This window comes from Nostoc sp. CCY0012, from assembly GCF_963920855.1.
In the GTDB taxonomy this organism is placed as follows: domain Bacteria; phylum Cyanobacteriota; class Cyanobacteriia; order Cyanobacteriales; family Nostocaceae; genus Cyanocohniella.
On the sequence record NZ_CAWUDM010000018.1, the window covers coordinates 1 to 81,852 of the forward strand.

Annotated in this window: 88 protein-coding genes, 3 tRNA genes and 2 pseudogenes; 52 read left to right on the forward strand and 41 right to left on the reverse strand. The window is 42.0% G+C overall.

The genetic code is table 11. The features are described 5' to 3' along the window. Positions 1-213 precede the first annotated feature (213 nt). From ACM0OS_RS07050 to ntrB, 4 genes are all read right to left on the reverse strand, one after another. Positions 214-284: transfer RNA gene (locus ACM0OS_RS07050), tRNA-Gly, on the reverse strand. Positions 285-590: 306 nt separating this feature from the next. Continuing rightward, a complete protein-coding gene (locus ACM0OS_RS07055; RefSeq protein ID WP_414542457.1) occupies positions 591-1,889 on the reverse strand; it encodes a CmpA/NrtA family ABC transporter substrate-binding protein in 1,299 nt (432 codons plus the stop codon). 1 nt (position 1,890) lies between these two features. Then, complete coding sequence (locus ACM0OS_RS07060; RefSeq protein WP_414542458.1) at positions 1,891-2,685, reverse strand: ABC transporter ATP-binding protein; 795 nt, start codon at positions 2,683-2,685, stop codon at positions 1,891-1,893. An 84-nt stretch (positions 2,686-2,769) separates the two neighbouring features. Then, a complete protein-coding gene (ntrB, locus tag ACM0OS_RS07065; RefSeq protein WP_414542537.1) occupies positions 2,770-3,591 on the reverse strand; it encodes a nitrate ABC transporter permease in 822 nt (273 codons plus the stop codon). Positions 3,592-3,975: 384 nt separating this feature from the next. On the opposite strand from ntrB, the gene ACM0OS_RS07070 reads away from it, so the two are divergent. Beyond that, positions 3,976-4,761, forward strand: a complete 786-nt coding sequence (locus tag ACM0OS_RS07070; protein WP_414542459.1) for an AMIN domain-containing protein — start codon at positions 3,976-3,978, stop codon at positions 4,759-4,761. A gap of 156 nt (positions 4,762-4,917) precedes the next feature. Here ACM0OS_RS07070 and ACM0OS_RS07075 read toward each other — a convergent pair whose 3' ends face one another. After that, positions 4,918-5,457, reverse strand: coding sequence for a DUF3172 domain-containing protein (locus ACM0OS_RS07075; protein ID WP_414542460.1), 540 nt, complete (start codon positions 5,455-5,457; stop codon positions 4,918-4,920). A gap of 155 nt (positions 5,458-5,612) precedes the next feature. Next, a complete protein-coding gene (locus ACM0OS_RS07080) occupies positions 5,613-6,101 on the reverse strand; it encodes an NAD(P)H-quinone oxidoreductase subunit N (RefSeq protein WP_414542461.1) in 489 nt (162 codons plus the stop codon). Positions 6,102-6,962: 861 nt separating this feature from the next. Between ACM0OS_RS07080 and rplC the strand changes: the two genes are divergently transcribed. The 31 genes from rplC to prfA all read left to right on the forward strand — a co-directional run bounded on the left by rplC (position 6,963) and on the right by prfA (position 24,713). Beyond that, on the forward strand, positions 6,963-7,598 hold the full coding sequence (gene rplC / locus ACM0OS_RS07085; protein ID WP_414542462.1) for a 50S ribosomal protein L3: 636 nt from the start codon (positions 6,963-6,965) through the stop codon (positions 7,596-7,598). A gap of 109 nt (positions 7,599-7,707) precedes the next feature. Further along, the gene (gene rplD / locus ACM0OS_RS07090; RefSeq protein WP_414542463.1) at positions 7,708-8,346 is read left to right on the forward strand and encodes a 50S ribosomal protein L4; all 639 of its coding nucleotides are present in this window, start codon (positions 7,708-7,710) and stop codon (positions 8,344-8,346) included. After that, positions 8,339-8,653 (forward strand): 50S ribosomal protein L23, encoded by a 315-nt coding sequence (locus ACM0OS_RS07095; protein WP_414542464.1) that lies wholly within the window; start codon positions 8,339-8,341, stop codon positions 8,651-8,653. Before rplD ends, ACM0OS_RS07095 begins: the two co-directional genes overlap by 8 nt. 4 nt (positions 8,654-8,657) lie before the next feature. Next, positions 8,658-9,521 (forward strand): 50S ribosomal protein L2, encoded by an 864-nt coding sequence (gene rplB / locus ACM0OS_RS07100; RefSeq protein WP_414542465.1) that lies wholly within the window; start codon positions 8,658-8,660, stop codon positions 9,519-9,521. Between the two features lie 113 nt (positions 9,522-9,634). Further along, positions 9,635-9,913, forward strand: a complete 279-nt coding sequence (gene rpsS, locus ACM0OS_RS07105; RefSeq protein WP_200989454.1) for a 30S ribosomal protein S19 — start codon at positions 9,635-9,637, stop codon at positions 9,911-9,913. A gap of 50 nt (positions 9,914-9,963) precedes the next feature. Further along, complete coding sequence (rplV, locus tag ACM0OS_RS07110) at positions 9,964-10,323, forward strand: 50S ribosomal protein L22 (protein ID WP_414542466.1); 360 nt, start codon at positions 9,964-9,966, stop codon at positions 10,321-10,323. A gap of 51 nt (positions 10,324-10,374) precedes the next feature. Beyond that, positions 10,375-11,130 carry a 30S ribosomal protein S3 gene (rpsC, locus tag ACM0OS_RS07115; protein ID WP_414542467.1) on the forward strand — a complete coding sequence of 252 codons (756 nt, stop codon included), beginning with the start codon at positions 10,375-10,377 and terminating at the stop codon, positions 11,128-11,130. 96 nt (positions 11,131-11,226) lie between these two features. After that, positions 11,227-11,652, forward strand: a complete 426-nt coding sequence (rplP, locus tag ACM0OS_RS07120) for a 50S ribosomal protein L16 (RefSeq protein ID WP_414542468.1) — start codon at positions 11,227-11,229, stop codon at positions 11,650-11,652. 3 nt (positions 11,653-11,655) lie between these two features. Continuing rightward, on the forward strand, positions 11,656-11,883 hold the full coding sequence (gene rpmC, locus ACM0OS_RS07125) for a 50S ribosomal protein L29 (RefSeq protein ID WP_414542469.1): 228 nt from the start codon (positions 11,656-11,658) through the stop codon (positions 11,881-11,883). 6 nt (positions 11,884-11,889) lie between these two features. Further along, on the forward strand, positions 11,890-12,141 hold the full coding sequence (gene rpsQ / locus ACM0OS_RS07130; protein ID WP_414542470.1) for a 30S ribosomal protein S17: 252 nt from the start codon (positions 11,890-11,892) through the stop codon (positions 12,139-12,141). A gap of 41 nt (positions 12,142-12,182) precedes the next feature. Beyond that, positions 12,183-12,551 (forward strand): 50S ribosomal protein L14, encoded by a 369-nt coding sequence (gene rplN, locus ACM0OS_RS07135; protein WP_414542471.1) that lies wholly within the window; start codon positions 12,183-12,185, stop codon positions 12,549-12,551. Next, the gene (gene rplX, locus ACM0OS_RS07140; RefSeq protein ID WP_414542472.1) at positions 12,551-12,904 is read left to right on the forward strand and encodes a 50S ribosomal protein L24; all 354 of its coding nucleotides are present in this window, start codon (positions 12,551-12,553) and stop codon (positions 12,902-12,904) included. Before rplN ends, rplX begins: the two co-directional genes overlap by 1 nt. Positions 12,905-13,001: 97 nt before the next feature. After that, a complete protein-coding gene (gene rplE / locus ACM0OS_RS07145; RefSeq protein WP_414542473.1) occupies positions 13,002-13,550 on the forward strand; it encodes a 50S ribosomal protein L5 in 549 nt (182 codons plus the stop codon). Positions 13,551-13,570: 20 nt separating this feature from the next. Further along, a complete protein-coding gene (rpsH, locus tag ACM0OS_RS07150; RefSeq protein ID WP_414542474.1) occupies positions 13,571-13,972 on the forward strand; it encodes a 30S ribosomal protein S8 in 402 nt (133 codons plus the stop codon). Between the two features lie 66 nt (positions 13,973-14,038). After that, positions 14,039-14,587, forward strand: a complete 549-nt coding sequence (gene rplF, locus ACM0OS_RS07155; RefSeq protein WP_414542475.1) for a 50S ribosomal protein L6 — start codon at positions 14,039-14,041, stop codon at positions 14,585-14,587. A gap of 2 nt (positions 14,588-14,589) precedes the next feature. Continuing rightward, positions 14,590-14,952 carry a 50S ribosomal protein L18 gene (rplR, locus tag ACM0OS_RS07160; protein WP_414542476.1) on the forward strand — a complete coding sequence of 121 codons (363 nt, stop codon included), beginning with the start codon at positions 14,590-14,592 and terminating at the stop codon, positions 14,950-14,952. Positions 14,953-15,051: 99 nt separating this feature from the next. Beyond that, positions 15,052-15,576 (forward strand): 30S ribosomal protein S5, encoded by a 525-nt coding sequence (gene rpsE / locus ACM0OS_RS07165; RefSeq protein ID WP_414542538.1) that lies wholly within the window; start codon positions 15,052-15,054, stop codon positions 15,574-15,576. Between the two features lie 48 nt (positions 15,577-15,624). After that, positions 15,625-16,068 (forward strand): 50S ribosomal protein L15, encoded by a 444-nt coding sequence (gene rplO / locus ACM0OS_RS07170; RefSeq protein ID WP_414542477.1) that lies wholly within the window; start codon positions 15,625-15,627, stop codon positions 16,066-16,068. A gap of 65 nt (positions 16,069-16,133) precedes the next feature. Then, positions 16,134-17,447: a preprotein translocase subunit SecY gene (secY, locus tag ACM0OS_RS07175; protein WP_414542478.1), complete on the forward strand. Its 1,314-nt coding sequence runs from the start codon at positions 16,134-16,136 to the stop codon at positions 17,445-17,447. A 5-nt stretch (positions 17,448-17,452) separates the two neighbouring features. Further along, positions 17,453-18,007, forward strand: coding sequence for an adenylate kinase (locus ACM0OS_RS07180; protein WP_414542539.1), 555 nt, complete (start codon positions 17,453-17,455; stop codon positions 18,005-18,007). 231 nt (positions 18,008-18,238) lie between these two features. Then, positions 18,239-18,463, forward strand: coding sequence for a translation initiation factor IF-1 (gene infA / locus ACM0OS_RS07185; RefSeq protein ID WP_006276978.1), 225 nt, complete (start codon positions 18,239-18,241; stop codon positions 18,461-18,463). 116 nt (positions 18,464-18,579) lie between these two features. Continuing rightward, complete coding sequence (gene rpmJ / locus ACM0OS_RS07190; protein WP_010998333.1) at positions 18,580-18,693, forward strand: 50S ribosomal protein L36; 114 nt, start codon at positions 18,580-18,582, stop codon at positions 18,691-18,693. 117 nt (positions 18,694-18,810) lie between these two features. Beyond that, a complete protein-coding gene (rpsM, locus tag ACM0OS_RS07195; protein WP_414542479.1) occupies positions 18,811-19,191 on the forward strand; it encodes a 30S ribosomal protein S13 in 381 nt (126 codons plus the stop codon). 57 nt (positions 19,192-19,248) lie between these two features. Beyond that, positions 19,249-19,644, forward strand: a complete 396-nt coding sequence (rpsK, locus tag ACM0OS_RS07200; protein WP_414542480.1) for a 30S ribosomal protein S11 — start codon at positions 19,249-19,251, stop codon at positions 19,642-19,644. A gap of 268 nt (positions 19,645-19,912) precedes the next feature. Then, positions 19,913-20,860: a DNA-directed RNA polymerase subunit alpha gene (locus tag ACM0OS_RS07205; RefSeq protein ID WP_414542481.1), complete on the forward strand. Its 948-nt coding sequence runs from the start codon at positions 19,913-19,915 to the stop codon at positions 20,858-20,860. Between the two features lie 32 nt (positions 20,861-20,892). Continuing rightward, complete coding sequence (gene rplQ, locus ACM0OS_RS07210; protein WP_414542482.1) at positions 20,893-21,243, forward strand: 50S ribosomal protein L17; 351 nt, start codon at positions 20,893-20,895, stop codon at positions 21,241-21,243. Between the two features lie 69 nt (positions 21,244-21,312). After that, positions 21,313-22,215, forward strand: coding sequence for a tRNA pseudouridine(38-40) synthase TruA (gene truA, locus ACM0OS_RS07215; RefSeq protein ID WP_414542483.1), 903 nt, complete (start codon positions 21,313-21,315; stop codon positions 22,213-22,215). Beyond that, positions 22,212-22,667: a 50S ribosomal protein L13 gene (gene rplM / locus ACM0OS_RS07220; RefSeq protein ID WP_414542484.1), complete on the forward strand. Its 456-nt coding sequence runs from the start codon at positions 22,212-22,214 to the stop codon at positions 22,665-22,667. The genes truA and rplM overlap by 4 nt, the downstream gene beginning before the upstream one ends. Then, entirely contained in the window at positions 22,667-23,083 is a 417-nt protein-coding gene (gene rpsI, locus ACM0OS_RS07225; protein WP_414542485.1) for a 30S ribosomal protein S9, read from the forward strand. Before rplM ends, rpsI begins: the two co-directional genes overlap by 1 nt. A 190-nt stretch (positions 23,084-23,273) precedes the next feature. Beyond that, positions 23,274-23,516, forward strand: coding sequence for a 50S ribosomal protein L31 (rpmE, locus tag ACM0OS_RS07230; RefSeq protein WP_414542486.1), 243 nt, complete (start codon positions 23,274-23,276; stop codon positions 23,514-23,516). Between the two features lie 99 nt (positions 23,517-23,615). Continuing rightward, a complete protein-coding gene (gene prfA, locus ACM0OS_RS07235) occupies positions 23,616-24,713 on the forward strand; it encodes a peptide chain release factor 1 (RefSeq protein WP_414542487.1) in 1,098 nt (365 codons plus the stop codon). Between the two features lie 10 nt (positions 24,714-24,723). On the opposite strand, the pseudogene ACM0OS_RS07240 reads toward prfA, so the two are convergent. Beyond that, a pseudogene (locus ACM0OS_RS07240) lies at positions 24,724-25,171 on the reverse strand (hypothetical protein). A gap of 193 nt (positions 25,172-25,364) precedes the next feature. Here ACM0OS_RS07240 and ACM0OS_RS07245 point away from each other — a divergent pair. The 8 genes from ACM0OS_RS07245 (at position 25,365) to ACM0OS_RS07280 (ending at position 34,649) form a co-directional block, all read left to right on the forward strand. Further along, positions 25,365-25,727 (forward strand): helix-turn-helix domain-containing protein, encoded by a 363-nt coding sequence (locus ACM0OS_RS07245; RefSeq protein ID WP_414542488.1) that lies wholly within the window; start codon positions 25,365-25,367, stop codon positions 25,725-25,727. 17 nt (positions 25,728-25,744) lie between these two features. Next, a complete protein-coding gene (locus ACM0OS_RS07250; protein WP_414542489.1) occupies positions 25,745-26,203 on the forward strand; it encodes a DUF29 domain-containing protein in 459 nt (152 codons plus the stop codon). Between the two features lie 158 nt (positions 26,204-26,361). Then, a complete protein-coding gene (locus ACM0OS_RS07255; RefSeq protein ID WP_414542490.1) occupies positions 26,362-29,049 on the forward strand; it encodes a DNA methyltransferase in 2,688 nt (895 codons plus the stop codon). 108 nt (positions 29,050-29,157) lie between these two features. Then, the gene (locus tag ACM0OS_RS07260) at positions 29,158-29,976 is read left to right on the forward strand and encodes an Rpn family recombination-promoting nuclease/putative transposase (RefSeq protein ID WP_414542491.1); all 819 of its coding nucleotides are present in this window, start codon (positions 29,158-29,160) and stop codon (positions 29,974-29,976) included. Positions 29,977-30,076: 100 nt separating this feature from the next. Continuing rightward, positions 30,077-31,771: an ABC-F family ATP-binding cassette domain-containing protein gene (locus tag ACM0OS_RS07265; protein WP_414542492.1), complete on the forward strand. Its 1,695-nt coding sequence runs from the start codon at positions 30,077-30,079 to the stop codon at positions 31,769-31,771. Positions 31,772-31,953: 182 nt separating this feature from the next. Next, positions 31,954-33,552, forward strand: a complete 1,599-nt coding sequence (gpmI, locus tag ACM0OS_RS07270) for a 2,3-bisphosphoglycerate-independent phosphoglycerate mutase (protein WP_414542493.1) — start codon at positions 31,954-31,956, stop codon at positions 33,550-33,552. A gap of 89 nt (positions 33,553-33,641) precedes the next feature. Beyond that, positions 33,642-33,872 (forward strand): preprotein translocase subunit SecG, encoded by a 231-nt coding sequence (gene secG, locus ACM0OS_RS07275; protein ID WP_414542494.1) that lies wholly within the window; start codon positions 33,642-33,644, stop codon positions 33,870-33,872. Between the two features lie 21 nt (positions 33,873-33,893). Then, entirely contained in the window at positions 33,894-34,649 is a 756-nt protein-coding gene (locus ACM0OS_RS07280; protein ID WP_414542495.1) for a peptidase, read from the forward strand. A 299-nt stretch (positions 34,650-34,948) separates the two neighbouring features. Here the strand turns inward: ACM0OS_RS07280 and ACM0OS_RS07285 are convergent, their stop codons facing one another. The 7 genes from ACM0OS_RS07285 to ACM0OS_RS07315 all read right to left on the reverse strand — a co-directional run bounded on the left by ACM0OS_RS07285 (position 34,949) and on the right by ACM0OS_RS07315 (position 43,402). Beyond that, positions 34,949-35,557 (reverse strand): fasciclin domain-containing protein, encoded by a 609-nt coding sequence (locus tag ACM0OS_RS07285; RefSeq protein WP_414542496.1) that lies wholly within the window; start codon positions 35,555-35,557, stop codon positions 34,949-34,951. 299 nt (positions 35,558-35,856) lie between these two features. Beyond that, entirely contained in the window at positions 35,857-36,825 is a 969-nt protein-coding gene (locus ACM0OS_RS07290; protein ID WP_414542497.1) for an orange carotenoid protein N-terminal domain-containing protein, read from the reverse strand. A 400-nt stretch (positions 36,826-37,225) separates the two neighbouring features. Continuing rightward, positions 37,226-38,374, reverse strand: a complete 1,149-nt coding sequence (locus tag ACM0OS_RS07295; protein ID WP_414542498.1) for a glycosyltransferase family 4 protein — start codon at positions 38,372-38,374, stop codon at positions 37,226-37,228. A 471-nt stretch (positions 38,375-38,845) separates the two neighbouring features. Then, positions 38,846-40,450 carry an MFS transporter gene (locus ACM0OS_RS07300; RefSeq protein ID WP_414542499.1) on the reverse strand — a complete coding sequence of 535 codons (1,605 nt, stop codon included), beginning with the start codon at positions 40,448-40,450 and terminating at the stop codon, positions 38,846-38,848. Then, positions 40,434-41,321: a DNA repair protein RecO gene (recO, locus tag ACM0OS_RS07305; RefSeq protein ID WP_414542500.1), complete on the reverse strand. Its 888-nt coding sequence runs from the start codon at positions 41,319-41,321 to the stop codon at positions 40,434-40,436. The genes ACM0OS_RS07300 and recO overlap by 17 nt, the downstream gene beginning before the upstream one ends. Before the next feature lie 81 nt (positions 41,322-41,402). Next, a complete protein-coding gene (gene deoC, locus ACM0OS_RS07310; protein ID WP_414542501.1) occupies positions 41,403-42,083 on the reverse strand; it encodes a deoxyribose-phosphate aldolase in 681 nt (226 codons plus the stop codon). Positions 42,084-42,286: 203 nt separating this feature from the next. Further along, positions 42,287-43,402, reverse strand: a complete 1,116-nt coding sequence (locus tag ACM0OS_RS07315; protein ID WP_414542502.1) for a DNA cytosine methyltransferase — start codon at positions 43,400-43,402, stop codon at positions 42,287-42,289. Positions 43,403-43,594: 192 nt separating this feature from the next. Between ACM0OS_RS07315 and ACM0OS_RS07320 the strand changes: the two genes are divergently transcribed. From ACM0OS_RS07320 to ACM0OS_RS07340, 5 genes are read left to right on the forward strand one after another with little or no spacing between them, the layout of a single operon-like run. Further along, positions 43,595-45,790: an Hsp70 family protein gene (locus tag ACM0OS_RS07320; RefSeq protein WP_414542503.1), complete on the forward strand. Its 2,196-nt coding sequence runs from the start codon at positions 43,595-43,597 to the stop codon at positions 45,788-45,790. Continuing rightward, positions 45,787-46,002: a hypothetical protein gene (locus tag ACM0OS_RS07325; RefSeq protein WP_414542504.1), complete on the forward strand. Its 216-nt coding sequence runs from the start codon at positions 45,787-45,789 to the stop codon at positions 46,000-46,002. Before ACM0OS_RS07320 ends, ACM0OS_RS07325 begins: the two co-directional genes overlap by 4 nt. 36 nt (positions 46,003-46,038) lie before the next feature. After that, complete coding sequence (locus ACM0OS_RS07330; RefSeq protein WP_414542505.1) at positions 46,039-47,820, forward strand: tetratricopeptide repeat protein; 1,782 nt, start codon at positions 46,039-46,041, stop codon at positions 47,818-47,820. Between the two features lie 12 nt (positions 47,821-47,832). Next, positions 47,833-48,222, forward strand: coding sequence for a hypothetical protein (locus tag ACM0OS_RS07335; RefSeq protein WP_414542506.1), 390 nt, complete (start codon positions 47,833-47,835; stop codon positions 48,220-48,222). Then, complete coding sequence (locus ACM0OS_RS07340; RefSeq protein WP_414542507.1) at positions 48,223-48,705, forward strand: nucleotide exchange factor GrpE; 483 nt, start codon at positions 48,223-48,225, stop codon at positions 48,703-48,705. It abuts the gene before it with no gap. A gap of 133 nt (positions 48,706-48,838) precedes the next feature. Here the strand turns inward: ACM0OS_RS07340 and ACM0OS_RS07345 are convergent, their stop codons facing one another. The 10 genes from ACM0OS_RS07345 to ACM0OS_RS07390 form a co-directional block, all read right to left on the reverse strand. Further along, the gene (locus ACM0OS_RS07345) at positions 48,839-50,281 is read right to left on the reverse strand and encodes a YcjF family protein (RefSeq protein WP_414542508.1); all 1,443 of its coding nucleotides are present in this window, start codon (positions 50,279-50,281) and stop codon (positions 48,839-48,841) included. Between the two features lie 96 nt (positions 50,282-50,377). Then, a tRNA-Met gene (locus tag ACM0OS_RS07350) sits at positions 50,378-50,454 on the reverse strand. 48 nt (positions 50,455-50,502) lie between these two features. Next, complete coding sequence (locus ACM0OS_RS07355; RefSeq protein WP_414542509.1) at positions 50,503-51,456, reverse strand: asparaginase; 954 nt, start codon at positions 51,454-51,456, stop codon at positions 50,503-50,505. Between the two features lie 89 nt (positions 51,457-51,545). Next, positions 51,546-52,046: a CGLD27 family protein gene (locus ACM0OS_RS07360; protein ID WP_414542510.1), complete on the reverse strand. Its 501-nt coding sequence runs from the start codon at positions 52,044-52,046 to the stop codon at positions 51,546-51,548. Beyond that, the gene (gene rsfS, locus ACM0OS_RS07365) at positions 52,043-52,504 is read right to left on the reverse strand and encodes a ribosome silencing factor (protein WP_414542511.1); all 462 of its coding nucleotides are present in this window, start codon (positions 52,502-52,504) and stop codon (positions 52,043-52,045) included. The genes ACM0OS_RS07360 and rsfS overlap by 4 nt, the downstream gene beginning before the upstream one ends. Positions 52,505-53,142: 638 nt before the next feature. Continuing rightward, the gene (locus tag ACM0OS_RS07370; protein WP_414542512.1) at positions 53,143-54,414 is read right to left on the reverse strand and encodes a WcaI family glycosyltransferase; all 1,272 of its coding nucleotides are present in this window, start codon (positions 54,412-54,414) and stop codon (positions 53,143-53,145) included. Positions 54,415-55,118: 704 nt separating this feature from the next. Beyond that, entirely contained in the window at positions 55,119-55,859 is a 741-nt protein-coding gene (locus ACM0OS_RS07375) for an amino acid ABC transporter ATP-binding protein (protein ID WP_414542513.1), read from the reverse strand. Positions 55,860-55,882: 23 nt separating this feature from the next. Next, complete coding sequence (locus ACM0OS_RS07380; RefSeq protein ID WP_414542514.1) at positions 55,883-57,019, reverse strand: amino acid ABC transporter permease; 1,137 nt, start codon at positions 57,017-57,019, stop codon at positions 55,883-55,885. A gap of 134 nt (positions 57,020-57,153) precedes the next feature. Further along, on the reverse strand, positions 57,154-58,080 hold the full coding sequence (locus ACM0OS_RS07385; RefSeq protein WP_414542515.1) for an amino acid ABC transporter permease: 927 nt from the start codon (positions 58,078-58,080) through the stop codon (positions 57,154-57,156). 21 nt (positions 58,081-58,101) lie between these two features. Further along, complete coding sequence (locus ACM0OS_RS07390) at positions 58,102-59,169, reverse strand: amino acid ABC transporter substrate-binding protein (RefSeq protein WP_414542516.1); 1,068 nt, start codon at positions 59,167-59,169, stop codon at positions 58,102-58,104. A 568-nt stretch (positions 59,170-59,737) separates the two neighbouring features. Between ACM0OS_RS07390 and ACM0OS_RS07395 the strand changes: the two genes are divergently transcribed. Then, on the forward strand, positions 59,738-60,295 hold the full coding sequence (locus ACM0OS_RS07395) for a hypothetical protein (RefSeq protein ID WP_414542517.1): 558 nt from the start codon (positions 59,738-59,740) through the stop codon (positions 60,293-60,295). A 77-nt stretch (positions 60,296-60,372) separates the two neighbouring features. After that, positions 60,373-61,017, forward strand: a complete 645-nt coding sequence (locus ACM0OS_RS07400) for a DUF3318 domain-containing protein (protein ID WP_414542518.1) — start codon at positions 60,373-60,375, stop codon at positions 61,015-61,017. Between the two features lie 50 nt (positions 61,018-61,067). Here ACM0OS_RS07400 and ACM0OS_RS07405 read toward each other — a convergent pair whose 3' ends face one another. Both ACM0OS_RS07405 and ACM0OS_RS07410 read right to left on the reverse strand, forming a co-directional pair. Next, a complete protein-coding gene (locus ACM0OS_RS07405; RefSeq protein ID WP_414542519.1) occupies positions 61,068-62,546 on the reverse strand; it encodes an esterase-like activity of phytase family protein in 1,479 nt (492 codons plus the stop codon). Between the two features lie 124 nt (positions 62,547-62,670). After that, entirely contained in the window at positions 62,671-63,468 is a 798-nt protein-coding gene (locus tag ACM0OS_RS07410) for a 7-carboxy-7-deazaguanine synthase QueE (protein WP_414542540.1), read from the reverse strand. 196 nt (positions 63,469-63,664) lie between these two features. Here ACM0OS_RS07410 and ACM0OS_RS07415 point away from each other — a divergent pair, with 196 nt between their 5' ends. Then, the gene (locus tag ACM0OS_RS07415; RefSeq protein WP_414542520.1) at positions 63,665-64,714 is read left to right on the forward strand and encodes an anti-sigma factor antagonist; all 1,050 of its coding nucleotides are present in this window, start codon (positions 63,665-63,667) and stop codon (positions 64,712-64,714) included. Between the two features lie 268 nt (positions 64,715-64,982). Here the strand turns inward: ACM0OS_RS07415 and ACM0OS_RS07420 are convergent. Next, positions 64,983-65,243 (reverse strand): annotated as a pseudogene (locus ACM0OS_RS07420) (Txe/YoeB family addiction module toxin). Beyond that, positions 65,224-65,475: a hypothetical protein gene (locus ACM0OS_RS07425; protein WP_414542521.1), complete on the reverse strand. Its 252-nt coding sequence runs from the start codon at positions 65,473-65,475 to the stop codon at positions 65,224-65,226. Before ACM0OS_RS07425 ends, ACM0OS_RS07420 begins: the two are co-directional and overlap by 20 nt. Positions 65,476-65,743: 268 nt before the next feature. Between ACM0OS_RS07425 and ACM0OS_RS07430 the strand changes: the two genes are divergently transcribed. Further along, positions 65,744-67,150: a hypothetical protein gene (locus ACM0OS_RS07430; protein WP_414542522.1), complete on the forward strand. Its 1,407-nt coding sequence runs from the start codon at positions 65,744-65,746 to the stop codon at positions 67,148-67,150. A 53-nt stretch (positions 67,151-67,203) separates the two neighbouring features. Here the strand turns inward: ACM0OS_RS07430 and ACM0OS_RS07435 are convergent, their stop codons facing one another. The 7 genes from ACM0OS_RS07435 to ACM0OS_RS07465 all read right to left on the reverse strand — a co-directional run bounded on the left by ACM0OS_RS07435 (position 67,204) and on the right by ACM0OS_RS07465 (position 73,811). Continuing rightward, a complete protein-coding gene (locus ACM0OS_RS07435; RefSeq protein WP_414542523.1) occupies positions 67,204-68,613 on the reverse strand; it encodes a ferredoxin:protochlorophyllide reductase (ATP-dependent) subunit N in 1,410 nt (469 codons plus the stop codon). A 141-nt stretch (positions 68,614-68,754) separates the two neighbouring features. Beyond that, positions 68,755-69,513, reverse strand: coding sequence for a DUF5331 domain-containing protein (locus ACM0OS_RS07440; protein ID WP_414542524.1), 759 nt, complete (start codon positions 69,511-69,513; stop codon positions 68,755-68,757). A 30-nt stretch (positions 69,514-69,543) separates the two neighbouring features. Continuing rightward, a complete protein-coding gene (bchL, locus tag ACM0OS_RS07445; protein WP_414542525.1) occupies positions 69,544-70,410 on the reverse strand; it encodes a ferredoxin:protochlorophyllide reductase (ATP-dependent) iron-sulfur ATP-binding protein in 867 nt (288 codons plus the stop codon). A 608-nt stretch (positions 70,411-71,018) separates the two neighbouring features. Further along, on the reverse strand, positions 71,019-71,270 hold the full coding sequence (locus ACM0OS_RS07450) for a TIGR02450 family Trp-rich protein (RefSeq protein WP_414542526.1): 252 nt from the start codon (positions 71,268-71,270) through the stop codon (positions 71,019-71,021). A gap of 162 nt (positions 71,271-71,432) precedes the next feature. Continuing rightward, a complete protein-coding gene (locus ACM0OS_RS07455) occupies positions 71,433-71,816 on the reverse strand; it encodes a hypothetical protein (RefSeq protein ID WP_414542527.1) in 384 nt (127 codons plus the stop codon). A 31-nt stretch (positions 71,817-71,847) separates the two neighbouring features. After that, entirely contained in the window at positions 71,848-72,984 is a 1,137-nt protein-coding gene (locus ACM0OS_RS07460) for a saccharopine dehydrogenase family protein (RefSeq protein WP_414542528.1), read from the reverse strand. 197 nt (positions 72,985-73,181) lie between these two features. Then, positions 73,182-73,811 (reverse strand): J domain-containing protein, encoded by a 630-nt coding sequence (locus ACM0OS_RS07465; protein ID WP_414542541.1) that lies wholly within the window; start codon positions 73,809-73,811, stop codon positions 73,182-73,184. 30 nt (positions 73,812-73,841) lie between these two features. Between ACM0OS_RS07465 and ACM0OS_RS07470 the strand changes: the two genes are divergently transcribed. From ACM0OS_RS07470 to ACM0OS_RS07480, 3 genes are all read left to right on the forward strand, one after another. Continuing rightward, on the forward strand, positions 73,842-74,939 hold the full coding sequence (locus tag ACM0OS_RS07470; RefSeq protein ID WP_414542529.1) for a tocopherol cyclase family protein: 1,098 nt from the start codon (positions 73,842-73,844) through the stop codon (positions 74,937-74,939). Positions 74,940-74,972: 33 nt separating this feature from the next. Further along, positions 74,973-75,046: transfer RNA gene (locus tag ACM0OS_RS07475), tRNA-Arg, on the forward strand. Positions 75,047-75,232: 186 nt separating this feature from the next. Then, complete coding sequence (locus ACM0OS_RS07480) at positions 75,233-75,760, forward strand: YdcF family protein (RefSeq protein WP_414542530.1); 528 nt, start codon at positions 75,233-75,235, stop codon at positions 75,758-75,760. A gap of 160 nt (positions 75,761-75,920) precedes the next feature. Here the strand turns inward: ACM0OS_RS07480 and ACM0OS_RS07485 are convergent, their stop codons facing one another. The 6 genes from ACM0OS_RS07485 to plsX all read right to left on the reverse strand — a co-directional run bounded on the left by ACM0OS_RS07485 (position 75,921) and on the right by plsX (position 81,676). Beyond that, the gene (locus tag ACM0OS_RS07485) at positions 75,921-76,214 is read right to left on the reverse strand and encodes a DUF2288 domain-containing protein (RefSeq protein ID WP_414542531.1); all 294 of its coding nucleotides are present in this window, start codon (positions 76,212-76,214) and stop codon (positions 75,921-75,923) included. 128 nt (positions 76,215-76,342) lie between these two features. Beyond that, a complete protein-coding gene (locus ACM0OS_RS07490; protein WP_414542532.1) occupies positions 76,343-77,380 on the reverse strand; it encodes an AI-2E family transporter in 1,038 nt (345 codons plus the stop codon). A 360-nt stretch (positions 77,381-77,740) separates the two neighbouring features. After that, entirely contained in the window at positions 77,741-78,379 is a 639-nt protein-coding gene (locus tag ACM0OS_RS07495; RefSeq protein WP_414542533.1) for a lysophospholipid acyltransferase family protein, read from the reverse strand. Between the two features lie 139 nt (positions 78,380-78,518). Beyond that, positions 78,519-79,400 carry an ACP S-malonyltransferase gene (gene fabD, locus ACM0OS_RS07500; protein ID WP_414542534.1) on the reverse strand — a complete coding sequence of 294 codons (882 nt, stop codon included), beginning with the start codon at positions 79,398-79,400 and terminating at the stop codon, positions 78,519-78,521. A 139-nt stretch (positions 79,401-79,539) separates the two neighbouring features. Beyond that, a complete protein-coding gene (locus ACM0OS_RS07505; RefSeq protein ID WP_414542535.1) occupies positions 79,540-80,532 on the reverse strand; it encodes a beta-ketoacyl-ACP synthase 3 in 993 nt (330 codons plus the stop codon). Positions 80,533-80,650: 118 nt separating this feature from the next. Further along, complete coding sequence (gene plsX, locus ACM0OS_RS07510; protein ID WP_414542536.1) at positions 80,651-81,676, reverse strand: phosphate acyltransferase PlsX; 1,026 nt, start codon at positions 81,674-81,676, stop codon at positions 80,651-80,653. Between the last annotated feature and the right edge of the window lie 176 nt (positions 81,677-81,852).

The following is an 81,852-nucleotide window of genomic DNA, read 5'->3' on the forward strand; positions in this document are numbered from 1 at the left end:
CAGGCTCTATCCCTTATTAAACAAGCTGTTTAGCCTTCTTGTCACCCGTTAAGATAATTTTTAGTGTTATTTAGTACATATGTTCGCTACAACCAAATTGTCTTAAACTACTCCAAATGTTTATTTCAGTTGGAACATGAGTACTAGTACATATGGTGATGTAAAAAACTAAAAACCCCTATAAAAGTTACTTTACAGGGGTTTTAACGATTAAGCGGGCGGCGGGAATCGAACCCGCATTAATAGCTTGGAAGGCTATAGTTTTACCACTAAACTACGCCCGCAGAAGAGTAACTATATTTAATTACTAAATCAATCCATACACACATATTACACAACTTGGTATACTTGCTTTTTTTTGTATGGACTTTAACAAGTATAGCAAATAAAGTATCGGGACTACAACCCCTACTGAAAAATCTTTTAGGAGAGACATGACAATTGAGTCCGGCAAGGGTAGACTGGGGTGAAAACTTAGAGTTATGTACAAATTTGTGGTGATAGCTCTTGTTTGAAAGAGCTTTGCTTATGGTTTGGCGTCTCAAAGAGAGGAGGACTAAAGTCCTCACTACGAACCTTTAAAAACTCATTCATCTCATCTTGGGTGCATTCAAATAAGCTTGGGGATTTTCTGGGTCAAATTCTAAGCCATTAAAAAATTTCTCTACACCACGGGATGTACTGGCTGGGATAGCGGCTTCTTGACCAATGAATTTAGCCGCTTCTCGCCATAAATCTTCACGGTTAACGGCATCAATTAAGGGTTTTGTTTCAAAATTAGGGGAACGATTACCCCAACGCATATCTTCAATTAAAAACCATAAGTCGTGACTTTTGAAAGGGTAGGAAGCATTTTCCCGCCAGTACTTGATAGCATGAGGGCTATTTTTCACTACACGCCCATTACCGTAATCTATTGTGCCTAACAGGCGATCGCAAATCAAATCACTTTTTACACCTATCCATTGCCGTTGTGACATGATCTCAAACAGTTCTGCTTTATTTTCTGGCTGATCACACCAAATTTGCGCCTCCATCACAGCCGCCAGAAGTGCCTTCGCTGCCTTAGGGTACTTATCCACCCATTCAGCCCGCACTGTCAAGGCTTTTTCTGGATGATTATTCCACAATTCCCCACTTGTGACAGTTGAATAACCAAACCCTTGTTTAATTAACCGATGATGCCAAGGATCAACCACACAAAAGGCTTCCATACTTCCACTCCGCATACTTGCAACCATCTGGGGTGGAGGAACCACAATTACTGATGTATCTCTGTCAGGATCGATACCACCATAAGCTAACCACCAGCGCATAAAAAAATCGCCTGTCACCCGACGATAGGGAACTGCACAACGTACAGTTTCTCCGACTAGGGTTTTTTGAGCATAAATTGATTTTAAAGGCGAACTATCAAGACCTAAATTTAAATCTTTATAGGTATTAGCAACAGATATCCCCTGTCCATTTACATTCAGTCTTGCCAAGATGTACATGGGGATTTTTCGCCCATAGCTAATTTCGCCTGTAGCCATGAGATAAGTCATGGGAAACAGCAAATGACCACCATCTAAACCATCATTAGCAGCGCCTAACATCAATTTGTCACGCATAACAGCCCAGGAAGGCTGCTTGACAACGCGAACATCAGGCATCCCATATTTAGCAAAAAATCCCTTAACTTTGGCAATAATCACAGGACAACAACTCGTTACGGGAATAAAGCCTAGGGTGGCGGTGGTGACTTCAGGTGTATCGACGTGACTCGCATAAATACTGTAATGCAACTGACTAGTCATGACATGAGAAGCTAAACGACTGGTGCAGCTATGAGTTAAAGCAGCTGCACCAGCAGTAGCAATGAATTTTCGTCTATGAAATTTTGCCATGTCAGATTTTCATATGTTTAGCTTGTTCTTGGTTCTGCAAGAACTGCATCAGTTCATGGCGGAGCAAATGATATTCTGAACAATTTTTAATTTCTAGAGAACGCGGGTGTTTAAAAGGTACATCTAAAATTTGACCAATGGTTGCAGCAGGGCCATTTTTCAACATGACAATCTGATCAGAAAGTAACAACGCTTCATCTACATCATGAGTCACCATAATTGTTGTGATATGATATGCCTCACAAATTCGCATCAACTCTACTTGTAAAGAACTGCGAGTTAAAGCATCTAATGCCCCGAATGGCTCATCTAATAGCAGTAATTTGGGCTGAATTGCTAAAGCCCTCGCCAATGCAACGCGCTGTTTCATCCCTCCAGAAAGTTGCCCTGGTTTCTTGGATGCAGCATCTTTTAATCCCACCATTTCTAGGTGAGAGGCAATAATTTGTCGGCGTTCATGTTTCGATTTATCAGGCATTGCTTTATTAACAAATAACGCCACATTGTCCCAAGCAGTCAGCCAAGGCAAGAGAGAATAGTTCTGAAACACTACCATGCGATCGCGGGCAGGTTTTTTAACCAATTGACCATCAACTAGTACCCGTCCTCTCGTTGCTTTTTCTAACCCTGCGACTATATTTAGTAAGGTAGATTTGCCACAACCAGAATGTCCAATAAGAGAGACAAAATTGGCCTGTTTAATATCTAAATTAATTTCTTGAAGAACAATATTATATGTTCCATTTTGGAGAGTAAACTCTTTTTCTATACCCCTGATTTCCACAAAACTAGACACAGTATGTCCTTTATGTTTGACGTGTATGTTTGACGTGTATGTTTGACGTGTATGTTTCCCGCGGATTGTTTATTTCAACCAAAATTATTCTTGAGGAGTTACTTTGGTAGAAACATAAGCCATAATTTTATCTAAAACTAAACCAACTCCACCGAGATAAGCAATTGCCAAGATAATTTCATGGATATTAGCATTGTTGTAAGCATCAACAATAAAAAAGCCAATTCCATCATCAGAAAGTAGCATTTCGGCTGCTACAACAGCTAACCAAGATAAACCAATAGCAATTCTTAACCCTGTAAATATATAAGGCAGAGTTGCAGGTAATAAAATTTGCCAGAAACTTTCAAATATTGATAAACCTAATATTTTGGAGACATTGATATAATCTTTTGGTATAAGCTGTACGCCCAAAGCAGTATTGAGAATTATTGGCCAAATAGCAGTAATAAAAATCACAAAAATAGCTGAAGGATTTGGTTTGAGGAATACTGCTTGTGCCATAGGCAGCCAAGCTAATGGAGCTACAGGACGCAGTAATTGAATAATAGGGTTAATTGCTTTTCTACAAAAATTGTTTAGACTAATAATGAAACCAATGGGGATTCCTAATATTGCTGCAAAAGAATAGCCTACAGCAACTCTTTTTAAACTAGCTAAAATTAACCAGAAAAACCCTTTATTATGTCCTCCATGATCAAAAAATGGATTTTTAATTAAATCCCATGTGTTGCTCACAACTTCTAGCGGAGAAGGTAGTAAGGTATTAGGACTTAAACTTAATAAATGCCAGATACTTAATAAAAATAAAACTCCAGTAATAGATGGGATAAAGTCTCTTATTTTCTGGGATATTTTTTCAATAATTTGTCTAGATAAATCGTGGTTATTTATGTTTATTTTCATTAACAATTAACCTTAGATCAAACATATATTTATAAATAATGAATAAAGGTATATTTAACATCAAAAATGACATCTGCAAAATTAATTTCAAATAAAACTATGCAGATGATAAATTTAGTATATTTTGAGAAACACTATCATAACTATAGCCAGGGATTTTTAGATGTCAAGATAAATTTTTACATAACTGGCTATACCATTCTTGTGAAAATGCAATGTCTGTAAATTTCTGTGCTATATCATAAATATTTCATAATATTTCCTATCCTATAACCTCAGATTTTTTTTGTTAATATATCCCTGGAATATCGTAGAGATTACTGAAAATTTAGTAATTATTTATTTTTCCTAGAAAAACTATTACCTCATTACCTATTAGTAATAATGTACAAAAAACTAGCAATTAAGCAATCTTTGCAATGGAGTCAACGTCTGCTTGGCTTGTATGCATTCATTGCCCTGCAAACAGGCAGTAGTACTGCTGCACCAGTAGCAAGACTAAATAATTGGCGCTTTAACCCAGAGGCTGTGCGATTAGAAATTACCCTCTCAGCAGGTACAACTCCCCAATACTTCTATCTCCCCGAACCGCCTCGTTTAGTTGTGGATTTGCCAGATACCAAGTTAGGCTATGTGCCTACAACACAAAATTACGTGGGAGCAATTCAAAGGATTCGTGTAGCCCAATTAAATGAGACTGTAACTCGGATTGTTTTGGATTTGGCCGCCGGTAACTTTATAGATACCAACAAAGTACAACTGCAACCAGTTTCCCAACAAAACCCCACGCGCTGGGTGTTACGTCCTACGATTACTAAATATACTCCCCCTACACAACCGGAAAATTTCCAGTCCTTACCCAATAATTTAACCCCAAGTCTGGGCTACCCTACTAGTAACTATCTCCAGTTACCCAGTACCTTATCTCCAATAAACAATAATTCCCAGCAACCTTTTGTCACTGTACCGCCCCTGATTCCCAACAACTCTTCTCAAGTACCCGGTTCTATTCTACCTCCAGCCACTTTCCCTAATCAACCCGGTAATTTCAATAACATTCCTCCTGGAACAACTCTTGATTTTCCCATTCCCACAACCCCCAACTCTCTACTCGATGAACCTCGTGTAGATGTAATTGAGTTTGGTCAACCCCTTCCCAAACCCAACTGATATAAATGCATTCATCTTCGGCCTAACCCTTACTTTTTTAGGGAATGGGGAAAATTTTTTCTCACTTACATTTGGAAATGCAAATTAGTATTAATTGTCAACCTAGATTACTAAGTAAAAACACTAACCTAAACGCCTCTCACCCCTAGTTTCTCACTAAAATCTGTCTGTTTCTTGGGGTTGTGAGACTGCACCTGGTTGAGACGTGAAGAAGTTTTGAGCTGCTTCATTTTGATAAATACATCTAATATCAGGATTCTCGCTGTCCAAGCTACCTGTAAAGCCAAAAGTATTTAAACGATTTCGACATTCTCTAACTTGGCTAGATGACACAAGCTTGCGTTGCTCTAAAATTGCCCAGTTATTTTGGCGCAGGACACACCCAGGACGCATATTTGGTTGAGCAACGTAGACATTAAATGGATTGAGAGTGACAAACAATCTAGCATCCATCACCATTGCACTAGCGCCAAACTGCACACAAATTTCAGGGTTTGGGGCTTTAGTATCAATGAATTCACGAGAAGCCACATTTGATGGAGTTAAAGTAGTTGTGGAGCTAAAAGCAATGCCAATGCCAATTCCTAAAACCAGCACCCCAGCCAAAATAGCGATGGTAGAGATGTTAAATAAAGAAGATTGGATAGCAGGAGGCTTAGAATTAGTAGCCGATCTACCAGTAGATTTACGTCTCATTTTCGCTTGATCACCTTCACGCTTGGGAAAGTTGGGAGTAGTCTACATTAGTCTCCCTTTTACAGTATGCCGATTCTTAACTGTAATTGTCTGTAAAATGGGCGATCGCACCTTGAGTAAGTTTTAGCAGTGGCGATCGCCCAAATTTTCACTGATTAAACAGCTTGATAACTAGCAGAGTAGGTATCTTTGAGAGGTTGCCAACGGAAAGCGCGATCGCCTCCCCTCTCAACGACTATCTTCACTCGCGGTTCTAAGCTGGGCAAAGTTGTTAAGTACTCAACTTCTTGATCCGAAAGAATATGCCCTTCAATGATCCACAACACCAAACCCTTAGACTTTGGTGGCAGTTGCTCTAAGTTGTAGTTGACAATCGGTGGTAGATAATACACATACCCTACCGCTGCACCACTACCAGTACTTTTTTTACCCAAATGAGGTGGTCTGACTCCATGAACTCCTGTGAGATAGGCAGCTACGTCGCCCAGTCCCCTAGCAGTAATATGAAGATTGACATAGCCAGCTGCACGCAGTCGGCGCCGATATCGACCTTCAAAACCCCCTTCTAGGGGTACATAAACTCCAAGAGAGCCAAATTTTTCGAGATCGCGAATTAAACCGTTGCCAGTGGTAATTAGTGCCATAAAGTTTTCGTCCTAGCCCACTTAGATATCTCTATTATTCACCTGAACCCACATTAGGTTAAAGTATCGCCGACAGAAAGCCCATTTTTCTTAAAAGTACCGTGCCAACAATACTAGCCCTTGTGAAAAATTTCTCGACAAAACCAGGTAGATGATTTATGATGTTAGATTGTGACCTATTGAGCAATTAGTCCACCATCTCTGTGCTATTTTTAATAGCATATTAACCACAGCCAGTAACTCACTTTTGCAAGAGATTAATTTGGCTCAAAGTGATCAGAGACTGGTAAACTAGAAAAGCCTTAAGGTTAAATAAAGAGTTGATGGCTCAATAACCACAGCCAACAAACAACTCCGGACTAAATTCACTCCGGTAGCCTTGAAAAATCAGGGAAAATCTTAGACTATAGTTTAAGGTAATTGTGTTGAGTGTCAAAAACTGAGCAGCCATGTTGGTTTTAGTCTTAGTTAAAGGATACTGAGTGGCTAGAAGTCACTTAAGTCCCACACAAGCACGGCAGTAGCATCAGGTGGGAAAACCCAGCCATAGCACTGCCTCCGGAAAGTGCCTAAGCAATTGCTTGGACGAAAGCATTGCTGCACAAAGCGCAAAGCTCTAAAGCATTGCCCTAATTCCAGAAGTTATTTCTTCCCAATGGGAAGATTCTTTTGGCTGTTTTGGTGACCAAGTGAGTGAAAGTAAACGGATTCACCAAACAGTAAGGACACAGCTTTTTGTGTATCGGCAAAAGTGGAACAGCGTCAGCTATTCCCAACCCAAAGGTTCGTCTAATTTTAATCAACACCTATCAAGGTGTTTTCAAGACAAAGCCAGCAAGTATATAAGGAGAACCAGTAACTGTGTCTGTAGGTATTCTCGGCACCAAGCTGGGCATGACCCAAGTCTTTGACGAAGAAGGAGTATCGATTCCTGTCACCATCGTTCAAGCAGGTCCATGCACTGTTACCCAAATTAAAACGAAGCAGACCGACGGTTACGCCGCCATCCAAGTTGGTTATGGTGACGTTAAACCTAAGGCGCTCAATAGACCTCTGCTGGGACACTTAGCCAAATCATCTGCTCCAGCATTACGACATCTGAATGAGTATCATACAGAGAATCCTAGTGATTATGCTCTAGGACAAGAAATTAAGGCAGATATTTTTAGTGCAGGTCAAATTGTAGATGTAGTAGGTACCAGTATCGGTAGAGGTTTTGCGGGCAACCAAAAGCGCAACAACTTTGGTCGTGGGCCTATGTCACATGGTTCTAAAAACCACAGAGCGCCCGGTTCTATCGGTGCTGGTACAACACCAGGACGCGTCTATCCAGGCAAACGGATGGCAGGACGTTTAGGTGGGAAGCGCGTGACAATTCGCAAGTTGACTGTAGTGCGAGTAGACCCGGAACGCAACTTATTGCTAATTAAAGGAGCCATTCCTGGGAAACCAGGGTCCTTAGTCAATATTCTGCCTGCAAAGCGAGTTGGGAAGTAGTCATTAGTCATCTAAGTCATTAACTAAAGATAAATGACAACGAACAACAGAAATTAAGACGAATGACAACCAACAACTAAGTAAAGGATAAAAGACAAAGGACAAAAAAATGGTTGAAAGTGTAGTTAAAAATTGGCAAGGAGAGCAAGTTGGTGAGACAACTTTTGAGTTGAAAGTTGCCAAAGAATCAACAGCATCTCACATCGTGCATCGGGCCTTGGTAAGACAAATGACCAATGCTCGTCAAGGAACCGCTAGCACAAAAACTCGTGCTGAAGTCAGAGGCGGTGGACGTAAACCTTGGCGGCAAAAAGGTACTGGTCGCGCTCGTGCAGGGTCTATTCGTTCACCCCTATGGCGTGGTGGTGGTGTGATATTTGGGCCAAAACCCAGAGACTTCAACTTGAAATTAAACCGTAAAGAACGGCGTTTAGCATTGCGAACTGCCTTCGTTAGTCGCGCCGACGATTTGATTATCGTAGAAGAATTTAACAACGAACTATCCCGCCCCAAAACCAAAGAATTAGTGGCAGCACTAACTCGCTGGGGAGCAACACCAGAAATTAAATCCCTGTTAATTTTGCCGGCAATTGTAGATACAGATAACGTTTATTTGTCAGCCCGCAATATTGAAAATTTAAAAGTCATTGCAGCCGACCAGCTAAATGTTTATGATTTGCTGCACGCTGACAAGATTGTCATCACGGCATCAGCCCTAGAAAAGATCAAGGAGGTCTACAGTGCCTAGGTTTGACCCCCGCAACCTTGCCGACTTAGTGCGTCGCCCAATAGTCACCGAGAAGGCGACCATCCTCATGGAGCAAAACAAATATACTTTTGAAGTAGCTCCCAAGGCCAGCAAGCCACAAATTAAGGCGGCACTTGAAGACTTGTTTCAAGTCAGAATTGTCAAAATTAATACCATGATGCCACCACGCAAACAGCGTCGTGTCGGCAAATTTATTGGTTACAAGCCCCAATACAAGCGAGCTATCATCACTGTAGCCCCTGGGGATGTAGACAAAATTAGACAAGTTCTATTCCCAGAGGTATAAAAATATGGGTACTCGTTCTTATCGCCCTTATACCCCAAGTACGCGTCAAGTTACCATCTCTGACTTTGCCGAAATTACCAAGTCAAAGCCAGAAAAGTCGCTAACAGTATACGTACACCGTCCCAAAGGTCGTAACAACCAAGGTCGGATTACTAGCCGTCGTCGGGGTGGCGGACACAAACAACTTTACCGGATCATTGATTTTAAACGTGATAAGCGCAACATTCCAGCCCAAGTCACAGCAGTTGAATATGATCCTAATCGCAACGCTCGCATAGCTCTGTTGTTATATGAAGATGGCGAAAAGCGTTACATTCTTCATCCCAATGGATTGAAAGTTGGGACAACCGTAATTGCAGGGGCTGACGCTCCTTTTGAAGATGGTAATGCTTTACCGCTCTCCAACATTCCTTTGGGTACTGCCGTTCACAACGTAGAACTCACACCTGATAAGGGCGGACAAATAGTTCGTGCTGCTGGTGCTAGCGCCCAGGTTGTAGCCAAAGAAGGTAAGTATGTAACACTCAAGTTACCTTCGGGAGAAGTCCGGATGATTCGCCGGGAATGCTACGCCACCATTGGACAAGTCGGAAACACTGACGCCAGAAACTTGAGCGCAGGTAAAGCTGGGAGAAATCGTTGGAAAGGTCGCCGTCCCAAGGTTAGGGGTAGTGTGATGAACCCTGTGGATCACCCACACGGCGGTGGTGAAGGTAGAGCGCCTATCGGTAGACCAGGGCCTGTAACACCTTGGGGTAAACCTACCTTGGGTGCCAAGACACGCAAACCCAAAAAAGCTAGTAGCAAATTGATTGTGCGTCGTCGCCGTAAATCTTCTAAACGTGGACGTGGTGGTCGTCAGTCATAGAATTTTAGATTTTCAATTTGGGATTTTAAATTAGGTTTACTGATGAAATCCCAAATTTGTCAGCCTAATTGCTCAAAATCCGAAATTATTCATCCACAATCCAAAATCGAACTATGGGTCGTTCTCTAAAAAAAGGTCCTTTCGTGGCCGATCACTTGCTCAGTAAAATCGAAAAGCTGAACGCGAAAAACGAAAAACAAGTTATTAAAACTTGGTCAAGAGCATCAACAATCCTGCCCTTGATGATAGGTCATACCATCGCTGTGCATAACGGGCGCCAACATGTTCCCGTATTTGTCAACGAGCAAATGGTAGGGCATAAGTTGGGAGAATTCGCCCCCACACGTACCTACAGAGGTCATGGTAAAAGTGACAAAAAAGCAGGGAGATAGTTATTAGTTATTGGTCTTTAGCTAATGACTAATGACTCAAGGAGAAAATTATGGCAACTGATACTACTGAAGTAAAGGCGATCGCTCGTTTTATACGCATTTCTCCCTACAAAGTGCGTCGTGTCCTCGACCAAATCCGGGGACGTTCCTACAGGGAAGCACTAATTGTCCTGGAATTCATGCCTTATAGAGCCTGTGATCCAATATTGAAACTGCTGAGAAGCGCCGCTGCTAACGCCGAGCATAACGCTGGTTTAGACCGGGCAACCCTGGTCATTACTCAAGCTTATGCCGATCAAGGCCCAGTCCTAAAACGGTTTCAACCAAGGGCGCAAGGCCGAGCTTACCAAATTCGCAAACCCACGTGTCACATCACTTTAGCTGTAGCGGCTGGTGCAGATGCTGAATAATTACCAGGCAAAAAAATTGCGTAAAGATCAGAAATTTTAGAGGAAGCATTTGTGGGACAGAAGATTCATCCAGTTGGTTTTCGTCTGGGGATTACACAAGAGCATCAATCCCGTTGGTTTGCTATTCCCGAACGTTATCCAGAACTTCTCCAAGAAGACTACAAACTCCGTCAGTACATAGAGAAAAAGTTAGGTAGACTGGCGCAAAACAACGCTGGTATTTCCGAAGTGCGAATTGAGCGCAAAGCTGACCAAATCGACTTAGAAGTACACACAGCTAGACCTGGTGTAGTGGTAGGTCGCGGTGGACAAGGCATTGAATCACTGCGTAACGGACTACAAGAACTTTTGGGTAGCAATCGGCAAATCCGCATTAACGTTGTTGAAGTACAAAAAGTTGATGCTGATGCCTACTTGATTGGTGAATACATTGCTCAACAATTAGAACGTCGTGTTTCGTTTCGGCGGGTAGTCCGGCAAGCCATTCAGCGCGCTCAACGTGCTGGTGTCCAAGGCATTAAAATTCAAGTCAGTGGTCGCCTCAACGGGGCAGAAATTGCCCGGACAGAGTGGACTCGCGAAGGTAGAGTACCTTTACATACCTTACGCGCTGACATTGATTACGCCTACTGCACAGCCAAAACAATTTACGGGATTCTAGGAATCAAAGTATGGGTGTTCAAGGGAGAAATTATCCCTGGACAAGAGGAAACTCCCTCCGCACCGAATACACGCGATCGCGAACCTCGTCGCCGTCAACAACAGCGCCGTCGTCAGCAATTTGAAGACCGATCTAATGAAGGATAGGGGCTAGAGGCTAGAGGCTAGAGGCTAGAAAATACTAGACCCCAGTCTTTAATCCCTAATTCCTCATCCCTAATCCCTAATCCCTAGTACCTAGTCATGTTAAGTCCTAGAAGAACTAAATTCCGCAAACAACAACGCGGACGAATGGAAGGTCTAGCCCACCGTGGCTGTAACATTAATTTTGGTGATTTTGCGCTCCAAGCTCAAGAACCAGCCTGGATTACCTCTCGGCAAATTGAAGCCTCCCGGCGAGCAATGACCCGTTACATCCGTCGGGGTGGTAAAATCTGGATTCGGATTTTCCCCGATAAACCTGTAACCATGCGTCCGGCTGAAACCCGGATGGGTTCTGGTAAAGGTTCACCAGAGTTTTGGGTAGCCGTAGTTAAGCCAGGACGCATTATGTTTGAAATCGCTGGGGTTTCTGAAGAAATCGCCCGTGAAGCTATGCGGCTAGCTTCCAATAAGCTACCCATTAAAACCAAGTTTATTGTGCGTCCTCAACCACAGGAGCAGGAGTAGGTTATGCCTCTTCCCAAGATTTCAGAAGCTAGAGAATTAAGTGACGATAAACTGGCTGAGGAAATTATCGCGGTCAAAAAACAACTGTTTCAGTTGCGCTTACAAAAAGCTACAAGACAATTAGATAAGCCTCACCAATTCCGCCACGCCCGACATCGCCTAGCCCAATTGCTGACCGTAGAATCAGAACGCAAACGGGCCACAAGTCAACCGACTACAGAAGAGCAATAGGAGATTATGGCAATCAAAGAACGAGTCGGCTTGGTAGTGAGCGACAAAATGCAAAAAACGGTGGTAGTCGCTGTGGAAAACCGCGCTCCTCATCCCAAGTACGGCAAAATTGTAGTTAAAACCCGACGCTACAAAGCTCACGATGAAGACAGTAAATGCAAAGTGGGCGATCGCGTGCGGATTCAAGAAACTAGACCTTTGAGTAAAACCAAGCGCTGGCAAGTCAAAGAAATCTTGAACACCAAAGCGACAACTTAATAGTTGTATAACAACTAACAACTCCAAAAGGGAGACCAATTGTGATTCAACCCCAGACTTTCCTTAATGTCGCAGATAATAGCGGTGCCAAAAAACTCATGTGCATCCGTGTATTAGGTGCTGGCAACAGACGTTATGGTTTCATCGGCGACAAAATTATTGCTGTTGTCAAAGATGCCATTCCCAACATGGCTGTGAAAAAATCCGATGTCGTCGAGGCAGTTATTGTCCGCACCCGTCATAACATCCGCCGGGATAGTGGCATGACAATTCGCTTTGACGATAACGCAGCTGTGATCATCAACAAAGATGGTAATCCCAGAGGTACACGGGTATTTGGCCCAGTTGCCCGGGAATTACGCGATAAAAACTTCACCAAAATTGTTTCTCTGGCTCCGGAGGTGCTGTAATGGCAAACCGCAAGGAAAAGCCTAAAGTATTCTACAAAATGCACGTCAAAACTGGTGATACCGTGCAAGTGATTGCTGGCAAAGACAAAGGTAAAGTTGGCGAAGTGGTCACAGCACTACCCCAACTCGGTAAAGTCATTGTCAAAGGTGTCAACATTAAGACTAAACACATGAAACCCCAACAAGAAGGGGAATCAGGCCGGATTGTCACCCAGGAAGCTCCTATTCATAGCTCCAATGTGATGCTCTATTCCACCAAGCAAAACGTCACCAGTCGTGTTTGCTATACCTTCACCGCAGAAGGTAAAAAGGTGAGAAAACTAAAAAAAACGGGCGAAATTCTCGATAGCTAAGAATTTACCCAAATTGAGATTTTAGATGAAAAATTTTAAATCTAAAATCCCCCATATCATCTTCCCTGACCAAGACCAGGGATAAGGACAAACAACTATGGCGACAACAAGACTCAAAACCTTATACCAAGAGACAATTGTCCCCAAACTGACGAGTCAGTTTGAATACACTAACGTTCATCAAGTACCGAAGTTAATCAAAATTACTATTAACCGAGGTTTGGGGGAAGCGGCTCAAAATGCTAAGGCGCTAGAAGCGTCTTTAAATGAAATTGCGTTGATCACTGGTCAAAAACCAGTAGTGACACGGGCGAAAAAGGCGATCGCCGGCTTTAAAATTCGTCAGGGTATGCCTGTTGGCATCATGGTGACCCTCAGAAGCGAGCGGATGTATGCTTTTCTCGACCGACTGGTGAGCTTATCATTACCCAGAATTAGAGACTTTCGCGGCATTAGTCCTAAAAGTTTTGACGGTCGCGGAAACTATACTCTGGGTGTGAGAGAACAGCTAATTTTTCCAGAAGTCGAGTACGACAGTATCGACCAAATCCGTGGTCTGGATATTTCTATCATCACTACAGCGAAAACCGACGAAGAAGGCCGCGCCTTACTTAAAGAAATGGGAATGCCTTTTCGCGATCAATAAGTTCATCTAAAGAGGGAACGATGGCGGCTAACGACACAGTTGCAGATATGCTGACGCGCATCCGCAATGCCAACCTGGCAAGGCATCAAACTACAAACGTGCCAGCCACAAAAATGACTCGTAGTATTGCAAAAGTACTACAAGAGGAAGGCTTTATTGCTGAATTTTCCGAAGCAGAAGCAGGGGTACAACGTAACCTAGTGATTTCCCTGAAATACAAAGGTAAGAATCGTCAACCCTTAATTACTGCCTTGAAGCGAGTGAGTAAACCTGGTTTGCGCGTTTACTCCAACAGAAAAGAATTACCAAGGGTACTAGGTGGTATCGGCATTGCCATTATTTCTACCTCCAGTGGCATCATGACTGACCGTGAAGCACGGCGTCAGAGCTTGGGTGGTGAAGTGCTTTGCTATGTTTGGTAGTCATTTAGTCATTTGTCATCATTAACCGACAAAAGACAAAGGACAAATAACAAAGGACAAAAGGTCATGTCTCGTATTGGTAAACGTCCAATTACAATTCCTGCCAAAGTGCAAGTGACAATTGATGGCACAAAGGTAGTAGTGAAAGGCCCTAAAGGCGAACTTTCTCGTGATCTACCTGCCAATGTCATTGTCTCTCAAGAAGGAGAAATCCTCCAGGTAACCCGTCGGGATGAAACCCGTGTTTCTCGACAAATGCATGGTTTGAGCCGCACCTTGGTCGCCAATATGGTCGAGGGAGTTTCTCAAGGCTTTCAACGTCGTTTGGAAATCCAAGGCGTGGGTTACCGGGCACAAGTTCAAGGTCGGAATCTAGTTTTGAACATGGGTTTCAGCCACCAAGTTCAAATTGTTCCCCCAGAAGGTGTGCAATTTGCCGTGGAAAATAACACTAACGTTATCGTTACTGGCTACGACAAAGAAATAGTAGGCAACACAGCAGCCAAAATTCGTGCCGTGCGTCCACCAGAACCCTACAAAGGTAAAGGTATTCGCTATGCCGGTGAAGTGGTCAGGCGCAAAGCTGGTAAGACTGGTAAGAGTGGTAAGAAGTAAACATGAAACTTACTCGTAGAGAATCAAAACAACGTCGCCATCGACGCGTTCGTGGTAAAGTTATCGGCTCTACAGAACGTCCCCGTTTAGCCGTATTTCGTTCCAACGAACATATTTATGCTCAGGTAATTGATGATACACAGCATCACACCTTAGTAGCAGCCTCAACTGTAGAACCAGATTTGAAAACTAATTTATCTACAGGTGCTACTTGTGAAGCATCAGCGCAAGTTGGCAAATTGATCGCAGTGCGATTGCTAGAGAAAGGAATCACCAAAGTAGTCTTTGATCGCGGTGGTAACTTATATCATGGTCGTGTCAAAGCCTTAGCTGATGCAGCACGCGAAGCTGGTTTAGATTTCTAAAGTCATTAGTCATTAGTCATTGGTCATTAGTCATTGGCTAAAGACAAAAGACAAATGACAAAAGACAAAAGACAACTGACTAATAGAGAGCATTTGATTATGGCAACTGGTCGTCGTAAAGCGAACCGCACAAAGAAAGAAGAAACTAACTGGCAAGAGCGTGTCATCCAAATCCGCCGGGTGAGTAAGGTCGTCAAGGGAGGTAAAAAACTTAGCTTCCGAGCGATCGTAGTCGTCGGCAATGAACGCGGCCAAGTTGGTGTAGGAGTAGGTAAAGCCTCAGATGTCATTGGCGCTGTGAAAAAAGGTGTAGCCGATGGCAAAAAACATCTGATTGATATCCCCATGACCAAATCCAACTCCATCCCCCACCCTATTGATGGTGTCGGTGGTGGTGCTAAGGTGATGATGCGCCCAGCTGCACCTGGTACTGGGGTAATTGCCGGTGGTGCTGTACGGACTGTGTTGGAATTGGCAGGGGTTCGTAACATCTTAGCCAAGCAACTCGGCTCCAATAACCCACTTAACAACGCTAGAGCCGCAGTGAATGCCTTATCTACACTACGTACTCTTTCTGAAGTAGCTGAAGATCGGGGTATTCCTATTGAAAAACTCTACATCTAGTAGAGTCGCCCTATCAGAGCTTTTGTGTAAACAAATACTAATTACATCATGAGACTCAACGATGTTAAGCCCCAAAAAGGCTCCAAAAAACGCCGCCGCCGTGTAGCCAGGGGTATTTCCGCCGGTCAAGGTGCTAGCGCTGGTTTAGGTATGAGAGGTCAAAAATCTCGTTCTGGTAGTGGTACTAGACCGGGTTTTGAAGGGGGTCAACAACCGTTGTACCGTCGCGTACCTAAGCTTAAGGGCTTTCCGGTGGTGAATCGGAAAATTTACACTACGATTAATGTAGATAAGCTAGCCTCCCTTCCTGCCAATACAGAAGTAACTTTGGATTCCTTGAAAAAGGCAGGTATCCTTACTGCTTCTAAGGGCCCATTGAAAATTTTGGGCAACGGGGAATTGAATGTATCGCTCAAGGTACAAGCGGCAGCTTTTACAGGACAAGCTCGGAGCAAAATTGAGGCAGCTGGTGGCAGTTGCGAAGTCTTATAGTGAGAACAAAAGCGCACTTTGCAAACTAGCTGCCAATGCCTGGTTCACAGTAAAGGTAGCATTCTATGATCAGTCGAGAAAAAGCCCCAACGGCTCAAGAAACTTTTATGCAGATGGCACAAGCAGCCGGACTGAGAGGTAGGCTGCTTGTCACCGTCGGTATTTTAATTTTGGTTCGTCTAGGCATCTTTTTGCCAGTACCAGGACTTGATAGAGCAAGGTTTGCCGAAGCAATATCGGGTAATAATGCCGTCTTCGGTTTGTTGGATATATTCTCTGGGCGCGGACTTTCCACTTTGGGAATTTTTGCTTTAGGGATTTTGCCCTTTATTAATGCGTCCATTATTATCCAATTGCTAACTGCGGCAATTCCATCTTTAGAAAATTTACAAAAAAATGAAGGCGAAGCGGGAAGGCGGAAAATTTCGCAAATTACCCGCTATGTCACTGTGGTTTGGGCAACTATTCAAAGTGTGGCTTTCTCGGCATTCTTCCTGCAACAATTTGCTTTAAATCCAGGTTTAATATTTGTGGCTGAAACAGCGATCGCTCTGACTGCTGGTTCTATGTTTGTCATGTGGGCATCAGAACTAATTACAGAGCGGGGAATCGGCAATGGAGCATCCTTACTGATTTTTGTCAACATTGTCGCTTCATTACCAAAAGCCTTGGGCGATACCATTGACTTGGTGCAAGTGGGTGGCAGAGAAATCGTTGGCCGCGTCATTGTCTTAGTCTTGGTCTTCTTGGCAACAATTGTGGGTATTGTGTTTGTTCAAGAAGGAATCCGTCGTATCCCGATTATTTCCGCGCGTCGCCAAGTAGGTCGTCGAGTATTGGCAGAGCAGCGCAGTTATTTACCCCTGCGGCTCAATTCCGGTGGTGTCATGCCGATTATTTTTGCAGCGGCAATTCTGAGTCTGCCACTGTTAATCGCTAACTTCACCCGCAATCCGGAGATAGCAAATATAGTCAACACTTATCTTAGTCCTGGAGGATCTGGGGCTTGGGTTTATGCTCTGGTCTACTTAGTTTCCATCATTTTCTTTAGTTACTTCTATTCTTCATTGATTGTCAATCCAGTTGATGTGGCGCAGAACCTGAAGAAAATGGGATCTAGCATTCCAGGGATTCGTCCAGGTAAGGCGACAAGCGAATATCTGGAGCGCGTCATTAATCGACTAACGTTTTTGGGCGCGATCTTTTTGGGCTTTGTGGCTATTATCCCCACTGCCGTTGAAAGTGCTTTAGGTGTACCAACATTTAGAGGCTTGGGTGCTACTTCTTTACTAATTTTAGTAGGTGTGGCTATCGACACAGCAAAGCAAGTCCAAACTTACGTTATCTCTCAGCGCTATGAAGGAATGGTGAAACAATAGTGACAGTGACGCGATTAATCTTCTTGGGCCCACCTGGAGCTGGTAAGGGAACTCAAGCTCAAACCTTAGCTGCACATTTAAATATTCCCCATATTTCTACAGGGGAAATATTAAGACAAGCGATGCAAGAGCAAACCCCTTTGGGAATTAAAGCTCAAAGTTATGTAAATAGCGGCGATTTAGTCCCCGACCAGTTAGTTCAGGACTTAGTGCAGGAGCGCTTACATCAACCAGATGTTAAATCTGGCTGGATTCTCGATGGTTTTCCCCGTAAAGTTACTCAAGCCGCTTTTTTAGAAAAATTGCTGGCAGAACTTCATCAGAGTAATGAAAGGGTAGTTAACTTGGATGCTCCAGACGATGTTGTAGTAGCACGTTTACTAGCTAGAGGACGGAAAGATGATACCGAAGAGGTAATTCGTCATCGTCTAGAAGTTTACCGGGCTGACACTGCACCTTTAATTGATTATTACGGCGATCGCCAAAAACTTTTGACGATTAACGGTGATCAATCCCAAGAAGAAGTCACTGATGAACTGCAAAAAATCATAGCTGACTAGGTAGAGCAATGGGAGTAGACAATTTATAACTTACTACTCCCAAATTTGGGGTAATGCCTTAGTTAAACCAAGACCGCGCTGATTCATTACTCCCCCTCATAGCAAAATGCAAGTCAATTTTAGCTAAGATATATTAATAAACTGTTGATATATTTCTTAATTTGTGTTCTTTTGCAGATGAAGCGCTGCAACTGACTAAATAGGAGATTGTTGAGTTGAGGAAAAAACAAATTGTCTAAGCAAGATTTGATTGAAATGGAAGGCACTGTTACAGAGTCCTTGCCCAATGCGATGTTTCGCGTTGACTTGGACAATGGATTCAATGTCTTAGCACACATTTCTGGTAAGATTCGCCGTAATTACATCAAGATTTTACCTGGCGATCGCGTCAAGGTAGAGTTAACTCCTTACGACCTGACAAAAGGCAGAATTACTTATAGACTGCGGAAGAAATAGTCATATGTAGAGAATATTACCATAAAACCATTTTTTTGGGGTCTACCCAATTACTTAACTGAATTATTTTCCCTAAAAATGCTATAATTTACTATTTGGAGTCAATTAGAAAAGGCATGAAAGTCCGAGCCTCAGTCAAAAAAATTTGTGAAAAGTGTAACGTGATCCGCCGTCGCGGTCGCGTGATGGTGATTTGCGTCAATCCCAAACACAAACAACGTCAAGGATAGCACTCTGGCACATTTGAGAGTGAGGTGCAACACAGAGTGATTACCATCAAACGCTACAAAGGCGATTAATCACACTTTTCTAACAGCAACTGCGATAACAATAGGGAGAAATTCATTGTGGCACGTATTTCCGGAGTAGACCTTCCACGCGATAAGCGTGTAGAAATTGGTCTGACTTATATCTACGGAATTGGGTTAACAAGGTCGCTGGAAATTTTAGCGGCTACAGGTGTCAACCCAGATACCCGCGTTAAAGATTTAAGTGATGCTGACGTAGCAGCGCTGCGCGGCGAAATAGAAAGCAACTACCAAGTTGAAGGTGATTTACGGCGCTTAGAAGCCATGAACATCAAACGCTTGGTTGACATTGGTTGCTACCGAGGTCGTCGTCACCGCATGGGCTTACCAGTCAGAGGTCAAAGAACCCGTACTAATGCTAGAACCCGTCGTGGTAGAAGGCAGACAGTGGCTGGTAAGAAGAAGGCTCCAGGCAAATAAACTTTCAATGCTTGCTCTTCTGGCAGGCAAGTTTAACCTTAAATTCACTAAACAAATATGGCGAGACAACCAACTAAAAAAGGCGGGAGCAAAAAGCAGAAGCGGAACGTCCCCAACGGAATGGCCTACATCCAGTCTACTTTCAACAATAGCATTGTCACCATTACCGATCAAAATGGTGATGTGATTTCCTGGGCTAGTGCAGGTTCTAGCGGTTTTAAGGGAGCAAAAAAGGGAACTCCCTTTGCTGCACAAACTGCTGCTGAAAGTGCAGCCCGTCGGGCTATGGATCAAGGAATGCGCCAAATTGAGGTCATGGTAAGTGGCCCTGGAGCAGGTAGAGAAACCGCTATTCGCGCCCTCCAAGGAGCAGGACTGGAAATTACATTGATTCGGGATATTACCCCAATTCCTCACAATGGTTGCCGTCCACCCAAGCGCCGCCGAGTCTAGATGCAACCTGTTAAGTGTTTGGTCTACAAACTGTTTCTGATAACTTGAGCGACTAGAAGCCAGTCAGCTCTTCCTATCGGGAGGGCTGGTAAACTTCAGAGCAACCAAATTAAATAAATGATATTTGCTCCTAAATAGCGATATCAAACCATCCTGCCATTAAATCCTGGCAGTTTAATCTACCTAGAGAAACCTAGGGAAACAAAAGTAAAGTCGGGAGGCAATTGATTTGCCTGCTAGCAGCACCTTAAAAAAGGGAGGCTAATCCGTGGCGCAGTTTCAAATTGAATGTGTAGAGTCTAATACTGAGGAAAGTCGGAGCCATTACAGCAAATTTGTTCTCGAACCTCTAGAACGTGGTCAAGGAACAACAGTGGGCAACGCGCTGCGGCGGGTTTTACTGTCGAATCTAGAAGGAACAGCAGTTACAGCAGTCAGAATTGCCGGCGTCTCTCACGAGTTCGCTACAGTTCCCGGCGTGCGAGAAGATGTGCTAGAAATCCTCATGAAAATGAAGGAAGTCATCCTCAGAAGCTATTCTTCTCAAGCCCAGATTGGCAGATTACTTGTGAATGGGCCAGCAACGGTCACCGTGGCACACTTTGATTTACCCAGTGAAGTCGAAGTAATAGATCCCACCCAGTATGTAGCCACCCTCGCCGAGGGAGGTAAGCTGGAAATGGAATTTCGGATTGAGAAAGGTAAAGGCTATCGCACCGTAGAGCGGGGACGAGAGGAAGCTACATCTTTAGACTTCTTGCAAATCGACTCCGTGTTTATGCCAGTGCGGAAAGTCAATTATAGTGTCGAAGAAGCCCGTGGAGATGGCTCAATTACCAAAGACAGACTACTGTTAGAAGTCTGGACAAATGGTAGTATCTCCCCCCAAGAAGCACTATCTTCAGCCGCTGGTATTCTAGTAGAGCTATTTAATCCGTTAAAAGATATCTCACTGGAACCAACAGACACCGGTGCTGATATCCCAGACGACCCCACTGCCCAAATTCCCATTGAAGAGTTACAACTTTCTGTGCGGGCTTACAACTGTCTCAAACGCGCACAAGTTAACTCTGTCGCTGACTTGTTGGATTTTACCCAAGAAGACTTGTTAGAAATTAAAAACTTTGGTCAAAAGTCAGCAGAAGAGGTAGTTGAAGCTTTACAGCGCCGCTTAGGTATTACTTTGCCCCAAGAACGAGGCTCTAAACACCCATAGACCAATTTTTACTAAATTCATAGTGCATTATTATGCGTCACCGTTGTCGAGTAAAAAAACTCAGTAAACCAGCTGACCAGCGCCGTGCCTTGTTACGCGCGCTCACCACCGAAGTTATCCGTCATGGCCGGATTACTACTACTTTAATCAGAGCTAAAGTAGTACGGAGTGAAGTGGATAAAATGATTACTTTAGCCAAAAATGGTTCCTTATCAGCACGTCGGGAAGCTTTAGGCTATATCTACGACAAGCAACTGGTTCATGCTTTATTTGAGCAAGCACCCAACCGATATGGTAATCGTCAAGGTGGTTATACCCGCATTTTACATACCGTCCCTCGTCGGGGAGATAATGCGGAAATGGCCATAATTGAACTGGTATAGTCATAATTTTAGATTTGGGATTTTAAATTTTGGATTAAATCTGAAATTGGAAATCTAAAATCGAGTTGTATGTTAGAAAGCCACCAGCCGCCCCAAACCCATCGAGTAGCCCTAGTAATTCAATACTTGGGCACTCATTTTCATGGCTGGCAACGGCAAAAGCAACATCGTACAGTTCAAGAAGAAATAGAAACAGCCATCGCCACGGTGCTTGGTTATCATGTGACATTACATGGTGCCGGGCGAACCGATTCTGGAGTCCATGCTGCTGCTCAAGTAGCCCATTTTGAAGCCACAGGTTTGATACCACCTCACAAGTGGGCAGCAATCCTTAACAGCTATCTGCCTCAAGATATACTAATAAAGGCTTCGGCTAGTGTCGATCACCACTGGCACGCACGTTTTAGTGCAGCTTATCGACGGTATCGCTACACCATATACACTGAAGATCGACCGAACTTGTTCGTGAGACCCTTTAGTTGGCATTATTATTATGCACCCCTGGATGAATGCTTAATCCAAGCTGCCCTAACACCCCTGATGGGGAGGCATCATTTGGCTGCATTTCACCGTGCAGGGTCAAAGCGATCGCATTCTTGGGTAGAGGTGCAAGCAGCAGAATGTCATCGCAGTGGGCCGTTTCTTCATATTGAAATTCAGGCAAATGGATTTTTATATGGCATGGTACGGCTGTTAGTAGGAATGCTGGTACAAGTAGGCTCTGGCCAGCGTTCACTTGCCAGCTTCACCGAACTCTGGAAAGAACAACGTCGGGAAGAAGTCAAACACGCTGCCCCTCCCCAGGGTTTGTGTTTATTAAGAGTTGGCTATCCAGACTTTCCCTTTCCCCTAGAGATTTGGTATGAAACCCTGCCAAAGTTGGTTTTTCCGCCGATAATTCCCAGGGAATACCCCCAACTAGATACCGTTGATCTCATTTCCAAACCAGCAAGTAAAACAAAACCCCAATGAGTAAAACATACCTTCCTCCTCAAGCATCCCTTGAGCGTGAGTGGTACGTAGTAGATGCCACAGATAAACGCCTCGGCCGCCTCGCAACTGAAATCGCCATGATTCTCAGAGGCAAAAAGAAAGCCGAATATACTCCTCACATGGATACAGGTGACTTTGTTATCGTTGTCAATGCTGAAAAAGTAGCAGTCACAGGCAAAAAACGCAGTCAAAAACTTTACCGTCGCCATTCCGGCCGTCCTGGCGGGATGAAAACAGAAACTTTTGCCAAACTGCAACAACGCCTACCAGAAAGGATATTAGAACACGCCGTCAAAGGAATGCTACCGAAAAATAGCCTCGGTAAGCAGTTGTTCACCAAATTAAAAGTCTACGCTGGGCCTACACATCCCCACGACGCACAAAAACCCAAAGAACTCAACATTAATACAATTCCTGGAGCAGAAAGTTAATGGTAGTAGCAGAAGCAAATAGCGGTCGCGCCGTGTACTGGGGTACAGGCCGCCGTAAATCCGCTGTAGCACGGGTCAGATTGGTTCCCGGTGAAGGTAAGTTGACTGTCAACGGTAAGGATGGAGAATTGTACTTTCAATTCAACGCCAACTACCTAGGAGTTATTAGAAATCCTCTAGAAACTCTAGGATTGGAAAACGAATACGACATTTTGGTGAAAGCTGAAGGCGGCGGCTTAACCGGACAAGCTGATTCTATTCGTTTAGGAGTGGCTCGCGCCTTGTGTCAACTAGACCCAGAAAACCGTCCACCTTTGAAAATCGAGGGCTACCTAACTCGCGATCCTCGTGCCAAAGAACGGAAAAAATATGGTTTGCACAAAGCCCGGAAAGCTCCTCAGTACTCCAAGCGTTAAACATTGGGCATGGGGATATTGGGTATTGGGTATGGAGAAAATTCTTGCCTAGTCCCCAGCGATGCACTGAGCTTGTCGTAAAGCCCTGAAGGGCATAGCTGCGCTTACCGCGCAGCGTCTCGAAGAGAAGTGTCCCCAGTCCCTCTTCACACCTGAAAGTTATAATTGATATAGATTCACGACAAAAAACATGGCTAAATCTGATATTCATCCCCAGTGGTATCCAGACGCTAAAGTTTACTGTAACGGTCAAGTTGTTATGACTGTTGGCTCTACCAAGCCGGAATTGCACGTAGACGTATGGTCTGGAAATCATCCCTTTTATACTGGTACTCAGAAGCTGATTGACACAGAAGGTCGAGTTGAACGCTTCTTGCGTAAATACGGTATGAGCAGCACTCAAACTACAGACGAAACCCAAGAAAATAAGTAGCGGCTTGGCTCTGCTGTTAACGACGACCCTGCAACTGCTGGGTCGATTGTCATTTTTTGGCGAGCCAATTTGTTATTTTAAGGAGCGATCGCATTCGTCATGGCTGAATCATACTTACTAGATAAACTGAAATCGGTTGAACAAACCTTTAATGAACTAACCCGTCGGCTGGCTGATCCTGATACTGCTAGCAATCCTGATGAGTATCAAAAAATCGCCAAGTCGCGTTCGTCTTTGGAAGAAGTAGTAAATACCTACGAAACCTGGAAAACTGCTACTGAAGAACTAGTAGGAGCGCGTCAGGTACTCAAAGAGTCTAACAGTGACCCAGAGTTGCAAGAAATGGCAGCTTTGGAAGTAAAAGAATTAGAAGAAAAATTAGAATACCTAGAAACTCGGTTGAAGGTTTTACTCTTACCCCGCGACCCCAATGATGATAAAAACATCATGTTGGAAATTCGTGCTGGTACTGGTGGTGATGAAGCGAGTATTTGGGCTGGAGATTTACTGCGGATGTACTCCCGCTATGCTGAACTCCAGAATTGGAAAGTAAAACTAGTGAGCGAGTCACTAGGTGAAATGGGCGGCTTTAAAGAAGTAATCCTCGAAATTCAGGGTGATAGCGTTTATAGCCAGCTAAAGTTTGAAGCGGGAGTGCATCGCGTGCAGCGTGTACCTGCCACTGAAGCTGGGGGAAGAGTTCACACTTCTACGGCCACAGTAGCGATTATGCCAGAAGTGGATGATGTGGAAATTCACATTGATCCCAAAGATATTGAAATGAGTACAGCGCGTTCTGGTGGTGCTGGTGGACAAAACGTCAACAAAGTGGAAACCGCTGCTGACTTGTTCCACAAACCCACAGGTATCCGCATTTTTTGTACAGAAGAACGTAGCCAGTTGCAAAACAAAGAACGGGCGATGCAAATTCTCCGGGCTAAACTTTACGAAATGAAGTTAAGTGAACAACAAGACGCTGTAACTTCCATGAGGCGATCGCAAGTTGGTACAGGGTCGCGATCAGAAAAAATTCGCACCTACAATTATAAAGATAATCGCGTGACCGACCACCGTCTAGGACAGAATTATTCTCTGAACCCTGTCTTAGAAGGTGATTTAGAAACGGTGATTCAATCTTGTATCTCTCAAGACCAGCAAGAACGTCTGGCAGAGTTAGCTAGTTCTACTAATAACTAACTTGTTGCTGTTAAACTTCCTGGAAAACCGCTTGTGGCTCTGTATTTTTTTAGCACATATAAGCGGTTTTCTAATGCCGCCTGTAAGGCATCTTGTATTTCACTGGGATAATGGTAATACAGAAATTCATACTTAATAACGTAATTTAACCTCTTCCATTCCTTTAAAGTTTGGCAACAGTAAATTAATTTTTCTACTTCCCTGTGCCAACGTGCAAAAATCCGGTAGCTGAAAAAGCTGCTGCACACGTTACCCTTTGTATCCCAATAAGAAATACACACTTGATGCTTGAGGTGGTGGATTTTTTTAACTTGCTTCACGTCATAGCCTTTAACTTTTAAAGCTTCTTTGACTTCTGCGTCAGAAATGTTCCACTGTTCTGGTTTAATCTTATTAGTGGCGATGAGATTGCGACCTTGGCGGCGATACTGATTAACTTTACGTGACTTGCGGAACATGATGCACTCTTGAATTGATTGGCAGCAACACTAAAAGGTTGAGTTGCGTAGTTATTTTAAAGTTTAAACTAAAATTGCTACCTTGCAACAATCATTTTAAATGATCAGTCACAACAAACCTTGTCAAGATAAAAGTTAAATTTTCAGTTGTGCTGATTAAACTTGTAAATACAGTTGGCTAGCTATATAAGCAGTGAACATCGAAAGCAGAGAAAAACTTGTAGAAATCATCAAACTAGCTCGTGGTTCCATGAGTCAACGAGCATTTGGCAAGCTGATGGGAGTTTCTGCTACAGCTGTTCAGTTGTGGGAAAAAGGTGTAAATGTGCCAGATACTGAATATTTGGCGAAAATCGCAGCGAGAGCGGGCTATACACTCGAAGAGTTACTCAGCTGCTTGGATGGCAAACCAATACAAGAAACTTCAGATTTAAATTTGATTTTAAGACAAATTAAATATATGCCTCTGAGTCAAGTGGCTCAGATTGTACAAGCTGCGGCCGAGAGATTAGCAGCGGTGGCGGAAACATCTGGGGATGAGGCAAAGGCGAGTTAATTTGCAACTACTTAGATATGGACGAACCTTGTTTGTATGACCAAGACTTCTACGGCTGGACACAACAGCAGGCTAAAGCTTTGGAGCAGAGGCGAGTCTTAGAATTAGACTGGCAGCATTTGCAAGAGGAAATTCAAGCATTGGGGCGACAGGAGTATCGGGAATTAGTTAGTCGTCTGAGTGTATTAATCGGTCATCTGTTGAAGTGGGAGTATCAACCCGAACAACGCTCTCGCAGTTGGTTTTTAACTATTCGTGAACAGCGTCGTGCTATCCATCGGCATCTACGACAGAATCCTAGTTTAAAGTCTCGAATAGCAGAAGTCTTGATAGATGGCTTTGAAGCCGGAGTTGATTTAGCACTACGAGAAACTAACTTACCATTACGAACTTTTCCAGAGCATTGCCCTTATTTATTTGATGATGTAATGGCAGACAATTTCCTTTGCGATACTCGTCAGGATTGGGAAGGATGATTTGTAATTAAGTAACTTAGATTCAATCTGAATTTCTGAGTTGAGATTTATTGCTTGATGCTAGAGAATTGATATAAAAAGATAAATATTACCATTTTTGTGGATTAATTCATAACATGGGAATTGCTAAATCTACTTAGGATAATTCACCATCAAAAATGGTAGCAGCAACACCTGAAAGTCTGAATAAGTTTGTTAGTTTTTGTCAGCAGCACATCACAGGACAGGAAAAAAAGGAAGCCCAAACGTTTTTAGACCGATTTTTTCGGGCTTTTGGCCATGACGGAGCGCTGGAAGCTGGAGCGAGTTATGAGGAAGCGATAAAAAAGGGCAGCAAGACGGGTAAAACGGGTTTTGCTGATTTGGTTTGGAAACCCCGCGTGTTGATTGAGATGAAGAAGCGGGGAGAGGATTTAAGTAAGCATTATTCCCAGGCTTTTGACTATTGGACGCGGTTAGTACCTGACCGTCCGCGTTATGTTTTGCTGTGCAATTTTGATGAGTTTTGGATTTTCGACTTTGACATTCAGCTAGATACACCTGTAGATAAAATTTCTCTGGAGCAATTGCCAGAAAGGGCGGGAGCTTTTGCGTTTATGGAGTTTGGGAATAAAACTCCTGTTTTCAACAATAACCAGATGGAGGTGACAGAACGGGCGGCGCGTCGCATGGGTGAGTTGCTGCTGGAACTGGAAAAGCGGGGAATTGAGAAGTTGACGGCGCAGCGCTTTATTTTGCAATGCGTGCTGGCGATGTTTGCTGAAGATAGGCAACTTTTACCCCGTGATATGTTTATTTCCTGTGTTCAGGATTGCATGGCTGGGGCGAGTTCTTATGATGTTTTGGGTGGTTTATTTCGGGAAATGAATCTGCAAGGAAAAACGCCAGCCGGACGTTATCAAGGTGTAGATTATTTCAATGGTGGGTTATTTTCTCAGATTCAGGCAATTGAGTTAACAAAAGAAGAATTAAATTTTTTGGATGTCTCAGCTAAAGAGAATTGGAGTAAGGTACGTCCGGCTATTTTTGGGAATTTATTTGAAGGGACGGTAGATAAAAAAGAGCGTCACGCCAAGGGTATTCATTACACCTCGGAAGCGGATATTATGAAAATTGTTCGTCCGACAATTAGCCGTTATTGGGAGGATAGAATTGATGCGGCTGGCTCAATTAGGGAACTCTCTCAATTACAATTAGAATTACAAAGTTATCGCGTACTTGACCCGGCTTGTGGTTCTGGTAATTTTCTCTACATAGCGTATCAGGAACTGAAAAGAATTGAAACTTTGCTATTAGAGAAGATGCAACAGCGTCGGAAATCGGAAGATAAGCAAATGCTGATGGGTTTGGTGACTCCTCTGCAATTTTATGGTATGGATACGAATCCCTTTGCTGTAGAGTTGGCGCGGGTAACATTGATGATTGCGCGGAAGATTGCAATTGATAATTTGCAATTAACTGAGCCAGCTTTACCTTTGGATTCTTTGGATCAGAATATCGTTTGTCAGGATGCTTTGTTTAGTGAATGGCCAAAGGCTAATGCAATTATTGGTAATCCGCCATTTTTAGGTGGCAAACATATTAGAACCGCTTTAGGTGATGAATATATAAATAAAGTTTTTCGACGCTTTCCAGATGTTAAAGATTCAGTTGATTTTTGTGCTTATTGGTTTCGGTTAGCTCATGAGCATATTGATGAGAAAGGTAGAGTAGGTTTAGTTGCTACAAATTCAGTCAGTCAAGGTAAAAGCAGAGTTGCAGCTTTAGATTATATTACTCAAAATGATGGGTATATTCATGAAGCTGTTTCTACACAACCTTGGTCTGGTGAAGCTAAGGTTCATGTAAGTATTGTTAATTGGTGTAAGGATAAACCGGAAAAATATTATTTAGATAATCAGATAGTTTCACAAATTAATTCTGCATTGAAATTTAGTGTTGATGTTTCTCAGGCTGTGCGGTTAAAAGCTAACTTGAATAAATGCTTTCAAGGGGTTATTCCTGTAGGTGAAGGTTTTATAGTTACGGAACAGCAGGTAAGCGATTGGATAAAAGCTGATTCCAAAAATAAAGAGGTGCTAAAACTTTTTTCAATGGGTGCGAATTTAGCTAAAAATACTCATGGAAAGCCTGAAAGATGGATTATTGATTTTAATGATATGAGTATTGAGGATGCTAGTGATTATAAATTACCATTTGCACATATTAAAGCAACTGTTAAACCACAAAGAGATAATAACCGTAGAAATATTACCAGAATGAATTGGTGGAAATATGGCGAAAAAAGACCAGCCATGAGAACAGCAATTTCATCTTTGTCTTTATACTTCACTGTACCCAGAGTTTCTAAATGGGCTATATTTATGCCAGCACCTTTAAATTGGCTACCTGGTGATTTAAATATTGTTTTAGCATCAGATGAATTTTACATTCTAGGAATCCTCACATCTAAAGTTCATCGCCTTTGGGTTAAAGCTCAAAGTTCAACTTTAAAGGGTGATACTCGCTATACTCATAATACTTGCTTTGAAACATTCCCCTTTCCCCAAAACACCGAAGCTAAATTAGTCCAACAAATTCGCGCCAAAGCCGAAGAACTCCATCAATACCGTACTCAGCAAATGGAGTCTAAACAGTGGGGAATCACCACACTATATAATAAATTCTTTAACGAACCCAGCAGCCAACTTTATAAACTGCATGAACAGTTAGATAAATTGGTAATGCAAGCCTATAAATTTAAAAGCAACGATGATATTCTAGAAAAACTGCTGACTTTGAATTTAGAGTTAGCCGAGAAGGAAAAACAAGGTGAAACTGTCATTGGACCTTGGTCACCAAGTTAAAATATGAGTGAGTGTCGCGCAAAGGCGCAAAGTCGCAAAGGTAAGGATTTAAGTTGTCTGTAAACTCAGTGTACCTTAACGCCCCTCTGCGTTAAAAACTTCATCCTTATGAAAACAGACAGCATCTTTTATCGCCTATTTCAAGAGTTCCCTAGTATCTTCTTTGAACTCATTGGTAATTCTCCTGAAGAAGCTAATAGCTATCAATTTTCCTCAGTTGAAGTTAAACAAACGTCCTTCAGACTTGATGGTGTTTTTCTACCTATACAAACAGTAGAAAACCCAATTTATTTTGTGGAAGTGCAATTTCAAGCCGATGGTGAAATTTATTCCCGACTGTTTGCGGAAGTATGTTTGTATCTCCGACAAAATCAACCCCAAAATGACTGGGGTGCTGTGGTGCTATACCCAACCAGGAGTATAGATACAGGTAGTATTAAACATTACCGTGAGTTCTTCGCAAGTCAGCGAGTTAGGCGGATTTATCTGGATGAATTAGGTGAATATACGTCGCTACCCATTGGCATTGCTACCATACAGTTAATCATTGCCACAAAAGATACTGCGATCGCACAAGGTAAAGAGTTAATCGACAGAACCAAACAAGAAATTAACTCACAGCGTCAACAACAGCAATTATTACAATTAATAGAGACAATCTTGGTTTACAAATTACCCCAAATGAGTAGGAAGGAGATAGAAGCCATGTTTGAATTAAGCGAGTTAAAGCAAACTAGATTTTATCAGGAAGCCTTTCAAGAAGGTGAGGAAGAAGGCGAACGCAAAGGCGAACGCAAAGGCAAATTAAAAGCAGTTCCACCAATGTTAGCCGCAGGGTTAAGTGTCGAGCAAATAGCCGAGGCTTTAGATTTAGGTGTAGAAGAAGTAAAACAGGCTACACAACAACAATCTTCTATTAACGAGTAAAACTACTAAAAAGCATAATCTTGAGTTAATTTTTGTTAATATTGGAGACGGTGTTAGTACTCCGTCCTTCACAACCCATCCCCTACCTGAGAGAAACTTGATGCTGCGACTAGAACATATCAGTAAAATTTATCCCACAGGCGAGGTTCTCAAAGATATCAACTGGGAAGTCAAACCAGGCGATCGCATTGGCTTAGTCGGTGTTAATGGTGCGGGAAAATCTACCCAGCTAAAAATTATCACTGGGGAAATAGAACCCACCGCCGGTGAAATCATTCGTCCTGCTAGTTTGCACATAGCCTACCTCAACCAAGAGTTTGAAGTAGATCCCAGCCGCACAGTGAGAGAAGAATTTTGGAATGTATTCTCAGAAGCTAATCAAGTACAGATATCTCTAGCGCAAGTACAGCGCGACATGGAAACGGCAACACCAGAAGAACTAGATAAACTGATTGATAAGTTAGATCGCTTGCAGCGTCACTTTGAAGCTTTGGATGGTTACGGCTTAGACGCACGTATCGGCAAAATTTTACCCGAAATGGGCTTTGATGCCGAAGATGGCGATCGCCTGGTGAGTGGTTTCTCTGGTGGTTGGCAAATGCGGATGAGTTTGGGTAAAATTCTGTTGCAAAAACCCGACTTGTTACTACTGGACGAACCGACAAACCACTTGGATTTAGAAACCATTGAGTGGCTAGAAAATTACCTCAAAGGCTTGAATACACCAATGGTGATTGTCTCCCATGACCGGGAGTTCCTGGATCGTCTCTGCACGCAAATTGTGGAAACTGAACGTGGTGTTTCTACTACTTACTTAGGTAACTACTCCGCATATCTACAACAAAAATCTGAAAATCAACTAGCACAACTCAGCGCCTACGAACGCCAGCAAAAAGAATTAGATAAACAGCAAACATTTGTTGACCGGTTTCGCGCCAGTGCAACTCGCAGTACCCAGGCGAAAAGCCGGGAAAAACAACTAGAAAAAGTTGAGCGTATTGAAGCCCCCATTGCAGGGATGAAGACTCTGCACTTCCGCTTTCCTCCTGCACCCCGCAGCGGTCGGGAAGTGGTGGAGATTAAAGATTTAACTCATATCTACGATGATAAAATCTTATTCTTGGGAACAAGTCTCTTAATTGAAAGAGGCGATCGCATTGCTTTTCTCGGCCCCAATGGTGCGGGTAAATCTACGCTTTTACGCGTAATTATGGGTATGGAACCACCCACAGAAGGCAGCGTACAATTAGGCGATCACAATGTCATTCCTGGCTACTTTGAGCAAAATCAAGCCGAAGCTTTGGATTTAAAGAAAACAGTCATGGAAACTATCCATGATGAAGTTCCTGACTGGACAAATGAAGAAGTCCGTAGGCTTTTAGGACGGTTTTTGTTCACAGGGGATACAGTATTTAAGCCAGTAGGCGCATTAAGTGGAGGAGAAAAAGCTCGTTTAGCATTAGCGAAAATGCTATTACGTCCAGCTAATCTCTTGATTTTAGATGAGCCGACAAACCACTTAGATATTCCAGCCAAAGAAATGTTGGAAGAATCGTTACAGAACTATGATGGCACGGCGATTGTAGTTTCTCACGACCGCTATTTTATCTCTCAAGTAGCCAACAAAATCGTAGAAATACGCGATGGTGAGTTCCGTGTCTACTTAGGAGACTATCATTACTACCTAGATAAAATTGCCGAAGAAAAAGAACAAGCTAAGTTAGCTGCAATAGCCGCCGAAAAAGCCGCGAAAAAAGCTGCTAAAGCTGCCAAGTCTTCTGGAAAAGGCAAATGATAGAACTGCTCATTAGTGGTCTTAAAAGGCCACTACTAAACTAATGGCTAATTGAGACAAGACAAGAATATGCATAACAGTTATTAACATAGAAGATTAAGTTAATCAGCAGAAATTCACTTGCACTGGTGATTAGCAGTGGTATCATTCGGTTATTACAAAAAGTAAAGGGCAATTTCACTATGACCAAAGCACCTGTTGCTCCTGTGGTGCTAGTCATTTTAGACGGGTGGGGCTACTGCGAGGAGAAGCGAGGCAACGCTATTATGGCTGCTAAAACTCCAATCGTGGAAAGCTTATGGACAGCTTACCCGCACACCCTCATTAGCACATCAGGAAAAGCCGTAGGGTTGCCAGAAGGTCAAATGGGTAACTCGGAAGTTGGTCATTTGAACATTGGCGCTGGGCGAGTGGTACCCCAAGAATTGGTACGCATCTCGGATGCAGTCGAAGATGGTTCTATCCTCAGTAACCCAGCACTTGTCAAAATTTGTCAGGAAGTTCGCGCTGGTAATGGCAAGTTGCATTTAGTTGGGCTTTGTTCTGAAGGCGGGGTACACTCCCATCTCACCCATCTATTTGGACTACTGGACTTAGCCAAAGAACAACGAATTTCCGAAGTTTGTATTCACGCGATCACCGATGGTCGTGATACTGCCCCAACTGAGGGTGTAAAAGCCATCAAGCTGTTGCAGGATCGCATAGACAAAACAGGCGTTGGGCGTATAGTTACCCTAAGCGGTCGTTATTACGCAATGGATCGCGATCAACGTTGGGATCGGGTCAAAAAAGCCTACGATGTCATGACCACAGATAATGCGATTGATAGCCGCAATGCGGTGGAAGTCTTAGAAGCATCTTACGCCGAAAACGTGAAAGATGAGTTTGTCAATCCAGTCCGCATTGCCCCTGGCGCTATAGAACCAGGGGACGGAGTGATATTCTTTAACTTCCGCCCTGATCGCTCCAGACAATTGACTCATGCTTTTGTGAGTCCCGAATTTACAGGCTTTGCCAGAGAACAGATTCAGCCACTTTCCTTTGCTACTTTTACTCAGTACGATTCAGAACTACCTGTAAATGTAGCCTTTGAGCCGCAGAATCTGAGTAATATTTTAGGTGAAGTGATTGCTAATAATGGTTTGCAGCAGTTTCGTACCGCTGAAACCGAAAAATACGCTCACGTCACCTATTTCTTTAATGGGGGACTAGAGGAACCTTTTGTTGGGGAAGACAGAGAACTTGTTAGTAGTCCGATGGTGGCGACTTACGACAAAGCCCCGGCGATGTCAGCAGAAGCAGTCACAGATGTGGCGATCGCCGCTGTTAAAAAAGGCATCTATTCCCTCATAGTGATTAACTATGCTAACCCAGACATGGTAGGGCATACTGGACAAATAGAAGCCACAATTACAGGTATTGAAACAGTGGATCGCTGTTTAGGTCGCCTACTCACCAGTATTAGCAAAGCCGGAGGTACAGCACTGATTACTGCCGACCACGGTAATGCAGAGTATATGCTAGATGAAGAAGGTAATCCCTGGACAGCTCACACGACTAATCCAGTTCCCTTCATCCTAGTGGAAGGAGAAAAAATTACTATCCCTGGACATGGTACCAATGTCGAACTACGAAGCGATGGCAGACTAGCCGATATTGCTCCCACCATTCTAGAGATTTTACAGCTACCCCAACCGTCAGAAATGACCGGGCGATCGCTGTTGGAACCAGCAGGATATGACGTGCAACGCCATCGGACTCCGGTGCAAGCTGGGATGTAAAAAAAAGTTGGGAGTAAAGAGTGTTCTCACTTTTAACTCCTGACTTCTCACTGTGTTTTGAAAAACTTGTTATAAATGAGATTGTTACCATGACAGCTACTAATATTATTCAAGGCATTTGGGCGCTTTCCGCCATCGGTTTAATTATTTTGGTACTGCTACACAGCCCTAAAGGTGATGGTATTGGTGCCATTGGTGGACAAGCCCAGTTATTTAGCAGCACCAAGAGTGCAGAAGACACCTTAAACCGAGTTACATGGGCGCTGACAGTGATTTTTATGGGATTAACCGTAGTTCTCAGTGCTGGTTGGCTACCTTAGTCAAAATAGGGAAATAGGAACATGGGCAACAAAACTCAATACCCAAAACCTAAGACCCCCAAAAATTTAATAACACAAAGATTTATAGCAGTTCTTGCCTTAATTATTGGCATAGGACTGCTAATTATTTTCACTCATTTTCCATCTCATGCTGTAGTACAAAACACACAAATAGCCACCCATCCCCTCCCGCCCAAACTGGCACAATGGCAAGATCACACCAACAGTGGTGACTACTTTTCCCACGTAGAAAAAACACAAGTGGGTTATTTAGTTTGGTCAAAATTTCCCGTGCAAATTTACGTGGAACCACCGCCAGTGGTTAGTAATATCCAGGCTCAAGCATGGGTTAATAGTGTTTTACAGACTGTTCAAGAGTGGAGTATTTATTTGCCTTTGGTGGTAGTGGAACAGCCAGATATAGCTGATATTAAGATTTTACGAAAAGCACCGCCGCTGCAATTTTCCCGTGGTGACATTCCCCGTGCGCGTTCTGCTCAAGCTACTTATGAGTTATACACAAGCCAAAATATTTTGTCTCATCGCTTCACCATTCTCTTAAGTCCCAGTCAAACAGGTGTGTATCTGCAAGCAGCCGCCCGCCACGAACTCGGTCATGCTTTAGGAATTTGGGGTCATAGTTCGTCACCCACAGATGCTTTATACTTTTCCCAAGTTCCTAACCCGCCGCCTATTTCTCCTAGAGATATCAATACTCTCAAGCGGGTTTATAAACAGCCGACTAGGTTGGGGTGGTCTTTAAAAAAAGTATCATAAATTTTTTCCCAACAGACAAGGGTGGCCTATGACCACCCTAATGTTTGAGAATATATTTTGGTGCGAGGGAAATTTCCTAAAATGAGATATCCCACATTCCGCACCCCCCGGTGTCACAATCGGTAATTTCGTATTTTTGAATTCATTTTAGGATGTTTTTTATACAAAAAGGTCGAAATCTTAGGTGGCGATCGCTAATCCCAAACCCCCAAACGACCATTTTTCGTTGTGTGACAGTTTAGGGTGCGGAAGATGGGGATATTCCTCCTCAATATCACACCTGAAGACTTTGAATCAGATTAGTATGCTTGCTGTTGTCCATTGAGTTGAGAAATTAATGCTTGTCGCAATTCTCTAGGAAGCAATACGCGATTTACCCCATGAACTACACCATTGCTTGCTTGAATGTCTGGTTGTACCACACTACCGTCATTAACAATGACTCGATCTGGAGCTACACGAATAGCAACGCCACCACCCAAAGTGCTTACAGGCCCAGTACTTAATTGATCAGATGTTACTGAGCCGGGAACTACATGATAGGTAAGAACTTGTTGTAACAAACTTCTATTTTCCGGTTGCAACAGAAACTCTAATGCACCATCTGGCAAATCAGCAAAGGCTTCATTGGTAGGGGCAAAAACAGTATAAGGCCCTGATCCTGATAATGTGTCAGCCAGCCCAGCCTCTTGTACAGCTTGTACCAAGGTACTGAAAGATTCGTTGCTAGCCGCCAAATCCACAATGTTTGCATTGGCAGATGCGCCAGTTGTTGTAGTTGCAGCTCCTGGAGATGGACTGCTGTGATTATCAGCGATCGCGGGAAGGCTAGAGAAGACGCTGATTCCCAAAAGTCCTGTTAAGATGGCTAAACCTTTAACTACGCGAGTATTAAGAAATGTATTCATGATTGCTAGTAAATTCTTAAGAAATGTGAACTTACTTAAACGTTATCAATCATTCTCTGATCCAAACCTCTACTTAAAGAGTTAAGGTATATCCGCCATAAGTGCTAGTTATACGGGTTAAATATGATTTTTGACGATAAATTAGACAAATTTTCTACGAAACGCCTGTCAGTAAAAATTAATCTCAACATTCATAATTGCAATTTTTCTTAACTTTCGGCAGGAATCTACATTAAGATTATCCGTCCCATTTGCAAGTTATTAGTAGACTATGGGGTGGGCAGGGCCCACCTTAATTACTAAACGCGACGCAGATTTAGTAGTTCTTCAGGAGAAGCCAGCATATCAATTGCTACGAAGAAAATTTTACCTTGGGGATTGATTAAGAACCGCCAAGCAATGTTCATACCTACAGTTACACCGAACCAAGGAGTTTGGACAACACCTGTAATTTTAAGTTGCTTAGAGCCATCGGGCTGATCTTCACAGATACCCTGCTTGGGCATCATGTTCAGTCCTTGTGCTTCTGAACGCATGTATTTAGTGATCGCTTCATGACCAACAATTGGTTTCTGGAATGGTGGTTGCAGCGCGCCATCGGGAGTAAATAAACTGATAGCTTTATCAAAATCGTCTGCATTCATGGCTTCAATGTAACCCAGTACAGCAGGTTCTGTGATGCCATCAATCTTGACTGAGGAAATAGATGGAGCAGTCCGTTGAAATTCTGGTTCTGTTACGGCTTTGGGATAGCTGCTAGGGCCAAGCTCAGAAGTATCGAATCCCATGTTGACTACAGTGTTACGCAGCACTGTAATTTGCTGACCTGGGTCAAGTTTTTTGGTTGCTTCTAATACAACTTTCACACCAGGAGACATTTGATAACCACTAGGAATGGGAGCAACCACACCCTGCTTCATCAACTCCCCTAACTCGTACCAAAAAGCTAACTTAGTATTTACACTGAAAAATCCATAAGAACGACTGATGGGAGCATCGGCGCGTCTAGCAAGGTCTCGCATAACTTCGGTTTGCTCTTCGGAAGACATTTGCTTAATTTGGGTGAGCAAACTTTCTGCTAGTTGCAAACGAGCGGCTCCAGGAGCAGCAGGAGTAATTGTCTTTCCCATTTCTGTGTAGGCGAACCAAAGATAAGCTAATTGGTCATCAACACCAAGTTGATCAAATAAAGCTATGGTTGCGGGAATCGGGCTAGGAACCTGAGTGTTAGAGAAAATATTTTGAGCGGACTCGATAGTTAAAGCCATAATCTGAATTTCCCAAATATTGTTTACTAATTAGCTGCTTTCAAAATTCCGACAAAGAACCTGAAAACTGAGACTTCATTGATCCAAAACTTTTAGTGTCAACGGGAACACCAAAGCAACTCAAAGCTGTTTGTGAAGATTAGGTTTTTTCACACTCAACTCAGTTTAGGAGCCACCTGATTTGTACTTTCAACACTCCAGGTTTAGCTTTTATGTAAAGAAGTGTAACAATATATCTTAACTTTTGTAAAGTTATTTTACAAAAACATGACATATGTAACTACATACAACTTACCACACACTGTGGTGATCAATATTTTGAAAATATTCGGGTGGGTAACAGCCCTATTCCAGCCTATTCAATACATCAGCTAACTTAATCAATACTATTAACTTGTGTTTAGGCTCTGCGACTCAGAGGGACAGGCCAACCTGCTAAAACTTCGCGGTATAATTCTTCGAGTAGAGTAATATTTTTACTGAGGGTATAGCGTTCTAAAACACGCTGTCTGGCTTTTTGCCCCAGCAGAGTTGTTAATTCGGGATGGTCTTGGAATAGTGGTAAAAGGGTTCTTAATTGCGATCGCACTGTCTTAGTATTGAGGACTATACCTGCTCCTTTCTCTAATACTTCGCCATCTGCTCCCACATCTGTGGCTAAACAAGCTATTCCCGATGACATTGCTTCTAATAAAGATAGAGACAATCCCTCTACCAATGAAGGTAAAATAAATACATCTGCACCCCGTAAAATTTCGATGCGGCGGCTCTCATCGGCAATAAATCCCAACCAGGAAATACCAGATTCTGAGCCGTAAAATGGTTCCAAGGAAGACTTTAAAACACCATCTCCCACAATCAGTAATTTACTACCAGCCCTCATTGGTGACTGCTTCCAAGCACGCAGGAGAGGTTCGACGTTCTTTTCTGGTGCTATCCGACCTTGATAAACAAACAAACGTTCAGCTTGGAATTCTGCTTTGATTGTAGAGTGTCCAGGAGAATACCTGACTGTATCGACTCCATTGGGAATTACAGCGATTTTTTCTTCGCGCACACCCATACGTGCTAATAATTCTCGCTGAATTTGGGAAAAGACAATCACGCGATCGTAGTTACCCAAAAAAGGTGCGTATAGTTGATAAGCTAAAAGCTGTGTACCAGAGATAAATTTTGCCCCTTTACCCGCAAAAGCTGTATGAAAAGTGGCAATTAACGGTAGATTTAATTGTTCACAAATTTCTGGAAGAACAAAATCTAAGGGAGATAAAGTTAGAGAAGCATGAACTATATCGGGCTTAATTTCCCTGAGAGACTCAGTTAATAGCTTAGTCGCCTTAAAGGTGGGAATTGTATAAACCTGGGACTTATAAATGAAAGGTAAAGATACTTCTTGGAAATTTGGCCAATTGTCAGGTGCAGATTCTTCTTGAGCGAAGTGGAGAAAACTGACTTGGTGTCCCCGGTCTAGCAAAGCATTTGTAATTTCTCTACTATAGGTGACATTGCCACAAAAGGGTGATTTCTTTCCAATCCAGGCTATACGCATTCTTTATTAGCTATCAGAAAAGCGGGTTTGATATATCAGTTTTGTATTGCTTAGTTACTTAATCTTTTCTCTTGTTTTTTGGCATAAAATTTAGCCATTTATTGGTTAATTAACCAATGTTTATTATTATTAAGTTAAGCGCATTTTATAAATTTGCCTTATAGTTAATGCTTATTAAATTCTTAAAAAATATAGTTTAATAACAAATTAGCCTTGCCCATATCAAATCGATACTCAGCAAGTCTAGGCTATGTTTTCACTGAATTTAGTCTAGCACGAAAGCCAAAAATTTTATTAAACTATTCAGACTCCTATTTGATTGTTGTTGGCTTAGTCTGCCCTATGGGCGGAGAAACTCAGTCATCCATATCCCTTTTGTGTGTTCTATATTTGTGTTTCCTGCCTCTATGAGTGAATTACTATAGCGATATTTAAAAGTTTGAGAACCATAGTTTCTGGAAGTCTGAAAAACTACTGTTGGTAGTTATACCAAGTTAATATACCTCCGGAAAAGACAATCATAGCTAACGCCACAAAAACGGCTTGTAGTCCAATAAAGGTTTCAGCTAAACCAGCTAATGCCAAGGGTAAAGAAAGGGCAATATTAATGACATTATTTTGCAGTCCAAAAACTTTACCACGCATTTCTGGTGGTGTTTCTGTTTGGATAGCTGTCTGCATGGGAATACCGATTAGCGCCCCAAACATACCTAGCAGAGCCACTAACATCAGAACTATCCATAACTGTGTTGTGAATACAGATAAACCAGTTAAAGATCCTGCCATGCCGAAACAACCCCAGAGACTCAGTTTGCTATAAGAGAAGCTCTGTCCAAATTGTCCCAGAATAGTGGCACCCGTAGCAATTCCCACACCACCAGCTGCTAATAAAAAGCCAAACTGTGATGCTTTGAGGTTAGGAATTATTTCTGCCATCCGCACAGCTAAAACAGTTAAGGCGGCGAAGACAGAAAACAAAATAGTCAGTTGGAGTAAAGCATTACGGACACGATGATTAGCTTTGAGGTAAGAGAAACCATCGCACAAATCTGAGAAGACGTGGGGAAATTCTTTATCGGGAGCATGGGGTTTTTCCTTAGTCGCTAAGAGTAATAAAATGAAACCAGCGATCGCATAACTCCCACCAACTAAAAGTTCCTTACCTAAACCACCACTCCCACCGACTTGCAGCCACAGCGTATCAGCGATGGCTAACAGTGGTTCTCCAATGGCGAATCCCACAATTACCGATGCCATCATCGTTGTCGTATACAGAGAATTAGCTGAAAGTAAATGCTGTTCTTCCACCACCAAAGGAATTGCCGTTTGTTCTGCTGGAGCAAAAAACTGTGTCAGTGTGGAAACCAAAAAAGTCACACCCAAAATAATGATAAAGCCCACAGGTAATATGCCGATGGGTTGCCAATCATGAGTTAACCACAACAACAAGGGAATTGACAAAACCAAAATGCCGCGCCAAGCGTTAGTGGCTACAAGTACCGTCTTTTTTGACCAACGATCTACAAACACACCAGCCACTGAACCAAACAGTACGGCGGGAATAGTAAAAGCCATCATTAAAGCTGATACCCAACCGCTAATGCTTTGATTAGTCCCTTGAAACTGAGAATTAATCAAGGCAATCATCAGCACTAAATACACTTTATCTGCCAGTTGACAAAAAACTTGACCACCCCAAAGAGCCAGGAAATTAGGATTTTTGAGTACAGGTAAAAACCCCTGATCTTCGACTTTCACTGTTGCTGTTTCACTACCACAACTAGAGCCATCTAAGTTTGCTGGTTCTTTTTCTGGGGTAGTGGCAATTGGTAAAGTTTGTTTGTGGCCATTTGTTTCGTCAGTACTTAACTGACTTTCAGTTTTAGATGACCAATTTTCATCATTTTCAGTAAATTCTTGCGGTTGCTTTTCTTCGCTATTAATATGATTTTTTGTAGATTTAGGAACAGCACTCAAGTGATTCTTGAATGTGGGTTCTGATGCCCTCTTCTGTTTTTTAGCGTGGCTGGGGGATAAAGGTAGGATTTTTCTATCCAAGTCAGACGGTTGCATCATGTTTAGTAGCAAAATAAGAATCGATCAAACTAGCAGAGCGAATAGGGCGACCTAAATGATATTGAGCATATTGGCGCAAAATTTGCTCGACAGATAACCAGCCATAATTGCTGGCAGCATCTACTTGCATTATCTCTGGTTGTGACAGCTGTTGGAGCATAGATAGTTCTGTAGCATCCAAGCGACAAGAAATTACGGGAATGTCTTGTTGATGAACAACTGTGCGGTAGCCTGTTTGGGGATGATTATCTGATGAAATGAGGTTGGGCTTTTGCCGATCTTTTCGCAAATTTTCCCAAGCCTGTAAGCAGACTGTACCACCAGCAGGTACACTAAATCCTACTCGCCATTTGGGGTCTGTAAAGTCTGGCATTAACGAGTTCTCAGTCAGACAACAGACTTGGACTTGGGGTGTTAGTCCGGCTAAAGCTAAAAAATGAAACACTCCATGAGCTAATTGAGCATAAATGCTTGATGTATCAGTTTGGGGTAATGCTTCCAACCGACGAAGATGTTCATTGAGTAACTCATAAAGTTCTTCTTGGGGTTGTTCACTCAAAGCCTGACACAGCACTATTTCTGCTAAATATTGCCCAGCGGCCAACTTCCCCAAATCTTTAGCTAGACCGGGATAAGTTTTTAAAGTTTGTGCTTGAGTAATTTTATCGAGCGATCGCCCTTTGGCAATCAGTAGCTCATTCACGACAAACATCCCACTCCTACCACCCAGGCTTGAGTTTTGCTTGCGGGCCCCCGGTGCCACGGCTCTAATTAAACCGAACTCTTTTGTCAAAATTGTGACTATCCTGTCCGATTCTCCTAGTACCTGGGCTTTAAGATTAATTCCAGTTGCTTTATAGGTTTTACTCATTTAGTTATTAGTCGTTAGTCATTGGTCATTGGTTATTAAGTTCAGGACAAATAACCCATGACAAAAGACAAAAACGCATGACTATTCACCTTTTTCCAGGTTATCGCGCTGACGGATCAAATCGATACTCCGAGAGGTACCTAATCTAGACGCACCAGCTATAATTAGCTCTACGGCTTGATTGTAGGTACGAATCCCCCCGGATGCTTTAATTCCTACCCTGTCCTTTGCGACTTCCTTTAATAGCCGCACATCTGCCACAGTAGCGCCACCATTCCAACCTGTACTGGTTTTTAAGAATGCCGCCCCTGCTTCCATAGATATTTCCGCAGCGAGTTTCTTCTCCGCATCTGTCAGCAGGTTAGTTTCCAAAATTACCTTGACTGTTTTTCCTGTTTCTTCACAAATTTCGGCAATCTCGCGGTGAACGGCATCAGTTTTGCCAGCTTTTAACCAACCTAAGTTGATCACCACATCCAACTCAGTAGCTCCGTTTTCCACAGCTTCTTGAGCCTCATACAGCTTAACTGCTGAAGTTGTGGCCCCAATAGGAAAGCCGATGACAGTGCAAACTTCGGGCTTCTTCCCATGAAGGAGTTCTGCTGCTTGCTTCACATAAGATGGGTGAAGACAAACCGCCGCAAAATTAAATCTGTCTACTTGTTTACACCATTCCTCAACCTGCTCTGGAGTAGCCGTTGGTATCAGCAGGGAGTGATCTATAAATGGCGCAATATCAATATTTGAATAGTCTGCTGCCATCGTGTCTTGGGTCAGTGATGGATTATTAAACTTTATAAAAAATTAAGACATTTCTTATATATATATTAAAACACATTTATGACGCATTTAGCTGGAAAACAATACCAATAGCCTCAGATCCCCAAATTCTTCAAATCGGGGATCTTTGAGGATGGCTATAGGTATGGCCAAATTATTATGACTATTTTAAATAGAGGCTACTACTACCTATTTGCCAAGAAATTCAAAATACTTTGAGCTAATGCCTTAGATGCCAAATAAGGTACACCATTACCAATAGTTTTAAACATATTAGTCAGTGACATATCCTCTGGAAGTACAAAATTTGCAGGTAAAGATTGGATAGCTAAGGCTTCTGCTACAGAAATTCGCCGGACTTTATATGGATGTAAATGTACTTCATTATTACCATAGCAAGCAGTTGGCGAATAACGCCATCTATGAAGACGTTTGAAAGATTTTTTAGTATCATCTCCTTCATCAACAACAGCAAATTTGGCAATACCTGCTCTTGGTTTAAAATAATGTTGGGCATGAGGATGATTCAAGACGTCATTTTTGATAAACCAGTATTCAACTGTTAATTCTTGAGGTATGCCCTCAGGGCAAGGTAGTAGGGAATTTTCTTGAAATGGTTCGCTCTTACACCAAGGATAAGCAAAAACTTTTTGTTGAGGATATAAAATATTATTTTCCCAATTAAAATAGCCTTTAGTTATTATTTTATTTTTAATTAAACTATTTCGGAAACCGACGAGAATAATTCTTTCTCTATTTTGGGGTACACCGTATTCAATAGCATTAATTAAGCGTTCTGTTAATATATAGCCTGTTTGAATTAATTTTTGCTTTAGTGAATCAAAAAATAATCTGTGTTTCTTAGTTCTCCATAAACCTTTAACATTTTCAAATAAAAAGAAATCTGGCAAATTACAACAAATTAATTCAATATATGCAGCCGAAAGTTTGCCATTATCTCCTAAATGTCCTTTATTTTTTCCTCCAACAGAAAAGTCAGGACAGGGAGGCCCACCAATAAAACCCACAATATTGTGAGATTTACGGCAATCTTTGACTAATTCATGTAGACGTTTTGCTTCTAATCCCGCAATAAGTTTGCTGACGTCTGCGACTTCCCCGTCATCATATCCATATTCTGGCTGAGGTAATTTCAGTACTTCCCTTGAATAACGGTATGCTGCTATGAATGGTTTAAATATTTCATTGACATAAACAATATTAAAGCCACTAGTTTCAAATCCTAAATCTAGGAAGCCTGAGCCAGCAAAAAATGAGAAAATAGCAGGGCGATCGCTCATTATTTAACTTTGACAAAATTTGCCAGAGTAAATTACACTAACTATAAATTATATTTATTTACTTTTTATGCACCGCCTTAATTAAAATATATTCTATAAACTAAATTGCGTCTTTGCGTCTACCTTGCGGGTTCCGCTTGCGGTATGCGTGAGAAAAAAATTTATTCAAATTAAGCTACTCAGGGGGATTTAATGGGCAATATAGTTGGCATTGACTTAGGCACAACTAACTCTGTGGCTGCTTTTAAATTTGCTCAAATCGAGGTAGTAACTGCTGCTGATAACACACCACCTGACCGTAAATTGACCCGTTCTGTAGTAGCTTTTACACAAAATCAGCTAGTGGTCGGTCAAGCAGCTTATAACCAATTGCGAGCTGACCCAGAAAACGTGATCATGTCGATTAAACGACTAATGGGTAGGGGTTTTGCCGACCACGAAGTGCAACAACAATTATCCCGTTTAGGTTATCGAGTGACTCAAGCAACCCACGGGACAGAAAATAGCTTAGCAGTTTGGCTTGGTGGACAAGAATTGCAACCAGAGGATATCTCTGCCGAAATTCTCAAGAAAATTGGGCAAAATGCCCAGAATTTCCAAAAAAGCCTTGGACAAAGCAGCGTCATTACAGAAGCAGTAATAACTATACCGGCATATTTTAACGATAAACAAAGACACGCCACCCAGACCGCAGCCCAAAGAGCCGGGTTAAATCCTCGTGAATTGTTACCTGAACCCACAGCCGCCGCAATTTCCTATGGGTTCACACCAGATGAAACGTCTGATGTCAAAACTATTTTGGTGTATGACTTCGGTGGTGGCACATTTGATGCTTGCTTACTAACAGTTAGTGGTAATCAATTCATTGAACTAGGTAAAGCTGGAAACCTCTGGTTAGGAGGTGATGATATTGACCAGCAGATTATCCAGTTCGTGAAGACGCAAGTGGCACAACAAGAAAATATCGATGATATCGATGCCTTACTTGCCAATATGCCCAATTACCAATACCTGCGCTTTTTGGCGGATTTGAAAATTACCGTTGAGTGGGCAAAAGTGGCTTTGAGTAAAGCACCGAGTGTGCAAATTATTCCCCCAACTCCTTTACTGAATGAATTGGGTATGCCCATCATGATTGATGTGGAACTGACAAGGGAACATTTTGAACAAATGATTACTCCCTTGGTGGAACGTACTATCCCTATTTGTGACGATGCTATCCGCTATGCAGAATATACACCCGACTTAGTAGATATAGTGCTGCTGGTGGGTGGTTCCTCACAAATTCCTGTAGTACAGCAAAAAGTCCGGGAAGCGTTTGGAGAAGATAAAGTCGTTGTCCATCCCCGTCCTATGTATGCCATTGCTGAAGGTGCAGCAATTGTGGCAGCCGGATTGACCGAAAAAGTGGGGACAGTTTCGCGGGATTATTATATTCAATTGATTGATGGCGCTCACAAAGTCATTAGTCGTGGGGACGTTTTGCCTGTCAGAACCGCACAGACTTTTAGAACAATAGAAGACGGACAAAGCCTAATTCGCTTAGAGTTATTTAACCGTGACGATGAACTAGAGGTGATGGAACCGATTGGCAAAATCTGGCTACCTCTGTACCAACGTTATCCAAAGGGAACTGAGGTCATGGTGACGTTGGAGTTGGATGAGTTGCGGGGTACATTGCAAATCATCGCAGTTCTCAAAAATGAACCCTCAGTGAGGGTTAGTAGTTTATTTTCACGGGGCGGAACAGATGAGAAAATTAATGACGACGTAGACGAAATCATCCAAGAAATCAATGCCAGTGGTTATTCTCAGGATTCGATTGCAGCATTTAGTCAAAGAGTCATGGGAGTGATTCAAGTAGCTAACCAAATTGTTGATCCCAAAACTGGTAAAGAGCGAGAAGATGTGCGTACCTCTGCCTATCAGAAGTACACAGAATTAAAATCACATACATCTATTGATCGTCAATTAGCTTCGTTTTGGCATAAGGAATGTAGTTTTGTGGCCAATACTTATGGATTTTTTATGCCTCCAGAGCAACAAGCACGCTTGCGAGAGATTTCTGCAAAGTTAGACAATGCCCTCAAGCAAAATGATTTTTCTACCATGCAAGTAGGTATAGAACAAGCAGTAACAGAAATGACTTTGCTTCCAGAAGATTTACAAAGGATTCTCAATTGTCGGGATGCTGCTTATAAAGCCAATCGTATTTCCCTCTCGCAAGGAGAATTGATCAATGACAAAAAAGAGCGCATGGTAGCCGCACTGAGGCGTTTAGACAGAGAAGAAGCTGACTGTATTTGGTTAGAATTACAGCCAGAACTCCAATACTGGTTGTATCAAGAAATACAAAAAGGTCAAATTCAGACAGGGTTAAGTCGATGACATTTCATCTTACCTGTCCAGTATGCGATCGCCAAGAAATAGCGGGTGATATCTGTCCCAACTGCGAAACTGACCTTTCTGTGGTGCGAATGCTTGTAGAACTGCCAAAAGAAAAGCCAACCAATTCACTAAGTTTATTAATGGTGACGACAATAGTGTGTTTATCCCTTGGTTTTGCTGCGGCGTTCATGTTCAGGTTTTTTGCTGCATAAGATACATTGCTGGAGAAATATCCCAAGTTTATATACATGTTTCAATATCTTGTTCGCTGGGTTAATGCAATCAGCCGCCTCATCATGGGAGTTGGGGTGATTGAACTGTTGCACAAATCCACTAGTTGTCAGTCAGCAATTCAACAAGCTGAAAAATTCGCACAAAAACACCAATATATTGAAGCGCTTCACATCGGAGAAGCAACAATTGATGATTGGTACACCTCCAAATATAGAGTTAGGCGTTTATTTCGTCCTTGGATTAAAGATAATTTTCTCAGGGAGTTGAAAAAACATTTATTAGTTTGGGAACCTCTGGCGAAGCGAGAACATGATGCTGCATTAGAACGCGCCTGTTGGTTAGCTACAGAGGGAAGATTTTCAGAAGCAATTATTTTATTTGAACCAGTTCATCAGAAATTTTATCAATCACAAGGCACAAAATTATTGCAGAAGTTAAACCAAATTATTGAGGGTAAACATTGCTTTAATTTGGGATTCTGGGCAGAGAAAGCTGGGAATTGGCAAATTGCTCAAGAACATTACCAAAATGCAGCCACTATCTCACCTGAATGGAAAAATGAATGTTGTATCAGACTTAGTATTATTGCTATTAAAAATGAACAATGGAAACAAGCAATTAAGCATTTAGCAGGAATTAACACCCAAAATGCAGCTTATAACCGGGGATTTGCTTATGCAAAACAAGGTGATTGGCAAAAAGCACACACAGAATGGGCATGTGTCTCTCATCCGGTGGTACAATCTTGGAGACAACATTTTCTCCAACAAAATAGCGATCGCCTGCGTCATTCAGCTAAACGAGAAATTCAAGCATTGGTAGATAGGGAAAATCTCTGGCAAGCTGAAGTAGCCAGTCGGAAATTTCTAAAAAAATTTGGTGATGATTCCATAGTTAGAGATAATCTCTACAAAAACATTCTCCCACGATGGGAAGTCACCTTATGGCAAAAGCAAAATTGGCAGCAAATAGCTAAAGTTACAGAACAGCGTTGGTTAGATGAGTGGAACATTACCGCTTTGCATAATTGGGCATTAGCTAGCTATTATCATGCTATACTCAATCCTAGCGAGTTAGATAACTTAATTGTTGCTTGGTCTACTGCGATCGCTAACTTACACCTCAACCCATCACTTCAACATCTTTCATGGTTGGAAGAAACACAAATTAATTGGCAAGAAACTCGGTTACAAATACTGCAACGACTAGAAAATTTACTCAAAACAGTTGAAGGTAGCAACTCAGAGAAATACACCAAACTGTTTGCATTGTATCGTCTAGAAGTAAAAGCCTTGGATTTCATGGGTAATCCTCCTAGCAGTGGTCTGAGGGTTAGAGGTTTATTTATCACCCCCGGTTATTATCAACGTCATCACCAAAAACTGCATGTTAATCTTTTACCGGGTAAACTTTGGGCACTGTATACAAAATGGTGGCAGGCTGTATTAGCCTGTATAGAAGGTGATACTTTCACAGCTATGCAAATTCGCCCTCAAAGAAAGCCATCTTCCCCCGCTGAGACATATGCTCAAAAATTCGTAGCTTACCACGAAGGCTGTTATTATCTGGATATCCAGCCAGGAGGTTATCCGCGTTGGCGTTCAGCAGTTGCACCTTTACAGTTAGCGAAAGCAGAAATTGTTCATGACTCACAGTGGTTAGACAACGTTGAAAAACTTTGCCAAAAGCAATACCAAGCCATTTCATGGAACCCCAGCGAGTGTCAAGACTTGGCTCAGTTTTGGTATGACTTAATAGCCAGTCCCACAGCTAAATATTACTTAGAACAACCTTAATTGAGTGTTCTTATGAGCCTTGAAGAAAAATTACCTAGAATAATTGAGCCTAATCCCTACGAAGTTTTGGATATTGCGCCAGATGCAACCAACGCTGTTATTAATCAAGCATTTGCTAGGGCTATGAAGCAGCGAAAATATCCGCCAGATATCATTGCTAAAGCACGCAAGTCTTTACTCAACACTCAAGAACGTATCATTGCTGACTACTTACGACCAATTTTGCCTGATGATATAAATGATTTCCAACGTGAACATTTTGCTGATATGGAAGTCACAGAAATTATCTTAGAATTTTTACCAGAATTTGATAATTTACAAGCAGCAATCTCTAATGATGAAGATATATCAGCAATTGACCGCAGCGTAGGATTAACTTTAACAGAATTTTTCAAAAATTAAATGACTAAAGAACCTGAAATATTTAAATTAAGCCAAGAACAAAGAGACAAATTATTACAGGAGGTGAGCTATCTTCTCAAAGAAAAATTTTTACTAAAACAAGCCTTACGTGAACAACAACAACTAACTTCTGAAGCTAAAGAAGAACTTTTTTTAGATTTATTAGAATTGTTGGATGCTCTAGAATTTTTACAAAATTATGTAACAGAGCATATAGAATCTGTACCTACATCTTGGGCAAGTTTAGCAAAATCTCTGGCCAGCATTGAGAAAAAATTTCTCGCTTTACTGTCCCGCAGACAAGTCAAACCTATAGATTTTCAAGATTCTCAACCAGACTTTAACTTGTGTAAAGTTGTAGATATAGAAATTCGTAATGACTTAGAAAACCAGACAGTTACAAAAATTGTGCGGCGCGGGTTTAGGATAAATGATAAGCTTTTGCGATCAGTTGAAGTAATTACTTCCAAGACTCAAAAGTAGGTACATATAGTAGGAAACAGAGAACAGATTTTCAAATCTCTGATTGTCCGCGTTTCATAATCAGTTTTTATCCTCACGCAAAGCCCCAAAGGCGCAAAGTTTTGATGATGCATCTTGGAGACTTTGCGCGAAATTATCCCACAACTTCAGACTGCGCCTCTGGTGATAAACGCTTCACACCTTGCTTGACAAAACCTTGTAAAAAGCCAATTTGCTGGTTTCGCTGAAAGACGTTTTGCAAAGTTTGCCGCAATTTTTCCAAATTTAAAGGATTTCCCGAATCTAGCGCTACTTCCTGTTGCTCGAAATATTCAACTAAACTTAACCCTGCTACCCTGGTTAGATAAGCAGCACTTACACCTTGGACTACGCCACCCGCAACGAAGGTGACAGCATTACTTTTGAGAACAGTACTAATAGCTTTTGTTGAAAGTTCTACTAAACCCAACTTCAGCATTAAACTTCCCATTGTTCCAGCTACAGTTTGCGCCTGTTCTAAGGAAAACTTCTGCTGATAGATATTACCTAAATCCATGACCATCTGAGCATTAATTGCCGCAGTCGCCAGAATATCTAGTGCTGGTACTGGGTTTGCAAAGGCCGCAGCCGCAGTTATCCATTGATATTGTTCAATAATTGGGGTGCTGCGATCGCGTCTGGTTCCATTCAAGAAACTTTTTGCTTCGGCTTTCAACAGCTTGGCTTTTCTGGTGGTAGTTGTCCACACCAGTTGTTGTCCTTGCTGCGCTAAAACTACACTCAATTGCTGTGTTAACTGCTGAATATCTGCTTCTGGTTGTTCCATCCACTCTTGTACAGCGCCATCAGCTTCATGCTTGCGGACTTTGATGGGAATGGGAGAGGACGCAGTTGCAACTACATTTTCCTCCATTCGCTGTTTTAATGACAGCAAGACATTAGCACGTTCATCTGCTAAATACTGGTCTTGTTTGTTGAAAACTAAAATAGCAGGCTGACTGGCTGCTTTTAACTGCTGTAAAATTTGAAATTCTGAGTCTGTCAAATCACCGTTTGTCAGGAACAGCACAAAATCAGATTGTTGGACTTCTGCTAAAACAGCTACATCTGAGTTTTCACCCGCTTCTCTAAATAAAGGCGGTGTTTCCCAGAAGCTGACTTTTCGCTGTGTTTCTTGCCAAGTGCTAGACTCTAGTACTTGAATTAAAGTGCTTTTACCTACAGATTTACCACCAGTTACAGCTACTTTAATTTCTTGCCTGTCTAACTCTAACCGCAATTGGGCAACTTGTTCTCGCAGTATCTCTAAGGCTGTATGGTTTTCTGCTTCTTGTGCTAATTGGTTAATTACGGCTTCAGTTTTAGCGATCGCACTTTCCACCGTTTCTCGATCTACAACAATACCATCTAGCTGTTCTAAAGTATTTTTTGGGCGATTTTTCTGAAATAACCACAAACCGCCGCCCACAGCCAAAGCACTAAATAAACCAAACTCACTCAGCTGCACTATAGAATCATGCCAGCTTTGTAATATCCACAGGGAAAAGGATAGTCCCAATCCTCCCACTAAAATCGGTCGTCGCAACTTCACAACCATTTTTCTCCGCGCTTTTTGTCAGGTTTCTCCTCCAGAATAGATCAAAATAAAACAAAACCCTGCACTTTTAATAGTTACAGAGTTTTATTTTCTATTTGGTGGCGGGAAGTGGATTTGAACCACTGACCTTCGGGTTATGAGCCCGACGAGCTACCAGACTGCTCTATCCCGCGTCGCTTCTTGACTTCTATAGTATAACCACAAAGTCAGAAGTTTGGCAACTATAATAGCGATAATTCTCCAACTACCTCTAAACGCTTGTATTTACCCAGTGTCATAAACTTCTCTGAGAGGCTTTCGGCGGCGCTGGGACTAATCCAACCCATCTGCTGAAGCAAGTGGATAGCCACGGCATATTTGGCCCGTTTGGCTCCATCGATGACTTTAATGGTCAATCCCATGCCTTCGCCCAATCTGCCAATACATTGCACTCCTTCGGCACCAGATTTACTTACCAGTTCTCCAGGAGCTAAACGCATCAGTTCTGTATCAAATTCTCCTTCTCCAGCTACCATTGCTGGATGATGAGTCATGGCACGGACAATACGCTCCATATCAACATTGCTACTAGAAGCTAGCAGTGCATACAAAGAAGCCATTTGACTGATTTGCATGAGATATGTGGGTGCGCCGCAGTCGTCGTGGGCGCTGAGAAATTCCTCGGCAGGCATCCGCAGTAATTCGGCTACTTTGCCCAAAATTAACTGCTGTATGGGGTGCTTGCGTTCCAGGTAGTTATTTAAGGGCCAACGGCGTTGCTGACATACGGCTAACATTCCCGCATGTTTACCTGAGCAATTGTATTCCAATGGGCTTTTTTTCCCTTCAGGAATCGGACATTGGAGTACGGAGGGGTCAAGGTCGGCGCGCCAAAGAATATTAAATGCCTGTCTTACCTGTTCTATTGTGCCTTTGTGGGAACTGGTAATGATGGCTAAGTCGCGATCGCTTAGATTATAGCGCTCCAGTGTGCCTGTGGTGGTGACTGCGAGTGCCTGAAATGGTTTGAGTGCGGAACGGACAAATGCCGCTGTTTCCGAGTTCCCGGCCACGGATAGAACCCGCCCCCGTTCGTCGCAGACAACAGCTTGGACTATATGCCTGGATTCTATAATTCCTTCCCGCAACAACCGGACTTCCAGGGCTGTGGCTTGAGTGCGTTTTCCCATTGTCATGGGTTAATATTTATTACCTTTTTTATTAATTAGCCCCTAGTCATTGGCAATTAGCGATTAACTCCTAATCTCCAATGACTAATGACGATTTACGACAAATGCCAAACTATAGTACCAATAAGAAACATTCCCGCCAAGCCAGCAAAGGTAAATTGTAACCGCTGGAGGATCGGCTTGATTTCGTATGTCACAATCAGGCGATCGCGTGTTATGACTTCTTGCGGTTTAGTCCAAGTTTGGCCGTCATACCAGCCTGACTCTTCATAAAATACTGTCGGATTGTAGAGGCGATCGCGTACATAAAGCCAACCCAAGAACAACCGCACTAGTACTAACACCACTCCTACACTCGCCCCGGCTGCACCACAGAGGATGAAATGGACAAGCTGTTTGTGTGGGTGAAAACTAGCTGCTGCTACTGGCCCTGCTACTAGCCACGATAAACTCCAAATCCAAATTATTTTTGTGATGTAATCTCGCCAATCTAAGATGCAATCACAAAATAGCCAGGACGTTTTTAACTCTTCGTATTCATTGAGCGGTTGTTGTTCTGTAGGAACTGGGCAATTGGAAACCGAAGACCTTATCATGTTGGCTTACCCTCACCGTCATCAACATTTGGTAGGGAAATACGTTCTGCATGAACCCAGAACGCTTCTAAATTATAAAACTCCCTTTCAGTTGGCATCATGATATGAACGATGACTTCGCCATAATCTAGTAGTACCCAACTACCTTCGGCTTTTCCCTCTGTTCTTAAGGGAAGCCGTTGCCAATCAGTCTCTAACTTATCTTCTACTGCTGTGGCGATCGCCCTAACTTGCACCCTAGAATAGCCAGTCATCATCACAAAATAGTCTGCCAGATAAGATACATCTGCTACCCTTAGCACTACTATCTCACCCGCTTTGCGGTCTGATGCAGCTTCGGCGATGCTTAGAGCTAAATTTCCACTCACTTCTTTAGCTTCAGCCTCTGGGCTTCTGAGTGTATTCGTGATCTCTGAAACAGATTGTAATGGGAAATTTCCTTGGAAATAATCAGACATTAAACCTCAGGTGCTGTATCCCTTTTGTGACAATTTTTTCCAGTTCCATACACTTACAATCAAAAAATTGCCTAGCAAGTGTATATGTTGGTTTTTTTGAATACTAACAAAAAAACAGATGTCTATGGGGTTAGTGCAATAATTAGCTGGTGGGATATTGATTTTATAAAACCGTGTGTAGGCTATTGCGCTGACATCAGTCAAGTACCATCACAGGAAGCAGAAAATATGCTTGAAATTCCCTGGATGTCTGGGTTTTCTAAGAAATTTTTGTCCTCAGCTACCTAGCAACTGCCATAACTGTTCACCCTATATTTTAAGTATAATTACAGTTTAGTCAAACAGATTCGTCCTAAATCATAATAATATTTATTGATATACCTACCTGTTAGCCACAATCTAACCAGCTATCAGGGCGGCCAGATAAAAAATGGCTGCCATAGCAGCCTGTAATAATTTTATAGTTAGGTTTTTGTCCTTCAATCCCTATATCTTGTCTATGACATGGACTAAGGGTTTAGTTCGTCATGGCTGAGTAATTTCGATAATTTGCCAGACATACTGTCATTTTCACTGAGCAATTTTCCGACAATATTTACATTAAGCCTTAATTTGTTATCACTTTAAACACTTAGTTGTTATCCTTCTTGCTTTGATATGACTGGAGATTCAACTATTTGCCTCTCTGTAGTCACTGAGTAAAATAACTCCTCATAATGAGTTAAAGCTTGCTCAAAAGCGTAATGCTCAACAGCGTATTGACGACTGTGATAACCTAAATTTTTCAGTTTTTCTGGGTGCTGGTACAATTCTAAAATTGCATTTGCCAAAGCTTGAGAATCTTCTGGAGGTACAATCACTCCCCCACCACTTTGTCTAACAGCTTTGGCCGCTGTGCCAGTTTCCGGTACAGATGCAACCAATGCTCGACCACTGGCAAGTAGTACCTGAATTTTAGATGGCATATTGAAGGAGATTACATTTTTCTTTTGCACTACCAAACCCACATCGGCTGCTGCCAACATTTGAGGTAAACGTTCCCGTGGTTGAAACGGTAGTAGCAAAACGTTATCTGCACCGCAGTCTAAGCAATATTGCTGCAATCTTTGCAAGCCTTTTGCTTCACCCGCAATCACAATCACAATGTCTTGAATATGGCGCAACTGAGAAGCAGCTTTGACAACAGTTTCTAAGCCTTGGGTCAGAGCTATATTGCCCGAATATAGTACGACAAACTTGTCCTTAAGGTTATGCTCTGCACGAAAAGGGTTGTTTTCTTTGGGGTAAGGACGAATAAAATTTACATCAACCCAATTAGGAATTTGCTTGATTTTTTGGGAATTTACACCTTTAGATAACAAATTTTCCACAAATCCATCAGCTATAACACTGATTTTTGTGGCTGTGTGGTAGGCGAATTTTTCTAATGCAGCAAATACCTTGATGAGTAATTTATTTTTTAGTAATCCAACATGAACTGCCGCCTCTGGCAATATATCTTGAAGATTTAACACCACAGGACAAGCACGCAACCATCCTAAAAGTGCAGCCGGGACACAAACAGGTAGTGATGGTGATGTTGAAAGAATAACATCGGGTCGCCAACCAAGCAGGGCAGGAAAAAAGCTGGTGACAACAAAACTAGCATCCAATAATACTCTATCTAATAGATTAGGTTGGGGACGAATCCAAACATAACTGCGTTGGATTTGCACCCCGTTTTTATATTCATTTAAATACCATTTACCTCGATAAGCTTCATAAATTTGACGTTCCGGATAGTTGGGCATAGCCGTGATGACGCGCACTTCATGTCCGCGCTTGACCAGTCCCTCTGCTAATTCCGTCATTAGTGGAGCTATACCAATAGGTTCTGGATAGTAGTTGTAGGAGTAAATTAGAATCCGCATAACAAATTAGTCAGAAGACCCCTGGTTAGTGTGGGCAAGGATAATATTAATCAAATATTGCTGTTTTTGACTCAGAAGCACCTCTATTTAATTGTCCCTATAAAATCTAGCTAATGGCAGAGTATTTCGTTGAAGATTCGGTAAATTTTATGATTTGCTACTTAATCGGTATTTTGTATATTTTTCTACTATAGTTTGTTGGTTTAGGATGTACAACATGGAATTTCATTTGCTAGGACAACTATAGTACTTAGTTACATCTGAATTGAAAATCAGTAATTATTGAATTTGGTAAGTAGTACATAAACATAGATTATGGAAATAATCGCTTGTTTTACACTTGGGTTTTGAACCCGTAAAACTTATGTACAGTTAGTACAAGTATAAATATCTATTTAAATTTGGCAACTATTTACGCTAGTTAAATTTGGCAGTAATTTACACTACAGTGTTTTGTAGTTGGTTATTTCTATTACAGACTATCTTTGGCACAGATTAGTTTCATCGCCTAGCAACAAAAAAGCATGATTAAGGGAGCATATGCTAGTGGTACTGGACTAAAAATTTCTATCATCACGGGGTTGTGAAAGATTTTATACGTTCCATCAAACGAAATTTATGAAGATTTTGTAAAGAAAGAATGTGACACCTACAAAATTGGCAGTGAAACTTAGAATATCGGGGGATTTTGTGAAATAAACAACTTAGAGAATTTGCGATAAAAACTTCTGCGTCCGTGCTTCTTTGGGATTGGTGAAAAAGGTTTCTGGTGTCGCGGACTCGATAAGAAAACCACTATCCATGAGAATTACGCGGTCGGCCACTTCACGAGCAAATCCAACTTCATGGGTAACTACGACCATTGTCATCCCATCGTTAGCCAGGCTTCGCATCACATCTAATACTTCTCTGACCATCTCTGGATCTAATGCTGAGGTGGGTTCATCAAATAGCATCACCTTTGGTTGCATAGCTAAAGCACGAGCGATCGCTACCCGTTGTTGTTGTCCACCAGATAACTGTCCCGGATATTTGTGCGCTTGTTCTAAAATACCCACTCTTTCTAGGAGTTGCATAGCTAATTCTTCAGCTTTTGGCTTGGGTAACCGCCGCACCCAAATGGGCGCCAAAGTAATGTTTTGCAATACGGTTAAATGGGGAAATAAATTAAATTGTTGAAAAACCATCCCTACTTCTCGCCGAATAATTTCAATATTTTCCAAGTCATGGCTGAGGGTAACACCATCAATGATGATTTTTCCTTGTTGGTATACTTCTAAAGCGTTAAATGTGCGGATAAAGGTTGATTTACCGGAACCAGAAGGGCCCATTAAAACTACCACTTCGCCACGATTGACATATAAACTTACTCCTTGGAGAGCATGAAATTTGCCGTACCATTTATGAACATCTTCAGCAATAATTATTGGTTGTAACTCTGACATGGGTTGTATTTAGTAATATTTCTCTATTGACTAAATTGTCTTTCTAAGCGCCTAGAAGCTAACGACATCAAATAACAAAATATCCAGTAAATTAATCCAATAAATAAATAAACTTCTGCATAGCGTCCGAGAAACTGGGGCTGGGCCAAAATAGAACGGGCAATTCCTGTAAGTTCTACCAATCCCACTAAAGATAAAAGAGAAGTGTCTTTAAATAAGCCAATAAACTGACCAACGATGGCCGGAATAACTGCACGTAAAGCTTGGGGCAAGATAATTAACATTACGACTAATGGTGTATTAAGTCCCAATGCATTTGCAGCTTCAACTTGTCCGCGGGGGATAGCCTGGAGTCCGCCACGCACGTTTTCTGCCATATAAGCCGCACTAAATAATACCAGCCCAGCGACTCCTCTCAGTAACCGATCTAAACGTAAATCTGTGGGTAAAAACAATGGCAACATTACTTGTGCCAAGAACAAAATCCCAATTAGCGGTAGTCCTCTAACAATTTCAATGTAGAAGATGCAAAACCAACGAACTAAAGGCAAATGACTGGTGCGTCCTAAAGCTAGTAAAACGCCAATGGGAAAGGAAAGCACTATACTAACTGCTGCCATGAGTAAGGTAAGTAATAAACCGTTCCACAAGTTGGTAGATACAGGTTGCAAGCCAAATCCTCCGCCCAGTAGCCACAGAATTAGGGGAAATGACAATAACCATGCTAGAGAAAGCCAAGGCGTGATTACTTGATTAAATCTGGATCCCAACCAACAACCTGCAACTAACAAAATGGCAATTAATAGTAACCACAGGCGCGATGTCACATCTCCGGGAACAATAACTAACAAGAGTCCCACAATCAAGGTATATCCAGCAATCAAAGGCTTTTGCAACAGTTGTTTACCAAAGAATACACCACCCGTAATGGCACTAAAAGTAGAAGCGATCGCTAGTACAATCCAAACTCGCCAATATAAGGCTTGGGGAAATCTGCCAACTAAAAATAAATGTAAATTAGTCCCAATTACTGTCCATTGTGCCTGAATAATTGCCCAATTCAGTAATCCCCACACCATCCAAGACAGTAGTACTAAACAGAAAACAGTTAATAGGCTGTTGTACCAGGTACTAAAGAGGTTTTTACGTAACCAAGTCACGTCGCTTCGCTCCAAATTCAAAATTAATGAACCCCTGCGATCAATTGTGGATTTATGAGGTCATTCAAAAATTAAATAACTTAATTCCTGCATTTAATACGACTATTAAATTTATTCTCCACCTGCTCCCCTTGCTATTTTTCTTTGATCTGCACTTGGCGGTTGAATAAGTTCATAATTACGGAAATAGTCAAACTCAAAGTGAGATATGTAAGTATAATTAGCAACATTACTTCCACTGCTCTGCCTGTTTGATTAAAGGTAGTGGAGGCAACAAAATAAACATCAGGGTAGCCAATGGCGATCGCTAAACTTGAATTTTTGGTTAAATTCAAATACTGGCTTGTCAATGGGGGAATAATCACTCGCAAGGCTTGGGGAAAGATTACCAGTCGCATGACTAATCCTGGTTTTAATCCAAGCGATCGCGCTGCTTCCCATTGCCCTTTTGGTACTGCTTGAATCCCACCTCGGACAATTTCGGCAATAAAAGCACCTGTAAAAAAGGTTAATCCCAGTAATAATGTGGAAAATTCTGGAGATAAGGTAAACCAAGGTAGTTCTATCCCATCTTGGCTAAGTCCCACAAATCCCCAAAGTGATATTTTATTTTCTCTTTGGGGAAAACCCAGAAAAACAGCAAAGTACCAAAACAATAATTGTAGTAGTAAGGGTGTATTACGAAAAATTTCTACGTAAACCATAGCCATATTTCGTACTAACCAGTTATCTGATAAGCGAGCGATACCCGCACTTATCCCCACAATTGTGGTGAGGACAATTCCCAAAACTGCTACTCGCAATGAGTTAATTAAGCCTACCCACAAGGCGTAACTGTAGGTATCAGTCGGTGCGTAGGAAATTACGGTTTCACCAATATCAAAAGAGGCTTGCTGTCTGAGAAAATTAAATCCCAACTGAATGCCCAATTGCTGCAAATTGCGGTGAAGATTGCCCCACAGTATTGCTACTACAACAGTGGCTAAAATTAAGACAATTAATTGTCCAACAATTAGTCTCAATCGCCGATGGCGCCATAGTGATAATTTAGGATTAATCATGATTTTTCCCCTAGTTGGTTTCTACCGGAATGGGGGAGCAAACAGTAATCCGCCTTGTGTCCAAAGTTGATTTTGATTACGCGCTAAATTGAGTGGGGTTTTTGGCCCGAGATTGCGATCGTAAATTTCCGCGTAATTACCCACGTGCTTAATTATTCTGGCGGCAAAATCGTTGGTAAAGCCGAGTGTCTCTCCCAGGTCGCCTTCGGTTCCTAAAAAGCGTCTGATGTCTGGGTCATCACTATTGGCAAATTGCTGTATATTTTGGGAAGTAATGCCCAATTCTTCGGCTTTGATGAAGGAATAAACCACCCACTTCACAGCATCACCCCATCTAGCATCTCCTTTCGCTACTGCTGGTGCTAGTGGTTCTGAAGATATCACTTCATCTAAAATCACGTTATTTTCTGGTTGGGGTAACCTGGTGCGTCGAGCAACTAAGGCCGAGCGATCGGCTGTGATCGCATCACAACGCCCTTGAGCATAGGTGGCAAAAGTAATGTTAACGTCTTCAAAAACAATGGGTTTGTAGGTAATGCCTCGTTTCCGCATTTGGTCGGTTAAGTTTTGCTCAGTAGTAGTACCAGTTTGGACACAAATTGCTCTGTCTTGCAGGTCTTTCAGGGACTGAATGCCGCTATTTTGACTAACCATGATGGCTTGACCATCATAGAAAACTACAGGTGCAAATTCTAACCCAACTGAGGTGGCACGGCTGAGTGTCCATGTGGTATTGCGGCTGAGTATGTCTACTTCTCCAGTTTGCAAGGCTGTAAATCGCTCTGTAGTACTGAGATTGCGAAATTCTACTGCGTCTGGGTTATCAAACAAGGCAGCTGCTATACCTCGACAAACATCTACGTCAATACCACTGTATTTACCATCAGTTTCTACAAAGCTAAACCCTGGAACTTCACCACTAACACCACAAATTAACTGACCACGGCTTTTGACTGCATCCCAACGACTTCTGCCTTGTGTTGCAGTATCAGATGTCGCAACTGTATTGCCTGTTTGCCCTGATTCTCCACTGCAAGCAGTGGTAATTAACATTAAAGACGCCGCGAGGATGAAAGCTAGTTTCTGCATAAACTTCAAGAGTATTGGCTGACAAAAAGTATTGATGACTACAATATTTTGATAAAACAGTAGATATTCGTAATATAAAACTTTTTTGTTACCTATACTTTATTTTCTTTTGGATAATCCCAGTATTTTTGATGTTTTAAAATAAACTAATTACCAAACTATCAAGTGTGTCTAATAAGACATTATAGGCATCCGGTTTTATTTTCTCAAAAATATGTGGCGACAGCATGGAAATTGTTTTAAAGAATTAGCATAAATTGGGAATAAGAGATAATTTTTATTTTTGCTGACCATTAATAATCAACTTATTTTTTGGCAAAATTATCTGCGTAAAATATTTATAATTTTCTGATATTTTAACGACAATAAATATTAAAAATTTGGGACTACACCATTATGCTGATTTCAGGAAATCTGGATAAATCCAGCAAATACGCTCAACTATGGCACAAAAAGTTATTGCATACTTTTAAATGAGGAGAAGTAGCTACACCAACCTAAACACCTGACGTTAGCAGGTTAGACTAGTTTTGGTAATAGCCGCTCCACCGTTCTTTATGAGGCTTTTATGGGAGCTAATCTCAAACAAATTGCCAATTACTTAGACAAACTAGGTTGGGACTACCGTTTTGATGATGAAGAAGACCGGATTATCACAGGCGTGGAAGCTGATAATCTAGAAGATTTTCTCATAGTTGTCCAACTGGATGAAGAAGGCAAATTTTTTCGGGTATTTGCGCCACAAGTTTTAGCAGGAGTGCAAAATCATCCTTACAAGGAGATTATCCTCCAGACGATGCTGGCCATTTCTTGGGAAACCAAAATGCTGCAATGGGAGTATGACCCAGCTGATGGCGAAATTCGTGCCATTATTGAGTTCCCCTTAGAAGACTCGATTCTCACAGAAAGACAATTTCATCGTTGTCTGAGGGGATTAATTCAGATTGTTGATAACATAGCCATACCTCGGCTCAAAGAAGTCATGGTAACTGGACAAGATCCGGGTAATTTAGAACTTGGAGAAAGAATGCTACTGAGTATCCAAGAAGAAGCTCCTGGATTACTAGAGATTCTCGAAAAAGCGATGGAAGCTAGAAAAAAGCGGGGAAGTTTTCCCAACGAGTGAGGCGAATCATCACTTAAATAGCTATACTCCAAAGTGATACCCTGACTATATACTGAAGTTTTCTAGGGCTGGATTTTATGACATCCTACGCAACCTCCTTTGCCAAGGCGGAAATGAGTGAACTCCGGCGGTTAAAAGGCTTACTACCGCCAGAATTGCAGAGCTGGGTCACGGTTGAAAGTACCACCGAGGTCAATCCACCCCTGATCCGCTGCGAAGAAATTGGTAAAGACCAGGTAGAAGTTCAAATAGACCTGGTGAAATGGGATGCTTTGGCGATGGATCAGCGCAATCTGCTTTTTTGGCATGAAGTCGCCCGCATTCAAAATGATTCTATTCCCAAAGATGGTTGGGAAATGGCAGCATTGGCTATTGGTTTAGGTGGTGCTGTCGGCGAATTGTGGGTACAAGATGGATTGTTACTGGTGTTAGCCTTGGCCCTGTGTGGTGTCTCTGGCTGGCGATTGTATCAAAAGAATAATGGCGAAAAGCAAATCAGAGAATTACTCGATGCTGACGAGAAAGCGATCGCTTTAGCAACTCGTTTTGGTTATAGTCTCGCTAATGCCTACAAGAGTCTTGGTAGCGCCTTAAAAACCCTAATTGATAGCACTCCTAGCAAGCGTCAACGGTCTCGATATGAAGCCAGACTTTCGGCTCTTAAACGCAGTGCTAACAAAGCAAAAGCTAAATCTAGAACTACAGATGAGGCTAGACTGTAGAACACAGACAATTGGTTGGGTGGGCAATACCCACCCCAAAAAATATTTAATTAATCTTTAATCTGGGATTGTTGTTTAAGCCACAAGGCGCTTAATCCTAGCAAAATTATTCCTGCACTCGTCGTTGGTTCTGGAACCTTGGTTGGTGGTACAAAACCTGCCAATTGATCGGCACTAGCTCTAAAAGAGTAAAGATAAGTAGGGATCAAAGTTGCTCCATTGGCACAAGATTGATCAAGAGGTACTTGAGCGCCATCGGTACAGACATTAAATTGCTCACCACTACCAGTCTGAGTGACGCTAAAGTCATTATCTGTACCCACAACAATAGCGTAGGAACCGTCAGCCAGTTGGGGGCCAATTACTAGACCTTCCATTTTTTCGCCAATCAATTCTCCATTGCTTCTGAGCAAATCAGCAATATCAAAAAATAGCGACTTACTCACAGGTGTGACACCACCAGGTAAGTCATTGAAACCAGCCAAGCTAATAGCACCGACATCAGTTGCACCTGTGAGATCAATTTTGTACACCCGTTTAGTACCCACAGGCGGCGCTTCACCGATGATATCGGCTACACCAAATCCGCGATTATCTCGCTCTAGGACTAAAAATTCGGTGTCATTTAAGGCTGTGATGGCACTAATACCAATGTTTCGCCCTTGGGAATTAGGCCCAAAGGGATCTTCGGGAACGCGGCTATTAATGTCTGTCAAACTTTCTAACGGATATATGTATTGCGCGGTACTTTCACCAGTTGCTGTGTCAAATTCTACCAGTCTCAAATTAGGGCTACGCCGCCCATCTGGGTCACCTTCATCAACCAGGGGGTCTTGTATCATGGCGAATAATTTGCTGCCATCTGGGCTTAAAGTTACCCCTTCATAGCCCCGATTATCTTGGCGACCACGGGTAATGGTGGGAAATCCATCGGTGAAGTTAACTGTACCATCAGCTTCTCTAGGCAGGAGATTATCGGGAGTGGCAAAGGCCCTAATAAAAGCCCCAGTAGGATTAAACTCGTAGACAGAAGGCCCATATTCATCAGCAACGTAGAAATTGCCATTGGGCGCGATCGCAAATCCTTCTGGGTCAAAGCTCAAACCCAGATTGCTGGCGTTACCGCTGAGGATTGTAGGATTCAATCCGTTAAAGTTTTGACCATTTTTGGTAAACAGAATAGTGTCTAGAAGATTGAAATTACTGATGGCGCCTGTGTTGGGATCAACATCCAGGGAGAATTTTTGCACTCGCGTATCGTAAGAGATGATGCCACCACCAGGGCCGCGATCGCCTACACCATAGTACAAATTACTGTAGCGATCGTAGTAAAGATCCGAGATAAAACCTAAGCGGTTGATATTCGCACCGGAAATGTCAGTATTTAATAAATCGATACTTTCACCAGGAATGGTGAGGCTATTCACAAAGGAAACAGCATGGGCAGAGTTTACAGTCCCCGTTAGACTAACTACGGTTGTCATGAGCGAAATACTTAATCCGGAAATCCAACGCCTGGCTGAAATCATGTACAATCCCCAAAATTACTGATTTTCCTCAGCTTCAGGCTTCCGAATTAACAAAAGGTTAATCAAAGATTAAAGTAAAAATTTGATGAAATTCAATTGTTACTTGATGACAACTGTCCTGCTTTTATAGTTGATGTAGCATTTTATGGGTTTGAGGTACTACCCGGACATTGGGGATCAACTGCTTCATTAAAGCTTGCCATATCAAAACTTGATCTGGTGTAGGTACAAGAATAGGTGTAGCTGTAAGTTGTTCAGCAGCAGCCAGAGGTGTGACAGGTTGTAAAAATACCGGAATATCGGGACTCACATTGGCTACTACAGCGGCAGCCCGTTGCAATTCAGTCGAGTCTGTATCTTGAGAAATAATGATTTTCACAAAAACATCTAAATGCGAATTGAGACATAATTGTAAAAATTGTTCATGTTCTGACCAATAACTTTCGCCGCTGACACTAGGTAATTTTAAATCCATGCCTACAGAGTCGAGGTAGGGTAAAATCATGGTCAACTGTTCTGGGCGATGTCCACCAGTTTCTAAGTATATAGGTAGATTTGTCAGCGATCGCAGTTGCGGCAAAAATTCCTTTAAGAAAGCTGCATGAAGGAGGGGTTCGCCACCAGTTAAGCTAATGCTATCGTGTAGACAAGGTAGATTTTGCCGTTCAACCCATTCAATCAAAATGGGTAGTGGGACAGGATTCGAGTGGATTTCAAAGTCGCGTAAACCAGGCGATCGCTCTATCCGACAAGTAGCGGGTGCATTCCAAGTGTGGACACTATCGCAAAAGTGGCAGCGCAAATCGCAGAAAGCAAAGCGAATAAAAATTTGACGTGTCCCGACATTTAGTCCTTCCCCTTGAATAGCAGAAAAGACCTCTATCAGGCGTGCGGTAGGTTGAACCTTAGTTTTAGCAGTCATGGGATAATAGCAACGCGATCGCGCTGCGTCGGTACAAAGGCAGGGATGTTTTTTACTTCTTGTTATATTGTGAATCTTCGCTGGCAATCTCTGCTCTTATCTTCATTAACTAACTATTTAGTCTTTATGCTTACTGATTTAAGATGAGGTTAGGTAAATTGCTAGGACAAAATCATTTTTGGCAGCTTAAATTTACATGGCAACGAAAGTGCAGAGCTTCATGACTAGCCAACCCACACAGGTAGACTTTCCAGTTACTTCCTTAACGGAAACAGTAATAGTGCAGGTGCCAGCGCGATTAAGCGTGCTTGAGGCAATAGTCTTTAAGCAGACCTGCCAAAATTTAACTCAAGAAAATACACCTCCCAAACAAATCATTATTGATTTTCACCACACTGCTTTTATGGATAGTAGTGGTTTAGGCGCCCTGGTTAGTAATTACAAAAATGCCCAGGAAAAAGGAATTGCCTTGACTTTGCGGAATGTCACACCTCCGGTCATGGCAGTGCTAAACCTCACAGGATTAGATCAAGTTTTTACCATTGAGTCTAGCAGTGAACCCCTGCCAATAGAATCTCAAGACCTCACAGAAACCCCAAAAACTAATGCTCGTAAAGCCGAGCAACTACCCACCACTCATCCTTCTGTGGCATCCTGGATGAAACGGTTGATAGACATTGTGGGCGCACTCGTCGGTTTGGTAATTACAGGAATTTTATTTATTCCCATTGTAGTTACTATTCAAATAGATGATCCCGGCCCCATTTTCTTTGGTCAAATCCGCTGTGGTTGGATGGGGAAACGTTTTAAGATTTGGAAATTCCGCTCCATGTGTGTGGATGCTGAAGCGAAGAAAGCCTCAGTTAAAAACCAAGTCCAAGGAGCATTTTTCAAGAATGAGAATGATCCTAGAGTAACGAGTGTAGGTCGATTTTTACGGCGCACCAGCTTGGATGAATTGCCGCAATTTTGGAATGTACTCAAAGGAGATATGAGCTTAGTGGGTACTAGACCACCCACGCCTGACGAAGTAGAACGCTATGAAGTACCAGAATGGCAGCGCTTGGATGTTAAACCGGGTATGACTGGTGAATGGCAAGTCAATGGGCGGTCTAAGGTACGCAGTTTTGAGGATGTAATTCGTCTAGATTTGGAGTATCAAAAAAATTGGAGTTTACTATACGATTTGAAATTAATTTTCAAAACTGTAGCTATTTTGTTTCATAAAAATAGTGGTGCTGTTTAGCCAATTACCTTAGTTTCTAATTTGTTGGTACCTTACAATCTTATTTCATCTTTGGCTATACCCAGGCTTTTTGTGAGCTTGGGTATCGCTTTTTAACAGGCTTTCTCTTATTAAAGATTAGACTTCTTGCATAAATATTGTCGCGTTGTTAAGGATGTTATGAAAAGCTCGGTAAAGACAAGGCCGCGCGTTGGGCTGGTTCTTGTAGCAACTGCCGCGCAAAGACGCAAAGGAGAACGCGAAAATTAGGTATTTCGCAAGAGGTGTATTAGTCATAATGATATTTACAAGACAAAATAATTAATAAATCTTCCTCGACTTTGTAAACTAATCTATGTTCATCTGAAATACGTCTTGACCAGTAACCTTGAAATTCATATTTCAATGCTTCTGGTTTACCTATACCTGAAAAAGCATCTCTCTGTATATCTTTAATTAATGCCAATATTTTTTTGAAAATCTTTTTGTCTTCTGTCGCCTATTGAATAAATTCTTCAAAAGCTTCTGGTTCAAATGCAATCTTTTTCATATTCTTCTAAATCAACATATATTAAATTTCCTTTTTCTACGTTTTCTAAAGCTTTGAGTAAATGTTGTTTGTTAGCTTCTGATTTTAGAAGATAGGTAGTTTCATCTTCTTCAGTAGGTGCTTCTACTAGCACAATCACTTCTACTACGGCACCTTCTGGTAATTCTGTTGTAGACAGTTCAATTTTGCCATCTTTACCTACAATCGTTTTTTGTTTGATTCCACTAAGCATAATTACTATTAGCTCTCATATTTTCTTTAATTTCACTATATCTGATTCGTTTGGTGTTTGAGCCGCTCTTTTTAACTAACCGCCAAGTCGCCCGCGCGCAGCGATGCCTGTAAGGGCTGTAGAACGCCAAGCAAGAATGTTAGTTGATTAGACATAATCAGATTTTAACTGGGAATACTTAGTAAAGCGCTGGTATTTGCTGCTTATATTCAATGCAGCTTGTTTTTAGACACCGCGATGTTGGGAATTTACCAAATAGGAAAAAATTATGAGTTTAGCCGTTACAGCAACATTTATGCTTGCAGATTGGGTTGTCAAAGGCTTGGCAGATGGAACTTTTGAAAGAGTTGGCGGTGTCATTCGGGAAGTAGGAACCAAACAAGTCGTTACATGGTTACGTGAATATGGATCAAATAGTTCAGTACTAATGCCAAATGGTTCACCTAAGAATTTACTCAATCTTATAGTTTCAGGAGCAAATTTAATTACTTCAGGAGCTAATACTGTTGTTACAACAAAAGGATTTGCCGATGTCAATCAACGTTTGGGGGGAATTGAACAAGTAAATTTAGGAAATATTGCTGTATCCGGGGCAAATTTAGTTGCAACAGTTGCTAATGCAGCTTTTACAGGAAAAGGATTAGCTGATGTTAATGAGCATCTAGGTAGTATTGAAACTCAGCTGGGGGAAATTGGGCAAAATTTTATCTCTAATCAAGGAATAATGCAGATAAATACTGCTGCCAGTGTATTGAATCTTGGTATCTCAGTGATGGGTTTTGCTGTAATTTCACAACATATTCAGGAAATAGAAAAACAGCTACAACAAGCACAGGAGTTGCTAAATAAAATTAACCGCAAAATAGACCTTAGTTTTTATGCGAACTTCCATGCTGGTATCGAATTAGCGCTCAATGCTTTCACTATGACTAAATGTGAAAATCGTAGAAGTAGTGCCTTACAAGCTATTAATCGCTTCTTAGAAGCAGAACACATTTACAAAGATTTAACAGTTAATGAACTTTCCCAAAAAAGTCCAATTATTGACAAATATATTCTGACTTTATCTTTAGCGTATATTGCAGAAGCACGTTGTCATTTAGAACTAGAAGAACATGAAACCGCAATTCGTCGTTTTCAGGAAGGAGCAAAATTTATCAGATTGCTGCTGAATAAATATATTGAACTTATGTTGACTTCTAATCCAGCCGCATACTTACATCCTCAATTTAAAGGTCACATTGATTTACATAGACTAACCAAAATTTACCAATGGATTAATCCAAATTTAAATGAAAATATAGTTTTTGAGATGCAACGCGAGAATATGTTAAAACTATTTCAAAATCAGGATCAATGGCTTTCATCCCTACCACCAGCAATTGTAGATCGTGGTGAAATTAAATGGGGATTATTTGGAGGAAATCCCACTCCATTAACAGGCAGATTTGAAAAAGAAGCTTATAAACGTCTTCCTCAAGTATTTGAAATTATGGAATCGATGATTGAAACTAATCGCCGATTTGAATCTTACCAAACAGAAATCCACGCGATCGCCCAACTAGGAATCAGTTTCCACGACTGGCTAAAACTCACACCATCTACAGAAAGTCAACCAGACGGAGCCGAACTAATGTATATAATTCCCTCCCAGCCTCTTAACTTATCCATTTGAATAAAAAAAGGCGAACACTTGTTCGCCCAATATTGCCGAAAAAAACCTAAAAACTAAATCTTTGCTTCTTCCCTAACCAACTTATCCCAACCCAAATCCTTCAAATTATTATTCCGACGTAGCGGACGAGTCACCAACTCTAAAATGTCACGCGCATTAGTAAAACCGTGAATTTGAGCAAAAGTGAACTCCACCGACCACTTAGTATTTATTCCTCGTGCTTCCAATGGATTAGCATGAGCCATACCAGTAATTACCAAATCTGGCTTCGATTCATAAATCCGTTGCAGTTGATTGTAATTATCCGGCTTCTCCACAATCTTCGGCAGAGGTACACCCATTTCGTGACAAGTCTTTTCTAACAGCGCCAACTCAGCAGCTTGATAGCGCTTATCCATGTAGGGAATGCCGATTTCTTGAACTATCATTCCACAGCGTACCAAGAACCGCGCTTGGGAGATTTCCAACAAGTTATCACCCATGAAGAATACAGACTTGCCGCGAATCAGTTTCACATACTCTTCTAAACCTTCCCAAATTTGCGCCTCACGCTCATCCAATCCTTTGGGAGTAATGCCAAACACAGAGCAGATTTTTTCAATCCAAGCGCGAGTACCATCAGGGCCAATGGGGAAAGGTGCGCCAATGAGTTTACACTTGCGGCGACGCATTAAAGTAGTTGCAGTGCGGCTGAGGAAAGGGTTAACACCAGCAACATAATATCCTTCTTCAATCACTGGCAGTTCGGTGAAGCGCTTTGCAGGTAACCAACCAGAAACTTTGACGCCGTGTTTTTTCAATTCCAAGGTTAACTGCGTAACAACAGGATCAGGTAAAGAACCGAAGAGAACCAGGGGTGGATGATCTATATACTCAGATTCATCTTGTACAACTTCTTCTTTCTTTTTACCAAAGTTGAGCAGCTTTTGAATAGCATTGCGATCGCTCTTCTCTGTTTCTGTTTCTGCCGCAGGGGCATGGGTAGGACAACGATTAGCCATTGCAGCCAAAACGGTATCTTCACCCTGGGTAAAGGCGTAATCTAGACCATTTGCGCGGGCAACAACGATGGGTATACCAATATCTGATTCCAGCTTTGGTGCTAAACCTTCCAAGTCAGTTTTAATAATTTCGGTGGTGCAAGTACCAATCCAGACGATAACACTAGGGTTGCGATCGCGCTTAATTTGTAGACACAACCGCTTTAATTCATCATAATCATTCAACTGTGCCGAAATATCTCCCTCTTCCAACTCTGCCATTGCATAGCGAGGTTCAGCAAAAATCATTACCCCCATCGCGTTTTGCAGGAAGTACCCGCAAGTCTTGGTGCCAATCACCAAAAAGAAGCTATCTTCGATTTTTTGGTATAACCACGCCACGCAGCTAATGGGGCAAAATGTGTGGTAATTACCAGTTTCACACTCAAAGTTTAAAGCTTCTGGTTGTTGAGCGATAGTCATTTTAATTTTTCTCCCCTTGTTATTTAACGGCAGGTGAATATAGGGCAGGCATCAGGGGGAGATCATTTACCCCCTGAGTACCGTAGTTTGTGGCACATGTCACCGGTCAGCAATCCCTACATTCAACAGGAACGGCAATCATTAAGCATTGGGGAAGAGACGAGCAATCTCTGATTCATCAAAAACTCCAGACGGCAGTTCTTCCCCTAAAAAATCGTTATTTTCTTCACTCTTTTGCAATGCGGTTTCATCGCCCCAGACATCTGACAATACGTCACGAAACGCATTTTCGTCAGGTGTATTCAGATCATCAAGCATTTGCTCATCCAGCTTTTCCTCGATGGCAATTGGTGCTTCAAAGGAAATCTCACCAAAATCGTCTACTTCGGAACTAGGCTGTTGGTGCGATTCATCGTTGGCGTGACCATTAGATGAGGAAATGTCACCCAGTCCATTTTGGCTTTCTTGGGATGCGCCCAATACTAGGGTTTGCAGATCAGAATCCATCCCAAAGCCATTGGTGTGAGAAATCGCCAAAGTTTCATCTTCGGAGTTTTCATCCATGCCCACGGCTGACTCGTATTCATTAATCTCTTCTGTTTCTACTGGAGGAATGAAACGGTTACCAAGAGCAATGTCTGGGTCAAAATGCAAATCCAGCACTTCAATCAAGGTATCGGCGTCAGGATTTAATCTGGAAAAAGGCATCATTAACTGCGCTAACTTAGGTTCCAGCGCGTTGACAACGCCCAGGATGAGGTATGAAGGTGGTCGCTTCCCGCCGTCCGGGGTGTACACTGATTCCGATTTCATGTGCAGCGTAATCCATTCACGGTTGGCCTGGAAAAACTGCAACCACTTCTGTCTTATTGAATCTGTAAAGCTATTAAAGAAAGCCATATTGCTCCTCATCCCGAAAACTAGATGATGTTATACAATCATCAAGTCTAGTTCCTCTTCCGAATTAGGAACCTGGGGTTTACCCGGATTTAGATAAAAATCGGACAACAAAGAGAACAATTCACGATCTGGTGAGTCATTTGGCACTACTCCTTCAGGACGTGCCAAAATTTGGTCAGCAATGTTGAGATAATAATCACAAACGTAGCTCAGAGATGGGTCAGACTCAGCCATCTCAAACAAAGTTTTACCCTTGACGCGGGAAACACGGATGTCTTCAATTAAAGGTAAGACTTCCAAAACTGGCATGGGGACTGCTTCTATGTATTTGTCGATCAAGTCGCGCTTAGAAGTACGGTTGCCAATTAAACCAGCGAGACGCAGTGGGTGAGTCCGAGCTTTTTCCCGCACTGATGCAGCAATTCGATTGGCAGCAAACAAAGCATCAAAGCCATTGTCAGTCACAATCATGCAGTAATCTGCATAGTTGAGTGGTGCTGCAAAACCACCACAAACAACGTCACCGAGTACGTCAAACAAAATAACGTCGTACTCATCAAAGGCGTTAAGCTCTTTCAGTAATTTTACTGTTTCGCCAACTACGTAGCCGCCACATCCGGCACCCGCAGGTGGCCCACCAGCTTCTACGCAATCTACGCCACCAAAGCCTTTGTAAATTACGTCTTCTGGCCAAACGTCTTCGTAGTGGTAGTCCTTTTCTTGAAGAGTATCAATAATTGTGGGAATTAAAAACCCAGTGAGTGTGAAGGTGCTGTCATGTTTGGGGTCACAACCAATTTGCAAGACTTTTTTGCCGCGTTTGGCTAGGGCGACGGAGATATTACAGCTAGTTGTGGATTTACCAATACCACCTTTTCCGTAAACTGCTAGTTTCACTGTTGTTTGCCTCTTATAGTTCTTTGTCAAACTCGTGGATCAAGCTTTTGCCTTCACCTAACCTTCTATGGCGATGTGCGAAGTCTGTGATTGTCATTATTGTCGAAATTACATAGAAAAGAAAGGGGGTTTAAATATGAAAAATGTATAAATTAGCAAATTTAAAGATTATTTTTACAATTGAGTAGAAAAATATAGCTAAAAAGCATAAATATGAATAAATAAACCTCAAAAACTTTATTTATACACTTTTTATATAAAAAAAGTTACAAAAGACAAAAATGCCGTATGTACTTTTGTATATGGTTTTGGTCAATGTAAATTACTTTTAGCCACCCTAATACCAAGGTAAATGGGCTACCTTGCAGATGCGAGACACAGAATAGTACTGCAATATGTCAATATAATGACCCTAATAAATAACTGAAAAGCTTATTATGTAAGCATTTTGGCTTTTTAATGCCGCTTTGCAGTGATAGCCATACAATGCCGAATCTACTATTGTAAATTTCTACAACAGATGTATGAAAAGATGTAATTCACTGCCAAAACTATTTCAGGGTTTGAATTTCAGACTTTAGTAATTCGTTTGTAATAAATTATTAAATTTACCCATCAGATGTTTGTGCTTCGATTTCTTGTAATGATTGCCAGCCAGCTTGCCACTGGGAGTTATCTTGTAATAACTTGGCATTGAGCCAAAAGCGAACATTAGGGTCACAAGCAGCAACCATTTCGGCATAAACCCATTTACTCTGATTTTTCCGATTCACAACTTGGAAATGTCTCCAACCGTCTATTTTTATTTGGGCTGTCCACTTAGAACCAACCAAATAAGGGAATTTCTGTTTTTTAGGCATAGGACATGAGGCATGGGGCATGATTGAACGCCCACATTAAATCTGACTTTCTCATTACAAATTAGTACAGCCTGGGTCATAGCTGTGCTGACAGCGTTCATGCAGTCTTTGCCAAAGGCATATAGCTCATCTTGACGCGTTGCTTTCCCAGAAAAGGCGTAATTAAGAATTAGTATAACTTAAGACTAAATCACCATTACGTGTATACTTATGGCAATATAATTTACCATCTTGCTCAATACATAACGAAAACCATCGGATATGGCTCCAACAGGTGTTGATATTGTTGGTAATTTTACGTTTTTTTCTGTATAAACGTTGTTGTACAGATTCGTTAGGGCAAAGAATTTCTAATGTGCCTGTACCATCTTCATAATTTTCAATGCGAAATAGACAGTCTTGCAACATAGCACGACTGCTACTGTCAAAAAATCGCTTAAAGCGCTGCAACTTTTCTCCTTCAGTCATTTCGCTGATGCGCTTTACTTTCAAGATTTCTTCATCTTCAAAGTCCAAGTCATCATCAAAGTCATCGGGGTCAATCATTTTTAGTATTCGCTATATAGAGTTAGGTAAATCAAATTTTGTCTGCATGTAGGGATGGTTTTGACAACCAATCGTGATTGATTTCAATTCCTCGGCTGTGCATAGCTTGGATAAATAAATCTGTGGGTAGTACTTCCTCGACAGGTGCAACGCCTGGTTTTTTGAGTTTGCCTTCTAATAAGAGTTGGGCAATGCTACCTGTACCACAACCAGAAGCTACTGCTGTATTTTCATGTATTAAAGTTGAACAATAAACGGCTGTTGCACCATTTTTTTTCCCTGTCACTTCTGAACGGACTGCTACGCCAATACCACTGAAATTGTTGGTAACATCTGTCATCGAATGACTAACACGAGACAAAAATTCAATCATGTAACGACGTTGCATTAACCATTTGGGAAAAATATGTGCGGCCATCCAAGTTAAGTGATTATAAAAATCGGGGATGGAACCAAACTTAGTAATTACAGTTTGAACTGAAGGAAAAGTATGGGGCATGGTAAAAGTTTCTGGCATATCAAACCAGTAAACTCCACTTTGTCTATAAGGAGAAGGAAAATCAACAATTTCTCTTTCACTGTAAGGCTTGACTATCTGCCATTTGCCATCTATCAAAGCTTCAAAAGGACGTTGTAATCCTAAAAAAGTTGTCCGCATGACTGTAACGCCAGCACCACCAGAACCTGATACTAAATAACTGAGATGGATTTTTTCTGGTTGATCAAGTTGCTCGACGCACTGACGTACCATGCTGTTAGAAATTCCCGGAAAAATGCCAGTATTAATAATTGCTGTGATCCCAGCCGCCACTGCTTGTTTTTGATAATTTAGAGCTTTGCTGGTATAAGAACGGTGGTCACTGACATCTAGATAGTTAACGCCTTGTTCTATGCAGATTTGGAGAACATTGGTATCTCGGTAGTGAAATGGCCCAGCACAGTGGATGACTAAATTAGAGTTAGCGATCGCCTCTCTTAATTTATCAATTTCTGCCAAGTCCAACATTAAAAACTGTACTTGCTCACCCAAAGAGGCGCTGACACTCCTACCTATCTCTGGGGAACGTCCAGTGATGGTAATTTGTGCCTGGGTATGGGTAGCTAGATCCTGGGCAACACTGCTCCCAATGCGCCCTCTTCCACCAAGTATTAAAACGCGGTCTGTCATTACTCCAGTATAGGCAACACCATTTTTATTTCATCAGGTTTTTGTCATAGTTGCCATCGGTTACAAGTATGACTTGCCTATCAATTCAAATACGGCGGGAAAATTTAGGTAAGTTTTGGTTTGTTAATTCATTCCATAGGAGGATGCCAACGGCGCATTACCCAACGCCTGTGATCAAAGATTATTAGTGGATTGTTTTAGCAAAAAATTCCTTTTATTTTCAAGAAGTTTTTAATTTTTCGACACCATGTTTTGAGAAAGAATCTAGGTTTTGATCGGTATACCCGACTGGAGGTTGGCGATGCTGAAGTTCTAATAGTTCTCCCGCCATGTTCTAACTCTTCAGCTTTTCTTAAATCAGAACTAGCTCGATATTCGTATCCCAATTGAGAACAGACAAAACCCCGATATTTGTAGGCTTCAACGTAGCGAGGATTGAGACGAATAGCTCTGGTAAAATCTGCGATCGCTTCTTCATATCTGCCACCTGAAGCATTCTCAACTCCCAAATTATAAAAAGTTTCTGCATCCCAACGATTAACGGATATATTGACTTGAGTTGGGGAAGTGTGACTTGGGGAAGTAGAACTGGGAGGAGATGAGTTTGTAGTTTCAGCAGTTGGCTGTTCAGACTTCAATTTGTTGTAAGCTACATTAATCTCTTTAATTTTTTCCTCTGCTTGCTGTTTTTGTTGCGGATCAGCAAAGCGATCGGGATGCCAAATTTTTACCAGCTTACGGTAAGCTTGCTTTACCTGTCCCTGGGATGCACCAGGTTTTAGTCCTAAAATTTCATAAGCATGATTGATATCGAGGTAATCGCGCATACTGTAAGCAATAGGCAACTATATACATCTATGTTAACTATTCCCGTAAATTTTCTTCAGTTCCAACAAACTCCACATAGCGGATACCATTGGGATGGCAGTAGTCGCCGCTTCTTTGAAGGTTGGTATTATCGCGTAACTTTGCCTGAATGTGGACAAACCTTCGCCTTTATGTACTCTATCGAAGACCCCATTGGTGGTCAATCTTATAGCGGTGGTGCAGCCCAAGTTTTAGGGCCAAATGATGAATATATCTGCCGTACCTTTCCTGATGTCAACAAATTTTGGGGTAGTAGCGATCGCTTAGGATTAGGTCATTGGGGCAAAACTGACCTCAACACCCAGCCTTTGTATCTCCTTCCCGCAGAATTTGAACGCTACGTTCAAGAAGGTTATCAAGCTACAGCCACCTTAAATCAAGGCGAGATTCGTGACCCAGCTACGGGTAATTATTGCCGTTGGCTGTATGAAATTCAGCCAGTATACTACTGGGGTAATCAAAATAGCATTCAGCAATCAACCGCTGGGTGGTTGTCTTTTTTACAGATTTTTGAACCTGGATGGCAAATTTTGATGGCGCATGGCTGGGCCAGTGGCTGGATTGATTGGAATGGGAAAATTTACGAATTTACCAATGTTCCAGCTTACGGAGAGAAAAACTGGGGTGGTGCTTTTCCCCAAAAATGGTTTTGGATAAATTGTAATAGCTTTGATAATGAACCCGATTTGGCATTAACGGCTGGTGGTGGTAAGCGTGGTGTGTTGTGGTGGATGGAATCTGTAGCCATGATTGGCTTGCATTATCAAGGCAAGTTTTATGAATTTGTTCCCTGGAGTGCCAAAGTAGAATGGGATATTCAGCCTTGGGGTAGATGGCAAATGCGCGCCAGAAACTTAGATTATGAGATTGAATTGACAGGAACTACGCCTTTACCTGGTACGCCTCTACGCGCGCCCACAGCAAATGGTTTAGTCTTCTGTTGTCGGGATACGATGCAAGGCAAACTAGATTTAGAGTTACGAAAATTAAATTGCACAACATCTCAAACAATCCTCAAAGCACACAGCGATCTTTGTGGTTTAGAAGTAGGCGGTGGTTCTTGGGATAATTCTTGGCACCATAGTTAAAACTGTTGCTATGATAGAATGTGCCTTATTATTGGGGCTGTAGCTCAGTTGGATAGAGCGGTCGCCTCCTAAGCGACAGGCCGTGCGTTCGAGCCGCACCAGTCCCGTCTTCAGAAAAAAAAATTTAATTAAGAGCATTTCTATAAAAAATTTGTTCAAATTAAGGTAGATTTTGAATAAATCTGCTAACCTACATAGTTGTTTATCTTTTTTCATAGAAAATCTCGGACTCAGCGGACCTCATCTATAGAGCCTTGAAGAATATATTGTTTACAGGTCACTCATTTCGGTTTATGATTTTTGCCCTACCACTGCTGATGTGGTTGGGATACCAAGAATCGCAAAACGAGCGTGTGCAACCCCAAGCAGTATTAGTCTTGGGTGGTTCTACGTCACATTTAGAAAGAGAGAAATTTACAGCCGATTTTGCGCGTGAGCATCCAAATTTACCAATTTGGATTTCGGGTGGTAGCCCACCTAAATCTACTCAAGATGTGTTTGCTAAGGCTGGAGTGGATACCAAACGATTACATTTGGATTATGAAGCAGTTGATACTGTGACCAACTTCACTAGTTTGGTAGATGATTTGCAAGCTCGCGGCATTAAAAGTATTTATTTGGTGACGTCAGAGTTTCATATGCGCCGCGCTCGCGTGGTTGGTGAGATAGTTTTGGGTAGTCGGGGTATTTATTTTAAACCTGTACCAGTACCTTCAAACAACGCCCATGAACCTGTGGAGAAGTCTATCCGTGATGGAGCGAGAGCCTTACTTTGGGTAGCTACTGGTTACACGGGTGCAGAACAGAGTAGAAATAGATAAGAGACTGGTACTGCTGCGAGGAAAGTGAAAAAGCAGGGGGGTAGGGGGCAGGGGAGAAAAACCACACACAATTCCACTCCGCTTTAAACCTTATCTTTTGGTAAAATTCACAAGTCAAAATTGCCTAACAGAGACGACCCCTTGGCCGTCTCTTATTATCTTAAGCTGCCATTTCTTGCACTAAGACATAGGGTTGGAGGATGAGTGTGTGAAATTTTTTAGTGCGATCGCTATTCCAGTTTCCCACTTGTGTGTTTGAAGGTTTAACCATTAATTGCTGATCTATCCATTGTTGCACAGATGAAATATTATCACTAGCGATCGCTACTCCTACATCAAGCAAGTCTAGGTCTGATGCTACTACAATCACTGCGTCCCTTTGCACATGAGGAATTAGCCACTCCCACGCAGCTTCATCTAGATTGGTGCTTAGTTCTGTTCTTAAATCCGACATGATTACTCATCTTGATTCGTCTAGGGCCGATTTTACCACTTAGATAAATTTCTCAGGACTATTGTCTGCTGCGGTTGTGTATTGAGATTTTCATAGCGAAGCAGGGCATACACAAAGAAATAGATATGCTAAACTTCGGCTTTCATTTCATCAATCTCAAACAAAGAGACAATTACTCCAGTAATGGGAATAGAGATAAAGATTCCTAGTAAGCCTGCTACTCTCGCACCAATTAATAAAGCAAAAAATACTACCACAGGATTAAGATTGAGCGCACCTTGCATAATTCGCGGTGCTAATAAGTTATCTTGAATTTGTTGGAGGATGATACAGGCCGCTAATACTTTTAAGGCTAACCAGACATTTTGCGATAACACAATCAATGTGACTACACCCACGCCTAATGTGGCTCCTATGCCTGGAATGATATCGAGTATTCCCGCTATTAAAGACAATAGTAATGTAAAAGGTACTCTTAATATTGAGAAAACGAGGAAAGTAGAACTTGTGAGAAATAACGTTAATAATAGCTGTCCTCGAAAAAATCCTAAAAAGTTGCGTCTAATTATATGAGTAAATTTACTACGTCGTTGTTGGGGAACTATTTTAATGAGTAGATGCCAAAGTTTTTCGCCATCTAAAAGCATAAAAAAGGCTACAACTGCAATTAATATAAAAGTTACAAAATTAGTTAGCATTTGTTGTAATATAGCTAAAACAGTTACTAAAGTTGCGATAGCTTGATTTCGTAACTGTTCTTCAATCAAAGTCAAATCTATCTGTAAATTTCGGTTACGAAGTAACTCTTCAATTCTTTCCAATACAGGAATGAAAGAGCTTAAAAATACGGAAATACTATCGATTAATTGTTGTCCTTGAGATATTACCGCTAAACTTATGGTGATTATTAAACTACCAATAATAACTATACTAATTAAGAAAACTACAATCACTGCTATGCTGTGAGGAACAAAATGCCGCAGCCATTCTACAGGATAGCTGAGTAAGAAAGCTAAAATAGCAGCGAATGTGAAAATAACTATCACTGCTTCAAAGTAAGCTAAAAGCTGTGTAATTGCCCAACCGGAAGCTACCAATAGTAGAAAGCGGACTAATGCGGAATTATTCAATCTATCCCAAACATTTTTAGCTTTAAAGCCGCTCATATTAATTTTTAATTGTTAATTAAAAGAATCAAAAAAACCTGACAACATCAGGTTTCCATACTTTACCTTAGTAATAAAACTAGGTGTTATTTACTAATTTGGTATCTTATACTTTTGAAGTAAGTCGGCGAGAAAAAATCAAACTATGTTAAGCAATGTAAAATAATTACAATTAATTTCGTAGTCAGCGGCTCTAGCCATGATTTGAGGACTAAAGTCCTCACTACAAACCTTTAATTATTTACGCCGTCCTACTTACAGGGAGAATAGGTTTGAACTAACTAGAGCAGGTAAACATCAAGTCTAACTTTCAGCATACAAAAACCAAGTGGCGATCGCTACCCTCCTAAAGTATATTTTTCAACGCCCTAAATCATGCATTTGATTAATTGTTGTCGCACATTGTTGTGTCACAGCCTGCAATTTTTCCTTATTTGTAGAACTAGGAGGGTCAATTAATTGACCAATTCTCACAGTTAAGGGAACTGCATGAGGTATAGCCGAGCCTTTTTGTAATATTTTCTCAGAACCCCATATACTCACTGGCAATAATGGCACTTTTGCCTTGGCTGCCAACAGTGCTGCACCCCTTTTAGGATCTTTTATCCTACCATCTGGGGTGCGCGTACCTTCTAAGAACACACCTACAGCCCAACCATTTTCCATACACTCCAGGGCTGAACGAATAGTATTGCGATCGGCACTACCCCGACTTACTGGGTAAGCACCATATAATTTAATTGCTTGTGCCAAAACTGGGACTTCAAATAACTCTTCTTTCGCCATGTATGCCACAGGACGACGTACACAACTAGAGACTATCGGCGGATCAAAGTAACTTGCATGATTACTCACTACCACCAAAGGCTGTGATTGCGGGACATTTTCGACCCCATAAATTCGCCCCCGAAAGTATGTATGAAACATAGGACTGACAATCGACCACTTAAAAGCGCGGTAGAGTGTCAGACTAATTATAGGTTCGCGGCTTTTAGTCATAGGGGGATTGGGAGATGGGGAACTGGGGCCCCTCTGGGAATCAGGGGCAAATGGGGAACTCGGGGCCCCCTCTGGAAATCAGGAGTAATGGGTATTGGGAATAATTTACTATGTTCCTTTATTCCCTAGTCCCTATTCTCTATTCTGGCAATTCAGCAGCATTACGGATGTTTTTTAAGGTTAAGTCTGGACTGGTACGTTTAATTAAATTAGTTAGCACATTACCAGGGCCAATTTCTACTACTTGTTCAATGCCATGTGTGGGTAATTGCAGAGAAATTTCTCGCCAGCGGACGGAACCTGTCATTTGTTGGCTGAGGCGCTGTTTGATAATTTTGGCATCAGTAGATGGCAACGGATCTACATTGGATAATACTGGTATCACAGCTGGCTGAAATTCTATTGATTCGAGAATGTCTTGGAATTCCGCAGAAGCCGCCGCCATAAAGGGGGAATGAAATGCACCAGAGGTTTTTAAGGGTATAGCACGTTTGGCCTTAACTTGAGACATGACAGATCTTACCGCTTCAGGAGTACCAGAGATAACTACCTGAGCCGGACTGTTATCATTTGCCAACACTGCATCTGGTGTCTGTCCCAAAACTGTTTCTAACTGTTCACTATCAAAGTTCATCAAAGCCGCCATCATTCCGCCTGCTGCACTATCCATCAGTTCAGCACGACGCTTGACTAGATGTAACCCAGCCGACCATTCAAAGACACCTGCAATGTAAAGGGCAATATATTCACCCAAGCTGTGACCAGCAACTATATCTGGTTTGTGTCCCCGTTCCCGGCACAAGTCGGCTAAAATGCTTTCCACTACATACAGACTGGGCTGTGTATACAGCGTCTGTGATAATTTTTCTTCTGCGTTTTGACATAATTCTGTTACCGACCAGCCTAAAATTGCTTCGGCTTGGGCAAATTTGTCTTTAGCGGTAGGTATATCTAATAAATCTATTCCCATTCCTATGGCTTGAGAACCTTGTCCGGGAAACACCCATGCAGTTTTAGTCATTGGTCATTTGTCATTGTGAAAGACGGAAGTGGGGAGTGGGGAGTGGGGAGTAGGGATAAATCAATTTGAAAGTCACAATGAATCGTTTTTGACTTTTGACTTTTAACTTTTGAATTTCCCAAAAGGGGTTTCCCAGTCCCTAACGGCCCCATTGAAAGATGGCTGCGCCCCAAGTTAACCCAGCACCAAAGCCAGATGCGGCAATAATTTCGTGAGGTTTGATTTTGCCTTGTCTCACGGCTTCATCTAACGCTAGAGGAATGGAGGCGGCGGAGGTATTACCATAATTGGCAAGATTACTAATAACTTTGTGGTCTGGAATATTTAAGCGTTGGGCAACGGCATCGAGAATCCGTTGGTTGGCTTGATGCAATAGTAACCAATCTACTTGATCAACACTGAGGTTAGCTTGAAATAAGGCTTTATCAATAATTTCTGGGACTTTTTGTACGGCGAAGCGGTATACTTCTTGACCGTTCATGGTGATGGGCTGGTATGTACCTTTGGTGATTTCTACGCCGGGGATGATTTCTTGGGCTGCACCCGTATAAGACAAATTAAGAGAATTATTTTGTGTGCCGTCACTTTTGATGGCAAATCCTAACAAGCGATCGCTTTTATTTGCTTGTAAAACTACCGCCCCAGCACCATCACCAAACAATATGCAAGTACGTCGGTCTTGCCAATCTACCCAGCGAGAGAGGATATCCGCTCCTATCAGCAGTACATTTTGGAATACTCCTGTTCTAATGTATTGGGCTGCGGTTACTAACCCAAACACAAAACCAGAGCAGGCTGCTGTTAAATCAAACGCTACAGCTTTAGTTGCTCCTAACTCTGCTTGAACTTGACAAGCACTACCAAATAAATCATCAGGGGTGGATGTCGCTAATAAAATTAAATCCAGGTCAGTTGCTTTAATGCCAGCAGCTGCGATCGCCTGACTACCAGCATCAGATGCCAGTGTTTTTAAAGACTCCGATGGCAGTGCTAAACACCGTTGACGAATACCCGTTCTTGTGGTAATCCACTCATCTGAAGTTTCTACTAGTTCAGTGAGTGCCTGGTTATCGAGATAAGTTTTTGGTACTGCCGAACCGCTGCCGGTAAATGCTATGCCTAAATTTTCCACTCCTAGTCTCCCAAGCTATCAGCTTTTAGTCATTGGTCATTAGTCATCAGCCATTAGTCATGTTCCCTTGACCAATGACTTTTCTCCAGCTATTGATCGCTAGTTTTGTGGCTAATTGCTAACCGCTTTCTTGCTGTAGGACTTCGTATTGGGACTTGAGTCTTTGCAGTACCTGATTATCTACAGCTTCTTTAGCCATGCGAATTGCATTAAAAATAGAGGGAGCTTGAGAGCTACCGTGACCAATAAAACAAACTCCGGCAACGCCTAAAAGCAATGCACCACCATGTTCTGCGTGATCCATGCGTTGCTTAACGCGTTTGAGGTTAGGTTTTAAAATTGCCGTACCAATTTGACCGTGCAATCCTTGGGGTAATTCTTCCCGTAAGATTTGCAAAATCACTTCGCCGACTGCTTCGGCAAATTTTAATAACACATTGCCCACAAAACCATCGCAGACAATCACATCAAATTCACCAGAAAGGACATCACGCCCTTCAGCATTTCCAATAAAATTAATTTGGGAATTTTCCCGTAGCAGTTGGTGGGCGCGCAGAGCTATTTCATTCCCCTTAGTGTCTTCTTCGCCAATATTCAACAAACCTACTTTGGGTTTGCTTGTACCCAAAACATACTGGCTATAAGTTGACCCCATCACAGCAAACTGCTCTAAAAACTTAGGGCGACAGTCTACATTCGCGCCGACATCAAGTATTAGTACTGGTTTGCCAGCCTTGATGGTGGGAAAAACCGTGCCAATAGCTGGGCGGTCAATTCCTGATAATCTTCCTAAGCGGAGCAACGCTGATGCCATAGCTGCCCCTGAGTGTCCCGCAGAAAACACAGCGTCTGCTTGCTGCTGCTTCACCAAATCCATCGCCACATTGATTGAAGCCTTGCGTTTGCGTCTAACTGCATTCAAAGGCTCCTCATCCATTGCGATCGCTTCCTCAGCAGGAACGATCTCCACCTGCGCCAAGTTAGTTTTTGGCGGCAAGGCATCTGCAATTTGTTGGGGATCACCAACCAATAAGACTTTCACACCCAATTCTTCACTTGCGCGCAGTGCGCCAGCAACGATTTCACCGGGTGCATGATCCCCTCCCATTGCGTCAATTGCTATCCGTACGCAAGTCGATCCCATTGCTTAGAGCTACTAGAAACCTTACAAATTTTACCAGATGGCTTTGCTTAAAAACCGGAAGTTTTTGACTACCGTATTACTCTTGTCACTATTGCAACAAGTTTTAGCAGCAAGCTCAAGATAGCACGAATTGTCAGGGAATGGGAGAAGAGGCAGGGGGGCAGGGGGATGGGGGG

What these genes read in the sequence shown, in the direction of transcription:
- ACM0OS_RS07490 (WP_414542532.1), bottom strand. Translation starts at nt 77,380, where the DNA reads ATGAGCGGCTTTAAAGCTAAAAATGTTTGGGATAGATTGAATAATTCC.
- rpsK (WP_414542480.1), top strand. Translation starts at nt 19,249, where the DNA reads ATGGCGAGACAACCAACTAAAAAAGGCGGGAGCAAAAAGCAGAAGCGG.
- ACM0OS_RS07440 (WP_414542524.1), bottom strand. Translation starts at nt 69,513, where the DNA reads ATGGCTTTCTTTAATAGCTTTACAGATTCAATAAGACAGAAGTGGTTG.
- rpsE (WP_414542538.1), top strand. Translation starts at nt 15,052, where the DNA reads ATGGCAACTGGTCGTCGTAAAGCGAACCGCACAAAGAAAGAAGAAACT.
- ACM0OS_RS07260 (WP_414542491.1), top strand. Translation starts at nt 29,158, where the DNA reads ATGAAAACAGACAGCATCTTTTATCGCCTATTTCAAGAGTTCCCTAGT.
- ACM0OS_RS07405 (WP_414542519.1), bottom strand. Translation starts at nt 62,546, where the DNA reads ATGATTTCAGCCAGGCGTTGGATTTCCGGATTAAGTATTTCGCTCATG.
- rplM (WP_414542484.1), top strand. Translation starts at nt 22,212, where the DNA reads ATGAGTAAAACATACCTTCCTCCTCAAGCATCCCTTGAGCGTGAGTGG.
- ACM0OS_RS07400 (WP_414542518.1), top strand. Translation starts at nt 60,373, where the DNA reads ATGACATCCTACGCAACCTCCTTTGCCAAGGCGGAAATGAGTGAACTC.
- ACM0OS_RS07465 (WP_414542541.1), bottom strand. Translation starts at nt 73,811, where the DNA reads ATGCGCGATTACCTCGATATCAATCATGCTTATGAAATTTTAGGACTA.
- ACM0OS_RS07325 (WP_414542504.1), top strand. Translation starts at nt 45,787, where the DNA reads ATGACATTTCATCTTACCTGTCCAGTATGCGATCGCCAAGAAATAGCG.
- secG (WP_414542494.1), top strand. Translation starts at nt 33,642, where the DNA reads ATGACAGCTACTAATATTATTCAAGGCATTTGGGCGCTTTCCGCCATC.
- rpsQ (WP_414542470.1), top strand. Translation starts at nt 11,890, where the DNA reads ATGGCAATCAAAGAACGAGTCGGCTTGGTAGTGAGCGACAAAATGCAA.
- ACM0OS_RS07320 (WP_414542503.1), top strand. Translation starts at nt 43,595, where the DNA reads ATGGGCAATATAGTTGGCATTGACTTAGGCACAACTAACTCTGTGGCT.
- rplP (WP_414542468.1), top strand. Translation starts at nt 11,227, where the DNA reads ATGTTAAGTCCTAGAAGAACTAAATTCCGCAAACAACAACGCGGACGA.
- ACM0OS_RS07455 (WP_414542527.1), bottom strand. Translation starts at nt 71,816, where the DNA reads ATGATTGACCCCGATGACTTTGATGATGACTTGGACTTTGAAGATGAA.
- fabD (WP_414542534.1), bottom strand. Translation starts at nt 79,400, where the DNA reads ATGACTAAAACTGCATGGGTGTTTCCCGGACAAGGTTCTCAAGCCATA.
- ACM0OS_RS07425 (WP_414542521.1), bottom strand. Translation starts at nt 65,475, where the DNA reads ATGCTTAGTGGAATCAAACAAAAAACGATTGTAGGTAAAGATGGCAAA.
- ACM0OS_RS07290 (WP_414542497.1), bottom strand. Translation starts at nt 36,825, where the DNA reads ATGGCTTTAACTATCGAGTCCGCTCAAAATATTTTCTCTAACACTCAG.
- rpsS (WP_200989454.1), top strand. Translation starts at nt 9,635, where the DNA reads ATGGGTCGTTCTCTAAAAAAAGGTCCTTTCGTGGCCGATCACTTGCTC.
- ACM0OS_RS07370 (WP_414542512.1), bottom strand. Translation starts at nt 54,414, where the DNA reads ATGCGGATTCTAATTTACTCCTACAACTACTATCCAGAACCTATTGGT.
- ACM0OS_RS07410 (WP_414542540.1), bottom strand. Translation starts at nt 63,468, where the DNA reads ATGACTGCTAAAACTAAGGTTCAACCTACCGCACGCCTGATAGAGGTC.
- rplQ (WP_414542482.1), top strand. Translation starts at nt 20,893, where the DNA reads ATGCGTCACCGTTGTCGAGTAAAAAAACTCAGTAAACCAGCTGACCAG.
- ACM0OS_RS07450 (WP_414542526.1), bottom strand. Translation starts at nt 71,270, where the DNA reads ATGCCTAAAAAACAGAAATTCCCTTATTTGGTTGGTTCTAAGTGGACA.
- ACM0OS_RS07340 (WP_414542507.1), top strand. Translation starts at nt 48,223, where the DNA reads ATGACTAAAGAACCTGAAATATTTAAATTAAGCCAAGAACAAAGAGAC.
- secY (WP_414542478.1), top strand. Translation starts at nt 16,134, where the DNA reads ATGATCAGTCGAGAAAAAGCCCCAACGGCTCAAGAAACTTTTATGCAG.
- rpsH (WP_414542474.1), top strand. Translation starts at nt 13,571, where the DNA reads ATGGCGGCTAACGACACAGTTGCAGATATGCTGACGCGCATCCGCAAT.
- rpmC (WP_414542469.1), top strand. Translation starts at nt 11,656, where the DNA reads ATGCCTCTTCCCAAGATTTCAGAAGCTAGAGAATTAAGTGACGATAAA.
- ACM0OS_RS07395 (WP_414542517.1), top strand. Translation starts at nt 59,738, where the DNA reads ATGGGAGCTAATCTCAAACAAATTGCCAATTACTTAGACAAACTAGGT.
- ACM0OS_RS07335 (WP_414542506.1), top strand. Translation starts at nt 47,833, where the DNA reads ATGAGCCTTGAAGAAAAATTACCTAGAATAATTGAGCCTAATCCCTAC.
- truA (WP_414542483.1), top strand. Translation starts at nt 21,313, where the DNA reads ATGTTAGAAAGCCACCAGCCGCCCCAAACCCATCGAGTAGCCCTAGTA.
- ACM0OS_RS07430 (WP_414542522.1), top strand. Translation starts at nt 65,744, where the DNA reads ATGAGTTTAGCCGTTACAGCAACATTTATGCTTGCAGATTGGGTTGTC.
- ACM0OS_RS07075 (WP_414542460.1), bottom strand. Translation starts at nt 5,457, where the DNA reads ATGAGACGTAAATCTACTGGTAGATCGGCTACTAATTCTAAGCCTCCT.
- ACM0OS_RS07255 (WP_414542490.1), top strand. Translation starts at nt 26,362, where the DNA reads ATGGTAGCAGCAACACCTGAAAGTCTGAATAAGTTTGTTAGTTTTTGT.
- ACM0OS_RS07375 (WP_414542513.1), bottom strand. Translation starts at nt 55,859, where the DNA reads ATGTCAGAGTTACAACCAATAATTATTGCTGAAGATGTTCATAAATGG.
- rplE (WP_414542473.1), top strand. Translation starts at nt 13,002, where the DNA reads ATGGCGACAACAAGACTCAAAACCTTATACCAAGAGACAATTGTCCCC.
- prfA (WP_414542487.1), top strand. Translation starts at nt 23,616, where the DNA reads ATGGCTGAATCATACTTACTAGATAAACTGAAATCGGTTGAACAAACC.
- ACM0OS_RS07385 (WP_414542515.1), bottom strand. Translation starts at nt 58,080, where the DNA reads ATGATTAATCCTAAATTATCACTATGGCGCCATCGGCGATTGAGACTA.
- rpmE (WP_414542486.1), top strand. Translation starts at nt 23,274, where the DNA reads ATGGCTAAATCTGATATTCATCCCCAGTGGTATCCAGACGCTAAAGTT.
- ACM0OS_RS07470 (WP_414542529.1), top strand. Translation starts at nt 73,842, where the DNA reads ATGTTAACTATTCCCGTAAATTTTCTTCAGTTCCAACAAACTCCACAT.
- ACM0OS_RS07300 (WP_414542499.1), bottom strand. Translation starts at nt 40,450, where the DNA reads ATGATGCAACCGTCTGACTTGGATAGAAAAATCCTACCTTTATCCCCC.
- ACM0OS_RS07070 (WP_414542459.1), top strand. Translation starts at nt 3,976, where the DNA reads ATGTACAAAAAACTAGCAATTAAGCAATCTTTGCAATGGAGTCAACGT.
- ACM0OS_RS07250 (WP_414542489.1), top strand. Translation starts at nt 25,745, where the DNA reads ATGGACGAACCTTGTTTGTATGACCAAGACTTCTACGGCTGGACACAA.
- gpmI (WP_414542493.1), top strand. Translation starts at nt 31,954, where the DNA reads ATGACCAAAGCACCTGTTGCTCCTGTGGTGCTAGTCATTTTAGACGGG.
- rplO (WP_414542477.1), top strand. Translation starts at nt 15,625, where the DNA reads ATGAGACTCAACGATGTTAAGCCCCAAAAAGGCTCCAAAAAACGCCGC.
- ACM0OS_RS07055 (WP_414542457.1), bottom strand. Translation starts at nt 1,889, where the DNA reads ATGGCAAAATTTCATAGACGAAAATTCATTGCTACTGCTGGTGCAGCT.
- ACM0OS_RS07355 (WP_414542509.1), bottom strand. Translation starts at nt 51,456, where the DNA reads ATGACAATGGGAAAACGCACTCAAGCCACAGCCCTGGAAGTCCGGTTG.
- plsX (WP_414542536.1), bottom strand. Translation starts at nt 81,676, where the DNA reads ATGGGATCGACTTGCGTACGGATAGCAATTGACGCAATGGGAGGGGAT.
- rsfS (WP_414542511.1), bottom strand. Translation starts at nt 52,504, where the DNA reads ATGTCTGATTATTTCCAAGGAAATTTCCCATTACAATCTGTTTCAGAG.
- rplX (WP_414542472.1), top strand. Translation starts at nt 12,551, where the DNA reads ATGGCAAACCGCAAGGAAAAGCCTAAAGTATTCTACAAAATGCACGTC.
- ACM0OS_RS07285 (WP_414542496.1), bottom strand. Translation starts at nt 35,557, where the DNA reads ATGAATACATTTCTTAATACTCGCGTAGTTAAAGGTTTAGCCATCTTA.
- rplR (WP_414542476.1), top strand. Translation starts at nt 14,590, where the DNA reads ATGAAACTTACTCGTAGAGAATCAAAACAACGTCGCCATCGACGCGTT.
- ACM0OS_RS07435 (WP_414542523.1), bottom strand. Translation starts at nt 68,613, where the DNA reads ATGACTATCGCTCAACAACCAGAAGCTTTAAACTTTGAGTGTGAAACT.
- ACM0OS_RS07345 (WP_414542508.1), bottom strand. Translation starts at nt 50,281, where the DNA reads ATGGTTGTGAAGTTGCGACGACCGATTTTAGTGGGAGGATTGGGACTA.
- rplF (WP_414542475.1), top strand. Translation starts at nt 14,039, where the DNA reads ATGTCTCGTATTGGTAAACGTCCAATTACAATTCCTGCCAAAGTGCAA.
- rpmJ (WP_010998333.1), top strand. Translation starts at nt 18,580, where the DNA reads ATGAAAGTCCGAGCCTCAGTCAAAAAAATTTGTGAAAAGTGTAACGTG.
- ACM0OS_RS07315 (WP_414542502.1), bottom strand. Translation starts at nt 43,402, where the DNA reads ATGAGCGATCGCCCTGCTATTTTCTCATTTTTTGCTGGCTCAGGCTTC.
- ACM0OS_RS07390 (WP_414542516.1), bottom strand. Translation starts at nt 59,169, where the DNA reads ATGCAGAAACTAGCTTTCATCCTCGCGGCGTCTTTAATGTTAATTACC.
- rpsI (WP_414542485.1), top strand. Translation starts at nt 22,667, where the DNA reads ATGGTAGTAGCAGAAGCAAATAGCGGTCGCGCCGTGTACTGGGGTACA.
- ACM0OS_RS07415 (WP_414542520.1), top strand. Translation starts at nt 63,665, where the DNA reads ATGGCAACGAAAGTGCAGAGCTTCATGACTAGCCAACCCACACAGGTA.
- ACM0OS_RS07495 (WP_414542533.1), bottom strand. Translation starts at nt 78,379, where the DNA reads ATGACTAAAAGCCGCGAACCTATAATTAGTCTGACACTCTACCGCGCT.
- deoC (WP_414542501.1), bottom strand. Translation starts at nt 42,083, where the DNA reads ATGGCAGCAGACTATTCAAATATTGATATTGCGCCATTTATAGATCAC.
- ACM0OS_RS07330 (WP_414542505.1), top strand. Translation starts at nt 46,039, where the DNA reads ATGTTTCAATATCTTGTTCGCTGGGTTAATGCAATCAGCCGCCTCATC.
- rplV (WP_414542466.1), top strand. Translation starts at nt 9,964, where the DNA reads ATGGCAACTGATACTACTGAAGTAAAGGCGATCGCTCGTTTTATACGC.
- ACM0OS_RS07265 (WP_414542492.1), top strand. Translation starts at nt 30,077, where the DNA reads ATGCTGCGACTAGAACATATCAGTAAAATTTATCCCACAGGCGAGGTT.
- ACM0OS_RS07280 (WP_414542495.1), top strand. Translation starts at nt 33,894, where the DNA reads ATGGGCAACAAAACTCAATACCCAAAACCTAAGACCCCCAAAAATTTA.
- ACM0OS_RS07460 (WP_414542528.1), bottom strand. Translation starts at nt 72,984, where the DNA reads ATGACAGACCGCGTTTTAATACTTGGTGGAAGAGGGCGCATTGGGAGC.
- rplB (WP_414542465.1), top strand. Translation starts at nt 8,658, where the DNA reads ATGGGTACTCGTTCTTATCGCCCTTATACCCCAAGTACGCGTCAAGTT.
- ACM0OS_RS07360 (WP_414542510.1), bottom strand. Translation starts at nt 52,046, where the DNA reads ATGATAAGGTCTTCGGTTTCCAATTGCCCAGTTCCTACAGAACAACAA.
- ACM0OS_RS07480 (WP_414542530.1), top strand. Translation starts at nt 75,233, where the DNA reads ATGATTTTTGCCCTACCACTGCTGATGTGGTTGGGATACCAAGAATCG.
- rplD (WP_414542463.1), top strand. Translation starts at nt 7,708, where the DNA reads ATGGTTGAAAGTGTAGTTAAAAATTGGCAAGGAGAGCAAGTTGGTGAG.
- ntrB (WP_414542537.1), bottom strand. Translation starts at nt 3,591, where the DNA reads ATGAAAATAAACATAAATAACCACGATTTATCTAGACAAATTATTGAA.
- ACM0OS_RS07295 (WP_414542498.1), bottom strand. Translation starts at nt 38,374, where the DNA reads ATGCGTATAGCCTGGATTGGAAAGAAATCACCCTTTTGTGGCAATGTC.
- ACM0OS_RS07080 (WP_414542461.1), bottom strand. Translation starts at nt 6,101, where the DNA reads ATGGCACTAATTACCACTGGCAACGGTTTAATTCGCGATCTCGAAAAA.
- ACM0OS_RS07485 (WP_414542531.1), bottom strand. Translation starts at nt 76,214, where the DNA reads ATGTCGGATTTAAGAACAGAACTAAGCACCAATCTAGATGAAGCTGCG.
- recO (WP_414542500.1), bottom strand. Translation starts at nt 41,321, where the DNA reads ATGAGTAAAACCTATAAAGCAACTGGAATTAATCTTAAAGCCCAGGTA.